This is a genomic window from Halofilum ochraceum (genome assembly GCF_001614315.2).
Taxonomy (GTDB): Bacteria; Pseudomonadota; Gammaproteobacteria; order XJ16; family Halofilaceae; genus Halofilum; species Halofilum ochraceum.
Genome location: NZ_LVEG02000018.1, coordinates 1 through 115,343 on the forward strand (window position 1 = coordinate 1; position 115,343 = coordinate 115,343).

A 115,343-nucleotide genomic window follows, 5' to 3' on the forward strand; every position below is an offset into this window, starting at 1 on the left:
ATGGTGATGACACTACGGTTCGCGCCTGAATCGGCTGGTAAGAGGCCCCGGCGGCTTGGCGGAATTCCCTGAAAAGCCGATCCGCAATGCGGGCACATTCGCGAGCAAGCTCGCTCCTACAAGTTCCCCGTTTCCTTCGCTTTCCTTCGCTTTCCTTCGCTTTCCTTCGCTTTCCTTCGCTTTCCTTCGCTTTCCTTCGCTTTCCTTCGCTTTCCTTCGCTTTCCTTCGCTTTCCTTCGCGCCCTCCGCGCCTTGGCGAGAACCCCGACTCAACGCCAAACATCCCCGGGAATCCAGCCCACTGCACCGCATTCGCACACCGATCAGGTGGAGAAAATCCGGAACCGATTCGGGCGCAATGGCCGCATATCGACACGGGGCTCCCGTCCGGCCAGGTCGTCAGCTACCAATCGCCCGGTAATCCCGGCGAGCGTCAGGCCAAGATGCTGATGGCCGCAGGCGTAGGTCACGGCCGGCGCGGCCGCCGAGCGGCCGATAACCGGCAGCGAGTCCGGTGTCGTCGAACGGCAGCCCATCCACGTGGCGTGACTCTCGGTCCTCAACCCCGGGAAAAGGTTGCGGCCCCGATCCAGCAGGATCCGGACCCGGCGTGGATCAGCAGCGCGGTCCGCACGGGCGAACTCGGCCGTGCCCGCCAGGCGCACACCGTTCGCCATAGGCGAGGTCACGAATTTGTGCTCACCCGACATGATCGGCATGGGAGGACCGCCCTCGCCGGATTCCAGCATGGCATGGTAGCCGCGTTCGGCGGTCAGACCGAGACGGTCACCGAGACCGGACGCCAGGCCCTCGCTGTCGACACCCGCCGCCACGACCACGTGATCGGCATGGATGGCACCTCCCGCGGTCTGCACGTCGATGCCGCCCGTCTTCGGCCGCAGGCCCGTCACTCGCGCCTGTTCAACCTGACCGCCCGCGGCGACGACGTCGGCTGCCAGCCGCTCGACAAACCGGGCCGGATCCACGCACATCCAGATATCGGGCAGTTCCACCGCGGCGGCGACATCATGCCGCAACCCGGGAATGCGCTCATGCAGTTCGGCGCCGTCGAGCCAACGTACCCCCCACCCATGGCGCGCGCGTTCGTCCATCTCGTGGCGGGCGCCCGCGGCCGTCTCCGCCCGCTCGAAGACGTGGGCCCAGCCGGTATGCCGCATAAGCGATGCCGCCGCGCTGCCCTCCGTAATCTCGCGGTATCCGGCCATCGCTTCGGCACACAGGCCGGCGAGGGAGGCCGTCGACGCGCGAACGCGGGCCGGCCGTGCCTGCAGCGCGAACCGCGCGAACCAGGGCGACAGGCGCGGAAGGTCACGCCAGACCAGGCGCAGCGGGCTGGTTGACGAAAGCAGCATACGGGGTACGTCCCAAAGGGCGTGCGGGGTCGCTTCGGGGATGATGCTGTCCACCGCGAAGACGCCCGCATTACCGAAAGAACAGCCCTGGCCCGGCGCCTGCGGGTCCACGACCCGGACCCGATGTCCATCGCGCTGAAGCCATCGGGCGCAGCTGATGCCGACTACACCACCGCCGATGACGACTACATCCCGCGCACTCACGACACACCCCCGTGTGCTGACCGCACGGTGCGCCGTTCGTGGCGGCTATGAGCCTGGTGGTGCATGGACTCGGGCTCCTGCAGGCGAGCGTTCCGGTGGATTCGTACAGCGGGTCGGGGGCGGTTGCACACCGGCGACTGCTTCGGTGTACCGCTCACAGCGATGGCGGTGAATTGGCGCTGATGATCTCACACGGTGCATCGCCGGCATTGCGGAAACGATGCGGCAGACGGCTCTCGAAGTAATAGGCCTCGCCGGGGCCGAGCGTGCGCTGCTGGCCGGCCACGGTCAGCTCGATCTCGCCCCGGATCACCACCCCGCCCTCCTCGCCATCGTGGGAGAGCATCGCCTCGCCCGTGTCGGCCCCGGGCGCATAGCACTCGTGCAGCACCGTCATGGCGCGTTGCTGGCGGTCCGCCCCGACGAGGCGGAAGACGATGTCACCGCTGCCCATATTCGGCAGCTCATCGGCGCTGTAGAAGATGCGCCGACTCTCCTGCGTGTCGAAGGTGAAGAATTCCGACAGCGACAGCGGGATGCCGTCCAGTACCTTCTTCAGTGAGGCGACCGAGGGACTGACGCGCTCCGACTCGATCAGCGAGATGGTCCCGTGGGTTAATCCGGCGCGCCGGGCGAGTTCGCGCTGGGACAGTCCGTAGAGGTTTCGGACCACGCGCAGGCGCTTCCCCACCCCGGTCGGCGGCTCGGTCCCGGTGTCCTTGCCTGCAGCCAGTTCCTCGGCCATCGATACAATATCCTCAACGTTTTCCGGAAATGCAGCCGCTATTCGGCCCTTAGAGCAACCGTTTGTCAATTATTTTAACCATGCTATGCTCTGCCGCACAGTCCGCCGCAGGCGGAGAAGCCCCCGGAGGTTACGATGGCCGCAGGCACGCACCCGGCGAGCGAAACGCCTTCTCTCGATCAGTTCTGGATGCCGTTTACCGCCAACCGGTATTTCCGCAAAGACCCGCGGATGCTGGTGGGCGCCGAAGGCATGTATTACACCGCGGACGACGGCCACACGGTCCTCGATGGCACGGCCGGCCTGTGGTGCGTCAACGCCGGCCACGGTCGCCGCGAGATCGCCGACGCCGTCGGCGAGCAGCTGCGCACCATGGACTTCGGCCCCACGTTCCAGATGGGGCATCCGCTGCCGTTCCGCTTCGCCGAACGCCTGAGCGAATTCCTGCCCGAGGGGCTGGACCGCGTATTCTTTACCAACTCCGGCTCCGAATCGGTCGACACGGCGCTCAAGATCGCCCGCGCCTACCAGCACGCCCGCGGCGAATCCGGCCGCTGGCGCCTGATCGGGCGCGAGCGCGCCTATCACGGGGTCAACTTCGGCGGCATCTCGGTCGGCGGCATCGTCAACAACCGGCGCCGGTTCGGCCCGCTGGTCGGCGGGGTCGACCACCTGCCGCATACGCACGACCTCGAGCGTAATGCATTCAGCGTCGGCCTGCCGGATCATGGCGCGGAACGCGCCGACGAACTTGAACGCCTGGTGGCACTCCACGGCGCCGAGACCGTCGCGGCCGTGATCGTCGAACCGATCGCCGGCTCGACCGGCGTGCTGCTGCCACCCAAGGGCTATCTCGAGCGCCTGCGGGCGATCTGCGACAAGCACGACATCCTGCTGATCTTCGATGAGGTGATCACGGGCTTCGGCCGCACCGGCGGCCATTTTGCCACCGACCGCTTCGGCGTCATGCCCGACATGATCACCATGGCGAAGGGCATGACCAACGGGGCGATCCCGATGGGCGGGGTGGCCGTGCGCCGCGAGATCCACGACGCCTTCATGCAGGGCGACGCGCGCGGCCCCGGGATCGAGCTGTTCCACGGGTACACCTATTCCGGACACCCCGCTGCATGCGCCGCAGGGCTCGCCGCGATGGACATCTTCGAGCGCGAGGGGCTGTTCACGCGGGGTCGCGAGCTCGAGGAATACTGGGGGCAGCGGGCGCACGAACTGGCGAGCGCGCCCAACGTGATCGACGTCCGCAACCAGGGCCTGATCGCGGCCGTTGAACTGGCACCGCGCCCGGGCGGCCCCGGCGAGCGGGCATTCGAGGTATTCCGCCACTGTTTCGACCAGGGACTGCTGATCCGGGTCACCGCGGATATCATTGCCCTGTCACCACCGCTGATCATTTCCACCGAGGAAATCGATCGCCTGTTTTCCATCCTCGGCGAGGCGCTGCACGCCTGCGGCGGGGAATAACCGGAGTTTCCCATGAGCAAGAAGATCGGCCACTGGATCAACGGCGAACACCACAGCGGCGCGGGTACGCGCAGCGGCGAGGTCTACAACCCCGCCACCGGCAAGGCGACGGCGACGCTGGCCTACGCGTCCGCCGACGATACCCGTGAGGCCATCATGGCCGCCCGCGCCGCCCTGCCCGGCTGGGCGGCCCGCACACCGCTGGCGCGCGCACGCGTGCTGTTCCGCTTCAAGGCGTTGATGGAAGAGCACTTCGAGGAGCTTGCCGGCCTCGTCTCGTCCGAGCACGGCAAGGTCATGTCCGACGCGCGCGGCGAGGTCACGCGGGGCATGGAGGTCGTCGAGTTCGCCTGCGGCATCCCGCACCTGCTCAAGGGCGAGCATTCCGAGAACGTCGGCACGCGCGTCGACAGCTGGTCCGTGCAGCAGCCCGTGGGCGTCTGCGCGGGGATCACACCGTTCAACTTCCCGGCGATGGTGCCGATGTGGATGTGGCCTATCGCCATCGCCTGCGGCAACACCTTCGTTCTGAAGCCGTCCGAGAAGGACCCGTCGTGCCCCATGCGCGTCGCCGAGCTCCTGCACGAGGCGGGGCTTCCCGAGGGCGTGTTCAACGTCGTCAACGGGGACCGCGAGGCTGTCGAGACGCTGCTCACCGACGATCACGTCGATGCCATCAGCTTCGTCGGCTCCACGCCCATCGCCGAGACCATCTACCGCGTCGGCAGCGAGCACGGCAAGCGCGTCCAGGCCCTGGGCGGCGCCAAGAACCACATGCTGGTCATGCCGGACGCGGATACCGAGCAGGCCGCAAACGCCCTCATGGGTGCGGGCTACGGTTCCGCCGGCGAGCGTTGCATGGCGATCTCCGTGGCCGTCGCCGTGGGCGACGAGACCGCCGACCGTCTGGTCGAGTCGCTCGCACCGAAGGTACGCGCACTGGAAGTCGGCCCGGGCACGCGCGAGGGCGTCGAGATGGGCCCGCTGGTCACCGCGGAGCATCGCGAAAAGGTCCGCGGCTACGTCGACCTGGGCGTCGAGGAAGGCGCCGAGCTGGTCGTCGACGGCCGCGGCCTCACGGTCGAGGGCCACGAAGACGGCTACTTCTTCGGCGGCTGCCTGTTCGACCGCGTGACGACGGACATGCGGATCTATCAGGAGGAGATCTTCGGCCCGGTATTGATCGTCGTGCGCGCGCCGGACTTCAAGTCCGCGGTGCAGATGGTCGACGACCACGAGTTCGGCAATGGCACGGCCATCTTCACCCGCGACGGCGGGCTCGCGCGCGAGTTCTCGCATCACGTCGAGTGCGGCATGGTCGGCATCAACGTACCGATCCCGGTCCCGATGGCGTTCCACAGCTTTGGCGGCTGGAAGCGCTCCCTGTTCGGCCCGCTGCACGTGCACGGCCCCGACGGCGTGCGCTTCTACACCCGCATGAAGACGGTCACGGCCCGCTGGCCGACGGACGAAGAAGCGCCCGCCCAGTTCGCCATGCCGACCATGAAGTAAGCCCGCGTGCCCGCCCGGCCTACACCGGAGACCGCGGCGGGCCTAGGCTTCGTCGCCCTCTGGGGCACCGGCTTCGTTGGCGCGAAGTACGGGCTCCCGTGGGCGGGTCCGTTCGACTTCCTGGCGATCCGCTTCGTGATCGTCGCCGGGCTGATCGGCGTCGTGGCATTGGCATGGCGGGCACCGTGGCCGCGTGATCCATGGACTTGGCTGCATATCGCGGTCGCCGGCCTGCTGCTGCACGGTGTGTACCTTGGGGGCGTATTCGCCGGCATCGACGCCGGCGTGCCGGCGGGCATCACCGCCATGATCGTGGGTACGCAGCCGGTTCTGACCGCGTTCGCGGTCGGCCCATTGCTCGGGGAGCGGCTCTCTCGCAGGCAGTGGACCGGGTTTGTGCTCGGGTTCCTGGGGCTCCTGCTGGTGCTGGGCGAGCGCATCAACCTGCCGGACAGCGAGGGCATGGGCGCCCTCGCCTGCCCCCTGATCGCGCTGCTTGCGATCACAGGCGGCACCCTGTACCAGAAACGCTTCTGCCCGGACCTTGATCTGCGCAGCGGCACGACGATCCAGTACGTCGCGGCCGCCCTCGCCCTGGTGCCGGTCGCCCTGCTGTTCGATGACCAGCCCCTGCAGTGGACCGGCGAGTTCATTTTCGCGCTTACCTGGCTCAGCGTGGTCCTCTCGCTGGGCGCGATTTCGCTGCTGTTCTTCCTCCTCCGCCGCGGCCAGGCCTCCCGGGTGACCAGCCTCTTCTACCTCGTCCCGCCGACCGCGGCAGGCTACGCCTGGCTCCTGTTCGGTGAAACCCTGGGCCCCATGGCGCTGGTCGGCATGGCCGTGATCATGGTCGGTCTGGCGCTCGTGAATCGCGCCGGGCCGGCAGCCTGACCGGCGGTTCTCCTGGATCGGGCGGTGTCGATTCGCTTGACGCCGTTGTTCCTCTCGCCAAGACGCCAAGCGCGCCAAGGGAAGAGAAAAAGGGCGTAAAGGGAGGGTGGACTGACGTGACCGGATGGTGGGCACCAGACCGGGTTGTTGGATGAATCACGCAGAGCCGCAGAGCGCGCAAAGAAAAAACATGGTTGAGGTGTCTGGAGCGGTCAGTGCGACCCGCGAACAGCGCAAGCGAAGTAATTTTTCTTGTCTTTATTATCTTTGCGCGCTCTGCGGCTCTGCGTGATCAACAGAAACAACCGCCGGATCCCCGAGTCCTATCACGTCAGTCCCCAGCCTATCCGGTCATCATTTTTATCTGCTCTTGGCGCGCCTGGCGTCTTGGCGAGAGAAAAACCCCCGTCCGAAAAGAACGCACACGCGAATCGACCCACCCATCCTGTCACGAGCCAAACCCCCGGACTCGTGGTATCAGTCCTCGTCGGGAACGGGGACGGTGTAGTTGAGAGCGAGGCGGCCGCCGTCGGCGTAGAGGGTCTGGCCGGTTACGTACGAGGCCTCGTCGGAGGCGAGGAATGCCGTGACCGCGGCGATTTCCTCGACGCGGCCGAGTCGCCCGGCCGGGGTACGCGACAGGACTTTTTTCCGGGCCGCCGGATCACTCGAGATGACCGACTCCAGCATCTCGGTACCGATGGACCCGGGTCCGACAGCGTTCGCGCGGATCCCGTGCTCGGCCAGTGACAGGGCCATGACTTTGGTGAGCTGCTGGATGCCGCCCTTGGCCACGCAGTACGGGACCTGGTTGGGCAGCGCCACATCGGCGTTGATCGAGGACATGTTGACGATGCTGCCGCCATTCCCACACCGGAGCATGGCACGCGCCGCTGTCTGGCCGGTCAGGAAGACGCCCTTGAGATTGATATCCAGGACCCGGTCGAAATCCGCTTCATCCAGATCGAGGAAATCGGCCGCGTGGACGATGGCCGCGTTCGCGACGCATACATCGAGCCGGCCCCAGGTGGACACTGCCAGATCGACAGCCTCCTGCACGGAGGCGCGGTCGGAGACATCGCAATGGACGAAGCGTACCGAATCGGGGCTGCTCGCTACGGCCGCAAGCGCGTCTGCTGTCTCATGGCCGGCTTCGGCGTCGATGTCCGCCAGCACGACGCGGGCCCCCTCGCGGAGGAAATGCTCGGCGCATCCGCGCCCGATCCCGCGCGCCGCACCGGTCACCAATACCACCCGTTCGTGGAACCGCATGGACTACCCCCGGATCACGGCTCAAATCACCTGGGCGCCAACCGGCCGTTCGCTGGCACCGCGCCGGATCGCGGTGCCGGCCATAGACGCGGGTTCAGCGGACGATCAGTACATCCTGGTCGGCAAGGTTGGATACCTTGCGCGATACGCTGCCGAGCAGCGCTCCCGCAACGCCGCCGAGACCGCGGGTCCCGACAACGATCAGATCGGCGTTGTCGGCATCGGCCTGCTCGACGATCCGCGTAGCGGGATCACCCTCCGCCGTCCGCGCATGGATGGTCTTCGCTCCCTGCTTGCGGGCGTCTTTCTCCGCATCGCCGAGGATCTTGTCGGCTACATAATGCAGCAGATCCGACCGATTCCCGACCAGTCGCTCGACCTCGGCCATCCGCTTGAGCGCTTCCGGGAACTGCATATCCCGGATCACGTTCAGGATGTACAGCGGCGTCTCCTCGTGGGCCGCCAGCCGGGCGGCACGCTCGACGGCTCTTTTGGATGGATCCGAGCCATCGGCCGCGACGAGAATTCCATTGTATACCGACATGACAGCCTCCAAGAGGCCGATCCGGCGCGCGTTCCGCGCGGATCGGCCGGCACTGGTTTATTGCGGCACGATACCGCGCAGGCGCTCGTTGCGGCGCCGGATCATCTCCAGCGTCGTCAGCAGCAGGACCGAAATCCCGACCAGGATGGACGCCACGGCGAGGATAGTCGGGCTGATCTCTTCGCGGATACCCGAGAACATCTTCAGCGGCACGGTCTTCTGTTCCGGACCGGCGATGAAGTACACGATGACGATCTCATCGACCGAGGTGATGAACGCAAACAGCGCGCCCGAGATCACGCCGGGCGCGATCAGCGGCATGATCACCTTGAAGAAGGTGGTCGTGGGATCCGCACCGAGATTCGCCGAGGCCCGTACGAGCGTCTGATCGAAGCCCACCAGGGTCGCGGTGACGGTAATGATCACGAACGGAGTCCCGAGCGCCGTGTGGGCAAGGATAATCCCCGGGAAGGTCGAGGTCAGGCCGATCGAGGAATAGAAGAAGTACATGCCGGCCGCCGAGATGATCAGCGGTACCACCATCGGCGAGATCAGGAGCGCCATGATGGCGTTCTTGTACGGCATGTACGGCTTCGACAGACCCAGCGCCGCGATCGTCCCCAGTGAAGTCGCGAGGAACGTCGAGGCGATCGCGATGATGAACGTATTCTTGATACCCGTCAGCCATTCATCGCTGTTCAGGAATTCCTGATACCAGCGCAGCGAATAACCGGCGGGATCGAGCGTCAGCATCTCGTGCGTGAACGTGAAATACGGCTCCGCGTTGAACGACAACGGGACGATCACGACGATCGGCGTGATCAGGAAGAAGAAGATCAGGCCGCAGATCACCCGGAACGTGTAGTACCAGGTGCGCTCCAGTCGGCCAGCGTAGGCTGGAATACCCATGGTTATCGTCCCCGTTAGCCGAGCTTCAGCGCATCGGCGCCGACGAGCTTGTTGTAGATGTAGTAGAGACCCAGCACGACGAACAGCAGGATCGACCCCAGCGCCGCGGCCAGATGCCAGTTCAGGGACTGCTGCATGTGGTAGGCGATGAAGTTGCTGATGAGCTGGCCGCTGGAACCGCCGATCAGTGCGGGCGTGATGTAGTACCCGATCGACAGGATGAAGACCAGGATACTGCCCGCGCCGATACCCGGGATCGTCTGCGGTACATAGACCCGGATGAAGGCGACCACGGGATTCGCGCCAAGCGATCGCGCGGCGCGCAGGTAGCTTGGCGGTATGCCCTTCATCACGCTGTAGAGCGGCAGGATCATGAACGGTAGCAGGATGTGCGTCATGCCGACGATCGTGCCGATCTTGTTGTAAATCATCTGCGGTCGATTGTCCTGCGCGACGATTCCAAAGAATACAAGAAGGTCGTTCAGCACCCCTTCGGACTGCAGGATCACGATCCAGGACGAAGTCCGCACCAGCAGTGATGTCCAGAACGGCAACAGCACGAGGATCATCAGCAGGTTGCTTGTACGTACCGGAAGATTGGCGAGCAGGTAGGACACCGGGAAGCCGAGCGCGATCGTCAGCACGGTGATCAGCACACTCATCCAGAGCGTGCGCCAGAACAGCTGCTGGTAGATCTGCATATAACTGGCGACAGCCTCGATCTCGCCCTCGGCGTTGTAGCGCATGTCCACCGCGGACAGGAAGTACGACATCGTGATCGGATAGGCCTCGCGCTTGAGGATCGACCAGACCTGGGGATCTCCCCAGTCCTCATCGATTTCGATGAGCTTGGGCTTGTAGGGCCCGCTCTCGACGTCGCCGAGCTTTCGCGCCGTTCCGGAGAACAGGCTGCGTGCACCCGGCATGACGTAGTTGACGCGCTGGGATACCACGCCGACGTTGCGATCTTCATCGGCCTGGGCCAGCTCCTTTGCGAACGCGGCGTAAATCTCTTCGGGCGGAAGCCCCTCGCCGTCCCAGTCGCCGAGCAGTTCGGCGGTCTCGGGCAGCACGTTCGAAATTTCGGGGCTATAAAAGCTGCGCTTCACCATATCGGCGATCGGCAGCGCGAAAGAAAACAGGATAAAGAGGCCAAGCGGGGCCACGAGCAGGAGGGCCTTGGTCTTGGCCCGCCTCATTGAGCGCCGGAGACTGTCCTTGAGCGGCGTCCCGTCGGCCGCCCGCATCACTTCATCGGCGGCGGGCGTTGCGGATTCATTCTGCGCCATTGTTGGGCCCTCTGCGCGCCAGGGTTGTTATCGTTGTCGGACCACCCCGAAGGGGCAGTCAACCGCACCTGAAAAGCGGCAGGAAAGCGGGGCGGCTTGCGCCGCCCCGCCTACCGGCGCCCCCTCGGGGGCGCACCGTCCGCCTGCTTACATCGCAAGCCAGGCGTTGAAACGCTCGGAGAGCGAATCGCCGTTATCCGCCCAGAACACCGCATCCTTCGGGATCGCGGTCTTCAGGTTCTCCGGATTGGTCGGCATATGCGGCTTCATGTCGACGCCCGTTTCGGCATGCTTGCCGACGAGTGACGCCGAGGAGTGCCGGGCCGGGCCGTACGAGATGTACTTGGCCTGGTCCGCCAGCCGCTGCGTGTCGGTCGAGAAGCGCAGGAACTGCTTGACCTCGTCGGTCAGCTTGCCCTTCGGCACGACCCAGCCATCGACCTCGAACAGCTGGCCGTCCCACATGATCTCGATCGGCTGATCCTCGACCACCTGGGCGTTGAAGAAACGGCCGTTATAGCCGGTCGCGATCGACACTTCCTGGTCCGCAAGCAGCTGCGGGGGCTGAGCGCCTTCCGACCACCAGACCACGTCGCCCTTGATCTTGCTGAGGCTGCTGAAGGCGCGACCAACGCCCTCGTTGGAATCGAGCACGTCGTAGACTTCTTCGTGATCGACGCCGTCGGCCATCAGGGCCCACTCGAGGTTACCGGCCGGGATCTTCTGCAGCGAACGCTTGCCCGGGTAGTCGGCCGTGTTCCACACGTCGTCGATGGTGGACGGGTTGTCACCGTCGAACATCTCGGCGTTGTAAGCGAACAGGGTCGCGTAGAGGATTTCCGGCACGAAGCACTCGCCCAGTTCCGGAATGAAGTCCTCGGACGGGCTGTCACCGTTCGGTGCGGGCTTCAGGATCTCGTCATGATCGATCGGCTCGATGATGCCCTCATCACAGGCACGGATCGCCGGGCCTTCGAGCATGTCGACGACATCCCAGGTTACGTTGCCGGCCTCGACCTGCGAACGGACACCGGCAAGGCCGTTGGCCGATTTCGAGACCTGCACGATCTCCGTGCCGGTCATCTCGCTGTACGGCTCGTAGTAGGCCTTGCGCTGGCTCTCTTCATAGGCGCCGCCCCACGAAACGATCGTGAGCGACTCGGCCGCGAACGTGGCGGCCGGCGCGGCCAGCAGGCCCATCGCCGTAACGCCGGCCACGGCCGTCGTCTTGAAAGCGTGGTTCATTGTAATTCCCCTCGTTGTGACTGTCGGCAATCCGCCGACGGTTTACTGCCAGTCCGGAGCGCCCCACCCAAAGTGGCGACACGTCCCGGAAGTCAGTATAGGTAATGGACGGACTATCCGGGAGGACGAACTACGCGTCGAGCGCGCGGCAGTCCTCCGCCGCCCAGCCGAACTGCACCTGGTCACCCTTCTTCAGGCTGACATGACCCTGCGCATTCGGAATCTTGACGATGAATTCGTCGTTATCGCCGACCGAGGCCCGCGTACGGATATGGTCGCCGAGATAAATCAGTTCGCGCACCGTGCCGTCGAGTACGTTGTCGCACTCGCCTTCGGCCGGATTGACCTTCACGCGCTCCGGGCGCAGCGAGAGTGTCGTGCGGTCGCCGACGCCGCTCACGTTGACCGGCTTGCAGACGATCTTCGCGCCGGTACTGCCTTCGAGTTCGACGGTACAACGATCGTCGCTCATGTCGCTGACCTTGCCGTAGAAGCGGTTGTTCTCACCGATAAAGTACGCGACGAACGCATTGACCGGCTCCTCATACAGCTTCGGCGGTTCCGCCAGCTGCTGAACGATGCCGTCATCGAACACGGCAATGCGGTTGGACATCGTGAGCGCCTCGGACTGGTCATGGGTTACATAGACCATCGTGATGCCGAGGTCCTCGTGGAGGTGTTTGATCTCGTACTGCATCTCCTCGCGCAGATTCTTGTCGAGCGCACCGAGCGGCTCATCCATCAGCACGAGCTTCGGTTCGAACACAAGCGCGCGGGCGGATGCGACACGCTGCTGCTGCCCGCCCGAGAGCTGGGCCGGGCGGCGGTTCGCGAACTGGCCGAGGCGCACCATGTCGAGCGCTTTCTTGACCCGATCGTCGATCTCGGACTTGGAGTACTTGCGAACCTGCAGCGGGAACGCGACGTTCTCGCCCACCGTCATGTGGGGGAACAGCGCATAGTTCTGGAACACCATGCCAATGCCGCGTTTGTGCGGGGCAAGATTGTTGATGGCGGTACCATCGAGATAGATCTCGCCGTGCGTGGCGGGCTCGAAACCCGCGAGCATCATGAGGCAGGTGGTCTTGCCGGAACCGGACGGCCCCAGCATGGTGACGAATTCACCCTGCGCGATATCGAGATTCAGATTCTTTACGACGAGGGTTTCACCGTCGTAACTCTTCTGTACTTCACTGAAACTGACAAACGCATCATCGGTCGACATTGGCCGGCGACTCCCTTGTGTAATTGTTATGCAGCTTATACCAGATTGATCTAAACACAGGCCCCGGGCGAATTCAACGCACCGGGGACTGGCCCGGGAAAACGTTCATCCCCCCTCCCCGAGCCACGCGTCGAAACGTTCATCCATGCGTTCCTTGTTCTCGGACCACCAGATGAAATTATTCTGCAGCGCGTTACGGAAATTGCTGGGCGCGGTCGGCATGTGTGACTGATATTCCTGTCGCACCAGCGGCAGCGAGGATTTGCGTGCCGGTGCGTAAGCGACGTACTCCGTCTGCTCCGCCAGTGGTTTCGTACCGGTCGAGAACGCGATGAATTCAAGTGCGTGCGCCAGATTATCCGCGCCCCGGGGGATCACCCAGAGGTCGATATCCCACATCTGGCCATCCCAGATGTATTCGAAATTCTTGTCCTGTTTGACGATCGAATTGAACACGCGGCCGTTGTACGCCGTCGAGATCGCGACCTCGCCGCTTTCCAGCCACTCCTGCGGCTTCTCGCCATCCTCCCACCAGCGGATGTCGTCACGGATCGTCTCCAGCTTGTCGAACGCCCGATCCACACCTTCGTCCGTACGTAATTCAGCGTAGACGTTCTCCGGCGAAACGCCATCGGCCATCAGCGCCCACTCGAGATTGTTACGGGGCGTTTTACGCATACCGCGCTGACCGGGGAACGCATCGACATTGAAGACATCTTCGACACTGTCCGGACCTTCGCCCTCGAACGCATCCCTGTTATAGGCCCAAAGGGTCGACCAGAGGATTTCGCCAACAGCGCACTCGTGCAGCGTATTCGGGAGGAAGTCGTCCATGGCCGGCGTGCCGTCGGGTGCCGGTTTCAGGATGGTCGGCGGGATCGGTTCGAGATACCCGCCCTCGCAGCCACGAATCGCATCGGAGAGCGTGACATCGACGACGTCCCAGCTGACGTTGCCCGACTCCACCTGTTCGATCACCTGATCGAAATCACCCGGATAGGTGTCTTCTTCGACCACGACACCGGTTTCTTCGGTGAAAGGCTTGAAGTACGCCTCGCGCTGGCTCTTCTGGTACACACCGCCCCAGCTCACGATCGTCAACGCATCGTCGCCACCATCCGACTGCGCCCACGCCGCGGGGCCGGTCACGAAGACGGCGGCTGCCATGGCTCCGATCATGCAATGGATCGGAACAGCGCGGACGCTCTGGTTCATACTCGGACTCCGGATGGTTGGACTGCACGGCAGCGGTCTGCGTACACACCGGGCAACGGGGGCACGCAGATGGCCATGGGCGCAGGGCGCGTGTAAGGGGGAAACGGGTAGAACGGAGACGCGAGACAGTGACGGGACGGGCGGATCGTACGATCGGCAAGACGACGGCGGGCGGCGCGAGCGGAACGTATCCACGGGCGTCGCCAGACGACGCGGCCGGCACGATGGCGAGGTGGCCATCCGGCGCGCCCAACAGCCGATTCGTTGATCATGCTCGTCTGAATGATGGCTGACTACCACTGTCTCGGAATGTCCGGAGTGTAGACCGCAATTTTGCGCTGATTCAAGCACGGCTTGCGCCGCGAGCGCCGCGAAGCGAGCATAATCGACCGGACACGTCGCGCTGTCGCGCCCCGGAACATCGATAAAACAATGGATTACGGGAGTTCTCATGCCGACGCTGCTTTTCCGTAGCCCTTCGGATCCCGCGACCGCCTGGAGTGCCGCATTGCGCCGGCATGCCCCCGGCCTCGACGTCCGGGTCTGGCCGGAGACGGGCGCGGTCGAGGACATCGAGTACGCACTGATCTGGGCCTCCCCGGACGGTTTCCTGCACGATCTCCCCGCCTTGCGCGTCGTGTTCTCGCTCGGTGCCGGCGTCGATCACCTGATGGGCTCCGAGGTCCCCGAAGGCGTGGAACTCGTGCGCATGGTCGATCCGGCCTTGACCGAGGGCATGATCGAGTACGTGATCTATCAGGTATTGCGGCGGCACCGACACATGGCCGAATACGAACGCCAGCAGGCGGCGGCGGAGTGGCGGATCCATCCCCAGCTCCGCCCCGGGGAGCGCAGAATCGGGGTGCTGGGTCTGGGGGAACTCGGCGGCGCCTGCGCCCGGGCCCTGAGCGGGCTTGGCTTCGACGTCGCGGGCTGGGCGCGATCGCCCCGTGACATCCCCGGGGTGACGGCGGTCAGCGGCGACGACGGCCGTGATTGGCTGCTCGGGCGCAGCGACATCGTGGTCTGTCTGCTCCCCCTCACCGAGGCGACCCGGGGCATCCTGAACGGGGAACTGTTCCAGCGCATGCAGCCGGGGGCAACGCTGATCAACGCCGCGCGCGGGCAACACCTGGTCGAGGATGATCTGCTCATCGCGCTGGGTGAAGGTCGCCTGGGCCATGCGGTGCTCGACGCGTTCCGGGACGAGCCATTACCGCCCGATCATGCGTTCTGGCAGCATCCGCACATTACGGTGACGCCGCATATCGCCAGCCTCACCAACCCCGAGACCGGCGCGGAGGCGGTGGCCCGTGGTATCCGCGCGGATCAGGCCGGCGAGCCGATTCCGCATCGAGTCGACCGGGGACGCGGTTATTGAGACGGCGGGCATGCGGCATGCGCGTATGCCGCTGATGCGCTGCGTTGCTGCGAGCAGTTGCACGCCAGGGGCGCACCCACTAACCTCCGCGGCTGACCGGAACCGATCGCGGCGGGCACCATCGCCGTGCGACTCACCAACCACCGCTTGAGTGCGAGTACATTCGATGTCCGCGAACGGCAATGCCCCCAAGCTCGACGCCTTCGATGTCCGCATTCTCGCCGCACTGCAACGCAACGGCCGCATCACGAAGATCAAACTGGCCGAGGAAATCGGTCTCTCGCCGAGCCCCTGCTGGGAGCGTATGCGGCGGCTTGAACAGGACGGGCTCATTCGCGGATATCACGCGGAGATCGAACTGGATCGGCTGCTGCACACGGCGACGATCCTCGTGGAGGTCACCCTGCGCAGCCACAAGGCGAAAGACTTCGAGGCCTTCGAGAACGCGGTGGCGGATGTGCCCGAGATCGTAGAGTGTTATGCCACCGGCGGCGGCATCGATTACCTGCTCAAGGTGGTCGCGCTCGATATCGATCACTACCAGCGCGTGATCGACAACCTGCTGCTGTCCGATGTGGGGATCGACCGATACTTCACGTACATCGTCACGAAGCAGGTCAAGTCATCCAGCGGCGCGCCCCTGATTCCCCTGCTCCAGCACGCCGGCGATCCGCGTGCCCCGCGCTGAGGCGATATCGATCGCGAGCAAGCTCGCTCCTACATGAATCCTGCCATCGCGGTGCCGATTCACCTGTAGGAGCGAGCTTGCTCGCGATGATCCGGCAGCAATCCCGTGGACCTGCCGCCCGTCTCTACTCGCCGCCGCGCCAGCACGTAGGCCGGCTTGCGACCGAAGGGAGCCAGCCGGCGCACAGGGTCATGGCCTTGCGCAGGCGCATGCCGGCTGTTGCCTTCGGCAAAAGCCGGCCTACGAGCTTCAGCCCTTGGCCCAGCCGCCTATAGAAATTCGCCACCGCGCCAGCGGGCGACCAGACCGCGCGTGGACGCATCCCATCCGGCGGCGTCGCCCTCTCCGCGCAACACGGGCACGAGCGCATCCGCACGCTCCTTGCCGAGTTCCACGCCCCACTGGTCGAAGGGATTGATCCGCCAGATCATGGCCTGGCAGAAGACGCGGTGCTCATGCAGCGCGAGCAGGGACCCAAGCGTCTCCGGCGTCAATCCCTCGAGCAGCAGCGTGGTCGTCGGCCGATCGCCTTGCATGGTGCGATGCGGGCGCAGGGATTCGGGCACGCCGGCCCGCCGCAGGGTTTCCTGGTCGCGCCCGCCGAGCAGCGCCGCGGCCTGGCCGAACGCGTTCGCCGCGAGCGCGTCGCGATCGCCCCCGGGCTCGCGCACGGCGATGATGTCGCAGGGCGCGCACCAGCTGCCCTGGTGCAGCCACTGGAAGAACGCGTGCTGCCCGTTGGTGCCCTCCTGGCCCCAGATGGCGGGTGCGGTCGCGTAGTCGAGCGGGTGACCGTATCGATCGACGGATTTGCCGTTCGATTCCATCTCGAGCTGCTGGAGATAATGCGGCAGGCTCCGCAGGCGATGGGCGTACGGCACGACCACGCGGCAGCCGGCGGCCTTGAAATTCGTGTACCAGATATCGACCAGCGCCAGGCGCAGTGGCAGATTGTCCTCGGCCGGTGCGTCCCGGAAGTGTCGATCCATCGCCGCCGCGCCCGCGCATAGTGCCTCAAATCGGTCCATGCCCACGGCCATCGCGACCGGCAACCCGATCGGCGACCACAGCGAGTAACGCCCGCCTACCCAGTCCCAGAGCGGCAGGATGCGCTCATCCGCCACCCCCCATGCGCGCGCACGGTCCGCGCGCCCGGTGATGGCGATGCAGCGTTCGCCGGCCGCGGTTTCGCCGAGGGCGGAGGCAAGCAGATCACGCGCGGCGCGGGCGTTGGCCAGCGTCTCCAGTGTACTGAAGGTCTTGGACGCGACGATGACCAGCGTGTGCGCCGGATCCAGGCGGGCGAACACGGCGTCCCGCTCGGCCGGGTCGATATTCGCGATGAAATGGACCCGCGGGCCGTCATCCGCCGGCGCAGTCAGGGCCTCGCACGCGAGCCGCGGCCCGAGATCGGAACCGCCGATACCGATGTGGAGCACATCGGTAATCACGCCCCCGTATGCCCCCCATGGGCGGCCCAGACGGACCGTATCGACGAGTTCCCGCATGCGCGCACGGGCCGCGTCCACCGCCGCATCGACACGCTCACCCGAGATCTTCAGGCGGCCCGCTTCCGGCGTCCGCAGGGCCATATGCAGCGCCGGGCGATCCTCGGTGGAATTGATCCTTTCGCCGGCGAGCATACGATCGCGCCAGCCGAGGACGTCCTCCTGATGCGCCAGGTCGAACATCGACGCCATCGCGGCGGGCGTCAGGTGGGTCTTGGACTGATCGATCGTGATCCCGGCCGCGGAGCGCGTAAAGCGCGCCGCGCGCTCCGGGTCGGCGGCGAACAGTTCTTCCAGGGTGATGCCCGCAGTGGCCTCGTGATGCCCCGCGGCATCGCGCCAGGCCGGCGTGCCGGTCAGCGAACTCACACGGCCTCCGCGCTGGCAGCGATGTTGTCGATCAGCCGCGCCCGGCCCAGCCGTGCGGCGGCGAGGATCCGCAGATCGGTGAGCGCGGCATCGGCCGGCGGCCGCGCGAGATCCTCGGCCATGCGGATCGCGACATATTCGGGCTGCATCCCCGCGCCTTCGAGTTCCACGCAGGCATCGCGCTCAAGCCGCCCAAAGTCGCGTTCACCGCGCCCCAGCCGCCCCGCCACGGCGCGCAGGGCGGCATACAGGGCCGGCGCCGCGCGGCGCTGATCGGCATCCAGGTAGCCGTTGCGCGAGGACATGGCGACACCGTCGGATTCGCGCACCGTCGGCATACCGACCACATCGATCGGGAAATCCAGATCGGAGACCAGACGCCGGATCAGCAGAAGCTGTTGGTAATCCTTTTGGCCGAACACGGCGATATCCGGTTCCGCGATATTGAACAGCTTGGCGACCACGGTCGCGACCCCGGTGAAATGCCCCGGGCGAGCCGCCCCGCAGAGGATATCCTCGAACGCCGGCACATGGACGCGCACCGCCGCCTCGGTACCGTGCGGGTAGAGGCTCTCGACCGTGGGTGCAAACACGAGATCGGCACCGCGCTCGCCGAGCCGGGCGGCATCGTCTTCCAGTCGCCGCGGGTAATCCTGGTAATCCTCGCCCGGCCCGAACTGCAGCGGGTTGACGAACACGCTGGCCACGACGTGCTGGGCGCGCTCGCGCGCGGCGTCCACCAGTGTCAGGTGACCCTCGTGCAGATCCCCCATGGTCGGCACCAGCGCCACGGACTCGCCGGCCGCGCGCCACGCGCGCACCCGCGCGCGCAGATCGGCGGGCCGATCAAGCACGGGCGGGCTCACGGGGTCACTCGATGGTCTGCTCGACACCCGGGAAACGGCGTTCGCGGACAGCCTCGACATAGCTTTCCATGGCCTCGGCAATGCCGCCGGTGGCGGCGAGGAAATCGCGCGCGAAGCGCGGCGGGCGCGGGGTCACCCCGATGGCGTCGTGCAGCACCAGGATCTGGCCGTCGCAGTCGGGGCCGGACCCGATCCCGATCACCGGGACCCCCAGGTTGCTGCCGATCTCACGGGCCAGCCCCTGCGGCACGCATTCGAGCAGCACGACGTCGGCGCCGGCGGCCTCCAGCGCGAGGGCGTCCTCAAGCATCGCCTGGGCGGAGGCCTCATCGCGCCCCTGGATGCGGTAGCCGCCGATCTTGTGCACCGACTGCGGTTTCAGTCCGAGGTGGGCGCAGACCGGGATGCCGCACTCGTTCAGGCGCCGGACCGTGGCCACCTGGGCGGCCCCGCCCTCGAGCTTGACCATCTGGGCACCCGCCTCTTTCATCAGGCGCCCGGCGTTGGCGAGTGCGTCCTCGGGCGTGGCGAAACTCATGAACGGCATATCCACCATCAGCAGCGCGCGGCGGACCCCCCGCCGCACCGCCCGGGCGTGGTAGATCATGTCGTCGATGGTGACCGGCAGGGTCGTATCCTGGCCCTGGATCACCATGCCGAGCGAATCGCCGACCAGCACGATATCCATGCCGGCGTCATCCAGCAGCCGCCCGAAGCTGGCGTCGTACGCGGTCATGGCCGCGATCGGACGCCCGTCACGTTTCATGCGGTGCAGACTGGCGACGCTGATTTCGCCCGAAGGGGTCGTATACACACTCATCGGCAGCGTTTCCGTGGGAACGGTCGGCTGCGATTGTACTGCCCAGCGGGCTGGCAAGGCCACATCCGGCCGTGGATGCCGGGCGCCGCCAGTGGAAAATCACGATTCAGGCGGTGGAGAGCGGTGCCGGGTTGAAGAAATGCCGCCCGCTGCCGATGCGCTGGATCTCCTCCAGCAACGCGCCGTAATCGGCGTCGTTGTCGGCGAAATTCACCTCCGCCGCGTTGACGATCAGCAGGGGCGCCCGGTGGTAGTCGTGGAAGAAACGCATGTAGGCATCGGCGAGACGCTGCAGATAGTCCGGGTCCATGCCCTGCTCGTAGCCGATGCCGCGGCGATCGACACGATCCAGCAGCGTCTTGACCGGCGCCTGCAGATAGATCACCAGATCCGGCTGCGGCGCCTCGATCACCAGATGCCGATACAGGTCCTGGTACAGCGCGAATTCATCCGCATCCAGATTGATCTCGGCGAACAGCTGATCCTTGTCGATCAGGAAATCGGCCACGCGCGGCCCTCGGAACAGATCCTTCTGACCCAGTTCCCGCATCTGGCCCGTGCGCTGAAGCAGGAAATGCAGCTGCGTCGACAGCGCCGCCTCGCGCGGATTGCGGTAGAAGCGCTCGAGAAAGGGATTGCCATCGGCCCCCTCGAGCACAAGTTCGGCCCCGAACGAGTCCGCCAGCCGGCGCGCGAGGGTGGTCTTGCCGACGCCGATCGGCCCCTCGACCACGATGAACGAATCGCCGCTCAAGCCCCCGTCGCCTCCAGTCGCCAGAGCCCACCGCCGGGGACCCGATCAAGGAGTTCATCGACGCGCCCCAGGCCGGGGACTTCCAGATCCGGTGCCATATCCGCGAGCGGCCGCAGCACGAAAACCCGTTCGGCAATACCCGGGTGCGGCACACGCAGCCGGGCATCGTCGATCCGGCGGTCCCCGAACAGCAGCAGATCGAGGTCGAGCACCCGGGGCCCCCAGCGCTCGCCGCCACGATCGCGGCCCGCCTCCGCCTCCAGACGCTGCAGGGCATCCAGCAGCGCGTGTGGATCGAGGGCAGTATCGAGCTGGACCACCGCGTTCACGTAATCGGGCTGGTCGGCGGGTCCCATGGGCGCGCTGCCGTAGAGGGGGGAAGCGGCGACCAGGTCGGTTGCGGGGATCGTCGCGAGCGCATCGAAGGCGGCGCGCACGCGCGCCGCCGGGCCATCCAGGTTACTGCCGACGCCGATCCAGGCCGCCGTTGCCGCTGGACTCATGCACCACTCCCGCCGCCACCGCGCCGTTTGCGGCCGCCACGGCGCCGCCGGCGCCGCCCGGAGCCGGTGCGTTTCTCCTCGCCTCCCTCCTGGGCCGCGGGTACGGGGTCGCCGGCGACATGCGCCTCCATCGCCGCCTGCCACCAGTCACAGGTCGCGGCCAGATCCTCACCCGCATCACGCCGCAGGCAGAGAAAATCCCAGGCCGCCCGCAGGCGCGGATGATCCAGCAACCGCTGCGCCCGTTTGCCCCGGTAGCGCTCGAGCTTCGTCTGCAGCACGAACATCTCGCGCATCGGGCCGGAGAAACGTTTCGGCAGCGAGGTCCAGGCCTGCTGGGCATCCGCGGCGTGCGCGCCCGCCTGCTGCATCGCCATCACCGGCGGCTCGCCCTCCTCCATCAAAGCGGCGAAGCGGTCGAGGACATCGGGCCAGAGCATGACGGCGAATATGAATGCCGGCGTTACCGGCTTTTCCTCGGCGATGCGCCGATCGGTGTTCTCCAGCACCCGGTGCACCAGAGCGGTGAACCCTTCATCGGGCGCCTTCAGCGCGGTATCGGCGGCCGGGAACAGGTACTGCAGCAGATCGAAGCGGACCAGCAGATCGAGGCTACGGCGCGCGTGCCCCGTATGGAACAGCTTGAGGACCTCGTCGAACAGGCGCGAGGCCGGGATATCGCGCAGGAGCGGTCCGAGCTCGAAGATCGGATCGGCCGTGGCCGGATCGACGTCGAAATCGAGTTTGGCGGCGAACCGGGCCGCGCGCAGCATGCGCACCGGGTCTTCGCGGTAACGCGCCTCGGGATCACCGATCAGGCGCAGCCGCCGGGCCTCGATATCGGCCATCGCATCGGTGAAATCGAGCACCGCGAAGCGCGAGATATCGTAGTACAGCGCGTTGACCGTGAAGTCGCGCCGGAAGGCGTCGTCGTCGATGGCGCCGAAGACGTTGTCCCGCAGGATGCGGCCATCGTCGTGCACGACACGGTCCGGATCGTCCTCGTCGTCCCCGGAAGGCTCGGGCTGATCCGCGCGGAAGGTCGCGACCTCGATCACTTCGCGGCCGAAGACCACGTGCGCGAGCCGGAAACGCCGGCCGATGAGGCGGCAGTTGCGGAACAGCGAGCGCACCTGATCCGGCGTGGCATCGGTGGCGATGTCGAAATCCTTCGGTCGCCGCCCGAGCAGCAGATCGCGTACCCCACCACCGACGAGGTGCGCCTGAAACCCGGCCTTGTTCAGGCGGTACAGCACCTTCAGCGCGTTCGGGTCGATGTTTTTGCGCGAGACCGGATGGCCATCGCGCGGGATGATCCGTGGCTGTCTCTGCGCCGGGATGGCGTCCGCCGATTCGGCCCCGGGCGACGCCACCCCGGCATCCGGGTGCGCCTCAGAGTGCGGCATCGCCTTCCTCTCCGGTACGAATGCGGACCACCCGCTCGACGGTCTCGACGAAGATCTTGCCGTCACCGATCTTGCCGGTCCGCGCCGCCCGGCTGATGGCCTCGATCGCGGCGTCGACATCGTCGTCGGCGACCACGGCCTCGAGGCGGATCTTGGGCAGGAAATCGATCACGTATTCGGCACCGCGATAGAGCTCCGTGTGGCCCTTCTGCCGACCGAAGCCCTTGACCTCGGTCACGGTCATGCCGTTGACGCCGCTCTCCGACAGCGCCTCACGCACGTCGTCGAGTTTGTACGGTTTGATGATCGCGGTTATACGTTTCATGGATGGGGATCAGGGGCCGTGGAACGAGCGCGTAACATAGCATGCCGCTCGACAGCGCCCAATGCGCGGACGTATCAATCGTCCACGTCATCGCCGCCCTGACGGCGCCGGAACCGGATCGAGGCCCGGCGTTCGCGGCGGTCCGGTCGCCCGCGATCGAACACCACCGCCGCGCGGCGTTCGCGACGCGCTTCGGCCTCACGCTCGCGGGCGATGCGGCTCTCCTCCGTCTCCGTATACAGCTGGCGTGCTTCCGCCGCCGGACGGCGCTGCCTGTTGAGGGCGTCGACGCTCACCTCGAAAGTCGCCGCGGGCGTACCGATCCGCAGATGGTCCCCCACGCCAATGTTGCGGGCCGGTTTCGCGCGGGCCTCGTTCACCTCCACCTTGCCCGCGTCGATCGCCTTGCGGGCCAGCGCCCGGGTCTTGAAAAACCGAGCGGCCCAGAGCCAGCGATCGACGCGCTGGCTGCCTTCGGTCGTCGCACCGACCGCGGTCAGGCTCTCTCGCGGGGACCTTTCCGTCATACGGTCGCCACGATCACCGTTACGTTGTCATGGCCGCCAGCGGCCAACGCCGCATCCACCAGCGCCTGCGCCGCACGCCGGTCATCCGGCTCCGCCGCGAGCAGTCCCTCGATCCGGCCATCGGCGAGCTCACCGGTCAGGCCATCAGTACACAGCAGCAGCCGATCACCCGGCTCGGCCGGGATCGTCTCCGCTTCGACCTCGATCCCGTCGGGCGTGGCACCGCCGAGACACTGCGCCAGCACGTGGCGCTGCGGATGCGTGGCCACCGCCTCCGCCGCGAGCTCACCGGCATCCACGAGGGCCTGGACATACGAGTGATCCCGCGACAGCTGCTCGAGCCGAGCGCCGCGCATCCGGTACAGCCGGCTGTCACCGACCCAGGCCATCTCCAGCAACCGGCCATGCAGCCGGCAGGCTACGCAGGTCGTCCCCATACCCGGGGCGCCGCGGCCATCGCGGCCGGCCTCGATCAATGCCTCATGCGCCAGACGCAAGGCCTGCGCCAGCGTCTGCCCATCGTCCACGGCCGCCGATTCCACCGCCTCCGCCGCCATCCGGCTGGCCACGTCGCCGGCCGCGTGCCCACCCATGCCGTCCGCCACCACGACCAGACCGGCCTCGCGATGGACCCGGAGGCTATCCTCGTTGCGCTGACGCGTACGGCCTACATCCGTGCGCTCCCCCACGCTCGCGAATGGCTGGCTCATACGGACTCCCGATGGATGGTTGCAGGAGAAAATTAGCAAATTACGGGCCGCGGTGTCGGGGCGACAGGCGGCAGGCATCACGTAGGTTGGGTTGAGCGCCAGCGATACCCAACGGGTCGAGGCTGGATTTCCGGGATCAGATCGGCTCACCAGCAGGATGCTCGACATGTAGGGTTTCCTTCGTCAACCCAACCTTCGGTAGCGGGGTTCGTCCACGCACCCTGCCCATATAAACAAAAAGCCCTGCTGGTGGCGGGGCTTTTTGTCTAGATGGCGGAGAGGGTCGAGTCCTCGTCGCGCGAGCCGAAACGTTGACGACGAAGCGCCGCATCACCTCGATGTCGTACAGCGCCTCCTCCACCGCCGGATCAGACAGGTTATACCAGTGCCCCAGACAGTCGACGCGCAGCATGCGCTCGAGGCCGACCGGACGGCGACCACGTCACCAGCCGCCGCCACGGCACGATGCGGTCCACCCCCAGGAGGAACCGCTCGCGCCGCGTCATCCTGCGATGCCGTTCGAATCCGGTGCCGCCAAGGGTCTGCTGTCGCATCGATGCTCCGGTCGTGGCCGCTTCGTCGGAGGCCGCCATTGTGCCAGTCAGAGCGAATTAAACAGAGGTTCCTGAGCTGGTACAGCGACACTCCCGCGACTCTGCCGTCGCCCAGATTCGTCATACGCTGTAGCCGTCACCTGAACCAGGAGGCTGTCCGGGAAACCTGAGCCGTAGCGAGCGCGTGGTACAGCGAGCAGAGTTTTCCGATCGTGAGACGAGCATGGTGGTTTCCATGTGAGGAGAGCAATCGGGAAAAGATGCCGCTGTGGCACGTGCGCAGTGGGCCCCGGTTTCTCGGACAGGCCCCTGGTCCGACCACAATCGGTCTGCGCAGTCACGTACATTAGTCGTCATTATTTACACGTTCATCCCCTAACGTACTGTCTCCATGGCTCCTTCCCCAATGTGCATTTTCAGGACAAGTTTTCACGTCTATAAGACACCCATGTTTTGTCGAAAATAGCGTTACGTGATTTAGAGAGTCAGGTTGCCGCCCTCGGCATGTCCTTTGCTACGCTTCGCTTGCGCCATATGGCGTACAGGAAGGGCACAAGGGTCCCTGAAGGAGGTAACAATGACATTCAAACGGACCAGCCTTACCGCGACCGCTGCGGCCGTCCTGACCGCTTTGGCGGGCTGTGGCGGTGACGATGGATCGTCGTCGAGTGGAAGCACTGAGACGACAACCGTGTCGGGGACGGTGCAATCCCCAGGTGGTGAGTCGATCGGTTACAACAACTGGCTGGATTACGGGCAGGATCGCCTGGCGTCCCTGTTCCCGAGCGCGAGGGCTGACATCAGCGGCTTGGCCGATGTTCCCGAAAGAACCCCCGTTCAGCTCGTGCGTCTAAACACCGACGGATCAGTAGCCGAGACTCTGGCATCGGACGAAACCGACGCCAACGGCCAGTTCAGCCTTGAAGTCGATGCCTCGACGGATCTGTCCAGCGACGTGGTCGTCCAGGCGGGGACGAACGACAGTACCATGCGGGCGCCCGCTGCCGGTGACAATCTCGACGTCAACCCGGTCAGCGAGAAGGTGGTCCGGGACGTCGTCGACCGAGTAAGCAATGACAACTTTGGCTATGACGACGTCGAGCCCGAACAGGTCCAATCCACTGTTGAGGCGGTCGAGGAACAACTTGAAGCTAACGACGTCGACGTCAGCGGTAGCTCGGTCGACGAGGCTGTCACCACGGTTGACGATAACGACGGCACGACCAGTGAGGACCTCCTCGACGCGTCGGCGAGCGAAGCAGGAGCCGATTTTGTCGGCGCAAAGAACGTCGCCGCTTTGGACTTCCAGTTGGCTAACCCGAGCACCGACACTGCGCGGTATGAATTCGCCACGCGGCTGCTTGGTGCGTCAGTTACCGACGGAGGTGAGTTCGATCGTTCGACTGGCACAAGTGAGCGGCGGTTCGTCCGTCGAACCTGGACGCAGTCGGACTCAGGTATTGATGCAACCTTCAGTTCCGACGTGACCAGAACGGACAACGACTCCGCCAAGGCCATCACCTTTGAGGGCGAAGGGCGTTTCCTTGGCTCTTTGAGAGAGACAAAGGACGCGCTGACAAAGGGTATTCACTCCGACGATGGCGATATATTTGCGGCAGTCCAGACCGACGCCACGGGTTCGTCCAGCATTCTTGTCGGATCTGATGACTGGTCCGCGCCGAGCGACTTTAGCCAAACTTATAATATGGTGCGGATGGATGCCTATATTGACGAATCCGGCAGTTCCGCTGACGGACAGATAGCGCTGGCCCCGATGCTCCGTGCGGAAGCAGATTTCACGTGCAGCAGCGGGACCTGCGACATCGGGGTAACCCGAGACTTTGGAGCGGATACCCGCAAGTTCTTCCTTCAGCAAGGAGTAGATAACACTTCGCTTTTTGCTGGCGACTCCTCGAGTCTGAGTCCGTTCACTGTGAACGATGTCACACTTTCATCGGACGGCACCCTCGAGGGACCCAACGAGGTGGCCACGAGAGGGTTCATTGGGCCCGACGGAAACATCGCGTCATTCATGTTTAAGACGACATCCTCATCGGATTTCCCTTACCAAGATTATTATGTCGGAGTGCCTCAAGGTTCGTCCTGCGGCACCGGTACGCTTGACGGGACGTATAATGTTGTCGGTATGGAGGGCCTAATGCAGCCGGCAAGTGGGAGCACGACCGGCGAGTTCGACATGGAGTTTGAGCGATATCAGGTTACGGCGGACGGCAGCGGCGGTCTAACGAGGGCCGACGGTATAGCCAAGAAGACCAAGCTTGCACCGTTCAACGATCTGCCGTTATTGAGCCAGGAAGTCCGTACGAACTCTGAGCCCCAACTGACGTATGGTGTCGCCAGCAATTGCGTTGTAACCATTCAGGATCAAGAGGGTAATCGGCGTCAGGGCGCCGTGAGCCCGGATGGTGAGGTCCTTGTGCTTAACAGCTTCACCAAGAACGTGGTGACGCAAGGTTCGAGTTCTACGACGGAGATTGTAGACGGGTCCGCGAGCGGCGGCATGTCTATTGCCGTGCGGACGACCGCGAACTAACTTTCAGCGAAGCAAACCGTTTTTGGGGCCGTGCCGTACGCTGGTACGGCCCCTTTATTTTAGAGGTCCATTGCGAGGTGCGGCGGACCGAACACCAGTCCCCCCGAGCTCGGGCCACTGACTTCTCGGTGGCACGCACAAAAGAAACCCCACACGGGGAGCACCAGACACGGGTTATGGATATGAGGGCGCGTCAGTCAGTCGACGCAGCCGCAGTTGATACAGTTCTTCCGGGAGGCGGGCAGTGGCTAGCGCGTAGTTGGGCGTCCGCCCGCTCCTCAAACGTCAGCGTTAAGGACTCCCAAGACGTTGAGGAGCCTGCCATCTCAGTATGTGTAGTCCACAGGAGGTTCTGATCGTCTGCCCTGCGGCCGGGGCGTGCCCACCCTCCGTCGGCTCACCGTGGACCCTGTTGCGACTACGGCTGAGCTCTGTGGCGCGCACGGGCAGTGTATGCGGGCCAGGGCCGCCCTGGATTGAGCTAGCCAGGCAATAGCTATGCGCGGCGCACGACCGCCCCTTCCAGTCGAGACGGAAAGGGCGGCGAGCCGGTCAATCGCGACGATTAGGGGCGGCCCGTTGGGTTACGCGCTCTCTCGCCCAACCCCGCCCGGGCAACGGGTGGACGACCGCACATCGCCAGGATAGCTGGTTGGTGAATTGCCTTCCCTGGCTCCTCGAAGTTCTTGATTTTCGAGCATGGATGGCGGAGGGGGCGGAATGGATGGCGGCCATCCCGGCGCGGCGCCTCCTTCCGGTCGGCGTCGCCGATCGGTCTTACCGGGTGGGTTCGTCCACGCACCCTGCACCGCATAAACAAAAAAGCCCCGCCGATGGCGGGGCTTTTTTGTTTATATGGCGGAGAGGGTGGGATTCGAACCCACGTGGGGCACAATGCCCCCAACCGATTTCGAGTCGGTGCCGTTATGACCGCTTCGGTACCTCTCCGTAACTCGTTGTAGTCCGTTTTCTCACTCCCACCGCCCGAGGGTGGGATTGCGCGGCCCATCCATGGGCCGCATCCTTCGGACTCGCTTCGCTCGCGCCGGTTCGCTCCCGGCGAACCGGTCGAACCCACGTGGGGCACAATGCCCCAACCGATTTCGGGTCGGCGCCGTTATGACCGCTTCGGCATCTCGCCGGATTGTAAACGGCCCATCAGGGCCGTGAGGCGGATTGTAACGGATCAGGGGCCGGTTGAGCACTACCCCGTGGGGTTCTCTGCGCGGCCGTCACAGGCAGGGCCGGCGTGGCTTCCGGGTGGGTCCAGGGATTACAATCGCCGGCTTTCCCCGGGCCGGCGCCGCTGCTTCGATGAATCCCGATCTCGATCGTCTTCAGCCTTATCCGTTCGAGCGTCTCGCGGCGCTCAATGCGGACGTGGAACCGCCGGCGGATCGGCCGACGCTGGCCCTGTCGATCGGGGAGCCGCAGCACGCGCCGCCGGCGCTGGCGGCGGAGGCCCTGACGGGCGCGCTGGACGGGCTGGCGCGGTACCCGGCCTCGCGCGGATCGGCGGCGCTCCGCCTGGCGATCGCCGGCTGGCTGGCGCGGCGTTACCCCGGGGCATCGGTCGACCCGAACCATCAGGTTCTCCCGGTCAACGGCACGCGTGAAGCGCTGTTCGCCATTGCCCAGGTCGTGGTCGATCGCAGCGCACCCGAGCCGACCGTGGTGCTGCCGAATCCCTTTTATCAGATCTACGAGGGCGCGGCGCTGCTCGCCGGGGCGACACCGTGGTATTACCCGTCCGGGCGCGCCCCGGAATTCGATGCGATCCCGGACGCGGTCTGGGATCGCTGCCAGTTGCTGTACATCTGCAGTCCGGGCAATCCGACCGGTACCGTGCTTGATCACGAGACGCTGGCAGCGTTGATCGAGCGCGCGCGACGGCACGATTTCGTGATCGCCGCCGACGAGTGTTATGCGGAGATCTACCCGGATGAGGCGCGGCCGCCGACCGGGCTGCTGGAGGCCGCCGCCACGGCGGGCTATCCGGCCTTCGACCGCTGCCTGGCTTTCCACAGCCTGTCGAAACGCTCAAACCTGCCGGGCCTGCGTTCGGGCTTCGTCGCCGGGGACGCGGACGTGATCGCGGCGTTCGCCCGCTACCGGACCTATCATGGCTGCGCCATGGCCCCGCCGACCCAGGCCGCCAGCATCGCCGCCTGGGGCGATGAGGCGCACGTGGAGACCAACCGCGCCGCCTACCGCGAGAAATTCGATGCGGTGCTCGCGATCCTCGACGGCGTCCTGGAGGTCGAGCGCCCGGACGCGGGTTTCTATCTCTGGCCGCGCACGCCGACCGACGACGAGACCTTCGCGCGCGACCTGCTGACCGCGGAAGGCGTGCGGGTACTGCCCGGGCGCTATCTCGGGCGCGATACGGAACACGGCAATCCGGGTCGAGATCATGTCCGCATGGCGCTCGTCCCGGAACTGGCCGACTGCATCGAGGCCGCGCGGCGGATTCGCCGATTCGTGAGCGGCGACTGACCACGGGCCCGAAGGCGACGCCACCGGCCAGCAGGCTCCGGGTTTCCGGGACCGCCTCCCGGGTCCGTAGGCCGGCTTGCGACCGAAGGGAGCCAGCCGGCGGACGAGGTGTCGGCACTGTACAAAAGGCGCCGGCTGTTGCCTCACGGCAAAAGCCGGCCTACGGCCTCGCCGACGTTACCGGCGTGGTGCTGATGAACGCCATGCAACATTGAAAACCGATACGGAGACACTTATGAGCGACATCCAGACCGTGATCGAAGAGGCCTTCGAGCGCCGCGCCGATTTTACCCCGCACACGATGCCCGATGAGGTACGCGACGCCGTGAAAGCGGCACTCGCCCGGATCGACAGCGGCGAGGACCGCGTCGCCGAACCGCGCGGCACCGGCGACTGGCACGTCAATGAGTGGCTCAAAAAGGCCGTGCTGCTGTCGTTCCGGATGCAGCCCAACCAGCCGATCGATGGCGGTTATACCCAGTATTACGACAAGGTCGGTCTCAAGTTCGGCGACTGGGCCGAGGAGGACTTCCAGGAGGCCGGCATGCGGGTCGTACCGCCGGCGGTGGTCCGCCACGGCAGTTACATCGCGTCGAACGTCGTCCTGATGCCTTCGTACGTGAACATCGGCGCCTACGTGAGCGAGGGCACGATGGTGGATACCTGGGCCACGGTCGGTTCCTGCGCGCAGATCGGCCGCAATGTCCACCTGTCCGGCGGTGTCGGCATCGGCGGCGTGCTGGAACCGCTGCAGGCGAACCCGACCATCATCGAGGACAACTGCTTCATCGGCGCCCGTTCGGAGATCGTCGAGGGCGTGATCGTCGAGGAAGGCGCGGTCATCTCCATGGGCGTCTACATCGGCCAGAGCACCCGCATCTACGATCGCGAGAACGATCAGGTGCTGCGCGGCCGGGTCCCGGCCGGCGCCGTGGTCGTCCCCGGCACGCTGCCCTCCAGCGATGGCAAGTGCTCGCTCTATGCCGCGATCATCGTCAAGTACGCCGACGAGAAAACACGCGCGAAGGTCGGCATCAACGAACTGCTGCGCAACGCGGAGTAAGCCGTGACCGATTCACCCGACACCGTGACGCTCTACGGCATCCGCAACTGCGATACCTGCCGGCGTGCCTGGAAATGGATCGAGGAACAGGGCATTGATTACCGCTTCCACGATCTGCGTCGTGACGGCATCGATGCCGAGCGCATCGACGCGTGGTGCGACCATCTGGACACCGACACGCTCATCAACCGCCGCGGCCAGACATGGCGGCGGTTGTCGTCGGAAGACCGCGAACGCGACGAAGCCGGCCTGCGAGCCCTGCTTGCCGAGGAACCGACGCTGATCAAACGCCCGGTGATCGAGACGCCGGATGGCGGGGTCTACGTGGGCTGGAACGAGACCGTGCAGAAGGTTTTGTCGCAATGGTACGGGTGAGTTTTATCCGGGGATGATTTGATTATCCCGCGTTGATCCGTTGTCGGCTGGATTCGCTATTCGGGGCTTTCGGGACGTTGTGTTTTTCTCTCGCAGAGTCGCGGAGGGCGCAAAGGTCGCAGAGAAAAGGCGATCGATAACAGTCGCACACGCAGGTGTAGATTAACTGTAGGAGCGAGCTTGCTCGCGATTGTGCCCGCATTGCGGGTCCGTGTTCATACGGTCCGGGGAAACCCGTTGGGCCACGCCTGCGATCGGCATGGCTCCTGGTCCTGATTGACCGCAATCGCGAGCAAGCTCGCTCCTACAGGGCGGTATCCAGCGTGCCGCAATTATTTGTCGCCTTTCTCCGCGCTCCCTGCGTGCTCTGCCCCTCTGCGTGAAAAACGGACAACGCCGAACAAACCTCAGGACTCCGCCGTTTCCTTATTGCGATCACGGAGCTCGCGGCGCAGGATCTTGCCGACGTTGCTCTTCGGCAGTTCGTCGATGATCTCGATTTCCTTCGGCACTTTGTAGCCCGTGAGGTTGTCGCGGCAATGTTTGCGCAGCCCCTCGATATCGACCGTGGCGTTCTCTTCGGCCACGACATACAGCTTCACGACCTCCCCGGATTCGTCATCCTCGATACCGACACAACCGGCCTCGAGCACGCCCTCGAATTCCGCGGCGACGGCCTCGACCTCGTTCGGGAACACCTTGAAGCCCGAGACGTTGATCATGTCCTTCATGCGGTCGACGATCTTGACCCACCCCTTCGGATTCATACTGGCGACATCGCCGGTTCGGAACCAGCCACCCTCGTAGAAAGCGTTCTCCGTTTCCTCGGGCTTGTTCCAATACCCTGCCATCACCTGGGGGCCGCGCGCGCAGAGTTCACCCGGTTCATCAAAATCGACCGGCTCTCCATCGTCGTTGCGGATGCTGATCTCGGTCGAGGGCACCGGCAGACCGATCGTGCCCGAGAACTCGCTGATGTGAATCGGGTTCGCGCACAGCACCGGCGAGGTCTCGGTCAGGCCGTAGCCCTCCACCACCACGGTACCGGTCACCTCCTGCCAGCGCTCGGCCACGGGGCGCTGAACGGCCATGCCGCCACCGACGGTCAGGCGGAAGTGACTGAAATCGAGCTGACGGAAATCCTCGTTGTGCACGAGCGCGTTGAACAGCGTGTTCACCCCGGTCATCGCGGTGAACGAGGTGTTCTTCAGTGTCTTGACGAACGTCGGTATGTCGCGCGGATTGGTGATCAGCACATTGGTGCCGCCGTGCTTGACGAAGTTCAGCAGGTTCGCCGTCAGACTGAAGATATGATAGAGCGGCAGCGGCGTGACGATGACCTCGGTCCCTTCGTCGCACTGCAGCCACGCGGAGATCTGCTCCAGATTCGCGACCATATTGCGGTGCGTGAGCATCGCCCCTTTGGCGACGCCGGTGGTACCACCCGTGTACTGCAGAAACGCGTTATCGTCGCCGCCGATTTCCGTGGGCTGCAGCACCTGTTCCGCGCCCGTGGATAGCGCGGTCCCCCAGCGCACCGACCAGGGGATCGACCACGGCTTCACCATGCGCTTGATGTGGCGGACGGCGAAATTGATGAACGTGCCGCGCAGGGTCCCGAGCATGTCACCGAGCCCGGTCACGATCACGTGGTCGACCGGATACTTCTTCTGGGCTTCCTGCAGCGTATGGCAGAAGTTCTCGACCAGCACGATCGCCCGCGGCTCGGCATCCATCAACTGGTGTTCCAGCTCCCGGGCGGTGTAGAGCGGATTGACGTTCACGACCACCAGGCCCGCCCGCAAGGCACCGAACAACGCGATCGGGTACTGCATGACGTTCGGCATCATCAGGGCGATTCGATCGCCTTTCTCGAGACCGAGCCCCTGTTGCAGGTAGGCGGCGAAGTCGCGCGCCAGCCGGTCGAATTCGGCGAACGTGATCGCACCGCCCATATTGCGGAATGCCTCGCGGGCGGCGAAGCGGCTGCAGCTCTGCTCGAACACCGCGGCCACGGAGGCATAGGCCTCCGGATTGATATCCGCGGGCACGCCTTCCTCGTATTCGCTGAGCCAGACTCGTTCCATGGGCCATCGCCTCCGCCCGTTCGGATTTTTCAGGTGCCGCTGCGCATCCGCACGCAACGACGCTTATCGACTCGATCGGCCCTCAGTTGCGCAGCCGCCGCCCGGTTTCCAGCATGTGCTCGATCCGTTCGGCGGTCGCATCCGTATGCGCCAGTTCCATAAAGCCCTTTCGCTCAAGCCGCAGGATCTCGGCGGGATCGATCTCCGAACCCGCCGGCACCTCACCGCCGCAGAGCGCGGTCGCGATCTTCTCGCCGATCAGGCGATCGTGGGCCGACAATGGCGCCTCTTCCGACAGGCGATCAAGCCGTTCGAACAGCGCCGCCATACCGTTCTCACCGGCCACCGTGACCGGCGCATCGAGCCAGGGACTGCGATAGCCGGCGTCCGCCAGAGCCTCTGCCGCGGATTTCGCCGCGAACAGGAGTTCCGCGGGGTGCATGACGACCCGATCTCCGGGCTGCCACCAGATCGACTCGATGCCGCTGCCGGTCACCCGGGCGAACAGCATTTCATCGAACCAGCGCCGGACCCAGGGCAACGGATCACCTCGGGGGGACAGTTCGACGGCGCGCCGGGCCATCGCGCAGCAGCCACCCCCCGCCGGCATCAGGCCGACGCCGGATTCGACCAGCCCCGCATACGTCTCGAAGGCGACGACCCGCTGATCGCAATGCAGCAGGAATTCCAGCCCGCCGCCGAGCGCCATACCCTCCGCGGCCCCGACGATGGGGAGCGGTGCCTCGCGGATCAGCTGCGTGACCTGCTGGAAGCGTTCGACCAGCGACTCGATCGCCGCGAAATCGCCGGCCTCAAGGGCCGCGTGCACCATCCCCAGATCGGCCCCGAGACAGAACGGCGGGGCCTCCTGCCACAGGACCAGCGCGCGGACTTCGCGCTCGGCCCGGTCGATGGCCTCCAGCATACCGTCGAGCAGTGGGCCGTCCACGGTGTGCCGTGCGCGACGGAACGAGAGCACGGCGATGTCGTCGCCGTTGTCCCAGAGGCGAACCGCCTCGTTCTGCCAGAGCGTCGGCGTCGTCGGCCGCGGTTCGCCGACGAGCCCACCGGGAAAGAGTTGTCGGCGGTAGACGGGGTGATTCGAGCGCGGCAACGGCGTGCCGAGTTCGGCCGACCAGGAGCCGCGCGCCCCATGCACCCCGCTCCGGCGCGATTCCCGCGCCCACGCCGGCAGCGGCGTATCCGCCAGCGCCTCGCCGGCATCCACGGCCGACTGGATGGTCGCGGCCACCCGCTGCCAGCCGAGCATCTGCCAGAACTCGAACGGCCCGTGACTCCAGCCGTACCCCCAGCGCAGCGCGAGATCGACCTCGCGCGCGCTGGGTGCCAGCGTCGCCAGGTGCACCGCGCAGTAGTGAAACAGATCGCGGTAACTCGCCCGTATGAGTTCCGCCTGCGGGTGGTCGATATCGGCCAGCAGCCGTTCCTTGCGGACCGGATCCGCCTCGATCAGCGCTTCGCGTACATCCGGATGCAGCTGCCGGGCCACCGGGCGGTAGTCGCCCTGGCCGGGCTCGAACACCTCGATTCCGCCCGCGCCCTTGCGGTAACAACCGGCGCCGGTTTTCTGTCCGCACGCCCCCGCCGCGACCCGCTCCCGGAGCCAGTCGGGCGCACGGAACACCTCGCGCCACGGATCGTCCTCGAGGGTCTCGTAGAGATGATCGAGGATGTGCGCGAACGTATCGAGACCCACCACGTCGAGCGTGCGGAAAGTGGCCGATTTCTGCCGTCCAACGCCGACCCCGGTCAGGCGATCCACGAGATCGAACGGCAATCCGAGCCGCTCGGCGTGATGCATGACCGTGGCGAGCGCGAACACGCCGACCCGATTGCCGATGAAACCGGGCGTATCGCGGGCGAAGAGCACGCCCTTGCCGAGCCCCGTCGTCAGGAAGCCCTCGAGGCGATGGAGCACCGAGGCATCGGTGCCCGGATGCGCGACCAGCTCCACCAGATGCATGTAGCGCGGCGGATTGAAGAAATGCACGCCGCAGAAGCGGGCCCGAAGCCCCTGTGGCAATCCCCGCGCCAGCACGGAGATCGGCAGTCCGGAAGTACTGCTGGCCAGGATCGCGTGCGAGCCGATCGCGGGCGCCGCGCGTTCGAACACGGCCTTTTTGACGTCCAGCCGTTCGGTCACCGCCTCGATGACGACATCGCAGGCACCGAGCCGGTCGAGATCCAGTTCCCAGGCGGCCGGCTCGATCACGCGGATGGTATCGCCGGCCGCGAGCGGGGAAGGATGCAGGCGCTTCAGGCCATCGATCGCCGCCCGCGCCCCGGCCCGCGGATCGTCCGCCCCTTCCGGGGTGAGCTCGAACAACAGCACCGGGATGCCCGCATTCGCGAACTGGGCCGCGATCTGCGACCCGATGACGCCGGCACCGAGAACGGCGGCGCGGCGGATTCTGCGGCCGGACTCGATCACGTCCCGGACCGGGGGGACGCCGTTTTCTTCGATGCCGCCGCCGCGTCCTCAGCGCCAGCACTCGCGGCCTTTTTGGCGGCGGCCTTCTTGCGACCACCGGCCTTTTTCTTCGACGCCGCCTTCTTCTTCGCGGCGGCCTGGCCTGCAGGCGGGAAGTGATCGACATCGATGGCCGCGCGCCGCGCGGCTTCCCACTCGCGCAGCGTCTGCGCCTCGCCGCTCTCGATGACGCCGTCGTTGACCAGTTCCTCCAGCCACGCCTCCTGCGTCTGCAGCGGCGGTTTCGACAGGCGGCGCTTGCGCAGGCGCTCCTCGATCGGCTCGGCCTGCAGGGCGAGATGCAGTGCATGCTCCATCCGGCCGGTGACGTCGTCGGGCCGTTGATCCACGTAGATCCCGGCCGTCAGCCGGTCGCGGGCCGCCGAGGGTTCCAGCAGCAGCCGCGCCACCGCCCGGCCTGCTCGATCATTCGGATAACGGAACCGCCGCCCGAGCGGGAACACGATCCAGCGCAGGGCGAGCCCGACGGATTTCACCGGGAAATTGCGCAGGATCTCGTCGAGCGCCTGCTGTACCTGATACAGCGAATACCGCGCGGACCACTCCACCAGCGGCAGATCCTCGGCGGGGCGGCCGTTGTCCTCGAACCGCTTGAGCGCGGCGGAGCAGACGAACATGTAGATCATGGCGTCGGCGAAACGCCCGGAGAGCTTTTCCTTGCGCTTGAGTTCACCGCCCAGCATCAGCAGCGTCATATCGGCGACGAACGCAAACGCGGCCGACATGCGCGCCAGCCGGCGATAATACTTGCCCGTCGGGCCGTCCACCGGCGTTTCCGCCAGACGCGAACGGGAGAGCCCATACACGAAAGCGCGCGCGGCATTGCAGGTGGTATACCCGAGGTGTTCAAACAGCGCGGCATCGAAATCGCGCTGGGCCTCGACCGGATCGTCGTTCTGGGCGGCGAGGATCTCGCCGATCAGATACGGGTGGCAGCGCATCGCCCCCTGGCCGAACACGATCATACTGCGCGTGAGGATGTTGGCGCCCTCGACGGTGATCGCGACCGGGGTGGCGCGGTACGGGACCGCGAGGTAATTGTTCGGGCCTTCGCAGATACCGCGCCCGCCGTGGATATCCATCGCGTCGTTGACGATCTCGCGATAACCCTCGGTGTTGTGGTGTTTGAGCATGGCCGACACGACCCCCGGCTTCTCGCCGGAGTCCAGCGCCGACAGCGTCAGCAGGCGCGCCGAATCCATCATGTAGGTGCGGGCACCGATCCGCGCCAGCGGTTCCTCGATCCCCTCGAAGCGGCCGATCGGCAGGCGGAACTGACGTCGGATCCGGGCATAGGCGCCGGTGATGCGGGCGAAGAACTTGCCGCCGCCGGCGCCGAGCGCGGGCAACGATATCCCGCGCCCGGTGGAGAGGCATTCCATCAGCATGGTCCAGCCGTGCCCGACACCGTCGCGGCCACCGATCACCCACTCCAGCGGAATGAAGACATCCTTGCCGCTGTTGGGGCCATTCTGAAAGGCCGTGCCGAGGGGATCGTGGCGGTCGCCGATATCGACGCCGGGCGTATCCGTCGGGATCAGCGCGCAGGTGATCCCGAGTTCCTCGTCGTCACCCAGCAGACCGTCCGGGTCATAGGCCTTGAACGCCAGACCGAGCACGGTGGCGACCGGCCCGAGCGTGATATAGCGTTTCTCCCAGGTGGTGCGCAGGCCGAGCACGCGCTCGCCGTTGTGTTCGCCCTCGCAGACGATGCCGTAATCGGGGATGGCGGTGGCATCCGAACCGGCGTCCGGACCCGTCAGACCGAAACAGGGGATCTCGCGACCATCGGCCAGACGCGGCAGGTAGTACTTCTTCTGCTCATCGGTGCCGTACTGCAGCAGCAGTTCGGCCGGCCCGAGCGAGTTCGGCACCATGACCGTCACGCCCGCGGTCGGGCTGCGGCTGGAGACCTTCATCACCACCTGGGAATGGGCGTAGGCGGAGAACTCGAGTCCGCCGTACTTCTCCGGGATGATCATGCCGAAGAAGTGATTGCGCTTGATGAAGTCCCAGACCTCGGGCGGCAGATCATTGCGCTCGCTGCAGATCTCCCAGTTGTCCAGCATCCGGCACAGTTCCTCGACCGGGCCGTCCAGATAGGCCTGCTCGGCCTCGGTGAGGCGCGGCTCCGGCACGCTCAGCAGGGACCGCCACTGGGGCGAGCCGCGGAACAGTTCGGCCTCCCACCAGACCGTGCCGGCCTCGATCGCCTCGCGCTCGGTCTCGGACATCGGCGGCAGGACCTTGCGGATGCGTGCGCGCAGCGGTTCCGACAGCCACCGCTGACGCAGCTGGGGCACGTTCAGGGGAACGGCGATCGCGAGATAGACGGCCCAGAGCAGCACACCCGGCCAGAAATTCAGAAGGCCGGTGGCGCCGAGCAGGACCAGCGCCGCGGCGACGCCGATGGTCCAGGCGCGAAACGACGCCTGCAGCCTGGCCAGCGCGATCAGGGCGCCGGCGATGATGAGCAGCCAGATGATCCATCCCATCGTATCCGTCTCCTTTCTGGGCACGCGCCACCCACTGGGTTTCCGCACTGCCCGGGCGCGTTTCAGGGCGTCCCGGCGACCCGGCCGGTGGACGCCACGGGCGTCTGTCGCGCATCAACGATAGGTCGCCACCGGCCTGTGCGCAAATCCTTCGGACAGGCATGCGTTGCTGTTGCACCGGCGCCGGCTTCGCGTAGGCTGTCGACCCGGTTCCGCCGAGCCAGTCATTGACCTTTGATATGAGCACAGATGAACGGATCGATGTCGGCTGGCGCGAGTGGATCGCGCTGCCGGATCTTGATCTCCCCGCGATCAAGGCGAAGGTCGACACCGGCGCGCGCACGTCGGCGCTGCACGCCTGGCATGTGGAGGCGTACGAGTCCGGCGGCGCGCCATGGGTTGCCTTCCGGCTGCACCCACTGCAGCGCAATACGAGACTGTCACGACTGTGTCACGCCCCGGTGCATGATCGACGCATGGTCAGCGATTCCGGCGGTCATCGTGAACGCCGCTATGTCATCGAAACGATCCTGGAACTCGGCGAACACGGCTGGCCCATAGAAATTACATTGACCGACCGTGATACCATGCTCTTCCGGATGTTGCTCGGCCGCCAGGCAATGCATGGCCTGCGCGTCGTGCCGGATGCCTCGTTCCTCGCGGCCGCATCACTGACTCCAAAACAGGCCGCTGCACGGTATCGTTGACCCCATTCAAGGCCGAGGAGCCGATCCAGCCATGAAACTCTGCGTACTCTCGCGCAACCCGCGTCTGTACTCGACCCGACGGCTGGTCGAGGCCGCGAAGGCCCGTGGGCACGACATCCGCGTGGTGAACACGCTGCGCTGCTACAACAATGTCACCTCGCATCGCCCTTCAGTGCATTACCGGGGAGAGGTGCTGGAAGGCTTCGACGCGGTCATCCCGAGGATCGGCGCGTCGGTCACGTTCTACGGCACCGCCGTCGTCCGCCAGTTCGAGATGATGGGCGTGTTCCCGGTCAACGAATCGGTCGCCATCTCGCGCTCGCGCGACAAGCTGCGGGCGACCCAGTTGCTCGCGCGCCGCGGCATCGGCCTGCCGGTGACCGGTTTCGCGTACTCGCCGGACGACGTCAACGACCTCATCAAGATGGTCGGTGGACCGCCGCTGGTGGTGAAACTGCTCGAGGGCACCCAGGGCGTCGGGGTCGTACTCGCCGAGACCTACAAGGCGGCCGAATCCGTCATCCAGGCCTTCATGGGCCTGGAGGCGGAGATCATGGTCCAGGAGTTTATCCGCGAGGCCAAAGGCGCCGACATCCGCTGCTTCGTGGTCGGCGGCAAGGTGGTCGCGGCCATGAAACGCCAGGGCGCCGAGGGCGAGTTCCGCTCCAATCTGCATCGGGGCGGCTCGGCCCAGCTGATCCGGATCACGCCGGAAGAGCGCTCGACTGCCGTACGCGCCGCCAAGGTCATGGGACTGAACGTCGCCGGCGTCGACCTCCTGCGCTCGAACCATGGGCCGGTGGTCATGGAGGTCAACTCCTCGCCCGGGCTTCAGGGGATCGAGAAGGCCAGCGGCAAGGACATCGCCGGCCAGATCATCCAATTCGTCGAGAAGAACGCCAAAGAAGGCAAGACCAAGACCCGTGGCAAAGGCTGACCGTTCCGCGCCCCTGACGATCGGCGGCGAATCGGTGGCGCCGGGCGAGCGCCGTACGATCGAGCTGCCGCTGTCGCGCGTGTTCAGCCACGTTGATCTCAACATGCCGGTCCAGGTCGTGCGCGGCCGCCGCCCGGGGCCGGTGCTCTGCGTCAGCGCCGGCGTCCACGGCGATGAACTCAACGGCGTCGAGATCGTCCGGCGCCTGATGAAGCAGTCGGCGCTGGGGCGCATCCGCGGGACACTGATCGCGGTACCCGTGGTCAACGTCTTCGGCTTCCTGCAGCAGACCCGCTACCTGCCCGACCGGCGCGACCTGAACCGATCCTTTCCCGGCTCCGAGACCGGCTCGCTCGCCGCCCGCCTCGCCAATCTGTTCATGACCGAGATCGTCGGCCACTGCGATTACGGGATCGACCTGCACACCGGCGCGATCCACCGCACGAATCTTCCGCAGATCCGCGCGACCCTGGATGACGAGCGCACGGTCGACCTGGCCCGTGCGTTCGGTGCGCCCGTGATCATCAATGCCAATGTGCGCGATGGCTCACTGCGCCAGGCGCTCCATGAGCGTGGCATCCCGATGCTGCTGTACGAGGCGGGTGAGGCCCTGCGATTCGATGAGGTGTCGATCCGCGCCGGGGTGCGTGGCGTGATCTCGGTCATGCGGCAACTGGGCATGTTGCCGAAATCCCGCAGCCGCCGACGGACGGAACCCGCCACCGCCCTCGACAGCAGCTGGGTACGTGCACCGGACAGCGGCATCTTCCGCGCCCGGGCCCGCCTGGGCGCCCGGGTCCGCAAGGGCGATACGCTGGGCACGGTGGTAAGCCCGTTCGGAGAGCCGGAGGTTACAATCAAGGCGCACCTCAGCGGCATCGTGATCGGGATGTCGCAGATCCCGCTTCTGAATGAAGGGGATGCCGCTTTCCATATCGCCCAGGTCGAGCGGCCGACGCACGTGGAGAAAGCGGTCGAAGCATTCCAGGACCGGTATACGACCCCGGCGACGACGGAAGACGAGGACTGACGGATCCCGGCGCCGCCTTCAGCCGGCCATGCGCCCCGCGTGGTTCGCCGATTCAGTTACGGGCATGGGGTCTAGCGGCGTATGAACCGGCTCCACCGGGGCGTCGGCGGCTTCGACCTTCTCCTCGGGGCGATACCACTGCAGCTGCCGGTGCAGGCGCACCACATCGCCGACGATGATCAGCGTCGGCGCCTGCACCTCGTGGGCCTCGATCAGGTCCGGCAGCGAACTCAGTGAACCGACGAACACGCGCTGCTCGGGCAGCGTCCCCTGCTGAACCAGTGCCGCCGGCGTATGCGCATCGCGGCCGTGCTCGATCAGGCGGGCGCAGAGTTCGCGCACGCCCGACAGGCCCATATACACGGCCAGCGTCGTGCCCTGGCGCACCAGCGCCGGCCAGTCCAGATCGACGCTGCCATCGCGCAGGTGCGCGGTAATGAACTGCACGGACTGCGCATGGTCACGATGCGTCAGCGGGATGCCGGCATAGGCGGCGCAGCCGGCCGCGGCCGTGATGCCCGGCACGACCTGGAAATCGATCCCGGCCTCCATCAGCTCGCCGATCTCCTCGCCGCCGCGCCCGAAGATGAACGGGTCGCCCCCTTTCAGGCGGACTACCCTTTTACCTTCACGCGCGAGCCGGATCAGTTCGGCGTTGATCCGATCCTGGGTGACGTGATGGTTCGAGCGACGCTTGCCGACGTAGACCTTCTCGGCGTCGCGGCGCGTCAACTCCAGCACGGCATCGGATACGAGCCGATCGTAGAGCACGATATCGGCATGCTGCATCAGCCGCAGCGCGCGGAAGGTCAGCAGATCCGGATCGCCCGGCCCCGCCCCGACGAGCGCGACGGATCCGGCGGCATCCCCGGACGCATCTGGGGCATCGATTTCCCGCGCGAGCCTCTCCGCCGCCTCGGCATCGCGGCCGGCGTACACCAGATCGGCGACCGGCCCCTCGAGGATCCGCTCCCAGAATTTCCGCCGCTCATCGACGCTCGCGAAGCGCCCCTTGACCGCATCGCGGAAGCGCGCGGCCAGACCGGCGAGCCGCCCGTAACCCGGTGGCACCGCCGCCTCGATCCACGCCCGCAGCCGGCGGGCGAGCACCGGCGCGACCCCGGCGGAGGAGATCGCGATCTGGATGGGGGAGCGGTCGACCATGGCCGGGGTGATGACACTGCACAGGGGCGTGTCGTCGACCACATTCACGGGGATACCGAGTTGCTGGCAATACACCGAAATGCACTCATGGACGCCAGGGTCATCGGTCGCGGCCACCACGAGCGCGCTGTTGGCGACATCGCCGGACACCCAGCGCCGCGCCACGTGCTCGATCTCGCCCCGCGCCAGACGCGCGCGCAGTTCCTCGCCCAGCCACGGAGCCACGACCACGACATGCGCACCGGCGGAATGCACGAGATCGACCTTGCGCGCGGCCACCTCGCCGCCGCCCACGACGAGCACGCGCCGGCCGCGCAGATTCATGAATACGGGATAGTAGTCCATCGCGATCGGGCCTGACGGGGTGGTCTCAGCCGCGCGATTATCCCACGGATGCGGTGGCGCGACTGGATTCGCTTGTTATAAGGATATGTGCGACGGGGCGAGACAAAAGGCGCGAAACTGGTATTCTGGGCACACACAGGCCATACGACCGGGCTTGCATATGGTAACCGACACCCTGGATCGGCCGCTGCGCGACCTGCGCATCTCGGTCACCGATCGCTGCAACTTCCGCTGCACGTACTGCATGCCGAAGGAGCAGTTCGGCTCGGATCACGACTTCCTCCCGCGCAGCAGCCTGCTCGATTTCGACGAGATCGTGCGCCTCGTGCGCGTATTCGCAGACCAGGGCGTGCGCAAGATCCGCCTCACCGGCGGCGAACCGCTGGTGCGCGCGGAGCTCGAACGCCTGGTCGAGGGCATCGCGGCCGTCGACGGGATCGAGGATATCGCGCTCACGACCAACGGCTCGCTGCTGTCGTCCAAGCGTGCCCGCACGCTCGCCGATGCCGGGCTCGACCGGATCACGGTCAGCCTCGACGCGTTCGACGACGCGGTATTCATGGCCATCAATGACGTCGGCTTCCCGGTCGGCAAGGTCCTCGACGGGATCGCCAACGCCGACGCCGCCGGTCTCAACGTGAAGATCAACACGGTCGTCCAGCGCGGCGTGAACGAGGACCAGATCCTCCCGCTGGCGGGCTGCTTCCGCGGCAGCGGCCACGTGCTGCGGTTCATCGAGTTCATGGACGTCGGCACCACCAACGGCTGGCGCCTCGACGACGTCGTTTCCGCGCGCGAGATCCGCGACCGGATCGATGCGGTGTGGCCGCTGGAGAGCCTGGAGCCGAACTACCCCGGGGAGGTCGCCCGGCGCTGGCGCTACCGCGACGGCACCGGTGAGATCGGCGTGATCGCCTCGGTCACCCAGCCCTTCTGCCGCAGCTGCACGCGCGCCCGGCTGTCGGCCGAAGGGGCCCTGTACACCTGTCTGTTCGCCGGTGTCGGCACTGATCTGCGCGGACTGCTGCGCTCCGACGTGGACGACGCGCGCCTGGCCGAAGAGGTGCGCTCGATCTGGACCCGGCGCGACGACCGCTATTCCGAACTCCGCTCGAGCGAGACGGTGATCCGCCCGAAAGTGGAGATGTCGTATATCGGCGGCTGAATGGCGCGGCGGGTGATGGCGGCGCCGATCGCGCGCCGATCGCATACCGCGCCAGAACGGACTACTGTCCGGTCGCATACCGTGGCCGAAGGGGCTAATGTAATGATTGCGAGCCGGGGCCCTGGAGGGCCATCGGTCGTGCGGCACCGCCAGGAGGTGAATCAATGAAGATATCGCGGATTCTGCAGCGCAAATCGGGGGAAATCGCCAGCGTCGCCCCGGACCGCTCGATCCCCGACGTCGTCGCCATTCTCTGCGAGCGCGACATCGGCGCGGTCATCGTCCTTGATGAGGCGCAGCAAATGGCCGGCATCGTGTCCGAGCGCGACATCGTCCGCGCACTCGACGAACACGGCCCGGATCTCTCCGGTCTGACGGCCGCCGACCTCATGACCCGCGAGGTCAAGCACTGCGCGCCCGAGGAGGACATCAATCACGTCATGCGTGTCATGACCGACGGCCGGTTCCGTCACCTGCCGATCCTCGACGATGGCCGCCTTGTCGGCATCATCTCGATCGGCGACGCGGTCCGCGCCCGGATCGAGGAACTCGAGCGCGAGCGCGAAGCACTGCAGCACTACATCGCGGGCTGACCGCCGATACGCGCGCAAAAAAAGAGGCGCCCCCGGCGGGAGCGCCTCCTGCATCACACGGGCCAGCGGGCGTGCCCGCAACCATCACCCGCGTGCGGGTTTCCCCGTCCGACGGTAGGAATTCCCGGTCCATCCGAGCGGCACGGCGATATCCCGGTGGCCGACCGGGCTCTTGCGGGCCACGGTCTTCCGGGGCGTAACCGCCGGAGCGGAAACGTCACGGCGCTTCCGGGAAGCCAGCCCGGAAAACACGGGTACATCGTAGGCATGGTTGGTCCAGCCAAGCGGCAGCACTATCATCTCTCGTTACACCTCACGCGCGTCATCAACCGGCCCTGCGGGTGGGCCGACCGGTCCGATCCGACCGGTGCCGTTACAGTATGGATTTTTGGCGACAAAACAATGACTTTTCCATGTTCTGTCGCAATCGGGACATGACCGTCGCAGAATGGAAGTCGACCGCGCTGATCGCCCTGGTGGGCCACTAGCGAAGCCGGTGCACGACCATCGTCGCAACGGAGATCACCGTGTCGAAACGAATGCGGAACCGGGATATCGCGGGGCAGTGTGAACGCCTGGCGGACCTGCTGGAGATCGAGGGTGCGAACCCCTTCCGGGTGCGCGCCTGGCGCAACGCCGCGGAGACGATCGCCGGGCTTTCGCAAAGCGTGGCCTACCTGGTCGAGTCGGATACCGACCTCACCGAATACCCGCACATCGGCCGGGATATCGCCGAGGGCGTGCGCAGCCTCGTCACCAGCGGCCACCTGCCCCCCCTGGACGAGATCGCCGCGCGCGTGCCTCCGGAACTCGCCGACCTGATGCAGGTCCAGGGCCTCGGGCCCAAGGGGGTCAAGGCGCTGTACGATCGATTCCAGCTGCGTACGCTGGACGACCTGGAACGGGTCGCGCGCGCGGGCCAGGTGCGCGAACTGTCCGGATTCGGCCCGAAGAAGGAAGCGGCACTGCTCGACGGCATCCGGCAACTGCGGGCCGCCGGAGAGCAGCGTACCCGACTCGCCGACGCGGAGTCCGTCGCCGCCCCTTTGCGTGATCGGCTCGCGGCGATGCCCGGTGTCAGCGACGCGGTGATCGCCGGCAGTTACCGCCGGCGCCGCGAGACCGTCGGCGACATCGATCTGCTGGCGGCCACCGACGACAGCGAGGCCGTCATGGACCGGCTCGTCGCCGATGAGGATGTGGAGCGCGTGGTCTCGCACGGCTCGACCCGTTCCACCGTCATTCTGGGCGACGGGCTGCAGGTCGATGTCCGCGCGGTGTCGCCCGCCAGCTTCGGCGCGGCACTGCTCTACTTCACGGGCTCGAAGCAGCACAACGTCGCCCTGCGCCAGCGCGCCGTCGACCGGGGCTGGAAGCTCAACGAGTACGGGCTCTACGACGGCGAGAAGACCCTGGAAGCGGCCTCGGAGGCGGCCATCTATCGCCGCCTCGGGCTCGACTGGATCCCGCCGGAACTGCGCGAGGACCGCGGTGAGATCGCCGCGGCCGAGCGCGGTTCACTGCCGGAGCTCGTCACCGTGGACACGATCCGCGGCAACCTGCACGGCCACACGGACTGGAGCGACGGCAAAGAACCACTGGCGGCGATGATCGAGGCCGCCCGCGAACGGGGCCACGACTACATCGCCATCACCGATCACGGCCCCCGGGTGCGGGTCGCGAACGGACTCTCGGCCGAGCGCCTGGCCGAACAGGCCGACGCGATCGATGCCGTCGCCGCCGACTACGGCGACATCACGATCCTCAAGGGCTGCGAGGTCGATATCCTCGGTGACGGCTCGCTGGATCTGCCCGACGAGGTCCTCGCGCGGCTCGATGTCGTCGTCTGCTCGATCCATTACGAGCTGCGCCGCTCGCGTGCGGAACAGACCGAGCGGGTGCTGCGGGCGATGGAGAATCCGCACTTCATGATCTGGGGCCACCCGACCGCGCGCGAGATCAACCGCCGCGAGCCGATCGACATCGATCTGGAACGCTGCCTCGAGGCGGCCGCCGAACGCGGCATCGCGGTCGAGATCAACGCCCAGCCCAAGCGCCTGGACCTGTCCGACACCAACGCGCGGCTGGCGCTGGAAAAGGGGTGCCGGCTCGCCGTCAACACCGACGCCCACGCCACCCACCACTTCGACCTGCTCCGCCACGGCATCGACCAGGCCCGCCGCGCCGGGGCGACGGCCGCAGATATCATCAACACCCGCAAGACGGACGACCTGCTTCAACTGCTTCGTTCGCGCCCGTAGTCCCCTCATTCGGACATCCCGTGCAGGACCCGCCGCGCCAAGGATCCTGCTAGTCAGTGCAGGAAGGTTCTCGCCAAGGCGCGGAGGGCGCCAAGGGACGCGAACGTATTCAGTGTCGAACGTGGCGCGGAAATGCAGGTGCCAGAAAACTCCCCCAAACGAGATCGGATACGAGCGTAGGTCGGACTTCCAGTCCGACAGGCCGAAGCCTCCTGCCTGTCGGACTGGAAGTCCGACCTACACCCACACCAGTGGGCCCAAGGCGGTCTCCACCGCTGAGCCACTGTTCCAGCGAGTCCGGGGCAGCGACGGATGAATCATTACCGACTTACCCTCTCCGCGCCCTTGGCGCCCTCCGCGCCTTGGCGAGAACCCGAATGCACTGACCATCTGCGCCAGAAGCGCCGACTCACCGCCGTGCGTCGACTTCGGGCATGGCCGCGGCAGCAACCGCTCCGACCAGGGCGACCGCACCAAGCAGCGCCAGCAACAACGGGACGCCGGCGAACTGGGCGACAATCCCGAGTGCCCCCCAGCAGAGGGTGATGACGCCCATCGCCGTGTTGGCGAAGGCGACATAGACCGGGCGTTCCGCCGCGTCCACGGCATCGATAAGCCAAGTCTTGCGACCGATTCGCGCACCGCTCTCGGCGATCCCAAGGCCGACGAAGACCAGCGCGAACACCCACGGCGAATGTACCCCGGCACTCGGCTCGCCGAGCAGGAGCGCCATCAGTGCCAGCACCGCTGCCACCAGGCCCGCGAATACCATGGCCCAGCGCGCGGAATGATCCGCGAAGCGCCCCTGGAGCGGGCTCGCCAGCACATTGCCCAGGCCGACCGCCAGGATATACACGCCCAGCGCCGACAGCGCGCCACCGAACAGTTCACGCGCGTAGAGCGCGTAGAACGGCGCGGCGATCTCGACCGTGACCAGCAGACTCCGTGCGATCAGATAGCGACGATAGCCCGGATCCGACCGCCACAGTTCCAGCCCACGCCGCGCCTCGCTCAATGCATTGCGACCGCCCTCGGTCGCACCGGGCACCTCCTCGATCTGGGCGAACAGCATCGCCCCCATGATCCACAGCAGCGCCGCGGCGCCGACCAGCGCGGCGTACATCGCGGTCGCCTCCGCATCGCCGAGCGATCCATACAGCCAGGCACCGGCGATCACCGTCAGACCGCCACCGAGCAGCGCCCGCTGGCCCAGCAGACGCCCACGCTGGCCCTTCGGAATGGTCTTACCCATCACATCCTGGAAAGCGACCGATCCCAGACCGCTGGCCACCGCGAACATCGCCAGCAGCACGAGTACCGCGAGCCCGGCCGCGACGGGTGACAGACCCAGCGCGGCCGGGATCATGGCCAGCAGACAGACCGCCTGGACCGCCGCGGCACCGCTCCACGCCCATTTGCGCTGCGGCAGGCGACGGATGACCGCGGCGAAGGCGAGCTGCGGCAGCAGCGCCCCGGCCTGCCGGACCGGCGCCAGGAAACCGATGATCGCCGCCGGCGTGCCCACGCCCGCCAGCAGCCACGGCAGCACCAGATTCGGCCCGGCCAGTTGCTCGGCGAGTTTGGTCGCCGTGCCGTTGGCGAGATTACGGAGGTAGTTGCCGGGCACGGCCGTGCATTGATCGTCGGGAATGGCGTCGCAGGACCGCTCGGCCACGCCCTCCCCGGCGAGCAGACCATGGGTCACGGCGGCGGGCCCTTCGTTGCGCAGATCGACGGGGTCCATCGCGTTCTCCTGAAAGCGAACAGGTGATGCGGCCGGTTTCGCCGATCACCGGGCGGACAGCCTCGACCCGGCTACGCCGAACCGCCCCGGCTGTTGGCTTCGGCAAAAGCCGGCCTGCGTTCTTTTCTCCGCGCTCTCCGCGGCTCCGCGTGAAACCGGTTTTCCAGCCTTCCCCAGAAATTCGTTATCACGCAGAGGCGCAGAGCACGCAGAGACAGAAAACCACGAACGGCGGTAATGTCTTGCAGGCCGGCTTGCGACCGCAGGGGCCAGCCTGCCGCCGGGACGCACATGGCCCGAGACCGCCCGTTTCGGTGCAAGTCACCAGGTGGTTGCGCGGTTCAAGCCGGATCGGCGTCGCGTTCGGCCTGCTGCAACTGCCACATATGAGCATAGAGGCCATCCTGTGCCAGCAGCTCCGGGTGGCGGCCGCGCTCGCGGATCCGCCCGTCCTCCAGGACGAGGATTTCGTCGGCGTCCGCCACCGTCGACAGGCGGTGCGCGATCGCCAGCGTCGTCGTTTCGCGCGCGACGTCGTTCAGCGCGCGCAGGATCGCCCCCTCCGAGCGCGAGTCGAGGCTTGAGGTCGCCTCGTCGAACACCAGGATCGGCGGATCCTTGAGGATGACCCGGGCAATCGCGACGCGCTGCTTTTCCCCACCCGAGAGTTTCAGCCCGCGCTCGCCGACGACGGTGTCATAACCATCCGGCAGCGACGCGATGAAGCGATCGATATCGGCCAGGCGCGCGGCGCGTTCTATATCCGCCCGGGTCGCCTCGGGCGCGCCGTACCCGATGTTGTACGCCAGCGTGTCATTGAACAGCACCGTATCCTGGGGAACGATGCCGATCGCGCCCCGGACGCTGTCCTGCGTGCAATCGCGCAGGTCCTGCCCGTCGATCGTGATCCGGCCCTCATCGGGATCCCAGAAGCGGAACAGCAGCCGCGCCAGCGTCGACTTGCCGGCGCCCGACGGGCCTACCACCGCGACCTTGCAGCCGGGCTCGATCGTGAAGTCGATTCCGGCCAGGACCTGGCGCCCGGACTGATAGCCGAACGATATGTCCTCGAACCGCACCCGCCCCGCCGTGACCTGCAGGGGCCGTGCATCGGGGCGATCGGTTACGCCGGCCGGCGTATCGAGCAGGCGAAAGACCAGGTCCATGTCGGCGAGCGCGTATTTCAGCGCCCGGTAGATGCTGCCCAGCACGTTCAGCGGCATGAACAGCTGCAGCAGCAGGCCGTTGACCATGACCAGATCACCGAGGCTCATGGTGCCGGCGGCGACGCCGAGCGCGGCCTGAACCATGATCGCCGTCACCGCCAGCGCGATGATCGCGCCCTGGCCGAAGTTGAGCGCCCCCATCGACACCTGGGTATGCACGGCCGCGTCGGTCCATCGATCGAGCGTGTCATCGTACTCCCGCAGCTCGTGATCCTCATTGTTGAAGTACTTGACCGTCTCGTAGTTGAGCAGGCTGTCGACCGCACGGTCGTTCGCCTGGGACTCGAGCGCATTCATGCGGTGGCGGTATTCCATCCGCCACTCGGTCATCGACAGCGTGAAGCCGATATAGATCGCGACCGCGACGACCGTCGTCGCCACGAAGGTCCAGCTGTAGCTGAAGAAGAGGATGCCGATCACCAGCAGTGTCTCGGCGGCGGTCGGGATCACGTTCAACACGAGATAGTTGAGGATATTGCTGACACTGCGGGTACCCCGCGCGAGGTCGCGCGAGACGGCCCCCGTGCGTCGCTCCAGGTGGTAGGCCAGCGACAGCGCATGCAGATGCGACAGCACCGTCGTCGACAGCCGGTGCATGGCGGCATACCGGACGCGGGCGAAGAGCGCGTCGCGCAGTTCGGAGAAGCCCGAGTTGGCCAGGCGCAGCGCGCCGTACGCGGCGAGCAGGCCGAGCGGTACGGTGAGGGCGGGATCGGCGTCGGTGTCGAGCGCGTCGACGACCTCCTTGAGCAGCAGGGGCACGCCGACCACCGACAGCTTGGCGATGATGAGCGCGCCCAGCGCGAGCACGACGCGACCGCGCCACGGCCTGAGCCAGGTCAGCATCCGCCACAGGTTGGCGGCATCCGAACCGCCGCCGACCGGCCGCTCGGTGCGCAGGGAGCGCATGTTCGCGGTCATGGGGAAGCGCTGCGGGTAGCGGCGTCGGCCCCGCGAACGGGCACCCGCGCATTCGCCGGGGCCAGGCTCAAACGGCCGCCCGCTCGGCTTCCGGCTCAGGCAATCGCGCCAGCGCCTGCTCGATGATCTCGGCGCCGCCCCCCGCGGCCGCGCCCTCGGCGAGCGTGCGTCGCCAGGCGCGGGCGCCCGGCTGGCCCTGGAAGAGGCCGCTCATGTGGCGCGTCATGTGGTGAATCGGCACGCCCTCCGCCAGGCGCGCGTGCACATAGGGCATATAGGCCGCGACCGCCTCATGCGGCGAATCCAGCGGATCCGGATCGCCCCAGAACCGGCTGTCCGCGCCGGCCAGCGACCACGGCGAACCGTAAGGGCCGCGTCCGAGCATGCACCCGTCGACCGCGGGGAGATGCCCCGCCGCCTCGTCGAGCGTGCGGATGCCGCCGTTGATCACGATCGGCAGGGCCGACCAGTCGCGCTTGAGCCGGTATACGCGCTCATAGTCCAGCGGCGGGATCTCGCGGTTTTCCTTCGGCGACAGCCCCTGCAGCCAGGCCTTGCGGGCGTGCACGATCAACGCCTCGGTGCCCGCCTCGGCCACGGCGGCGGTGAAGCGGTTGAGGTGTTCGTAACTGTCCTGGTCATCGATGCCGATGCGCGACTTGACTGTCACCGGGATCGAGACGGTCGCGCGCATCGCCCGCACGCACTCGGCGACGGTGTCCGGCTCCGCCATCAGACAGGCGCCGAAGGCACCGTTCTTCACGCGATCACTGGGGCAGCCGACATTGATGTTGACTTCGTCGTACCCGAAATCCTCCGCCATGCGCGCGGCCGCGGCCATGCGCTCGGGCTCGCTGCCCCCGATCTGCAGGGCCACCGGATGCTCGAACGGATCGTACGCCAGCAGCCGCGCCGGATCGCCATGGATCAGCGCGTTCGCAGTGATCATCTCCGTATACAGCAGCACACGCCGCGAGATCAGCCGCAGCAGATACCGGTCATGCCGGTCCGTGCAGTCCATCATCGGCGCGATGCTGAGCGTACGATCAAGCGTCATCGAACCACCTCCAGCCCCCGATTCTACCAACCCGCCCCGCTACGGCGAATGCCGCGGCTGAGCAATGCCGGTTAGAACCACGAATGAACACGAATGGACACGAATGCTGCCGCAGGGCCGATCAGCCGCGGAGGAGCGGTGCTGAGAGCGCCGTGGGGCGGACGCGGGGATAAGAACCACAGATAAACACAGATAAAGTCAAAAGAAGGGGCCGTAGCGCCGGGGCAATCGGTCGGGACCTGCAACTGATCGCCTTTGACTTTCATCTGTGTCCATCTGTGTTCATCTGTGGTTCAAAACGAGACTCCATTCGCCACAGACACCTCAGCGAAGCTCCCGAGAGCCAGCCACGCCCTGCGGCAGCATTCGTGTCCATTCGTGTTCATTCGTGTTCATTCGTGGTTCTTAAAGTCACTTCTCAGCGACGAGATAAGCGATCCACGAAGCGTAGTCCGGTATTTCCTCGGCCTCGTCGAACTGGTCGATGGGTTCGTCGGTCTCGTCGTCGAAGGCCTGGACGTACATGCGGGTGCGGGAGAAGCCGGCCTCCAGGAGGAGTTCGCGCAGTTCCTTCGCGCCCCACAGGCGCCAGTTGTAGGAGAAGGCGCGGTCGAGGCGGGAGCCGTCCGGGAAGCGGAAGTGGATGAAGCAGACCATCTCGGCGGCGATGGGATTGTAGGCCGCCTGCTCCCAGATGTAGGTGAAGCCGTCGAGCTCGGTTTTTTCCTTCTGGCAGCGGTGCGCCTCGTAACCGCCGAAGGCGTCGAAGAAGGCGATGCCGTCATCGACCAGCGACTCGCGGATGCGCTCGAAGTAGCGCTTCATCGTCGCCCGCTCCTGGAAGAACCAGTAGCTGAAGTTGAACGCCTGGACGATATCGAACGGCCCGGCGTCGACCGTCAGCACGTCCTCCGGCAGCAGATCGATGCGCTGCTTCTGATCCGGGCTCAGCGGCGCGACGTTGTTGTCGAAGCCCCAGCCGAGGACCTCCGGATCGACATCGACGCCGATGGCGCTGTTATCGGGGTGGCGGCGGACCCATTCGCAGGCCGACAGCGCCGTGCCGCAGAAGTCCTCGCGGATCGATTTCGGCCGGCGGCCGCGCAGGTCCTGGAAGGTCTGCTCGACGAAATCGAGTTCGAAATCCACCCCCTGCACGGCGAGCTGGTAGAGCTCATGCGGGTCGACCGAATCGGCCATGCGGGGCGTGTCCTTCTGCTTCGTTTTCGTCTTCGCCATGGCTTCGGTTACTCCGTTCGATGTTGGCGATGGGCCAGGCCCTGCTGGGCCATGCGGGAACCTCTGATTGTCGGGAATCCTGTAGGTCGGGCTTACAGCCCGACACTCGTAAGCCCCTGATCTGTCGGGCTGGAAGCCCGACCTACATCGCTCCCCAACGCGCTGCGTGGCTTCAATCAGCGCTTCCCTGGCCGGCTCAACTCTTGATGCCGGTGCCGCGGTTGAGCAGGTACAGGGCCCAGCCGCCCAGGCCCAGGATAAAGACCAGGATGAGCGCGAAGGCCACGGCGACCGGGATGTCCGAAACGCCGAGGAAACCGTAGCGGAACGCGTTGACCATGTAGAGGATCGGGTTCAGCAGCGACGCCCCCTGCCAGAACGGCGCCAGCAGCGAGATCGAATAGAACACGCCGCCGAGATAGGTCAGCGGGGTCAGCACGAAGGTCGGCACGATCGAGATGTCGTCGAAGCTCTTCGCGTAGATCGCGTTGATGAAGCCGCCGATCGCGAACACCGTCGCGGTCAGGATCGCGATCAGCACGACCAGCAGCGGATGCGCGAACGACAGATCCGTGAACACGGCCGCGACGATGGTCACCAGCACGCCCACCGTCAGGCCCCTGGCCACGCCGCCGCAGACGTAACCGGCCAGGATCAGCCAGTTCGGCACGGGCGCGATCAGCAGTTCCTCGATGTGGCGCTGGAACTTGGTGCCGTAGAACGAGGACACCACGTTGCCGTACGAGTTCGTGATGATCGACAGCATGATGATGCCGGGCACGATGTAGTCCATGTACGTGTACCCGTCCATCGGCCCGATCCGGCGCCCGATCAGGTTGCCGAAGATCAGCAGGTACAGGCCCGTAGTGATCGCCGACGGCAGGATGGTCTGCACCCAGATCCGGGCGAAGCGGTGGATCTCCTTCAGGACGATGGTCTGGAAGGCGACCCAGTTGCGCCACCAGGCCGTCGGTATTGCGCTGTCACCGTATGCCATCAGGCCGCATCCCGCCGCTGGTCCTCGACCAGGCGCATGAAGAATTCCTCGAGCCGGTTGGTCTTGTTGCGCATCGACAGGACCTCGACGCCCTGCTCGGAGAGCGCCTCGAACAGGCGGTTGATGCCGGTGTCGCGCGGTACCTCGACTTCGAGCGCACCATCCAGGCGCGGGGTCATGCTGTAGCCCTCGATCGGATTCAGACCGGTCACGCCACCGCGGACATTGAGCACGAAGGTCTCGTAATTGAGCTTGTGCAGCAGCTCGGACACCGTGCCGTACTCGACGATCCGGCCGTGGTTGATGACCGCTACCGTGCTGCAGAGGCTCTCGGCCTCCTCAAGGTAGTGGGTCGTGAGGATGATCGAGATGCCGCGCCGGTTGATGTCCTCCAGGAAGCGCCACATCGAGCGCCGGATCTCGATATCCACGCCAGCCGTCGGCTCGTCCAGGATCAGCAGGCGCGGTTCATGGATCAGCGCGCGCGCGATCATCAGACGCCGCTTCATGCCGCCGGAGAGTTCCCGCGACACCACGTCGCGCTTCTCCCAAAGGCCCAGCTGCTTGAGGTAGCGCTCGGCGCGCTCACGCGCGCGGCTGCGCGGGATGCCGTAGTAGCCCGCCTGGTTGAGCACGATCTGGATGACCGTCTCGAACTGGTTGAAGTTGAACTCCTGCGGGACCAGCCCGATCGAGGCCTTCGCCCCGGCGAGATCGGTATCGAGGTCGTGACCGAACACCGAGACCTCGCCGGCGGTCTTGTTCACCAGCGAGGCGATGATGCCGATCGCGGTCGACTTGCCGGCGCCATTTGGCCCCAGCAGCGCAAAGAATTCGCCTTCGGCGACGTCGAGGTCGATCCCGCGCAGCGCATAGACGCCGTTCGGGTACCGCTTCTCGAGATTACGGATGGTAAGCGCGTTCATGGGATTCGACTGGTTTACGGCCCCGACGGGCGCCTGTTCACGGGCCCGGGGCGCTGATGACGGTGCGGAACCGCGGGAGTTTACGCGATCGGGGCGGTTGGTGTAAGGCCATGGGGGCGTGCGCCGGGAGCCGCAGTGCAATTTTGGTTCTCGCCAAGGCGCGGAGGGCGCCAAGGGACGCAAAGGAAATCGAGAATAAGGCGATTGTCGGACAGGCAGCTTTACCGCCTCGGTTCGCTAAAACCGCGCGCGTGCGCTTCGCGCAAACGCGCCTACGAAACCAGGACGGCCATTCCCGTGCAGTAGGCGCGTTTTCGCCGCAAGGCGAACGCGCGCATCGACCGGCGAAAGCCTCAACTTCCTGGCAGGAGCGTGCCGGCATTGCCCGGCGCGCGAACCGGCGTTTCCATCCGACCCGCCCGTCCGTCGCGCCGGGCAAGGCCGGCCTACGATTTCCTTCGCGTCCCTTGGCGGGCTTTGCGTCTTGGCGAGAACCCTTACTGCACCTCCACGCCGAGGCGACATCCAGGCCGCCGCACGCATCACACCGCGTTGCGATCGCGCTGCCAGATGACCTCGGAGCCGCCCTCGCGGCGGGCGAGCACACGGCCGAACACGAACAGCAGGTCGGACAGGCGGTTCAGGTACGCCAGGCCCTGCGGGTTCACGTCCTCCTCACGGGCCAGCGTATGCACCCGGCGTTCCGCGCGGCGGCAGACGGTTCGCGCCAGGTGGCACACGGAGGCGGCGGGGCCGCCGCCCGGCAGGATGAAGTCCTTCAGCGGCGGCAGATCGGCGTTGTGCTCGTCGAGCTTCTGCTCGAGCCACTCGACCTGCGCCGGCACGACGGCCGAGTACCCCGGCACGCAGAGTTCTCCGCCCAGGTCGAACAGATTGTGCTGAACCTCGATCAGGATCCCCGCGATCGACTCCGGCAGATCCTGCGCCAGCAGCATGCCGATCACGCTCGACAGCTCGTCGACCGTGCCATAGGCCTCGACCCGGGCCGCGTCCTTCTCGGTGCGCGAACCGTCGCCGAGACCGGTGGTGCCGGCATCGCCGGTGCGGGTGTAGATCTTCGAAAGACGATGGCCCATGCGCGGGCTCCCGGGTGACTGCGGTGGAGGTGCGCCGTCGGCGACAGCCCCAGGATTTTCCATCACCAGTGCCGGTCGGCACAATATCCCGTATCCCGCGACGTTCGTACGAGCGCCCGGCGCCGGCCTCTTGCCGGCCCCGGGCGTCGTCCATCGCCCTGCAAATGGAGTAGCGCGTGCTCGGCCTTCGGGTGTTCCTGTTCTTCGCCGGCGGGTTCTTCCTGTCGTACCTCTACCGGTCCGTCAATGCGGTGCTGGCGCCCGATCTGATCGCCGATCTCGGCCTCCGTGCCGACCAGCTGGGCCTGCTCACCAGCGTGTACCTCCTCGCCTTCGCCAGCTTCCAGCCCGTGCTGGGCGTGCTGCTGGACCGGTTCGGCCCGCGCCGCGTGGAGGCTGCCCTGCTCTTGCTGGCGGCCGGGGGCGCGCTGGTCTTCGCCGCGGCTGAGGGCATGACGGGCCTGCTGGTCGGCCGCGCGCTGATCGGCGTTGGTGTCTCGGCCTGCCTGATGGGCGGGCTCAAAGCCAATGTGCTCTGGTTCGACGGGCCGCGGCTGGCATTGGTCAACGGTCTGCTGTTGGCCGCGGGCGGGCTGGGCGCCGTCTGCGCCGGTCTGCCGATCGAGTTCGGCCTGCAGTGGACGGACTGGCGCGGCATCCTCGTGGGCCTCGCGGCGCTCACGCTGCTGCTGGCGGCCGGGATCGCCCTGGGCGTGCCGGAACGCACGGCGCCGGACGGTGTCCCCGGGCGCCGAGAGCTGTTGGCCGGCCTGCGCCGCGTGTATGCCAGCCGTCTGTTCTGGCGGGTGGCGCCGGCGACCATGCTGTCGCAGGGGGCGTTCCTCGCCACACAGGGGCTGTGGGCCGGCCCGTATCTTGCGGACGTATCCGGACTCGACCGCCGCGCGGTCGCGACCCATCTGTCCGCGATCGCCGCCGCCATGGCGGTCGGCTTCCTGCTGAGCGGCGTCGTCACCGAGCGCCTCGAACGCCGCGGCATTACGCCCCTGCAGGTCGCGGGCGGCGGCATGATCCTGTTCGTCGCGGTCCAGATCCTGATCCTGGCGTTCCCCGACGGCCCCACGCTCCTGCTGTGGTGCGCATACGGGTTGTGCGGCACGGCCGGCATCATCACATTTACTACACTGGCTCGCGGATTCGGCGCGGCGCTGACCGGACGCGCCAATACGGCCGTCACCCTGGTGACCTTCGCCAGTGCGTTCGCGATCCAGGCCTTGACCGGCGCCCTGCTGGAATATTTCCCGGGCCGCGCCGCCGGCGCGTACGCGCCCGCCGGCCATCGCCTCGCGCTCGCCGCCGTGATCGGGGCGCAGGCGATCGCGCTGATCTGGTACTGCATACCCGAGCGCAGCCGACGCTGAGGCGTTTGGGCGGATTCGCGGGCCCGGGTATCATGGGCAGGGTAGCGGGTCCTCCCGCGGCCCTTACTGCAGGAGTGGACGAAAACCGTGTCGATTGATCGTGTCATTACCGCCTTCGAGATGATGCCGAGCTGGCAGGACCGGTATCGCCTCATCATCGACATGGGGCGCAAGCTGCCGGAACTGTCGGAAGAGCACTATGCCGACGAGAATCTGCTCGACGGCTGCATGAGTAATGTCTGGATGACGGCCGCGCGCGACGACTCGTCGGACCCGCCGGTCATGCGTTTCGAAGCGGACAGCGATTCCCAGATCGTCAAGGGGCTGATCGCGATCGTGTTCGAGGTGTTCAACAACCGCCCGCCGGAAGAGGTGGTCACCACCGACATCGAATCGGTCTTCCAGCAACTGGAGCTCGAACAGCACATCTCCAGCGGCCGCCGCAACGGGCTGTCGTCGATGGTCCGGCGCGTGCGCGAACTGGCCCAGGCCGAGCTGGCGGCCTGATCCCCCCGATGAAAAACGCGCTCCTCCAGGTGGCCGCGCTCGCACTGGCGCTCGCGGCGACCCCGTTGGCCGCGCGCGAACCGATCCGGATCGGCTGGACGGCATGGTCGGACGGCGTCTTCGTCACCCGTCTCGCCGCCCGCGTCATCGAGGCCGAACTCGACCAACCCGTAGAACTGGTGCGGGCAGGGATCGCCGAACAGTACCAGGGGATCGCCTCCGGGCGCCTCGACGCCATGCTTATGTCGTGGCAGCCGCAAACCCACGGCCCGTATATCCGCCGCGTGGCCGGCCGCGCCGAGGACCTCGGCGCCCTCTACACCGGCGGCCGTCTCGGCTGGGCCGTGCCCGCGTATGTGCCGCGCGATGCGATCGCCTCGATCGCCGATCTCGATGACGCCGAGGTGCGTGAACGCCTGGGCGGGCGGATCACCGGCATCGAACCCGCTTCCGGCCTGATGCGGCTGTCACGCCGGGCCGTCAGCGCCTACGGCCTCGAGGGCTACACGCTGGAGCCCGGCGGCGGCCCCGCCATGGGCCGGGCGCTCACCGGGGCGATCGAGGCCGGCGAGTGGATCGTCGTGACCGCCTGGAGCCCGCACTGGATGTTCGCCGCCTTTGATCTGCGCTACCTCGATGACGAGCGCGGCATCCTCGGGGGCAGCGAGCGCGTGCACGCGCTGGCAAGGCCCGGATTCCACGCCGATCACCCGGCCGTGGCCGAACTGCTGGGCCGGATGTGGCTGCCGCGGGCGGAGCTCGAGGGCGCCCTGCTCGATGCACATGAGGACTCCACGAACGCGGCCGTGACCCGCTACATCGAGGCCCACCCGGACCGGATCGCCTACTGGGTCAGTGGCGACCACTGACTCCGTCCCCCCCGTGGTCGCCGCCGTCTGCCTTGAGGCGACCCCTTCTGCACCCTGCGCGTCACCAGCCGCCGGAGGCCGCCTGCAGCGCCTTGTGGCTATTTTTCGGCGCGTGACATAATCATTCGCCCTGTCCCGGCCGCGCCGGCCCGTTGCGGCGTGCACTCGCCCGCGACTCGCCCAGCGACCGGTACGGCCCGCCCGAACGCCGCACATGCGCGCCCCGAAGGAGTGACCATGAAGATCCTCTTCGCAGACAAGTTTCAGCAGGCATACCTGGGAGACCTCAAGGCCCAGGGCCACGACTGCGATCTCCAGCCCGATCTGTCCGCCGAGGACCTGCCGGCGCACGTCGCCGGCGCCGAAGTGCTCATCGTGCGCAGCACGAAGATCACGCGCGCGACCATCGAGGCCGCCGACGAACTCAAGCTGATCATCCGCGCCGGCGCCGGCACCAATACCATCGACAAGGAGGCTGCGGCCGAAAAGAACATCCCGGTCTGCAACGTGCCCGGCAAGAACGCGGTCGCCGTCGCCGAATTGGCCTTCGGCCTGTTGCTGGCGATCGACCGCAATATCCCGGACAACGTGATCGAGCTGCGTCAGGGCCAATGGAACAAGAAGAAGTACTCGAAGGCCGAGGGCATCATGGGCCGCCACATCGGCATCGTGGGCCTGGGCGGTATCGGCCTCGCGCTCGCGGAACGGGCCGCGGCGTTCGGCATGCATGTCCATGTCGTGCGCAAGACCGGCCGTGACGAGGAACCCACCCGGCGCCTGCAGGCCATCGGGGTGCAGGAGCGGGACGACCTGCAAGAGCTGGTGAGCCACTGCGACGTCGTTTCGTTCCACGTACCGGCAACCGCCGATACGAAGGGCATGATCAACGCGGATCTGCTCGGCCATTTCCAGGCCGGCGCGATCCTGCTCAACACATCACGCGGTGAGATCGTCGACGAACCCGCGCTCATCAAGGCGATGGACGACAAGGGCATCCGCGCCGGCCTCGACGTCTACAATGATGAACCGGGCGCCGCCCAGGGCGAATTCGATTCGGCGCTCGCGCGGCATCCGAACGTCTACGGGACGCACCATATCGGCGCTTCGACCGAACAGGCACAGAACGCGATCGCCGCCGAGGTGGTCCGCATGCTTGAGGAATTCGGCCGCGGCAACGTGCTGCACTGCGTCAACCTGTAAAAGAAACCATCGCGCCGGCCCTACCAACGGCCGACGCCAGGCAAGGGAAGAGAACCATGACCAATCGCGTGTACAACTTCTGCGCCGGCCCCTGCACGCTGCCCCTCGAGGTCCTCGAGGAAGCGCAGCAGGAGTTCGTGGACTACCACGGCACCGGCATGTCGCTGATCGAGATGACCCACCGCGGCCCGGAATACGAGGCCGTGCACAACGAGGCGGTCGAGCTCGCGCGCGAAATCTATGGCGCCCCGGACGACTTCGATGTCCTGTTCCTGCAGGGCGGCGCCACGCTGCAGTTCGCCATGATCCCGATGAATATCCTCAAGCCCGGCGAGAAAGGCGCCTACATCGGCTCCGGCGCCTGGGCCTCCGGCGCGTTCAAGGACGCCCAGAAGTACGGCGACGTCTACTTCGCGTGGGACGGCAAGGCGGAGGGTTACACCCGCATGCCGGCCTCGAACGAGATCGAGCTGCAGCCGGGGACGCGCTATCTCCACATCACCTCGAACGAGACCATCGGCGGCATCCGCATGACCGAGTGGCCGGAGGTCGATGTCCCCATGATCGCCGACATGTCCTCCGACTACATGTCGCGGCCGATCCCCTGGGAGAAGTTCGACCTCGTCTACGGCGGCGCCCAGAAGAACCTCGGCCCGGCCGGCGCGGCGCTCGTGTTCGTGCGCAAGTCCGTGCTCGCGGACTGCAACACCGACATCGGTGAGTACCTGCGCTACTCCGTGCACGCCGAGAAGAACTCGCTGTTCAACACCCCACCCGTGTTCACGATCTACATGATCGGCAAGGTGCTGAAGTGGATGAAGGCGAAGGGCGGCCTGTCCGTCATTGAACAGGAGGCGGCGCAGAAGGCCGGTCGACTCTACGATGTCATCGACAACAGCGGCGGCTGGTACAGCTGCCCGGTCGCGACCGAGAACCGCTCGCACATGAACGTCGTGTTCCGCCTGCCGAGCGAGGACCTGGAGAAGAAGTTCATCAAGGAGGCCGACGCCGCCGGGATGAAGAATCTCAAGGGCCACCGCAGCGTCGGCGGCTGCCGCGCCAGCATCTACAACGCCATGCCATATGAGGGCGTCGAAGCACTGGCGCAGTTCATGGAGCAGTTCCGGAAAGACAACGGTTGACCACCAGGTACCGCCGGGAGGCGGCACGGGAGCGAACGGCATGACGGCGATCCGACCCTTTCAGTGCTACTACGCCAGCCCGGATCTGGCGCACGATGTCGCATGCCCGGCGTATGACGCCATGACGCCGGGCCAGCGCCATGAGTTCGCGCTGACCCATCCGCTGAACTACCTCAACGTCATGCGCTCCACCGAGGAGTATCCCGAGGATCAGCGGCCGCCGTTTGACGAGAACCTGCAGCGCAACTCGGCGAAACTGCAGGAACTGATCCGCAACCGGGTGTTCGTGTTCAACAATCGCCCGGGCGTGTATGTCTATCGGCTCAGCGTCGACGATCATGAGCAGACCGGTCTGATCGCCGAGATCCCCGTGGACGAGTTCGATTCCGGCGGCATCAAGAAGCACGAGCATACCCGCCGCGACAAGGAAGACGTGCTCATCCGCTATCGCGACGAGGTCCGCGCCAGTTCGACCCCGATCAGTCTGACCTACCCCTCCGACCCGGCCGTGGACGAGGTCGTCGCCCGGGCAAAGGAGGAGGCGCCGCTGATCGATTTCACCTCCGACGACGGCGTACACCAGACCATCTGGTTCGTCGGCGATCGCGCGGAAATCGGACACCTCCAGAAGGCGTTCCAGCAGCACGGCGCGCTCTACCTGACCGACGGCCATCACCGCACGGCGGTCTGCCAGAAATGGGCGGCCAAGCGGCGCGCCGAAAACCCGAACCACACGGGCGATGAACCGTACAACTACGTGCTGACGGCCATCTTCCCCGACGACCAGATGCGCATCCTCGAGTACAACCGCCTCGTGCACGATCTCGGCGGGCTGTCCCACGACGAACTGCTGGAGCGGATCGGCGAGCACTTCACGGTCGAGCCCCTGAACGTGGTGGCGGCCGACGAGGCGCGGCCACAGGAGCGTCACACGTTCTCGATGCACCTGGGCAGCAAGTGGTATTCGCTGAAGGCGCCCGAGGGGCTGGTGCCGGAGGACGATCCGGTCCGCTGCCTCGATGTCTGTCTGCTGCAGGATTACATCCTCGGCCCGATCCTTGGCATCGAGGACCCGCGCAGCGACCCGCGCATCGATTACGTGCCGGGGGCATTCGGTCTGGACGAGATCGAGCGGCGCGTGTTCGGCGGCTGGGCCGTCGGTTTCGCCTGCTACCCGACATCGGTGCGGGAATTGATGGCGATCGCCGACGCCGGCGAAGTGATGCCGCCGAAATCCACGTGGTTCGACCCCAAGGTGCGTTCCGGCCTGCTGGTACGCCTGCGCTGACTGGATCCTGGCGGGGCTCCGCTCGGACGCACCTCACGGCCGATCAATCCCCGTTGTCACCGGCCTCCGTCTGCACACGCACGCACGCCGGATCGTCATTCTCGGGACGATTCACGCGCCGGCTGACCGGATCGATCGCCAGGGCGCCCGCATCAGCGCCCGCCACGGCGTCGATCGCATCCGCCGGCGTCGCCGCCTCCAGCCAGGCGGCGGCCACCTCATCCGACGGGACCACCACGGGCATGCGCTGATGGATCGGCGCGCAGCGCGTGTCCGCATCCCGGGTCAGGATCGCCAGCGTCGGCCGATCGTTCGCATCCCGTGCCGCGAGACCGGCAAAGAAGAACAGGGCGTCGTCCGGGCGGTGAAACAGCCAGGGCCGCTTTGGCCCGGTGTCCGCCGTCTGCCATTCGTACCAGCCGTCGGCGGGCACCAGGCACCGCCCCGCCGCGCAGGCCCGCCGGAACATCGGCCGCTCGGCCGCCCCCTCGATCCGCGCATTGATCGGTGCACGCCGGCCCACCGGCAACCAGTGCGGATGGAACCCCCACAACGCCAGCCGCGTCACGCGTTCGCCTTCGCGGTCACGACCCAGCGTCAGTACCTGTTGCCCGGGCGCGATGTTGTAGCGCGGCGGCACACCCCCTGCGATCTCCGGATCGATCCACGGATGCCCGGTAGGGTTACGAAGTGTGTAGCGACCGCACATGGTTCAAAGGTTAGCACCCGTATGAGGGATCGCGAGCAAGCTCGCTCCTACATGAGTTCTGCCACCGGCGTGCAGATTGACCTGTAGGAGCGAGCTTGCTCGCGATAGCTTATCACCCACCGGACCGTCACGGTCCCCGCCGGCTCACTTGCGCTTCGCGACCGCCTCCGAGAGCACGCACAGCAGCTCGAACATCATCGTGGCCCCCGTCAACGCGGTAATCCCGGCACTGTCGAACGGCGGGGAGACCTCCATGACATCGGCACCCACGAGGTTCAGCCCCCGGAGGCCGCGGATCATGCGCTGGGCCTCGACCGAGGTGAAGCCGCCCACTTCGGGCGTCCCCGTGCCGGGGGCGTAGACCGGATCGAGGGCGTCCACATCGAACGTCACATAGGTCGGCACATCGCCGACGACGGAGCGGATTTCCTTGACGGCACCGTCCGGGCCAAGGTCGAAATACTCCTCGATCTCCATCACCCGGATGCCCTGCTCGTGCGCCCAGTCCAGATCGCTGGCCGAGTACATCGACCCGCGGATCCCCACCTGGATAATCCGCTTCGGGTCGAGGATGCCCTCCTCGATCGCGCGCCGGAACGGCGTCCCGTGCGTGTAGGGGTTGTCGCCGAAGTAGGTGTCGTTGGTATCCGAATGCGAGTCGAACTGCACCATTGCCATGGGCTGATCGCCCGCGATGCCGCGCAGGATCGGGAGCGTGCCGAGGTGATCCCCGCCCGCGGTCAGCGGCACCGCACCCGCTTCGTGTATCCGCCGATAGAAATCCCGCCCACGGTCCAGCGTGTCCCGGATATCGATCGGATTGACGGGGACATCGCCCAGATCGGCGATCCGGCACAGATCATACGGCGCGATCCGGCTCGCCTGATGCACCAGACGCATCATGGTCGAATTGCTGCGGATCTCGCGCGGTCCGTGGCGCTGACCGACCCGATTGGTCGAGCCGCTGTCCCACGGGAAACCGACCAGGGCGATATCGACCTCGGCCGGATCCTCGATCTGCGGCAGCCGCATGAAGGTGGAACGGCCCGCGAACCGCGGCAATTCACTGCCACCGATGGGGCGGAAAAAAGAATCCTCGTACACCATTTCCAGTCTCCTTGCTGATCTTCGGGATACGTACGGCGGCAGTGATGCCGGCGGTCAGTACATGACGCTGCCGCCATTGACCCCGAACGTCTGCCCCGTGATGAATGTCGCCTTCGGCCCGGCGAGGAACGTCGCCATGGCGGCGATCTCATCGGGGCGGCCGATCCGGCGGAGCGGGATATCGCTCTCCTGTGCGCGCTGTTCCTCGCTCATCACATCGGCGCCGAGCATGTCCGTGTCCACCGGCCCCGGTCCGATCGCGTTCACGAGGATGTCAGGGGCGAATTCCAGCGCCCAGGTACGGGTCATGGCGCCAATCCCGGCCTTCGACGCGCAGTAGGCCGTATTCCGCGCACGTCCGAGATAGCCGAGGTCGGACGCGATATTGATGATGCGGCCACCGCCGCCCTGTTCCACCATCCAGCGGATCGACTCGCGGCCGACCAGAAAGGTGCCGCGCAGATTGACTCCGATCACCCGGTCAAAATCGGCCGCCTCGGTATCGAGCAGCGGCTGTTCATGCAGGATGCCGGCATTGTTGACGACGACGTCGAGTCCACCCAGGACGTCGATCGCGCCGGTCACCAGTGCCTTGCTCTCGTCCTCTCGCGATACATCGGCCTCGATCGCCGCGGCGGCGGCATCGCGTGTCCGCAGTTCATCGCGCGTGGCCTCGGCTTCTTCCCGGCTGCCGTGGTAACCGAACGCCACCCGCGCGCCGTCGTCCGCAAGCGCCATCGCGATGGCCCGGCCGATGCCACGCGAGCCGCCGGTAACCAGGGCGCGCACGCCCGCGAGTGATCCACTCATGCCATCACCTCCCCGCGATCGATCGGGATCGCCTGACCGGTCACGTTCGCCGCGGCGTCCGACGCCAGGTAGAGATACAGCCCGGCCACGTCGTCGGGTTCCATGAGACCGCCCAGCGACTGGTCGGCCGCGAGCTCTTCCGCCATCTCCTCCTCGCTCACGCCCTTCTCCTCGGCCATGACGGCCAGCGAACGCAGCGAGGCCTCGGTCTTCACCCAACCGGGACAGACCGCATTGACGCGCAGGCCCTTGGGACCCAACTCCCGCGACAGCGTCCGGGCGATGCCGATCAGGGCATGTTTGGACGCCGCATAACCGGCGAACCCCGGAACGGCGGTCCGCCCCCAGATCGAGGACGTGATGAGGATGCGGCCGCCCGCATCCATTTTCTGAATCGCCGCGCGCGTCACCCACCATGTGCCCAGCACATTCACGTCGATGATCCGGCGGAAGGCGTCATCGACGGCCGTGTGCACTTCACCGACCGGGGTCGGAAGCTCGATACCGGCGTTGTTGACCAGTACATCGAGCGTCCCGATCCCATCGAGCGCCTTGCGTACCGCCGCTTCATCAGAGATATCGCAGCGCTGGGCCCGAACGCGGATGCCCGCTTCCTCGCCGATGGTTCGCGCCGCCTGCTCCACCGTGGCGTCTTCGGCGATGATCGACACCCTTGCGCCAGCCAACGCGAAAGCCCGGGCAACCGCATAGCCGATCCCCCGGCTGGCACCGGTGACCAGTACGGTCTGACCGCTGAAATCGAACCCCACGCTCATGACGATCCCCCGCCCTTTTCCGATCGATGGTCGGCCGCGTACACGGCTGCCGTATTCACTCGATCAACTCGTGACGCACGGCGGCCGCCATATCCCGCCGGTACTGCTCGGCCATCAGTGCGCCCTTCTCGGCCGATGCGGCCGCGGCCGAGGTCAGCGATCCCGTCTTCGGCACCCACTCGGGTCTGGCGGGCCAGACATCGTATGGCGGCGCATCCATCGGTTCGTTGTCCGGGATACGGTCGCTGCGCACGAGTTGCGGGTAGAAATGCAGCATCAACGACGTCTCCAGCACGGCCGCGTGCTCCAGTTCGATCCCCGGATACCCATCCGGAAAAACCTGGTCGAGCGTCTCGCGATCGAGGAATTCCCAGTGCTGCAGACACATCACCCTGAGGCCCGAATCGCCGACTTCCCGCATGACGAGGTCAATACCCTCATTGAGGAACCACAGGTTCTCGAAGTGGCCGTCGATCACGCAGACCCGGCGCACACCGTGGCGCGCGAGTTCGCGGATCACGTCGCGGATGACGGCGCTCAGGGTCGCACCGTCGAGCCCGGTGCTGCCGGGGAAGGAGGGACCACCGCCCGATCGCGGCATCGACTTGTAACCGTAGTTCACGGCCGGGGCGACGATCCCGTCGACCTCCCGCGCCACCATCTCCGCAATAGCGGTTGGCAGCAGATGGTCCACCCCCATCGGCAGATGCGGGCCATGCTGCTCGGTCATGCCGGTCGGCAGGAACACCACGGTGTCCTCGCGCAGGCGCTCGGCAAACTCGGGCCAGGTCATCTCGGCCATCATTACGGTCGCGGGATTCATGGATACTCCATCACGCTCTACTGGTTCATCGCCGGCTCAACGGTGCCGGTTCAGTGATCGGCGTCATCGCCGCCCTGCTCCCGCATCAACTTCAGGATATGACGCTCGAGATCGCCGTACCCGTCGAGGCCGATCAGGTCTTCCTTGGTTGTAATCCGTTTGCCCCGCTTGAAATCCGGGATGATCTCCTCATGCACGGTGCCCGGATGGCGGGACATGAATTCGATCCGATCACCGAGGAAGATCGCTTCTTCGATGTCATGCGTCACCATGAGCACCGTCGTGTTCGCGGCCTCGACGATGCTCATCATCAATTCCTGCATGTGCCACCGCGTCTGGGCATCGAGTGCACCGAAGGGCTCATCCATCAACAGGATGGTGGGGTCATTCGCCAGCGTACGGGCGATCGCCACGCGCTGTTTCATCCCGCCGGACAACTGCTTCGGGTACGAGTGACTGAATTTGGTGAGGCCGACAAGCTCGATGAAATGCGCGGCGCGCTCGCGGCGCTCCTTTTTCGGCACTCCGTTCAGGCGCATGCCGTATTCGACGTTCGCCTGCACGGTCAGCCAGTCGAACGAGGTGTAGGCCTGAAAAACCATGCCGCGCTCACGGTCCGCGCCGGCGATCGGGTGACCGTCCAGCATCAGTTCCCCCGAGCTCGGCTCCTCCAGGCCCGCGACCATGCGCAGAACGGTCGACTTGCCGCAGCCCGAAGGGCCAAGCAGGACGCAGACCTCATTTTCCGGCGTCTCGAACGAGACCCCCTTGATCGCCTCGATATCCTCGCCGTGGCGCACGCGGAACGTCTTGCTCACGTCCTGCAGGCGCAACTTCGCCGATACGCCCGCGGTTGTCGTCGCACTCGTCATCTGCGGCTCCATCGTTTGGCTCCTAACGCTCGCCCTGATCGAGGTAGGGGAATAACACGCGATACAGCCAGCGGAACATCACATCGAACAACAGGCCCAGCACGCCGATCGTCAGGATGCCGGCCATGATGTCGTCGGTATGCAGGAACCGCCGCGCGCGCATCATCATGGCGCCTATCCCGGTGGTCGACGCGATGATCTCGGCGATCACGAGGTAGGTCCACGCGATCGCCAGCATCTGCCGCATGGCGATCAGGACGTTCGGCAGAACGGCGGGCACGACCACGGTCCAGAGGATCTGCGAGCGATTCCCTCCGAGTGTCATGGCCGTTTCGATCAGCTCGGCCCGGACCTGCGCGGTGTGATCCATGATCAGCGTGATCAGGAAGAAGATCACGCCCAGGAACAGCAGCGCGAGCTTGGGCTCTTCGCCCGTGCCGAACCACATCAGCAGGATCGGAATGAATGCCGGCGCCGGGAGGTAACGCCAGGCGGACACGAATGGGTTGACGAACGCCTCGACCGCCTTGAACGACCCCATGAGGATACCGAGCGGAATGGCGATGACGCAGGCGACGCCGAAACTGCCGAGAATACGGGCGATACTGATACCGACATCGGACAGGAAGCCGCGTTCGGCGAACAATTCGTAGAGCGTAACCAGAACATCGACCGGTGAGGGCACCAGCAGCGGATTCACCCAGCCGCTGAGAACGGCGACCTCCCAGATCCCGAAAAAGATCACCCAGATCGAGACGCCAAGGATCAGTTTCCATGGCTGCCCCAGCGGCGTGAGGAACTCGAACCACCGGCGACGGTAGACGCTGTTTCCGGCGCGCGTTGTCATGCACTGCCTCCCTGTCGCGGTTGCCGCACTCCCGGGATGCCTTCGCGGAGAATCGTTGCCCTGGCCGGCCCATGGCACATCGAACCCGCCTGTTCGGCGCATCGATCCGCCTTGCTCCGCCGGGACTCACCCCCGGCATCGCTCCTGGAGATTCCGCGACGGATCGCGGCATGGCCGTGATCGCTTTGGGACACGCACATCAGGAACATGGTTTTCCCCGAACGGCCTCCGGAGTGGTGCAGCGGCAGAAAAAAAGCGGGAGGACCGGCGTGCGATCACTCCCGCTCAGGACCACGCTCAATTGGCCGAAATCGACTGACGGAATCCCTCGTCGACCAGTTCCTCGGTCAGACTGCAGTCATAACCCGCCTCGGGGTCGTAGACCTCATCCATCAGACCGAGCTTGACCCACCACTCATTGGTCAATTGGACGCTCGCCGCCATCGAACCGTTCTTGATGCCATGCGGCGGATCCCCGTCCAGTGCCCCGCAGATCTGCGCGACCTCATTGAAGTCCAGCATATACAGACCATCTTCGAGGTATTTGCCGTTGGTACCGACAACCGACTCCACATCGGCCTTTGACCATTGCAGATAGTCGGCGAACAACTGATTCACTTCGTCGGTATTTTCATTCCAGTACTCAACCCCCTGGAACCGCGCCTTGATCATATCCTTCGCCGCCGTCCGGCGGTTCTTGATGAATTCCGTATTCATGTACATCGCGTCCATGAAGATACCGGTATTCAGATAACGGGGCTGACGGGTATCGGCCACGACGCTCGCGGCATCGATATTTTCGAGAACCCGTGTCACCCAGGGCTCGTACATGTAGGCGGCGGCAAGATCGCCGGACATGGCCGGGCCAACCGCCTCGTCGGCATTGAGGTTGACCCACTCCACGTCATCCGGGGCGAGACCGATGCTGTCGAGCCACATGCCCGCCAGGATCTCGCCGATATAGGCCTGCGGCGCGGCGACCTTGCGGCCCTTCAGTTCTTCGGGGCTGAGGTCTTTGGTCATCACGACCTTGTCCACGCCGTAGGAGATATTCAGCATCGATACGAGCGCCACGTCGGTATCGCGCGCGATGGTGAACGGGGTGTATTCGGCCGTGCTCAGGTACACGTCGATCTGCCCGGCCGCCAGAGCGGCGTGCCCGCCGAGGGGATCCTCGAAAATCGTGAGGTTCAGATCGTATTCCTCTGCCAGGCCCTTCTGGCGGGCCACCTCGAGGAAAGAGAAACCGGGCCATGAGACGTTGAGGCCGATGTTTACGGTCTCTTTGGCCTGCGCCGGCGTAATGCCGGCCAGCAGCAAGGAGGAAGCGGCCAGAACCGTGGCCAGCAGGGAATGTCGTTTGGAGAAAGTCCAGCTCATCGTGGTACCCCCAAGGCAGGAACCTTGTTTTGTCCGTTCCGCCGCGACGACGGGCAGTGTGTTCAATCATCACCGGATTCTTTCCGGCGCGGCCGCTGCCCGACCGTTGCGCCTTGCCCATGCAGCCATGGGACTCTTCCGAGTGTGGTCCCGAATTCCACCCCCGACCATTCCCGTATTTCAAAGCGGAGTTTGCGAGGCGACAAAGTAATCCCGCTCCGGCCGCGGGAACGGGCCCGGTGGGGTCGGGCCAATTCCGATCCCGCCGCGTTTCTGCCAGGATGAGCCGCAAGGGTGACCGGGCCGTACCTGCACACGAACGACCGGCCCCGCCATGGTCGATACCGCATGACGGCAAGGCATACCAACGTCCCGAACCTGACCGACTTCGACCTGAAGCTGCTCCGGGTCTTTCATGCGGTCGTCCAGTGCCAGGGGCTTGCCGCGGCGCAACCGGTGCTCGGTCTGTCGCTGTCCACCATCAGTATCCAGTTGAAGCAGCTTGAAGAGCGGCTGGGCTTCACCCTCTGCGAACGGGGCCGCAAGGGTTTCGCGCTCACCGAGGAAGGTGAACGCATCCACGACAGCCTGAAGCCGCTGTTCGAGTCCATCGGCGGCTTCCGCGATGTCGTCGCGGAGGTACGGGGCAGTCTCAGCGGCGATCTGCATTTCGGCGTCGTCGACGCACTGGCGACCAATCCGGACGCCTCGCTGCCAGCGGCGTTCCAGGCATTCGCCCGGCAGGCACCGGACGTACACCTGCATGTCGACGTCTCCTCGCCGGAAGAATTGAGCCAGGGGCTCGTCGAGGGCCGTTATCACTGCATCCTCACGCCCGTCCTGCCGGAGCCGGACTCGCTGGACAGCGTCCCCGTGTTCGAGGAGCTGCAACGACTCTACTGTGGCGTGGACCACCCCCTGTTCGCCGAGGAGGATACGGAACGGATCCTGGAGGCACTGGAATCCGCGACCTTCGTCGGCAAAAGCTATGTCTCGCTGCCCTCGATCCGCGACCCGCGCACACAGGTGGAGGGGCCCGTCGTATCGCACATGGAGAGCAATGCCCTGTTGATACTCAGCGGCAGCTATGTGGGCTATCTGCCTGAACATTTCGCGGCCCACTGGGTCCAGGAAGGCCGGATGCGCGCGCTCGCGCCGGAGCGCATCGCGTTCGCGACGCGCTTTTATCTCGCGACCCACAAGTACCACTGCTCGCGGTCGGTGCAGGCCTTCCGTGACTGCATGCTGGAGGTGTTGAAGCCCCGCGAGGCAGCGGCAGACGTGGCCTCGGGGGGATCCGACTGAGGCGGTCGGGCCGGAATTCCGGTGGGGGCTTCAAGGAGGAATGCGGGGTTGCCGGGGCTCGACACTAAAAAGCCCGGCTGGTCGGCCGGGCTTAATTTGTATGGCGTCCCCAAGGGGATGGCGCGACCCATCCATGGGCCGCGTCCTTCGGACTCGCTTCGCTCGCGCCGGATTGCTCCCGGCAATCCGGTCGAACCCGGAGGGGTACTGCTGCACCCTCGGACACCCCCATACAAAAAAAGCCCGGCTGGTCAGCCGGGCTTTGTTTGTATGGCGTCCCCAAGGGGATGGCGCGGCCCGTCCGTGGGCCGCGTCCTTCGGACTCGCTTCGCTCGCGCCGGATTGCTCCCGGCAATCCGGTCGAACCCGGAGGGGTTCTGCTGCACCCTTGAACACCCCATACAAAAAAAGCCCGGCTGGTCAGCCGGGCTTTGTTTGTATGGCGTCCCCAAGGGGATTCGAACCCCTGTTGCCGCCGTGAGAGGGCGGAGTCCTCGGCCACTAGACGATGGGGACCTTGTTCTGGTCGTCACTCACACCGTAACGCGGGCGGTAATTTCGGCAGTAGTGGAGCCGAACCCGCTCCTGATCGGCCGCATATGATAGTGCAGATCGGCCCGTTACGGAACCACCCCGGGTTCGACGCAGCCCGCTTTCGGGTGGATAATTGTTGCGTGGGCACGCACTTGCCGGAGGTCGCCATGCGTGTTGCGCGTGATGGACGTTCGATCGAGACGCGTAAGGGCGATATCACGCAGCAGGATGTCGACGCGGTCGTGAACGCCGCCAACGGCCAGTTGGGGCCCGGCGGCGGGGTCGCCGGGGCGATCCATCGCGCGGCGGGGCCAGAGCTGTGGGACGCCTGCAAACCGCTTGGCGGATGCGGTGTCGGTGAGGCGAAGGTCACGGACGGATTCGCGCTGCCGGCCCGCTGGATCGTGCATACGGTCGGCCCGGTCTATGGCCGCGATGAACCCTCGGCCGAACTGCTGGCGGCCAGCTATCGCAACAGCCTGGCCGCCGCCGATGGGCTCGGGGCCCGGTCGATCGCTTTCCCGGCGCTGAGTACCGGGGCGTTCGGCTATCCTATGGAGGAGGCAGCCGAGGTCGCGTTGCGGGAATTGCTCGAGGGCCTGCCGGTCTGCTCATCGCTGAGTGAAGTCCGGATGGTGCTGTTCTCGGACGCGGATGTGGCCGTCCACGACCCGGTCCTGCGGCGTCTCGCGGACGCCGCCGGTTGGGAATAATCACCTTCGGGCCATCGATTACGGTTTCGTAACCCCGACGCCCCGGGGTGGCATTGGCCGGTACCATCCGGTAGCCTCGCGGGTCATTTCGGACGGCCGGTGGCCGACAGGTTTTCAGGCCGATCAGTCGGCGGGGAGTTGCAGTGGATACCCAGGGCGTTCGCGACGCATATCGACGCTACGCACGGCATTACGATCTCTGTTTCGGCGCCATTTTCCATCCGGGCCGCAAACTCGCCATCGAGCAGATGGGGATCCAGCCTGGTGACAGCGTGCTCGAGGTCGGCGTCGGTACCGGGCTGTCGATCCCGGAATACCCGGAAGGGGTACACGTAACGGGGATTGACGTCTCGACGGACATGATCCGTATCGCGCAGGAGCGCGTCGAACGGCTGGAACTGCCGAACGTGAGCCTGATGGAGATGGACGCCGAGAACATGGATTTCGGCGACGCCCAGTTCGACCATGTCGTGGCGATGTATGTCCTGTCGGTCGCGCCCTACCCGGACCGGGTCATCAACGAAATGCGGCGGGTCTGTTCGAAGGACGGCGACCTGTTCATCGTCAACCATTTCCGGCATCGGAATCCGATCGTGAGCGGCGCCGAAAAGATGATCGCGCCGCTGTCCAAACTCGTCGGCTTCCGCCCCGATTTCGCCATGGACGAGTTCGTCGATCAGACGGACCTCGAGGTCCTCGAGACCAAGCCGGTCAACCTGTTCGGCTACTGGACCCTCCTGCGCGCCAGCTGCGAACCCCGCTCCGCCAGCGCCGCGGCGGCCTGAGCCGCCTTTACCCATTTCACGTTCGAACAAGCCGCCCCGGCATCAAGTTGTCGGGACGGTCGTGTCCGGCGTGGTTCGTGGGTTCCCGCCAAGGCGCGGAGGGCGCCAGGGGACGCGAAGGAATTCGGGTGATGAAAGGCGGGGCCAATGGGGCAGCCGGCGCGTCCCGTTATCCGCATAAACCGCGCGCGTGCGCTTCGCGCAAACGCGCCTACGGATTCCGGATACGCGTGCTCCGGTACGTAGGCGCGTCTTCGCCGAAGGCGAATGCGCGCGTCGCTGTCACTCCATTTATCTCTTGGCGTCCCTTGGCGCCCTCCGCGCCTTGGCGAGAACCCAAACCCACGCCGGTCAGGGCAATCAGCCCTCGCCCTTCCGCCGCTTGCGGACGGATTCCGCGATCTCGCGCAGGACGCCTTCGGTGCGCTCCCAGCCCATGCAGGCATCGGTGATGCTCTGGCCGTAGGTGAGTTCGCCATCGCCGCTCTGCTTGCCCTCGACGAGATGGCTTTCCAGCATCATGCCGAAGATGCGGCGATCGCCGCGCCCGACCTGGTGGGCGATGTCCCGGGCCACGTCGGCCTGGCGCTCGGGTTTCTTGCGCGAGTTGGCGTGGCTCGCATCGATCATGATGCGCTGCGGCAGGCCGGCGTTCGCCAGCATCTCGGCGACATCGTCGACGCTGGAGGCATCGTAGTTCGGCTGTTTGCCGCCGCGCAGGATCACGTGGCTGTAGGGGTTGCCGGTCGTCTCCACGATCGCGGAGCGACCCTCGGCGGTCACGCCGAGGAAATGGTGCGGCTGCGACGCGGAGCCGATCGCGTCGACCGCGATCTGGACGTCGCCGCCGGTGCCGTTCTTGAATCCGACCGGGCACGACAGCCCGGACGCCAGTTCGCGATGCACCTGCGATTCGGTGGTCCGTGCGCCGATCGCGCCCCAGGTCACGAGGTCCGCCACGTACTGCGGGCTGATCAGATCAAGGAATTCGGTCCCCGCCGGCAGCTGCATGTCGGCGAGATCCAGCAGCAGTTGCCGCGCCGTCTCGAGCCCGGCATTGATGTCGAAGCTGCCATCAAGATGCGGGTCGTTGATCAGTCCCTTCCAGCCCACCGTCGTGCGTGGTTTCTCGAAATACACACGCATGATGATGAGCAGATCGTCGCCCAGCTCTTCCCGCATCCGCTGCAGGCGCGTGGCGTAATCGCGCGCCGCTTCCGGATCGTGGATCGAACAGGGCCCGACAATGACCACCAGCCGATCGTCGTCCCCGTCCATGATCCGCTGTACCTGCTCGCGTCCGAAATGGACGGTCTCGGCGGCGCGATCGGTCGGTTTGATCATCTCGGCTGGCGACTTGAGTTCCCTGATCTCGCGGATGCGCAGATCACCGGTCTGGTACGTCATAAGCGTCCTCGTGGGCGGTTATTCAGTGGGGGCCGCGACCGCCTCGCCGATGGCATCGATCATACCCCGGACCTCGGCGTTGCGTGTTTTCATCGCGGCCTTGTTGACGATCAGCCGACTCGTGATGTCGGCAATGGTTTCGTATGGTTCGAGGCCGTTCGCGCGCAGCGTGTTGCCCGTGTCGACCAGATCGACGATCCAGTCGGCGAGCCCCACGAGTGGCGCCAGCTCCATCGAGCCATACAGCTTGATGATCTCGACCTGCCGGCCCTGCGCCGCGAACCAGTCGTGCGTGATCCGGATGTACTTGGTCGCCACGCGGGCGCGCCCCACCGGACCGCCGCCACCCCCGGCCGGACCCGCGAGCATCAGCCGGCAGGCGGCGATGCCGAGATCCACCGGTTCATACAGGCCCTCGCCGCCGTGCTCGAGCAGCACGTCCTTGCCGGCGACACCGATATCGGCCCCGCCGTACTGGACGTACGTGGGTACATCGGCCGCACGGACGATGACGAAGCGGACGTCGGGCCGATTGGTCGGCAGAATCAGGCGCCGGCTCGAATCCGGATCGGTCTCGGGTTCGATCCCCGCCTGCGCGAACAGGGGCAGCGTCTGCTCGAGGATTCTACCCTTGGACAGGGCGATCGTCAGGGGACGGGTCATCTACGGGCTCCTGTCCGCGGCTTCAGCTCGGCACGCGGCGGATCCGCGCGCCCAGCTGGGAGAGCTTCTCCTCGATGCATTCGTAACCGCGATCGATGTGATAAATGCGATCGACGACCGTTTCACCCTTCGCCACCATACCCGCCAGGATGAGGCTCGCCGAGGCGCGCAGATCGGTCGCCATCACGGGCGCCCCGGTAAGCTCCTCGACCCCGGTAATCAGGGCCGTATTGCCCTCGACGCGCATATCCGCCCCCATGCGCTGCATCTCCTGGATATGCATGAAGCGGTTCTCGAACACCGTCTCGGTGACGCTTCCGGAGCCCTCGGCCACGGCGTTCAGCGCGGAGAACTGGGCCTGCATATCGGTCGGGAAGGCCGGGAACGGCGCCGTGCGCACGTGTACCGCCTTCGGCCGCCGGCCATGCATGTCGAGCGAGATCCAGTCATCACCGGTGTTCAGTTCGGCGCCGGTCGCCTCCAGTTTGGTCAGCACGGCGTCGAGCAGATCCGGGCGCGTATCGCGCACCATGACCTTGCCGCGGCACATGGCCGCAGCGCACAGGAACGTGCCGGTCTCGATCCGGTCGGGCAGCACCCGGTAGCGCGTCCCGCCCAGGCTCTGCACGCCATCGATCACGATACGGTCCGTGCCGGCGCCGCTGATCTGCGCGCCCATGCTGTTGAGGAAGTTGGCCAGGTCGACCACCTCGGGCTCGCGCGCGACGTTCTCCAGCACCGTGGTGCCCTCGGCCAGGGTAGCGGCCATCATCAGGTTCTCGGTACCGGTGACCGTCACGGCATCGAGCACGAAACGCCCGCCTTTCAGGCGTTTGCAGCGCGCGTGGATATAGCCGTCCGCGACCCAGACATCGGCGCCCAGCGCCCGCAGCCCCTCGAGGTGCAGGTTCACCGGCCGCGAGCCGATGGCACAGCCGCCTGGCAGCGATACCTCCGCGGTACCGTGGCGCGCGAGCATCGGGCCCAGCACGAGGATCGACGCACGCATCGTCTTGACCAGGTCGTAGGGCGCGTACAGCTCCTCGACGTAACGGCTGTCGACCTCGATGTTCATGCGCTCATCGACGGTGAGGTGCACGCCCATGCGCCCCAGCAGGGCCATGGTCGTGGTCACGTCGTTGAGGTGGGGCACGTTCTCGATCGTCACCGGGCCGTCGGCGAGGAGCGAGCCGGCCAGGATCGGCAGTACGGCGTTCTTGGCGCCGGACACCCGGACCTGGCCCTGGAGCGGATGCCCGCCACTGATGATGAGCTTGTCCATCGATATTCCCGTCAGGGGACGGCGGAACCGGCCACGGCTGCGCGTGGTCGGCGCGGATACAAACGACGGATTATACGGGAAAAACGCGCATTACCGGCAACGCCCGCCGCCCGCGTACCCTGCGGCGGGCCCGCCGGCCTCCGCGACCGACGCTTACGAGCCGGTCTCGATATCCTCGTTGGCGCGGTTCTTCGCGCGCAGCGTCGACACGAGACCGTCGACGCCGTTGCTGCGGATCTCGTTCGAGAAGGTCGAGCGATAGTTGGTCACCATGCTGATCCCGTCGATGACGATGTCATACACCTTCCACTCGCCATCGTGGAAACGCAGGCTGTAATTGACCGACAGCTCCGGTCCATCGGACTGGATGACCCGCGAACGGACCTTCACACGGTCGTCCCGGTCACCGGGCTGCAGCGGCAGCAGTTCGAGCTGCTCATTGTCGTACTCCTTGAGCGACTCGGCGTAGGTCCGCAGCAGCAGCTCGCGGAATTCGGTCACCAGGGCGCGTTTCTGATCATCGCTCGCGTCGCGCCAGTAACGGCCCACGGCCAGCTTCGTCATGGTGATGAAATCGAGGGTCGGCGCAACGATCTCGTCCATCTTCCGGCGCAGGAACTCCGCCTCATCGTCGGCCTCGTCGAGATCCTTGCGCAGGACGTCGAGCATCCGATCGGTCACGTCCTGCACCATGGCCTGGGCGTTTTCCGGGTCCGGTTTCGCGGCTGCGCTCAGGGGTGTAGCCAACAGCACGCCCAGTAACAGGACGGTCAGGCCACGCGTGGTTGCTCGCCACACAGTCGTCATCGATCGATCTCCATGGGGTTGGCACCGGGACCGTGCCCGCGGTTACCGGGGCCCGTCCGCGCCATTGCAAGGCATCAGGTCGCCGGATTCTACCACGGCGCGCGGCGCATGAACGCGCCCGCTGCTGGCGCAGAGGGGGGCGGATTGGCTACGATGCCGCTCGCTGTGCCACCGGGGCCGCCCCTCGCCCGAACGGACCGATCGAATCATGGACCAGAAAAGACTCGCGCTCGCGCTCATCGCAGTCGGCGTACTGCTGACCGGCTGCGCCACGGCACCGGAACGCGGTGGCGCGGCCAATGATCCGCTGGAGCCGTTCAACCGGCGTGTGCACGCCTTCAACGACGTGTTCGACCGCAACATCGCGCAGCCGGTCGCCCGCGGGTACAACGCGGTGCTCCCGCAGCCCGTCAACCGCGGCATCACGAATTTCTTCCGCAACCTGGGCGAGGTGAGCGTACTGGTGAACAGCGCGCTGCAGCTGAAACCGCGGGCCACGGTGATCACCGCCAACCGGCTGCTGATCAATACCACCTTCGGCATCGCCGGCGTGTTCGATGTCGCCAGCATGATGGGCGCGAAGCCCCAGGACGAGGACTTCGGCCAGACGCTGGGCTACTGGGGCGCCGATGCCGGGCCCTATCTCGTGCTGCCGTTTCTCGGCCCGAGCAGCGTGCGCGACGGGACCGGCCTCGTGGTGGATGGCTGGTATGACCCGATCAACTCGATCGATGACACCGCCACCCTCACGGGCATGACGGTACTGCGGGTCGTCGACACGCGCGCCCGCCTGCTGGGCACCACCGACCTGCTGGGCACCGCGGCGGTCGATCCGTACGCCTACACGCGCGACGCCTGGCTGCGTCGGCGCGTGAACCAGATTTATGACGGCGACCCGCCGCCCGACGCACTGCCGGACACCGGCAACGGCCAGGGCGAAGACGATTTCGATCCGTTCTCGGACGAGGATGACGACCTCTTCGACAACGGCGCCGGGAACTGAACACCCCTTATGCTGATTTCCATCGCCGCCGTCGTCTTCGGCCTCGCCCTGCTCGTGTGGAGCGCGGACCGGTTCGTGCTGGGCGCGTCGGCGACCGCCCGCGATCTCGGTGTATCGCCGCTGGTGATCGGGCTGGTGATCGTCGGCTTCGCCACCTCCTCGCCCGAGATGCTGGTCGCCGGCTTCGCCGCAATGCAGGGCAATCCCGGACTCGGGATCGGCAATGCCGTCGGCTCGAATATCGCGAACATCGCACTGATCCTCGGTGTGTCCGCGATCCTGAGGCCACTGGTCAGTTCCTCGAACATCCTCACGCGGGAACTGCCGCTGCTGATCGGCGTGAGCGTGATCGCGGTGCTGGTGATGCTCGACGGCGGCTTCAGCCGCGTCGACGGCGTACTCCTGCTACTGCTGATGGCCGGCGCGATGGTGTTCATCCTGCGCCAGGCCGTCAGCGAGCAGGAAGGCGACGACCCGCTGGCGGCGGAACTGACCGAGCAGATCCCGGGCACACTGCCCCTGCGTCAGGCGGTTTTCTGGCTCGTACTCGGCTTCGTACTGCTGATGCTGAGCTCGCGCATGCTCGTCTGGGGTGGCGTCAATATCGCGGAAACGCTCGGTGTCAGCGATCTCGTCATCGGCCTGACCATCGTCGCGGTCGGCACCAGCCTGCCGGAACTCGCGGCAGCGGCGGCGGCCGTTCTGAAGAACGAGTACGATCTCGTCCTCGGCAACGTGATCGGCTCCAACCTGTTCAATACGCTCGCCGTACTCGGTCTGCCCGCGGTAATCGCGCCCGGCGCGATCCCGCCGGAGGTGCTCACGCGCGACCTGCCGGTGATGTGCGTGCTGACGCTGCTGCTGGTCCCGGCCCTGTTCCACCGACGTGGCCGCAGCGGACGCATCGGCCGCGTCGAAGGCGTGCTGCTGCTCGCCAGCTTCCTTGGCTACCAGAGCTGGCTGTTCATCACGCTCTGAGAAGGGCGAAAGGGCTGAGGGCTGAGAAGATTATCTGCGGTAGGCGCGTTTTCGCCGAAGGCGAACGCGCGCGGTGTTGGCGCGGCGGCGGATACCGTGTGCACCGTACCGTGCCGCCCCGGCGCGCTGCGCGCATTCGAACGGCGCTCAACCGCGCCATTCGAAGACGCGCCTACGGAGCGAGCCGTACCCTTGGCCCTTGGCCCTTGGCCCTTGGCCCTTGGCCCTTGGCCCTGCCGCCTGACTCCTGTCGCCTGACTCCTGCCGCCTGCATTACACTGGCGTCTGGACCGCCGTTCCCGCCGGAGTCGAAATCCCATGGCCACGCCCGCCCGCGCGCCCGAACTGTCCGAGGCCGAACGCACGCGGCTGCGTGAACTCGGCCTGGCGGTCATCCGCACCGAAGCCAACGCCGTGTCCGCTCTGGCCGACCGGATCGGCGACGACTTCACCCGTGCCTGTGAACTGATGCTGGCGTGCCAGGGGCGCATCGTGGTCTTCGGCATGGGCAAGTCGGGGCATATCGGGGGCAAGATCGCCGCCACGCTCGCGAGCACCGGTTCGCCGGCGTTCTTCGTGCACCCGGGCGAGGCCGGCCACGGCGATCTCGGCATGGTCATGCCCGACGATGTCGTGATCGCGCTGTCGAATTCCGGCGAGACCTCCGAGATCCGCACGCTGGTGCCCCTGCTCAAGCGCCAGGGCATCCCGCTGATCGCCCTGACCGGGCGGCCGCGGTCCTCGCTCGCCGAAGCGGCCACCGTCCATATCGATGTCGGCGTGGCCGAGGAGGCCTGCCCGCTGGGCCTGGCGCCGACCGCGAGCACGACCGCGGCGCTCGCCATGGGCGACGCGCTCGCCATCGCCCTGCTGGAGAACCGGGGCTTCACCGCCGAGGATTTCGCGCGTTCGCACCCCCAGGGCAGTCTGGGCCGACGCCTGCTGCTGCATGTCGGCGATATCATGGCCAGCGGCGAAGCGGTGCCGCGCATCCCGCTCGGCGCCCCCTTCCGTGAAGCCCTCGTGGAGATGAGCACGAAGGGGCTGGGGACGACGGCCATCGTCGATGGCGACGACCGCGTCGCCGGCATCTTCACCGACGGCGACCTGCGGCGTACGCTCGACCACCACAACGATCTGCAATCACTGGTGATCGACGAGGTCATGACGGCCTCCTGCGTCACGGTCGGGCCCGAGATGCTGGCGGCCGAGGCACTGGCACTGATGGAGGAGCGGCGCATCAACGCGCTGCTGGTCGTCGACGCCGAGGGGCGTCTGACGGGCGCCCTCAATATGCACACGCTGTTGCGCGCGGGGGTCGTATGATCGCCCGGCGCGGTAGCGGAACCACGGGAGCACGGAGCGCATGAGCGACGTATCGGGCCGGGTGCCGGCGGCAGTGATCGAACGGGCGCGGCGCGTGCGCCTCGCCGTATTCGACGTCGACGGCGTGCTGACCGACGGCCGCGTGGTCCTCGGCGACGACGGCTTCGAGTACAAGGCCTTCCATACCCACGACGGTCTGGGCATGCGCCTGCTCCAGGACAGCGGCGTCGATCTCGCGATCATCACCGGTCGGACCTCGACCGTGGTCAGTCGCCGGGCGGAAGAACTGCGCATCCGCCACCTCATGCAGGGGCGCTCCGACAAGGCCGAAGCACTCGCCGAGCTGCTGGACCGGCTCGGCATCGAGGCGGAGGCCGCCGCTTACGTTGGCGACGACGTGGTCGACCTGCCCGCCATGCAGTTGGCCGGCCTCGGCATCGCCGTGGCCAGTGCCACACCGATGACCCGCGCCTACGCGGACTACGTCACCGCCGCCCCCGGCGGCGCCGGTGCCGCCCGCGAAGTGGCCGAACTGATCATGGCCGCCCAGGGGACGCTGCAGGCGCGGCTGGCGCGGTACCTCGCGGCGGAAGCCGCCGAATGAGCGCCCCCGGCCCTGGCCATGACGGCAGCATGCGACGGACGGGTCCCCCCGATGTCGGGACCCGGACCTGCGCTCCGGCCGATTCCCCGACCGCTTAGCCCGTGCGCGCCCTCACCCGTATCATCGTCATCGTCCTCATACTCGCCGCCGGCAGCGGACTGTACTGGGTCGATACGCTGCGGCGAGCCGGGCCGGAGCCGGAAGCCGACGGCCCGGTGCCGCACGAGCCGGACGCCTACTTCGTCGATTTCACGCTGCGCCACTTCGAGAACGCCGGCGTACCGACATACCGGCTCGCCGGTGACCGGATGACGCGCTTCGCCGACGACAGCAGCGCGCTCATCGAGCGCCCGGACCTCGATTACCGCCCCGTGGATGCCGCCCCCTGGCGGGCGACCGCGGCCCGGGCGAGGACCGATCCGGCCAGTGACCGCGTCGAACTGATCAACGATATCGTTCTCCGGCAGCTGCCGGAGAACGGCGCCCCCATGACCATCCGGACCAGCCGCCTGACCGTACTGACGGCGGCCGGTCGCGCCGAGACGGATCGCCCCATTACCGCGGAGGGCCGCGCCTGGCGGATCGACGCGACCGGGATGACCGCCTGGTTCGACCGCGACGTGGTCGAACTCCATCATGAAGTCAATGGCCGCTATGAACCGCAGACAACCCGCTGAAATCCTTTCGTTGCTGGCCCTCGCGGGCATGCTCGCGAGCGCCCCGGTCATGGCCCGCGAGGGCGACCGCAGGCAACCGGCGACGATCGAGGCCGACCGGGCGGAGATCGACCGCGCCAGCGGCGAGTCGCTGTATTTCGGCAACGTCGTGTTCGAACAGGGCACGCTGCACCTCACGGGGGACCGCCTCTCCATCGCCACGAGCGAGGGCGTCGTCGACCGCGCCGAGGCGCAGGGCGAGCCCGCGCGCATCCGTCAGGAGACCGATGAAGGACAGATGGTCCGCGCCCGCGGGCGCACGATCGATTACGACGCCGGCGAGGGCCTGATCGTCCTGACCGGCAATGCCGAACTCCAGCGCGACGGCGAACGCTTTGCCGCCGGCAAGATCCGCTACTGGCCCGACAGTGGCCGCGTCGAAGGCGGCCGCGGTGAGGACGGGGAGCGCGTGCAGATCCGGATCGAGCCCGACACCGGCAACGGGGGTGACGAGGGCACCGGCGATGCCGACGGAGAGGACGCACCGTGAGTGACCTGCTGGTCCGCGACCTCGCGAAACGCTACCGCCAGCGGGAGATCCTGACCGGCATCTCGCTGGAGGTGAGCAGCGGCGAGGTGGTCGGCCTGCTCGGGCCCAACGGCGCCGGCAAGACCACCTGCTTCTACATGATCGTCGGTCTGATCCGCGCCGACGGCGGGCGCATCGAACTCGATGGGCGCGACCTCACGCCACTGCCGATGCACGCCCGCGCCCGACTCGGCGTCGGCTACCTGCCGCAGGAGGCATCGGTCTTCCGCAAAATGACCGTCGCCGACAACATCCGCGCCGTCCTCGAGACGCGCCGTGATCTGGATCGCGCAGGCCGCCGCAAATGGCTCGATGAACTGCTGGGCGAACTCCAGATCGGCCATATCCGGGACAGCATCGGCATCAGCCTCTCCGGTGGCGAGCGCCGGCGGGTGGAGATCGCCCGGGCGCTCGCCGTGGAGCCCCGCTTCATGCTGCTGGACGAGCCGTTTGCCGGCGTCGATCCGATCTCGGTCATCGAGATCCAGCGCATCGTCTCGCACCTCGCCGGGCGCGGCATCGGCGTGCTCATCACCGACCACAATGTCCGCGAAACGCTTGGCATCTGCGAACGCGCCTATATTCTCTCTGATGGCGGCGTGATCGCGAGCGGCAATGCCGATGCGATTCTGGCCGACGAACGCGTGCGCCGGGTCTACCTGGGCGAGAACTTCACGCTATAGCGCGTAACCCGTTGGGGGCCGGGCGCTTTTGCGGGAATCGGCGGCCCGGGATTCCTGCATGGCACGCGCTAAATGCAGTACCATGAACGCAACGCACGGGTGAGGCTACGCTTGGCACCATGAAGCAGACTCTGCAGATCCGGCTCGGTCAGCAGTTGACCATGACGCCCCAGCTGCAACAGGCGATCCGCCTGCTGCAGCTGTCGTCGCTTGAGCTGCAGACCGAGATCCAGGCGACGCTCGAGTCCAACCCGATGCTCGAGACCGACGAGGAAGGCGCGGCCGAAGAGCACGAAGCCGATGACGACTTTGGCACGCTGACCGCCCAGGAACCGGGCAACGGCAGTGCCGACGATACCCCGGTCGAGGGCAGTGGCAACGGCCTCGACGAGGACTTCTCCAGCGCGTGGAGCGCGGCCGGCCACGGTGTCGCGTCCGGGGAAGACGACCGCGATTTCTTCGAGACGCAGAGCGCCGGTGCCGATTCGCTGCGAGACCATCTGCTCGAGCAGCTCCATCTCAGCGCCCTCGCCGACCGCGATCAGGCGGTGGCGGCCGCGATCATCGAATCGGTCCGTGACGACGGCTACCTCGGCGACCCGCTGGAAGAGATCGTCGCCGGGCTCGCCCGCGAGGGCATCGAGATCGAGCCGGACGAGGCCGAGGTCGTGCTCCACCAGGTCCAGCACCTCGACCCGCCGGGGATCGCCGCACGCGACCCGCGCGAATGCATGCAGATCCAGCTCGCCCTGATCGACGCGGACTGGTCCGGGCTGGACACCGCCCGGCGGATCGTGAACGAGCATCTTGAACTCCTCGCCGCCCACGACTTCAACGGCCTGCGCCGCGCCCTCAAGGTCTCCGAGGACGAACTCGCCGCCGCCGTGGCCATCATCCAGTCGCTGGACCCGCACCCCGGCTCACAGATCTCGAGCGCGACACCCCAGTACATCGTCCCCGACGTGTTCGTGCGCAAGGAGCGCGGCGTCTGGCGCGTGCGGCTGAATCCGGACATCGCGCCGCGCCTGCGCATCAACCCCACCTACTCCGGGATGGTCAAGCGCGCGGACCGCAGCGCCGACAACACCTTCATGCGGGATCACCTGCAGGAGGCGCGCTGGTTCATCAAGAGCGTGCAGAGCCGCAACGAGACGCTGCTGCGCGTCGGCACCGCGATCGTCGAGCGCCAGCGGGCCTTCCTCGAGTACGGTGAGGAGGCCATGAAACCGCTCGTGCTGCGCGACATCGCCGAACAGCTCGACATGCACGAGTCGACGATCTCGCGCGTGACCACCGAGAAATACATGCACACGCCGCGCGGCATCCTCGAGTTCAAGTATTTCTTCTCGAGCCATGTCAGTACCGCCGAGGGCGGCGAGTGTTCCGCCACGGCGATCCGTGCAATGCTGAAGAAACTCGTCGACGAGGAGGATGGGCGCAAGCCGCTGTCGGATCACCGGCTGGCCAACATCCTCGTGGACCGTGGCATCAACGTTGCACGCCGTACGGTGGCGAAATATCGCGAATCGATGGCGATCCCGCCGTCGAATGAGCGCAAACGGCTGACGTAGGGGGTCGATCCGGCGCACCATTGGGCGAACGCGCGGTCGGTGGCGGCCCGCTACCACCGGCCAGGCCGGGCTCCGGCGGTGAACGGATGGGCGTACGCGCCAGCGCAACGCAGAGGAGTGAGGACTATGAATCTATCGGTTACCGGTCATCATATGGACGTTACGGATGCACTCAGGAGCTACGTCAGTGAAAAGATGGAGAAACTCGAACGACATTTCGATCGGGTCACCGATATCCACGTTATCCTCAGTGTAGAGAAGCTTCGGCAACAGGCGGAGGCCACCATCGACCTTGCCGGCGCGAAGGTGCATGCCGAGGCCGAGTCCAGTGACATGTACGCCGCCATCGACGGGCTGATCGACAAACTCGACCGGCAGGTGCTCAAGCACAAGGAGAAACTGCGCGACCATCACAAACGGGAGAAATTCGCGACTTGACGCGGAGGCATCCATGACCGGGCCCGCTGAACTGCTGTCCCCCGAGCGCGTCCGCTGCGGCGAACCGCTCGCGAGCAAGAAACGCGCGATCGAGCGCGCCGCCGAACTGTTGTCCCCGGCGGTGCCCGGCATGACGCGCGTCGAGATCTTCGACGCGCTGGTGACGCGGGAACGTCTCGGCAGTACCGGCCTGGGGCACGGGATGGCCCTGCCCCACGGCCGGGTCGCCGGGGTGGAAGCCCCCGTCGCCGCCTGCCTTACGCTGGCGAGCCCGATCGATTACGACGCGCCCGATCGCCAGCGAGTCGACGTCCTGTTCGTGCTGCTGGTCCCGCGCGACTGCAGCGACGAGCACCTGCGAATCCTCTCCGGCCTCGCCGAGATGTTCAACGACGAGGGGCTGCGCGACTCCCTGCGGTCACAGACCGACCCCGAGGCGCTGATCCAGTGCCTCTGCGACTGGTCGCCCACCGTCGGCGCCGCGCGCACGGCGGGTTGACTCCGGCCCGCATGGACCGGGGTCCGACACTGGCGAACTTCTGCGACCGGCTGACCGACGAGCTGGGCCTGCAGGCGGTGGTCCTCGATCGCGGCCAGGCCCCGGTCCTGCCCGCGGCCAACGCCGCCGCGGACCCACCCACGCTGGTCGGACACCTCAATCTGATCCAGGCGAACCGGATCCAGATCCTCGGCCAGACCGAGCTGGATTTCTGGAAGGCGCAGGACGAGGCCGGCCGCGCCGATCTACTCGATCGCCTGTTCGGGGATCGGCTCTGTGGCGTCATCGTGACTGACGGCCTCTCACCGCCTGAGCCGCTCGTCGACCGGGCCCGCGCAGCCGGCATTCCACTGCTGAGCGCGACCGCCGGCTCCGAGCTTGTCATCCGCACCCTGCGCCGCAGCTTCAGCCATGATCTCGTGGCAAGAACCGTGCAGCACGGTGTATTCATGGACGTGCTTGGTGTCGGTGTACTGGTGTCGGGCGCGAGCGGTGCCGGCAAGAGCGAGATGGCGCTGGAGCTGGTGTCACGCGGCCACAGCCTCGTCGCCGACGATGCGCCGGAACTGTGGCGGCCACTGCCCGACGCGATCGAAGGGAGCGCCCCGGACATCCTTCAGGACTTCCTGGAGGTCGGCGGCCTCGGCGTACTCAATATCCGCCGGATGTATGGCGACGCCGCGATCCGCCAGCGCAAGCGGCTGCAGCTCATCATCCATCTGGAGCCGCTTACGAGCGCGCTGCGCGAGCAGCTCGACCGCCTCAATGGCAATCTGTCCACGACAGAGATCCTCGGCGTGGAGATCGACACGATGACGCTCCCGGTGGCGCCGGGGCGCAACCTCGCGGTCCTGACCGAGGCCGCGGTCCGCAACTTCCTGCTGGCGCAGCGCGGCTACAACGCCACCACCGACCTGATGGCACGCCAGCAGCGGGCGATGGAAGGAGACGGCGAATGCGACTGATCGTGGTCAGCGGGCTGTCCGGTTCCGGCAAGAGCGTGGCGCTGAACACGCTCGAGGACGAGGGCTTCTACTGCATCGACAATCTGCCGACCGGCCTGATCAGCCCGCTGGTGGAGCAGCTGCTCACGGGCAACATGGCCATCCACGAACGCGTCGCGGTCGGGATCGACGCCCGCAGCGATGCCACCGACCTGCGCGCGTTCCCGGAACTGCTCGACCGGCTGCGCGACCGCGACGGTCTGAGCGTGGAGGTGGTGTTCCTGCAGACCGCCTCCGAAACGCTGCTGCGCCGGTTCTCGGAGACGCGGCGCAAGCACCCGCTGTCACGCGACGGTATGCCGCTGGTCGAGGCGATCGACCGGGAACAGGAGCTCCTCTCGGGCATCAGCGATCGGGCCGATCTGCTGATCGACACCACGCACCTCAACCTGCACGGCCTGCGCGCGCTGCTGCGCGAGCGGCTGCTGCCGGATGACCCCCACGGCCTGTCCCTGCTGCTGCAGTCGTTCGGCTTCAAGAACGGCGTTCCACTGGATTCGGATTTCGTGTTCGATGTGCGCTGCCTGCCCAACCCGCACTGGGAACCCCGCCTGCGGGCCCTGACCGGCACGGACCAGGAGGTGGCGGCGTACCTCGAAGCCAGCGCCGATGTCGAACGCATGTTCGAATCGATCCGCGACTTCCTCGAGCGCTGGCTGCCGGCCTTCCAGGCCGAAAACCGCGCCTACATGACCGTCTCCCTCGGCTGTACCGGTGGCCAGCACCGTTCCGTCTATCTCGCGCATCGGCTCGCGACGTACTTCCGGGATCGCATCGAGCAGGTCTCGGTGCGCCACCGCGAACTCCAGCTCAGCGACCGGATCAGCCGCCAGTGACCGTGCACGCGCACCGGCTCGGGAACGCCACGGCCTTTGGCCTCGCCGCCGGACTCGGTTATGTTACGCATGTGTCCCGTCGGCCCACTGTCATGCACTCACACCGGGTGACCGAGAAACCCCCGCACGGCGGAATCCCGCCGGCGCCGTCCCAACGATGCCGCACCCGACACCCATGAGTGTCGCGCTGGTCACCATCACCCACAACGGGATCGGCAAGGCCATCGTCGACGCCGCGGAATCGATCCTCGGCAGTCAGGCCATGGACGTGCACCACTGCTCCTTCAACGCCGGCGATGACGTCGAACGTTTCGAGGGCGAGGTAATGGATACGGTCGGCAAGGCCGATGACGGCGACGGTGTCCTGGTCCTGACGGATCTGATCGGCGCAACACCCTGCAATGTCGCCCAACGGCTGGCGCCGAAGCACCACGTTCGCGTACTCTCCGGCATCAGCCTGCCGATGGTGTTGCGCGTGTTCACATACGCCCGCTGCGATCTGGCACAGTTGATCGAACGCGCCGGCGATGGCGCCCATGTCGGCGTGATCGAGTGCGGCCCACCGGATCAGGCACCGTTATGACGGTCGTGGTTCGACGGCCGCTGCACACGCTCAACCGGACGCCATCCGGAAACGAAACCACCCTGATGACAGCCGCAGCCGGGAGGCGGATCGATGCAGACGGCTGAAGTCCGCATCATCAACAAACTGGGACTCCACGCCCGTGCCGCGGCCAAGCTCGTCAGCCTCGCCTCGACGTTCGAGAGCGCGATCGATATCGAGAAGGAAGGCCGCCGGGTCAACGGCAAAAGCATCATGGGCGTCATGATGCTTGCCGCCAGCCAGGGCACCACGCTCACCCTGCACATCGAAGGCCCGGACGAAGAAGAAGCCCGGCGCCAGCTAGTGGACCTGGTCGAAGACTACTTCGGCGAAGGCGAATAAGCCCTCCGCCTGCTGCGTTTTCCGCCGCGTAGGCGCGTCTTCGGACGGCGCGACCGAGCGCCGTTCGAATGCGCGCAGCGCGCCCCGGAACCGGATTCCCGCCACCGACACAGCCGCCGCGGACGACCGGATCCATACGCGCACCGGCGCGCGGCGAACCGCGTCGGTCGCGCTCCAACGCCGCGCAAGCCCATCCGCAGTCGGTGCTCACGCGGCCGTGCGATAGATCCCGTGCCGTGCAATCGATGCGCGCGTTCGCCTTCGGCGAAAACGCGCCTACGACGGATCATCCCACTCATCGGAACGTAGGCCGGCTTTGTGCGCTCCGCGGCAATGGCTACCGGCCCGGGACACGTCACCGCGCAATGCCGGCATTCCCCGGCGGTGAATGCCGGTGCACGACTGCAACGCGACGGGCGCCGGCAACGGCCGGCCCACACACCCACCGCAGCCCTTCGCCCTTCGCCCTTCGCCCTTCGCCCTTCGCCCTTCGCCCTTGGCCCTTGGCCCTTGGCCCTACCATCCTTCCGCGGTTACGCCCCACTTCCCCATTCCCGTACACTCGGCACGACCGCCCGTAACGCCGGAGCAGGATATGGCCGAGACCGCACCCGTCGACCGCAATGCCGAACGCCTGTCGGTCGTCGAGGAACTGCTGGAGGGCGGGACCGCGCGCCAGGTCGAACAGACGCTCTCCGCGCTGCACCCGGCCGAAATCGCCGACCTGCTCGAATCCCTGCCGCGTCCGCAGCGGACCCTACTCTGGGCGCATGTCCCGACGGACGTCGACGGCGAAGTCCTGCTCGAAGTCGGCGAAGACGTCCGCGAGACGCTCGTGGACGACATGGAACCCGGCGAGGTGCTGGCCGCCACCGAGCAGCTCGACATCGACGACATGGCCGACTTCGTCCAGTCGCTGCCGGAGACGGTCGTCCGCGAAGTCCTCGCGGGCATGGACAAGCAGAACCGCCGCCGCCTGGAAGAGGTGCTGGCGTGGCCGGAGGACAGCGCCGGCGGTCTGATGAACGTCGATGGCGTGATGGTGCGTGCCAACGTCACGCTCGAGGTGGTACTGCGCTATCTGCGCTCGCGCGGCGAACTGCCACCGCATACCGACCGGCTCGTGGTCGTCGACCGCTATGGCCGCTTCCGCGGGATCCTCGGCATCGACACGCTGCTCACCAGCGATCCGAGCCTGCTCGTATCGGAGGTCATGGACCGTGAAGTCGAGCCGATCGCCCCGGAAACCCCGGCCGGCGATGTCGCCCGCCAGTTCGAGGACCACGACCTCATCTCGCACCCGGTTGCGGATGCCGAGGGCCGCGTCCTTGGTCGCATCACGATCGACGACGTTGTCGACGTAATCCGGGAAGATGCCGAGAATTCGATGATGCGTCGCGCCGGTCTGGACGCCGAGGAAGACCTCTTCGCGCCCATCCGTCAGGCATCGACCCGACGCGCGGTCTGGCTGGGCATCAACCTCATGACCGCGTTCCTCGCCGCGTGGGTCATCGGCCAGTTCGAGGCGACGCTGCAGCAGGTCGTCGCGATGGCGATCCTCATGCCCATCGTCGCCAGCATGGGCGGCATCGCCGGCACCCAGACCCTGACCATCGTCATCCGCGGCCTTGCCCTCGGGCAGATCACCCGCCGCAACACGCGCCCGTTGATGCTCAAGGAACTGGCGGTCGCGGCCGCCAATGGCCTGGTCTGGGCGGCACTGCTGGCGGTGGTGGCCCTGATCTGGTTCGGCAACGGGCCGCTGGCGCTGATCCTGTGCATCGCGCTGGTACTCAACCTCGCGATGGCCGCCGCCTTCGGTGTGCTGATCCCGCTGCTGCTCCAGCGCATGGGCATCGACCCCGCCCTCGCCGGCGGCGTCATCCTGACCACCATCACCGACGTGGTCGGCTTCGGCTCATTCCTCGGGATGGGGGCGTTGATTTTCCTGTAGATCGGCGGCAGGCGGCAGAATCGTAGGCGCGTCTTCGACCGGCGCGGCCGAGCGCCGGTCGAATGCGCGCAGCCAGCCCCGAATCCGGATTCGCGCACCCTGCACATCCGCGGCGGGCGACCGGATCAATACGCGCACCGGCGCGCGGCGAACCGCGTCGTTCGCGCTCCAACGCCGCGCAAGCCCATCCGCAGTCGGTGCTCACGCGGCCGTGCGATATATCCCGGGCCGTGCAATCGATGCGCGCGTTCGCCTTCGACGAAAACGCGCCTACGCGGACGAAGACGCCCCATTATCCGCTTCCGCCTCTTCCTGGGGCGGCTGCACACGCGGCCATGCGTTGAGGACCGCCTGTACGAGCGTCGCCAGGGGGATGGCGAAGAACACGCCCCAAATGCCCCAGATCCCGCCGAAGAACAGCACCGCGACGATAATCGCCACGGGATGGAGATTGACCACCTCGGAGAACAGCACCGGCACGAGCACATTGCCGTCCAGCAGCTGGATAATCTGATACGCCAGCAACAGCCACCAGAACTCGGCGGCGAAACCCCACTGGAAATAGCCGATCAGCGCGATCGGGATGGTTGCCGAGATCGCCCCGACGTAGGGAACAATCACGGAAATCCCCACCACAAACGACAGCAGCAGGCTGTAATTGAGCCCCATCAGCGCGAACGTGACATAGCTCACCAGCCAGACGATCGCGATCTCCACGACCTTGCCGCGGATGTAGTTGCCGATCTTGTCATCGACCTCCTGCCACACCTGGAACGACAGTTCACGCCGCCGCGGCAGGAACTCCGTGGCCCAGGCGATCATCCGATCCTTGTCCTTGAGCATAAAGAACACGAGCAGCGGGACCAGGATCACGTAGATGATGAACGTGAAGATGCTCACCGCCTGCGACAGCGACACGGACAGGACCGCGCGCCCGAAATCGGCCACCTCGGCATGCAGTGTGCCGATCAGCTCGCGCACCTGCTGCTCGGTGAACAGGGTCGGGTACATCTCGGGCAGGCGCAGCAGGGCCTGTTGACCCTGGGAGACCATGCCGGGGACCTCGCGGATCAACTGGGCCACCTGACGCGACAGCAGCGGCGCAAGGCCGAGCAGTATGACCACGGCGAGGAAGACGAACCCGAGCACCACGAAACTCACCGCGGCGAGGCGCGGGACCCGCCAGCGCTCGAGCGCCATGACCACGCCCTCCAGCAGGTAGGCAAGGATCAACGCGACCAGTACCGGGGCAAGGATATCGCCGGCGAACAGCACCACCGAAAAGCCGGCGACGAGCAGAATAACGAGGATGACGGCCTGTGGATCGGAGAAATTGCGCCGATACCAGGCGTGGATGACGTCGAGCATGATCGGGGCGGTCCAGTTCGCGCACGGGGGATCATAGCACTGGTCGTCCACGTCCTCCGCCGGATCCCCGTGGCTGTGGCATAATCCGGTAGCCGGCGCTGCCCTGGAGAAGTGCATGAGCCCCGTCCGTCCCCGCCTGCTGGTCATCGCCAGCCTGCTGTCGCTCATACCGGCCGTCGCCATGGCCGAGGTCTACAAATGGGTCGATGAAGACGGCGTCACGCACTACTCGCAACAGCCGCCGCCCTCCGGGACCCCGACCGTCATCACGCCGGATGCCGCACCGCCCACGGATACCGCCGAAAGGCAGGGTGGCGACGGCGAAGGCGAGGACGGCAACGCCGACAACGAAAACGGCGATGCGGAACAGGAAATGATCGCCGACTTCTGCAACGATCTGCGCGACCGAGAGAAAATCCTGCAGGGTGACCGGCCGATCCGGGTCAAGGCCGAGGACGGCACGCTGACCACCCTCGACGACGAGGGCCGGGCCCAGCGCCTGGAACGCGTCCAGGGGCAGCTGCGGGATCACTGCAAGGGGCTGGATGGCCAGAGTGGCGCATGACCCGCCGGCACGAAGCCGACAACGCCTGACCAGGGCGTACGCGCCGCTCGCGTAGTCACCGAGCTTCCCGCGCGGCCCGCTGGTTCCTTACAATCGGGCGCCCTCGCCCCGCCATGGAGCAGACCGCCCGATGCGCGTCTCCGAGTTCTACCTCAATACGCTGAAGGAAACCCCGGCCGACGCCGAGATCGTCAGCCACCAGCTGATGATGCGCGCCGGCATGATCCGCCGCCTGACCGCCGGCATCTACAGCTGGCTGCCGCTGGGCCTGCGCGTGTATCGGCGCATCGAGAACATCGTGCGCGAGGAGATGGACAACGCCGGCGCACTCGAACTGCTGCTGCCGGCCGTCCAGCCCGCGGAACTGTGGCAGGAATCGAAGCGCTGGGACGAGTACGGCCCCGAACTGCTGCGGATCCGTGACCGCCACGAGCGCGACAACTGCTTCGGGCCGACCCACGAGGAAGTAATCACCGACATCGCGCGGCGCGAACTCAAGAGCTATCGCCAGCTGCCGCTGAACTTCTACCAGATCCAGACCAAATTCCGCGACGAGATCCGCCCGCGCTTCGGCGTCATGCGCTCGCGCGAGTTCGTCATGAAGGACGCGTATTCCTTCGATCTGTCGCCCGAGGGGCTGCAGGCGAGCTACGACCGCATGTACGACGCCTACCGCCGGATCTTCGACCGCCTCGGGCTCGAATACCGCGCGGTCGAGGCCGACTCGGGCGCCATCGGCGGCTCGCGCTCGATGGAATTCCACGTCCTCGCCTCCAGCGGCGAGGACGCCATCGCCTACTCGGACAGCGGCGAATACGCCGCCAACGTCGAACTGGCCGTCGCCCAGCCGGACCCGACACCGCGCCCGGCCCCGGGCGCGGAGTTGGCCACGGTCGACACGCCCGGCGTGCAGACGATGGACGACCTGGCGCGCCAGCTCGATGTGCCGCTCGCGCGCTGCCTCAAGACCCTGCTGGTCGAGGGCGCCGAGGGCGGACTCGTCGCGCTGGTCCTGCGCGGCGACCACCAGTTGAACGCGATCAAGGCCGAGGGGCTGGCCGCCGTCGCCGATCCGCTGACCATGGCGAGCGATGCGCGCATCCGCGAGGTGGCCGGCACCGGCGCCGGCTCGCTGGGCCCGGTCGGGCTCGACGTCCCGGTCATCGCCGACCACGCGGCCCTGCCGCTGGCCGACTTCGTCTGCGGCGCGAACCAGGCCGAAAAACACCTGACCGGCATCAACTGGGGCCGCGACCTCCCGGAACCGGAGGCGGCCGATCTGCGCGACGTGGTCGAGGGCGACATCGCGCCCGACGGCGGCCGCCTCGATATCCTGCGCGGCATCGAGGTCGGGCATATCTTCCAGCTCGGGCAGAAATACTCCGCGGCGATGGGCGCGGAGGTGCTGGACGAGGACGGCAAACCCGTGACGCTCTATATGGGCTGTTACGGCATCGGCGTCACCCGCCTGGTCGCGGCCGCCATCGAGCAGGGCCACGACGACCGCGGCATCACCTGGCCGGCCGCCATCGCGCCCTTCGAGCTCGCCATCGTGCCGATCAACATGCACAAGTCGCACCGGCTGCGCGAGGCCGTCGAGTCGCTGTACGGCGAACTCCAGGCCGCCGGTATCAGCGTCCTGCTCGACGATCGCGAGACGCGCCCCGGCGTGAAGTTCGCCGACATGGACCTGATCGGCATCCCGCACCGCATCGTGCTCTCCGACAAGGGCCTCGATGCCGGCACCGCCGAATACAAACCGCGCGCCGCGGCCGAGCCGGACAACATCCCGCTGGACGGTCTCACGAACTTCCTCACCGAGCGGATCGCGGCGGAGAAACAGGCGTGACCACGGCGCTGCTGTTCCGCGAATCGCCCTACGAGACCCGATTCGAGGCAACGGTCGAGGTCGTCGATGACAACGCCGTCGTGCTCGACCGCACCCTGTTCTACCCGCATGGCGGCGGCCAGCCCGGCGACAGCGGCACCCTGACGCTCGCCGACGGCAGCACGCTCACGGTCGCCGACACCCGCAAGGGCGATGCCGGCGCCGTCCTGCATCACATCAGCGAAGGTGCAACGCTCCCCGCGGTGGGCGACCGCATCAGCGGCGAGATCGACTGGTCCCGGCGCCACGCGCACATGCGCATGCATACCTGCATGCACCTGCTCTCGGTCGCCATCCCCGCCCCCGTCACCGGCGGCTCCGTGGGCGCCGACAAGGGCCGGCTCGACTTCGACCTGCCCGAGAGCACGCTCGACCGCGAGACCGTCACCGAATCCCTGAACGCGCTGATCGCGGCCGATCACCCCGTCACGGCCGAGTGGATCGCCGAGGCCGAGCTCGACGTCCGTCCGGAACTCGTCAAGACGCTCTCCGTCCAGCCGCCCCGCGGCGAAGGCGACATCCGCCTCATCCGCATCGGCGACATCGACCTCCAGCCCTGCGGCGGCACCCACGTCGCCCGCACCGCCGAAATCGGCCGCGTCCGCGTCGCCAAGATCGAAAAGAAAAGCCGCCACAACCGCCGCGTCAGCATCGTCTTCGATCCAGACGGGTAATCACCTGACGCTCGCGCCGGGGCAGAATCCGACGCTGTTTGGGTTCTCGCCAAGGCGCGCAAAGAAAACGTAGGCCGGCCTTGCGCGGCTCGTGGCGATCCCCGACGTCCCTGGCATCCCACCGCGCAATGCCGGCATTCCCCCTGGCGCCGGGGAAGCCGGCCTACGCTCGCATACCCCGGAAAACGGTTGGTGCGACCTGTAGCACTTGCACAAGCACTTCCGCCTCGACTACGTCCCCATGCGGTCGAAGTGGTGGAGGCATGCCGTAGGCGCGTCTTCGACCGGAGCCACCGCACCGGTCGAAGACGCGCAGCCTACCCGAAGCGCGCGATCCTGCCGTACCACCGTTACCGGTAGAAGCAAGGGATCCGCCGTACCGCTGGCGCGCGCGTTCGCCGTCGGCGAAAACGCGCCTACGGAGCGAGCTTGCTCGCGAATGTGCTCGCAGCCACGCATCGGAACCCCGGCGCCGGAAATCCCCATATTCCCGGAAAATTCGACACGCACCACAGGTCACCCCCAAAGCGCCGGCTGGTGCACATCACGCGGTTCGAGGTTGGAGACGGTGACGCCCAGCAGCCGGACGGCGGCATGTTCGGGCAATGCACGCTCCAGCAGCAGCCCGAGCAACGGACGCAGATCCTCGAGCGTCGCCAGTCCGCCCGGTGCGGTCCAGCTGCGCGTCACGATCGAGAAATCGGCGAAACGGACTTTCACGGTCACCGTCCGCGCGATCACCTCGAGCGCTTCCAGCCGTTCGGCGACGCGCCCGGCCAGCCGCTCGAGTTCGGCCTGCATCGGTTCGAACTCGGTCATGTCCGTCGCGAAGGTGTTTTCCTGCCCGATCGACTTGCGCACCCGCCGGCTCTGCACCGGACGGTCGTCGATGCCCCGGGCCAGCCAGTAATAGCGGTCACCCGCCTTGCCGAAACGCTCCACGAGCGCCTCACGCGACCACGCCCGCAGGTCCGCGCCGGTCTCGATACCGAGCGCGCTCATGCGCGCGGTGGTCGCCGGCCCGATCCCGTGGATGCGGCTGACCGGCAGCGACTGCACAAAGCCCTCGCCCTGCTCCGGGCGGATCACGAACAGCCCGTCCGGCTTGTCCTGGTCCGAGGCGAGTTTGGCCAGGAACTTGTTGTACGAGACGCCGGCCGACGCCGTAAGCCCCAGCTCCGTGCGGATACGCTCGCGGATCTCGCCCGCCATGCGTGTCGCCGATCCCTCGCAGCAGGGGCTGTCGGTAACATCCAGGTAGGCCTCGTCCAGCGACAGCGGCTCGATCCGATCGCTGTAGGCGGCGAAGATCGCGCGGATCGAGCGCGATACCTCGCGATAGGTCTCGAAGCGGGGCCGCACGAAGACCAGGTCCGGACACAGGCGCAGCGCACGGGCCGACGGCAGCGCCGAGCGCACACCGTACTTTCGCGCCTCATAACTCGCGGCCGCGACGACGCCCCGCCCGTTGGGCGACCCCCCGACCGCGAGCGGCACGCCGCGCAACGAGGGGTCGTCACGCTGCTCCACGGACGCAAAGAACGCGTCCATGTCGACATGGATGATCTTGCGGACGGGGTCGGTCATGACGTCTGCAAACGTGCCGCGGGGCAATCGCGAGCAAGCTCGCTCCTACAAGTGAATTTGAACCGCGGTGGCACAATTCCTGTAGGAGCGAGCCTGCTCGCGATCAACCGACATGGGCACGCCAACGCGCATGGCGATCCACACGTCGCCCGCCCCCGATCGATCAGGAACAACGCAAAAAGCGGCAGGCAGCCCCCGATCAACATGCTGTTAGAATGCGCCGACAACGACATAACCGAAAACCAGGTCTGCGGGAGGATTCCATGGCCGCAATGCAAACACGAAGTTGGCTGACGGCCGGGTTGGCCGCCGTGATGATGACGGCGGGCGGTTCGGTGCATGCGGCCGGATCATTCATCAGCATCAGTACCGGCGATGTCAGCGGCATGGCCTATCAGGCCGGCGGCGCCATCTGCTCACTGGTGAACGCGCAACGCAACGACCACCAGATCCGCTGCACCGTCAAAAGCTCACCCGGCGGCGTCGAGAATATCCTCGCACTGCGCCAGGGGGAACGTGAATTCGGCATTGCACAATCGGATGTGGTCCAGCAGGCGTGGCGCGGCAATGGACCATTCGGCGAAATCGGTGAATTCCGGGGCCTGCGGACCGTCTTCGCCCTGCATCCCGAGACACTGACGCTGGTCGCAAGCTCCGATGCCGATATCGAAACCGTCCAGGATCTGCGCGGGCAACGGGTGAACATCGGACCGGAGACCTCCGGGGAAGCGGTCAGCATGGTGACCCTGATGGATGCGCTCGGCTGGACGGAGGACGACTTCGCCAGCGCGGAGCGCCTCGATATGACGGCGCAGGTGAATGCATTCTGCGAAGAAGAAATCGATGTCGCCGTATTCGTGACCGGCCATCCCAACAACTCCGTCCAGGAGACCCTTGCCTGCGGTGGTTCGATCGTTCAGCTCGAAGGCCCCGCCATCAATCGTCTCGTGCGTTCCGCCTCGTATTACGAAACGACCGTCATTCCCGGCGGCACGTACAGCGGCGAATCCGGCGAGATCAACACCTATGGCGTGCGCTCCCTGCTGCTGTCATCCACGAACACACCCCAGCGGATCGTGCGCGAAGTGACGCGCTCGGTCTTTGAGCAATCCGAACAGTTCAGCGACTGGCACCGTGCATTCGACAGCCTGGAACCGGCGGGCATGGCACGCGGCGTCGGGGCTGTTGATGCACCCCTGCATCCAGGCGCCGAAGACTGGCTCGGCGACGAAGGCCTCCTCTGAGTCATTCCGCGCCGCTCATCTGTTGCATAAATGCAACAGATGAGCGGCTTCCTCGAAAGTCTATTTCCGCATCGAAATACCCCCGTCGAGCTTGAAACGAATGTAATGGTGCATTACGCTCCGTTCACCCTGTCACGTTTGGGGCATTGTAAGTCGCATCCGTGAACGGTTGTGGCGCACCCGCAACAGGCGTGGTAGGTTTATAAGCGGTGGATTCAGTACCCACGGGTGCATGGTCCACAGAAGCTTCTGTCCAAACACCAATGGGATCATTGAAATGACCATGAAGAAATCCCTGATTGCTCTCGCCGTATCCAGCGCCGTCGTGGCGCCGGCCTCCGTTCAGGCGGCCGAAGTGTATGGCTCTCTCAACACCACGTTCGAAAGCACCAGCACCGACAATGGCGGTGTGGGCGCCCTGATTTACAACACCACTGACGATGAAGCCGGTCTCGGCATGTCCGACACGCTGGAGTCCCGCTTCGGCGTGAGCGGCTCCGAGGATCTGGGCAACGGCCTGACCGCCGGCTACACCTTCGAGTTCGGCATCGGCACCACCACCGGCGTGACGGGCGGCTCCGCGAACGAGGACTCCAACGTCAACACCCGTCTGTCGAATGTTTCGCTGAGTGGCGACTTCGGCACGGTGAAGCTGGGTACGATGTGGGGTGTCCTGTACGAGTACGCCGGCTGGAACCACTACCGCACCGACGGTCACGGTGGTGCCACGCACTATTTCATGACCAACGGCGTCGGGTTCCTGACCGCTGACGACCCGTCCGGCCTCCGTGTCGATAACACCGTGGCGTACACCTACGGTGGCGGCGGCTACTCGTCCGACCCGTTCACGTTCACCGTTGCACTGCGCTCTAAGGACAACGATGGCGCGGCCAACACCTTCGGATCCGGCGGTTACGCGGCCAACGATGACGAGGCGATCGATAACGTCACGATCGGTGCTCAAGGCACCTTCGGTGACTTTACGGTCAACGGCACGTTCTACTCCGAGTCGAACTCGGATACGGCGGCCGGCGCCTCAACCGCTGATCCGTCCATGATCACGCTCGGTGGTCGCTGGTCGAGTGGCCCGTTCTACGTCGGTGGCACCTACTTCATGGCCGACCGTGACCAGCAGACTGCCAGTGCTGTCGGCGACGATCCGTCCGCCTTCAACATCCTGGGCGGCATGGACTTCGGCAGTGGTTATAGTGGCTACCTTGGTGTCGGCGCCGGTGACAACGACGCCAACAACAGCGACGCGGGTGACATGACCACCTTCTTCCTCCAGGCGCAGAAAGAATTCAGCTCGCGCACGAAGATCTACGGCGAGTTCGAAACCGTGGAGGTCGATGGCGGCAATGCCTCCGATCCTGAGCAGAACACGCTCGCGTTCGGCGTAAAGCACAGCTTCTAAGTCCGCTCCGGACATAGCGGCTGTACGGAAAAGGCGCCCCCACGGGGCGCCTTTTCTTTTTGAGATTCCTCAAAAGTTCGAACTAGGATTTCGACCCGTCAACGCAGCCATGCAGACGGCCGATCAGCCCCAGAAGGAACACGACCGCATCCTGCCACTGCTTATACACAGTCACCCCAGACTCTCGCCTCCCCGCCTTTTGCATTCGCCCAAACGCTGTACCCCGAAACCAAACGTCAGGCCGGAACTACCTCAGTCTGGCTCCATTAACGCTACTCGCGGTTCGGGGGTGCCAGTGGCCCGAGGGCGTCCAGCAGCGGCTGGAGATGACCGCGGAATCTGTGCCATTTGGCAACGGAAGTCCGATAGATCGGCTTACGGACTTGACTGACACTCGGTGTGTTGACGCCACGCTTTGTTTTGTGAAAGTCCATGCAGGCCGGATTCCATTCGAGTCCGCAGTGAACCAGCAACCGTCGGATCTGTGTCTCGGGGTTCGCAGTCAACTCCTCATAGGAGAAGTCCAGCATGAAACCTTCCGGCAGCACCTCACGCCAATGATCCATCAGCTTCGCGTACGCGCGATAGTAAAGCCCGAGTTCCTTCAGATCGTTCGTCCATTGGTGCCCTTCCGAGAAGCGCTGCATATAGCAGGAAAGACAGGTGTCCACCGGATCGCGCTGTAGATGCACCACCCGCGCGTTGGGGAGGGCCTTCGCGATCAAGCCCAGATGAAAGAAGTTGAATGGTCTTTTGTCGACCACACGCTCGGCCGGAGCGGCGGGGTCGACCACCCGCGACCGGTAGTGGGCACCGAGCATCGCCAGCTCATTGTCCGGCATGCCCGGCACCCATTCCGGGAAGGTAGAACCGCTGGCGGCATCCTTCGACAGAATGAGGTTGTCGAGATCAACGCATTCACCGGCACCATGAACCCGCGGATGGCTCGCCAGGATCTGTTCCGTCAGGGTGGTTCCGGAACGCGGCATGCCAACGACGAAGATCGGCGCATCCGTCGGATCCCCTGTTGTGCGGGTAGCGGACATCCACTCAGCGGAAAATGCCCGTGCTATATCATCCATCAACTTCTCGGGACCGGCGATGTCATAGTCCATGTTCCTGCGCATGGCCTCACATCCCGCCTGGTAATGCCGGAAAACCAGACCAGGATCCGCGCCGGCCTCGCTATGCGCCTTGCCGAGGGCGAAATGCAGCAACGAGCGCGCCGTTACGCCGAGATCCTGCTTCTCCAGCAGGGCTTCCATCTCCTCGAGTTCCGGATCCGACGCGGAGAAATCACGGGAGTTGGCGATCAAATACCAGGCCGGTGCGTAATCGTGCTGGATTTCCAGAGCCTTGCGACCGAATCGCTCGGCGCCGGCGAGATCTCCCGTAATCTGGAGCAGCGTCCCCATTTGGGAATGCCCCCTTGGGGATTCCGGCCGGAGGGCCACCGCCTGCTCGAACGCGGCCCTTGACCTGTCATATTCGCCCAACTCGCGGCAGACGCGCCCGAGTTCGATGTGGGCCTCGAAGTAACCGGGCTGCAGCCGTACCGCACGTTCGAGAGCCATCCGCGCATCCGCGTAGTTCTCGAGTCTCCCGAGGACCGCGCCGAGCGAATAGAGATACAACGGCTCGTTGGGACGCCCGTTGACAGCCGCGTGGAATTCAGTGGCCGCCTCGACGAGTCGCTCCTGACCCAGAAGCAGATTCCCCAGATTGAAATGTGCTTCCACCAGGCCGGGTTTGAGCGCGAGCGCCTCCCTGTATTCCGTCTCCGCGGTCTCCATGGCCCCACGGTCGCGCAGGACATTGGCCGTGTTGTTATGCGCCTCCGCGCTCTCCGGGTTGATCGACACCGCCTTGCGGCAGGCAACCTCAGCCTCGTCGAGGCGCTCCATCATGCGCTGGCCTTCAGCCAACAGGTTCCATCCGGCCTCCTGGTCAGGCCATCGGGTGGTAAAGCGTGTCGCACCGGTCACGACCTCTTCGTAGCGCCCCGCCTGATACGCGGCCACCAGGTCTGCGAACTGCTGCTGGGGACTGACGGAAGCAGCTCCGCGCGCGCCCTTCCTGGTCTGTTTTCCGGCTGCTCGACTGGTTTTCCTTTTGCTCATTGCTGTTTTCCGAATCCGGGGCGAAGGTACCGCCTGCTGTAGAGCCCTGCGCCCCATTACGCCGCATCCACCGGGCCGGGATAGAAACTCTCATGGTAGCGCAGCGCATCCCCGTCCGGCGATTTCGCTGGCTCACGGAGGCCGTGCCGGAGCGGCGACTCGCGCCTTACAAGCAGTCGACAATACCGTCAGACAGCCGCGCCAGGCGGCCCTTCGGAAGCGGCACCCGACCGAGCGTCATGGCGCGCCCGCTTCACCCGAAAGGAACGGAGGATACCCGATCCACTTTTGCCGTGAATGGCCGCACTTGGAGGACAATGTATCCGCAGCACGGCGACTTGGCATGAATGGCGCCGAATGCGAGCATTGCGCTATGAGCATGAAAAAGACCATCGAAGAGAAGCTCGGGACACGCTTCCAGCCGGAATGGCTTGAGGTGCTGGACGAGAGCCACAACCACAACGTGCCCGCAGGCGCGGAGTCGCACTTCCGGGTGACGGTGGTCAGCGACGGTTTCGCCGAACAGAACCTGCTCGCGCGGCACCGCGCGATCAACGCCACCCTGGCCGACGAACTGGCCGGGCAGGTCCACGCACTCGCGATCCACGCGTATACGCCGCAGGAATGGCAGGCCCGCAACGGCACACCGGAATCCCCGCCCTGCCTCGGCGGCGGTAAAGCCGATCGCGGCTAAAACATCGCAAGCAACCGATCAGACCGTAGGCCGGCTTTTGCCGAAGGCAACAGCCGGCAGCCGCGTGCCACCACGCCGAAATCGCCGGCTGGCTCCCTTCGGTCGCAAGCCGGCCTACGTTCTTGAGCTGATCGCGCTTCGCACGGCAAAACCGCTATCGTAGCCCCCACTCAGGTCGCCGCGTTTTCCGCACCACCCGACGACTCCATCGCCTCGTCGTACCCGAAATACGGCAACAACGGGCCGATCTCTTCGCGGAATGGCCCCAGCCAGGCCGCATACCGTTGCCAGCGGCCGATCGATGAACTGTAGAGTCCTTTGGTAACCTGCTCGTAACTCGGCGTCGTCACCATGCCGGTCTCGCCTGCGCGGGCCGCGTACTCGGCCACATCCGCGTGCCAGTCGAGGCCGATGCCCTGCAGTACCCGCGTCACCTGAGCCTGGAAGTCCGTCACAAGGTCCTCGTAACGCAAGCGGATCGCCTGCTCCGGACAGGCCTGTTCGAACAACTGCATCATCGTGAGCAGGCGCGCGCAAAGCGTGGCCGTGGATCCGAGATCGAGAAAATGCACACTTGCCGGATTCAGCTCAAAATTCTGCATGTAGCTGCTGAGCGCGGCATCGTAGGGATGACGCAGGGCGATAATCACGCGCGCGTCGGGGAACACTTTCGGCAGGACATCGAGGTGCGGCGCGTGCAGCGGATTCTTGTCGATCACCATCCGCCCTTCGGTCACATCGATATGCCGATCAACATAGTCCCAGTACGCCTGGCGCGCCTCGGCCGGTGAGCGGCCTGCCACCAATGCTGATTCCGCCGTCCGCAGCGTATCGAACTCCTCCAGCACCTGCGTCTCGGGATGAGCGCCCAGCATCCGGTCCAGCAGCGTCGTGCCCGAGCGCGGCAACCCGACAAGGAAAACCGGCGTCCGACGCTCATCGCTGACTGCAGCCTGTTCCGCCGACTTGCAGGGCAGGATCCCGCGTTCAATTTTCTCCGCGACGTACTCCGGATATTTCCGGCTCCGCAGCCGATTCGCAACCTGTTGTTTCGACCGCGCAAGATTCCCGCGCCTGAATGCCGCCATGGCCTCGTCCGTGCGGCCGAATCGGTCTAGCAGATTACCCTGCCGATAGCCGAGGAGGTCCTCACCGGTACGCCGGTGTGCATCGTCGAGCAGTTCCAGCGCCTCTTCGTAGCGCGCCTCGCGCACAAGCAACTGGGCTCGCAGTCCCTCCGACTGCGCGGCCCCCTGGGTCGCCTCGCCGAAGGCATCCGCCGCCGGCAACCATGCCGCCGCCTCATCGGCGCGATTGCTCTGATCGAGGAAACCGGCGAACTCCAGCCGTAGCCACGGGTCGTCGGAATTCTTGGTCACCAGTGCCTCGTATGCGTCGTGGGCCCGCCCCGCCCAGCCGAGCCTGGCCAGCAAGATCGCCCGATTGTGCTCCGCCCCGGGCCAATCCGGCTGCAATTCCAGGACACGCTCCAGATTCGCAAGCGCATCGCGATGACGGCCCTGATCCATCCAGGCCATCGCCATGTTGTACAGCGCCGTCGGATTGTCCGGCGAGCGCTTCAGTACCCGCCGAAAGGTCTCGACGGCCGCGTCGAATCGGCCCTGCATATGCTGCGCGTTACCGAGACCCAGCCAGCCCTCGACGCGTTCCGGCACCAGCTGCACGGCCCGGCGGAGGTGTTCCTCGGCGCGCCGGGAATCCCCCAGCTGGGCCTCCACCAGGCCGGCCAGAAGCGACACCTCGCCCGGGACCGAGGGCATGTCGAGCAGCGGCGCGAGCAGGTTCTGCGCCTGCCGCGGCTTGCCGCCCTCGTAAGCGGCGATCGCCTGCTGCCACGCCTCCTGCGGCGTCGCCGGCGGCTTTGCCTTTTTCCCGGTAGCGGACTGTTGCCGCCCGGCCGGACGGCCCTTCTTGCTGCGCCCCATGCCTGCGCTCTCCCGATCCGATTCGCGCGACGGACCTTAGCACAGCTTGCGCCCACCGCCCCGGGGTGGCTGAATGGGCCGGGATCGAGCCGGGCCGGGCCCCGTATTCCCGGGACTTGCTCCGGCAAAACGAGGACAAGAACACCAATAACAGGAGGGGCTCATGAGCGAAGCCAGCAGCGGCCTGTCGTTCCGGCAGAGCGTGGAACACATGGTCGATCACGCGATCGAGATCATGGAACTCGAACCCGGCATGGGCGACGCCCTCAAGACCTGCCGCACGGTCCTGCAGGTCTCCTTCCCGATCGAGATCGACGGCAAGGCCGAGATGTTCACCGGCTGGCGTGCGGTCCACAGCGACCACCGCCTGCCCTCCAAGGGTGGCATCCGTTACGCGCCCAACGTCGACCAGGACGAGGTCGAGGCGCTGGCGGCGCTCATGACCTACAAGTGCGCGATAGTGGACGTGCCTTACGGCGGCTCCAAAGGCGGGCTCTGCATCGATCCACGGCAATACACCGACGACCAGATGGAACAGATCACGCGCCGCTTCGCGCGCGAACTGATCAGCAAGGGTTTCCTCAGTCCCGCGAAGAACGTACCCGCCCCCGACATGGGCACGGGGCCGCGCGAGATGGGCTGGATGGTCGATACCTACAAGCAGCTGTTCCCCGACGACATCAACTACTTTGGCGCCCTCACCGGCAAACCGGTCGAGCATGGCGGCGTGCGCGGGCGCCACGAGGCCACCGGACGTGGCGTCCAGTACGCCCTGCGCGAATTCTTCCGCCACAAGGCGGCCGTCCATGAGGCGGGCCTGAAAGGCGAGCTCGGCGACCAGCGGGTCGTGGTCCAGGGGCTGGGCAACGTCGGCTACCACGCCGCGCATTTCCTCGAGGTCGAGGACGGCTCGACGATCGTGGGCATCATCGAACGCGACGGCGCCGTGGTGAATCCCGATGGCCTCAACGTCGATGCCGTGCACCGGCACATCCGTGAGCAGGGCGGCGTGAAGGGCTTCCCGGATGGCACGTATGTGGAAAACGGCGCCGAGGTGCTTGAGCACGACTGCGACATCCTGATCCCGGCCGCGCTCGAGAGCGTGATCCACGCCGGCAACGCCGACCGGATCAAGGCGCCGCTGATCGCCGAAGCGGCGAACGGCCCGGTCACGTTCGAAGCGGACCAGAAGCTCATCGAGCGCGGCGTGCACATCCTGCCCGATGCCTACGTGAACGCGGGCGGTGTCGTGGTCTCCTACTTCGAGTGGATCCGCAACCTCGCGCACGTCCGCTTCGGGCGCATGGAGAAACGCTTCCACGAGGCGCGCGGCGACCACATCATCTCCGCGATCGAGATGGCCACCAACACGCAGGTCCCCGAGTGGGTGCGCGCCGAGATCGCCCGTGGTGCCGATGAGCTCGATCTCGTGCGCTCCGGGCTCGACGACACGATGCGCCTGGCGTTCCGGGAGATCATGCAGGTCCGCGAGAACCACCCGAAGGTGAAGGATTACCGCATGGCCGCTTACGTGGTCGCGATCCAGAAGATCGCGCGCTCGTATCGGGATATCGGGTACTGAGGTTCCACAGGCGCATTAAAAATGGCTCGTCCCGGTGTGACCGGGCGGGCCGAGTCCGGCTTGGTTTTCTGGTTCTCGCAGAGGCGCGGAGCGCGCCGAGTACGCCAAGAGGGCGAAAGACGGTAAAACCGTCCGGAGCGGGCCTCTCTTTCGAATTCTTTGCGCTCCCTGCGTGCTCTGCGCCTCTGCGTGAAGAACGAATTCCGTACCCGGATCGTGCGCCCATGTGCCGGCATTGCCCGGCACGGACCGCATCGTGGTGATCCCCCGCCTCGGTCGAGCCGGGCAAGGCCGGCCTACGATCGAGGCGTCCGGATCCCGTGCACAAGACCTCGACCGCCGTACCGGGACCGCGCGCGTTCGCCTTCGGCGAAAACGCGCCTACGACCTTCCTTGGCCCTTCGCCCTTCGCCCTTCGCCCTTCGCCCTTCGCCCTTCGCCCTTCGCCCTTCGCCCTTCGCCCTTCGCCCTTCGCCCTTCGCCTCAGCCCTTCACACACCACCCTTGCCGCTCCGCCGATTCCCTGATTCACTGCGCGCTTTCCCGACCAGCGGAGCCGCCATGGACCTCGTCGATATCTGCGCGAATCTGACCCACGAATCGTTTCACGACGATATCGATGCGGTGCTTGCGCGGGCCCATGAGGCCGGGGTGAACCGCCTCGCCATTACCGGCGCCGACGAGGCCAGCAGCGAGGCGGCACTGGATCTCGCCCGCCGCGATCCGGATGCGCTGCGCGCGACCGCCGGCGTGCATCCGCATGTCGCGGCCGACGCCAGCGAGCGGGTGATCGATCATCTGCGGGCGCTGGCGGAACATCCACTGGTCGCTTGCGTGGGCGAGGCCGGTCTCGACTTCAATCGCGATTTCTCGCCGCGCGAGGTACAGGAGCGCCTTTTCCGGGCCCAGCTCGAGCTGGCGGCGGAGCTCGGCCTCCCCGTGTTTGCCCACGAACGCGACGCCCATGAACGCTTCATGGCGATCCTGCGCGAATGGCGCGATCGCATCCCCGCCATCGTGGTGCACTGCTTTACCGGGGAACCGGCGGCGCTCGATGCGTATCTGGACATGGATTGCCACATCGGCCTCACCGGCTGGATCTGCGACGAGCGCCGGGGCACCCACCTGCTGGAGTGCATCCACCGGATCCCCGACAACCGCCTGATGGTGGAAACCGACGCCCCCTATCTGATGCCACGCGACCTGAAACCCAAACCGAAAACCCGCCGCAATGAACCGGCCAATCTGCCGCACATCGTCCGTCGTATCGCCGAGGCACGCGGCGAATCGCCCGAAACAACGGCCAAAAACACCACAGCGACGGCGCGGCGGTTTTTCGGCTTTTGAGCGAAGTCCGCGTGGCCGGTCCGCTGATGCGACTCATGGGCCCGCGTAGGTTGGGTTGACGAAGGAAACCCAACGTGACGCGCTCTCGGTCGGCAATCGAGTGCAATCCCTGCCGACCGGCCTCGATCCGTTGGGTATCGCTGGCGAGACCGTGAAAGTATTCTGCGTCGTCGCGAGGGCGTGGTACGGCGAGTCGCTTTCGCCGATCATTCGGGGAGCATAGTGAGTCTTATGTGACGAGAAGGATCCGCGAAAGCGGCCGCCGTGGCGCGCCCGCAGCAGACGCACGAATACTTTTACGGTCTCTGGCCCTCAACCCAAACTGCGACCGATCCCTCGCAACGTAGGCCGGCCTTGTGCGGCCCGCCGCGGCGGATACCGGCGGGAGCATGTCGCCGCGCAATGCCGGCATGCCCCGGCGGCCGGTAATAGCACAAGTCATTAATACAGGGGCGCCGGGCAAGGCCGGCCTGCGAAGGTTCCTGGCCCTGCCGCCTCAGTCCTCCTCCACCATCGTCGCGGCACTCCGCCGGTGGTCCTGACGCAGGGCGAGCAGTCCGGCCCCCGCGATCAGAATCGCACCCGCCACGAACACGGTGTCCGGGACCTCGCCCCACAACAGCGCCCCCCAGCCGGCGGCGAAGATCACGGAGCTGTAAGTGAATGGACCGATCTGACCAGGCGAGGCGGCGCCGTAACCGCGCGTGAGCAGCCACTGGCCGCCGCTTGCACAGAGGCCAACGGCCAGTAGCAGGCCCCACTCGGTCATCGACGGCATTTGCCAGACCGCAAGGGCGAAGGGCGCGCTCATCAGCGTCGCCAGCACGCCGAAAGACACCACCACCCGACTCGCGGGTTCCGAGCGGGTGAGGCGGCGGACCGTCACCTTGGCCCAGGCCGCGAGCACACCGCCTGCCAGCCCGACCAGCGCGGCTGGCGCGAATTCCCCCGTCGGATCCAGTATGAGCACGACCCCCGCCAGCCCCACCGGTACTGCGACGATGGCCGGGCGCGATGGTCGTTCAGCCAGCCAGAGAGCGGCGATGATCGGCATGAACACCGGTGCGGTCATTTTCAGGAGCATGCCATCAGCGAGCGGCAGATGGGCCAATGCGTAGAAAAAACAGCTCATCGCGCTCAGACCAACGACGGCACGCAACAGGTGCAACGGCCAGGTCCCAGGCGAGGGCCGCAGTCCGGTGCCTTTATCCTTCAGCAACAGCGGCAGGAACGGCAGCAGACCGAACAGGCTGCGGAAGAACACGATCATGGCGATGGGTACCCCGACCGCGGCAAGCTTGAGCGCGGCGCCCATGGTCGCGAAGAGCAGTTCCGAGGTCGTAATCAATACCGCCCCGAGCACCAATTGCTGGCGATACGGACTGGTGCCGGCGAATCCTGCGGCTGACGCCGGTCTCGACATGGCTGGTTACCCTTTCTGCGAAAGGTGCTCGGTGTTCATTCCCGACCGGACGACCCCATCGAACTTCAAAGGGCCGGAGAAAGAACCGGCACACTACGTCAGGGAGCCCAACCAGACAACGCAACCCGATTCCGCTCATCCTTCGGACTCCGGCAACACTCCTGCAACACCGCCGCACCGTGCGGGTACGATCGCGAGCAAGCTCGCTCCTACAGGCCGCCGGGATACACGGACGACCGATCATGCCCTTGGCCCTTGGCCCTTGGCCCTTGGCCCTTGGCCCTTCGCCCTTCGCCCTTCGCCCTTCGCCCTTCGCCCTTCGCCCTTCGCCCTTCGCCCTTGTGGCCGACGTGACACCGGAACAGCGCTCCGGCACAATCGCGGGGATTCACTCGCCGCTGCAGAAACGGAGAACTTTCGGCCCGATGAGTGGGAACAACGCCTTCTACGCCCAGTCCGGTGGCGTCACCGCCGTGATCAATGCGTCCGCCTGCGGCGTGATCGAGACGGCGCGGCGCAACAGCGACCGTATCGGCACCGTGTTCGCGGGCCGCGACGGCATCCTGGGCGCCCTGCACGAGGACCTGATCGACACCTCGCAGGAGAGCGACGAGGCGATCGCCGCGCTGCGCCATACCCCGGCCGGCGCGTTCGGCTCCTGCCGCCACAAGCTCAAGGGGCTGGACGAGAACCGGGCCGAATACGAACGCCTGGTCGAGGTCTTCCGCGCCCACGATATCGGCTATTTCTTCTACAACGGCGGCGGCGACTCCCAGGACACCGCCCACAAGGTCTCGCAGATCGGCGATGAACTCGGCTATCCGATCACGGCGATCGGGATCCCGAAGACGGTCGACAACGACCTGCCGCTCACCGACACCTGCCCCGGCTTCGGCTCGGTGGCGAAATACGTCGGCGTCTCCATCCGCGAGGCCGGACTCGACGTCGCCTCCATGGCCAGCACCTCCACGAAGGTGTTCATCCTCGAGGTGATGGGCCGCCACGCGGGCTGGATCGCCGCGGCCGGCGGGCTCGCCGCCGAGCAGCCCGGCGACGCCCCGCACGTGATCCTGTTCCCGGAGATCCCGTTCGAGCAGCAGCATTTCCTGGAACGCGTCGACGCCGCGGTGCGTGAGCACGGCTACTGCGCCGTCGTCGCCTCCGAGGGCGCGCAATACGCGGATGGCCGTTTCCTGTCCGAGGCCGGTGGCCGCGATGCCTTCGGCCATGCCCAGCTGGGCGGCGTGGCCCCGATGCTCGCGGGCATGGTCAAGGAGCAGCTGGGCCACAAGTATCACTGGGCCGTCGCCGATTACCTGCAGCGCAGCGCCCGCCACATCGCCTCGGCCACGGATGTCGAGCAGGCCTACGCCGTCGGCCGCGCCGCCGTCGAGTTCGCGCTCGAGGGCCGCAATGCCGTGATGCCCGCGATCCGGCGCCTGTCCGACGATCCCTATGAGTGGGACATCGCCTGCGTCGACCTGGCCGATGTCGCCAACGTCGAGACCGGCCTGCCGCGCGACTACATCACCGAAGACGGCTACGGCATTACCGACGCCTGCCGTCGTTATCTCCAGCCGCTGATCGCGGGTGAAGCCTATCCACCCTATCGCAACGGTCTGCCGGACTATGTCCGGCTGCGCAACGTCGCCGTCGAACAGCGACTCGCCCCGTTCAATCCCTGACAGCCGCACCGGGAACACAAGCGGCGCGGCCTCACGAAGGAGCAACCTCATGCGCATCATCCTCCTCGGCGCTCCGGGCGCCGGCAAGGGCACCCAGGCGGCCTATATCAGCGAGCGCTACGGCATCCCGCAGATCTCCACGGGGGACATGCTGCGCGCGGCTGTTGCCGCCGGCACGGAGCTCGGTCGCAAGGCGAAGGAAGTCATGGACCGCGGCGATCTCGTCTCCGACGACATCATCATCGGTCTCGTCAAAGAACGGATCGAGGAACCGGACTGCGAGAACGGCTTCCTGTTCGACGGCTTCCCGCGCACGATCGCCCAGGCCGACGCCCTGCGCGAGGCCGGTGTGGATATCGACGCGGTCGTCGAACTGGACATCGAGGACGAGCAGATCATCCGCCGCATGAGCGGCCGCCGCGTCCATCCGGCCTCGGGGCGCGTGTATCACGTCGAGTTCAATCCGCCGGAGGTCGCCGGCCGGGACGACGAGACCGGTGAACCGCTGGAACAGCGCGACGACGACCAGGAAGAAACGGTGCGCCAGCGCCTGGGCACGTACCACGAACAGACCGAGCCGCTGATCGGCTATTACCGCAAGTGGGCGGAATCGGGCGACGACCGCGCGCCGCACTATGTCCATGTCACCGCGCTCGGTGAAGTCGAGGACGTCCGCGATACGGTATTCGAGTCCCTGGACCCGCTCGTCGCGGCCGATACCTGAGCGCTAGCCGCCCGGTCCCCCGGCCGTAGGCCGGCTTGCGACCGGCGGGAGCCAGCCGGCGGAGAGGGTGCGGCCTTGTGCAACGGCATGCCGGCTGTTGCCTTACGGCAAAAGCCGGCCTACACGATTCCTTCCCCGCAGAACACGTAGGCCGGCTTGCGACCGGAGGGAGCCAGCCGGCGGACAGTGTCTGGCCTTGTGCAAAGGCGTGCCGGCTGTTGCCTTACGGCAAAAGCCGGCCTACACGATTCCTTCCCCGCAGAACACGTAGGCCGGCTTGCGACCGGCGGGAGCCAGCCGGCGGAGAGGGTGCGGCCTTGTGCAACGGCGTGCCGGCTGTTGCCTTACGGCAAAAGCCGGCCTACGGCCTGCCGCGTGCGCTGCCCTGCGCGCCGGGTAATACCGTCCCCGACTACGAGGAAGCCGTCAGGCGGCAGGGGTTGGCGATGAGGTATCCCTGCGCGAAATCGACGCCGATTCCGGCAAGGGCATCCAGCACATCCCCGGACTCGACGCTCTCGGCGACCACTTCCTTGCCCGCGGCGTGCCCGATCTTCGTGATGGCCTCGACGATCGTCCGGTCGAGTCCATCGTCGATCATGGCGCGCACGAACGAGCCGTCGATCTTCAGGTAATCGGCCGGCAGGGATTTGAGGTACGTGAAGGAGCTGAGCCCGCTGCCGAAATCGTCCAGCGCCACCGCGCAGCCGAGTTCGCGCACGTGCGACATGAAACGCAGGGCGGCGCTCATGTTCGCGATCGCGGCGGTCTCGGTGATCTCGAAACAGATCCGCGCCCCTTCCACCCCGGAGGCGATCAGCTGCTCGCCGACGTAATCGGGCAGCGTCTCGTCCGACAACGACGTGCCGGACAGATTGATGAACCAGCGCCCCTCCGAGCGCGGCCGCTGGCCGATGGCCCGGAACGCGTGCTCGATCACCCAACGGTCCAGTAACGGCATCAGTTCAAACTGTTCCGCCGCTGGGATGAACAACCCCGGCTCGACCAGCCGGCCGTCCGCCTCTTCCAGACGCACCAGCAGTTCGGCATGCGGGTAATCGCCCGGCGCCGCCACGCGATCGATCGGCTGCTCGAACAGCACGAGCTCATCGTTCTGCAGTGCCTGCTGCAGGCGCGCGACCCACTGCATCGCCCCGTGGCGACGCGCCACGTCGACGTCTTCTTCCGTATAGAGGCGGATACCGTTACGGCCCAGGTCCTTCGCGGCGTGACAGGCGATATCCGCCCGGCGCAGGATTTCCGGGACATGCAGCCCGGTCTCGCCGATCCCCACGACCCCGATACTGATCCCGATGCGGTACGTATGCCCCTCCCAGGAGAAGCGATAGGCATTCACCGCGCGGCGCATCTGCTCGGCGATGCGCCAGGCCCGGCTGACGGGGCAGTTCTCCATCAGCACCCCGAACTCGTCCGGCCCGATCCGGGCGAGCGTGTGACCGCTGCGAACGAGCCCATCGATCACGCCGGCCAGGTGGCGAATGAGCTCATCGCCGGCGTGATGTCCACAGTTCTCGTTGATCACCCGGAACTGATCGACATCGAGATACAGGAAGGCGTGACCGACATCGCCGATCGACCGGCAGGCGTGGGAGAGATCGGCCTCGAGCTGTTGGCGATTCGCGAGCCCGGTCAACGAGTCGCGCGACGCGACCCGGGCGAGTTCGGCCGCGACCAGCCGGTGGTCGCGCCGGTTATCAGCCTCGCGGAGTTCGCGCTCTACCGCCGGCCCGAGGCGCGAGAGGTTGTCCTTGAGCACATAGTCGTTGACGCCCGCCTTCATCGCATCCGCCGCGCGCGCGTCGGCGAGATGGGCCGAAACGAGGATGACGGGCATATCCAGGTCGCGGTCGTGAATCGCCTTGAGGACGTCATCGGGCGAGAACTGCGGCATGTTGTAGTCGGTGATGATGAGGTCCCACTCGGCCTCATCGAGGGCGTTGCGCAGCGCCCGCGGGTAATCCACCCGCCGGTACATCGTCTCGAAGCCGGCGCGGCGCAGCGCGCGGACCAGCAGCAGGGTGTCGTCCTCGGAATCCTCGGCCACGAGCAGCCGCAAAGAGCGCCGGTGCTCGATCCCGCGAGGGGGGTCTCCTGGGGCAACCGGGTCGACCTCCCCGGGACTGATGTCGATTGCCATCGCTACTCTCTCGTCATTCCACCTCGGCCACCGCACCCCATCCGGCCTGCGCCCATCAGGCGTTACCGGGATTCATCAACTGGCGCCCCCATCCTGCCCCCGAGACCATCATTCCCGCGGCGCGGCACCGCCTGCAGCGTGAAGCCGATCGCCGCGCCTTGCCCCACCGCGCCGCGGGCACGTACGCGGCCGCCATGGCGATGGACGACGCGCGCGACCGTGGCCAGACCGACACCAACGCCGGCGAAATCTTCATCCTTGTGCAGGCGCTGGAAGGGGCCGAACAATCGCTCGCCGTAGGCCATGTCAAAGCCGACGCCATTATCTTTGACGATGTACCATACCATGCCGTCGTGCGTTTCTTCGTTAAATTGGATACATGCCGTCGGCTCATGGACCGTGTACTTCCAGGCGTTGGCGAACAGGTTATCAAGCACGATCCGTAACAGGCGGGCATCCCCTTCCGCCCGCAGCCCCGGCGTGATCTCGACCCGCACATCGCGGCCGCTGGTGTCGTCGTTGCGCAGCTCGCTCACGATCTCGTTCGCAAGGGCCGACAGGTCGACACACTCCCGATCGAGTTCCGTCTGCGTCAGCCGCGACAGCGACAGCAGATCGTCGATCAGGGTCTGCATCCGTTCCGCGGCCGCCCGTACACGGGCGAGGTAATCCTGGCCGGTGCTGTCGAGCGCGGCACCATAATCCTCTTCCAGCGCTCGCGCGAACCCGCGGACGTGGCGCAGCGGGGCCGCGAGGTCGTGCGAGACGGAATAGCTGAACGCCTCCAGCTCCCGATTCGCCGTCTCCAGCTCGGCCGTGCGGGCGCCGACCAGCTCTTCCAGGCGATCCTGGTGATCGCGCAACGCGCGTTCCGCCCGCTTGCGCTCACTGATGTCCACCAGCGTCGACTGGGTGACCTTCTCGCCCCGCCAGCGGATATGGCGCACCATCCACTGCACGCTGATGATCCGGCCATCCGCACGGCGCATATCCGCTTCGTATTCCAACGGGGCATCGCCACCGGCGTCGCGCGCATCGGCGTACGCGCGCAAGCGCTCCACCTCGTAATCCTCGACCAGGTGGCGCAAGCTCTCTCTGCCCAGCAGTTCCGCCGGCGTACGGAACCCGAGCATCTCCGCGGCCGCCGAATTGGCGAAGATCATGCGCCAGTCGTGGTCGATGATGATCCCCTGGATCGAGCCTTCGATCAGGTCGCGATAACGGGCCTCGCTGTCAGCGACTTCCTGCGCGCGTTGCTTGATGGCGGTGATGTCGACGCGCAGGCTCACCGACTCGCCATCGGGCATGCGCCGCTCCACCATGTACAGCCAGCGCCCGTCGGCCACCTGGTCCTCACGCGCGTGGCCGCCGCCGTGGTGGTGCTCGATCCGCTCCGCGATCCAGTCCGCCTCCCGGCCGGCGGCGCCCACACACTGTCCGGCCGCCGCGCTCGCCTCCAGCAGTTCGCGGTAGGTGATGCCGGGTTCGAACAGATGGCGGATCAGCGGAAACATCTTGCGGTAGGCCTGGTTGGCCATCACCAGACGGTCGTCGGCGTCATAGAGCGCAAAGCCCTGATCCAGCGCCTCGATCGCGTGGGCGAGGCGCCGTTCGGCCTGGCTGAGCCGGTGGTAAATCCGCTGGTGGACGACGTTCGCCATGCCCGGCGCGAGCGCTAGCAGCAGGATCTGCCCGGTCATGACGCCGGCGACCGTCAGGCCACCCGGTTCGGACCACCCGGCGACGGCAACGACGTGCACGCCCAGCGCGACCAGCGCGGCGGCCGTGATCACGTGACCGGAGCGCGGCTGACCGGGTCGCATGCGGATGAACAGGCCACCACTGATGACCAGCAGCAGCGCAGTCGTGGCAACGGCGATCCACAGCGGCCAGCCCGCCCCTGTGCCCAGGAGCGATGCCAGCACATATCCGGCGACGATCAGCGCGGCGATCGAGAGCGTGACGGCACGCATCGGGGGCAGCCCGAAGAACACGCGGATACTGCAGAACAGCGCCACGGCCCCGGCCAATTGCAGGAACACCGTAGCGGCCACGACCGGTTGCGGCGACCCGAGCGCCGGCCAGAGCCCTGCAGCCCAGGCGAGCGCGAACAGCACGAATGCAAGCAGCCAGCCGGCGACGCCGTGACCACCGCCGGGCAGACTGCGCAGCCAGCCGATTACGGCAGCGGTCAGCAACGTGGTCGCCGTGGCGCTCGCCAGGGCCAGGGGGAGCGCGTTCATCGCTCGGCGCGACCCGAGCCGTTTCCGGGACGGGTCACCGCGACAGCCGGTTCCAGGCGTCCAGTGCCGCGACCTTGTAGGCCTCTGCGAGCGTGGGGTAATTGAACACGGACTCGATGAAGTACTCGAGCGTCCCGCCGAGCTCCAGCACGGCATGACCGATGTGGACCAGCTCGGTCGCGCCCTCGCCCTCGACATGCACGCCCAGCAGGGTGTGATCCTCGAGGCTGAACAGCATCTTGAGCATGCCCTGATCGAGGCCGAGGATCTGGCCGCGCGCGGTCTCGCGGAAGCGGGCGATACCGCTCTCGAACGGGATGCCGGCATCCTTGAGTTCCTGCTCCGTGCGCCCCGCCATGCTGATCTCGGGTACGGAGTAGATGCCGATCGGGAAATTCTCGAGGCGTTTCTGGGGCTCGCCGGTCAGGGCATTGCGGGCCGCGCGGCGGCCCTGCTCCATCGACGTCGACGCCAGTGCCGGGAAGCCGATCACGTCACCGACCCCGTAGATATGCGGCACGGCCGTCTGGAACTGCTCGTTGACCTCCAGGCGTCCGCGCTTGTCGGCCTCCAGCCCGGCGTTCTCGAGCTTCAGGGTATCCGTATTGCCCTGGCGGCCCGCGCAGAACAGGGCGAGATCCGTCACGACCCGGCGGCCGCTGGCCAGCTGCGTGATGATCTTGCCGTCATTGTCCTCGCGGACCTCGGACACCTCCTCGCCGAGGCGCATGATCATCCCGCGATCGCGCATGTGATGCTGGAATTCCTGGGTGATCTCGGAATCGACGAACGACAGCAGCTGGTCGCGCGCCTCGACCACGGTGACGTTGATATCGAGCGCGCTGAAGATGGTCGCGTATTCGATCCCGATCACGCCGCCGCCGATCACCGCCATCGTGCGCGGGAGTTTCTCCATGCGCAGGATGTCGTCGCTGTCCATGATCTTGCGGCGATCGAAGGGGATATGGCTCGGGCGATGCGGGCGCGTGCCGACCGCGAGCACGACGTAGTCGGCCGTGTAATCGACGGCGTCGTCGTCCTGGGCGCTCTCGGTCACGCGTACCGTGTGCTCGTCGAC

The 115,343-nt window shown here is 66.2% G+C and carries 98 protein-coding genes, 2 tRNA genes and 1 pseudogene (1 of these 101 running past the window's edge); 49 read left to right on the forward strand and 52 right to left on the reverse strand.

Translation table 11 applies throughout. The annotated features are described in order from the left end of the window. Window positions 1-323: 323 nt before the first annotated feature. Window positions 324-1,577, reverse strand: coding sequence for an NAD(P)/FAD-dependent oxidoreductase (locus tag A0W70_RS14070; RefSeq protein WP_067563433.1), 1,254 nt, complete (start codon window positions 1,575-1,577; stop codon window positions 324-326). A gap of 154 nt (window positions 1,578-1,731) precedes the next feature. Next, entirely contained in the window at window positions 1,732-2,322 is a 591-nt protein-coding gene (locus A0W70_RS14075; protein ID WP_067563437.1) for a cupin domain-containing protein, read from the reverse strand. Between the two features lie 135 nt (window positions 2,323-2,457). On the opposite strand from A0W70_RS14075, the gene aptA reads away from it, so the two are divergent. The 3 genes from aptA to A0W70_RS14090 are packed head-to-tail and all read left to right on the forward strand — an operon-like array spanning window position 2,458 to window position 6,207. Next, window positions 2,458-3,804, forward strand: coding sequence for an omega-aminotransferase AptA (aptA, locus tag A0W70_RS14080; protein ID WP_067563440.1), 1,347 nt, complete (start codon window positions 2,458-2,460; stop codon window positions 3,802-3,804). 12 nt (window positions 3,805-3,816) lie between these two features. Next, window positions 3,817-5,316 carry a CoA-acylating methylmalonate-semialdehyde dehydrogenase gene (locus tag A0W70_RS14085; RefSeq protein WP_067563445.1) on the forward strand — a complete coding sequence of 500 codons (1,500 nt, stop codon included), beginning with the start codon at window positions 3,817-3,819 and terminating at the stop codon, window positions 5,314-5,316. A gap of 6 nt (window positions 5,317-5,322) precedes the next feature. Next, complete coding sequence (locus tag A0W70_RS14090; protein WP_067563449.1) at window positions 5,323-6,207, forward strand: DMT family transporter; 885 nt, start codon at window positions 5,323-5,325, stop codon at window positions 6,205-6,207. 477 nt (window positions 6,208-6,684) lie between these two features. Here the strand turns inward: A0W70_RS14090 and A0W70_RS14095 are convergent, their stop codons facing one another. From A0W70_RS14095 to A0W70_RS14125, 7 genes are all read right to left on the reverse strand, one after another. Beyond that, entirely contained in the window at window positions 6,685-7,479 is a 795-nt protein-coding gene (locus tag A0W70_RS14095; protein WP_067563452.1) for an SDR family NAD(P)-dependent oxidoreductase, read from the reverse strand. A 94-nt stretch (window positions 7,480-7,573) separates the two neighbouring features. After that, complete coding sequence (locus A0W70_RS14100; RefSeq protein ID WP_067563457.1) at window positions 7,574-8,023, reverse strand: universal stress protein; 450 nt, start codon at window positions 8,021-8,023, stop codon at window positions 7,574-7,576. A gap of 57 nt (window positions 8,024-8,080) precedes the next feature. Continuing rightward, window positions 8,081-8,932 (reverse strand): ABC transporter permease, encoded by an 852-nt coding sequence (locus A0W70_RS14105; protein ID WP_067563460.1) that lies wholly within the window; start codon window positions 8,930-8,932, stop codon window positions 8,081-8,083. 14 nt (window positions 8,933-8,946) lie between these two features. After that, window positions 8,947-10,221, reverse strand: a complete 1,275-nt coding sequence (locus A0W70_RS14110; protein ID WP_067563463.1) for an ABC transporter permease — start codon at window positions 10,219-10,221, stop codon at window positions 8,947-8,949. A 147-nt stretch (window positions 10,222-10,368) separates the two neighbouring features. Beyond that, a complete protein-coding gene (locus A0W70_RS14115; RefSeq protein ID WP_083331033.1) occupies window positions 10,369-11,466 on the reverse strand; it encodes an ABC transporter substrate-binding protein in 1,098 nt (365 codons plus the stop codon). A gap of 130 nt (window positions 11,467-11,596) precedes the next feature. Further along, the gene (locus A0W70_RS14120) at window positions 11,597-12,691 is read right to left on the reverse strand and encodes an ABC transporter ATP-binding protein (protein WP_067563466.1); all 1,095 of its coding nucleotides are present in this window, start codon (window positions 12,689-12,691) and stop codon (window positions 11,597-11,599) included. Between the two features lie 105 nt (window positions 12,692-12,796). Next, on the reverse strand, window positions 12,797-13,906 hold the full coding sequence (locus A0W70_RS14125) for an ABC transporter substrate-binding protein (RefSeq protein ID WP_217495450.1): 1,110 nt from the start codon (window positions 13,904-13,906) through the stop codon (window positions 12,797-12,799). A 451-nt stretch (window positions 13,907-14,357) separates the two neighbouring features. Between A0W70_RS14125 and A0W70_RS14130 the strand changes: the two genes are divergently transcribed. Both A0W70_RS14130 and A0W70_RS14135 read left to right on the forward strand, forming a co-directional pair. Continuing rightward, on the forward strand, window positions 14,358-15,287 hold the full coding sequence (locus A0W70_RS14130; protein ID WP_067563470.1) for a 2-hydroxyacid dehydrogenase: 930 nt from the start codon (window positions 14,358-14,360) through the stop codon (window positions 15,285-15,287). 166 nt (window positions 15,288-15,453) lie between these two features. After that, window positions 15,454-15,975, forward strand: coding sequence for an Lrp/AsnC family transcriptional regulator (locus A0W70_RS14135; protein ID WP_067563473.1), 522 nt, complete (start codon window positions 15,454-15,456; stop codon window positions 15,973-15,975). Window positions 15,976-16,244: 269 nt separating this feature from the next. Here the strand turns inward: A0W70_RS14135 and pgi are convergent, their stop codons facing one another. The 10 genes and pseudogenes from pgi to A0W70_RS17350 form a co-directional block, all read right to left on the reverse strand. After that, window positions 16,245-17,852, reverse strand: coding sequence for a glucose-6-phosphate isomerase (pgi, locus tag A0W70_RS14140; protein WP_067563476.1), 1,608 nt, complete (start codon window positions 17,850-17,852; stop codon window positions 16,245-16,247). Next, entirely contained in the window at window positions 17,849-18,718 is an 870-nt protein-coding gene (gene panC, locus A0W70_RS14145; RefSeq protein ID WP_067563479.1) for a pantoate--beta-alanine ligase, read from the reverse strand. The genes pgi and panC overlap by 4 nt, the downstream gene beginning before the upstream one ends. A 4-nt stretch (window positions 18,719-18,722) precedes the next feature. Beyond that, entirely contained in the window at window positions 18,723-19,538 is an 816-nt protein-coding gene (gene panB, locus A0W70_RS14150; protein WP_067563483.1) for a 3-methyl-2-oxobutanoate hydroxymethyltransferase, read from the reverse strand. 106 nt (window positions 19,539-19,644) lie between these two features. Further along, entirely contained in the window at window positions 19,645-20,292 is a 648-nt protein-coding gene (locus A0W70_RS14155; RefSeq protein WP_067563486.1) for a deoxynucleoside kinase, read from the reverse strand. Next, window positions 20,289-20,795 carry a 2-amino-4-hydroxy-6-hydroxymethyldihydropteridine diphosphokinase gene (gene folK, locus A0W70_RS14160; protein ID WP_067563490.1) on the reverse strand — a complete coding sequence of 169 codons (507 nt, stop codon included), beginning with the start codon at window positions 20,793-20,795 and terminating at the stop codon, window positions 20,289-20,291. The genes A0W70_RS14155 and folK overlap by 4 nt, the downstream gene beginning before the upstream one ends. Next, on the reverse strand, window positions 20,792-22,201 hold the full coding sequence (gene pcnB / locus A0W70_RS14165) for a polynucleotide adenylyltransferase PcnB (protein WP_083331035.1): 1,410 nt from the start codon (window positions 22,199-22,201) through the stop codon (window positions 20,792-20,794). Before pcnB ends, folK begins: the two co-directional genes overlap by 4 nt. Beyond that, window positions 22,188-22,526 carry a P-II family nitrogen regulator gene (locus A0W70_RS14170; RefSeq protein ID WP_067563494.1) on the reverse strand — a complete coding sequence of 113 codons (339 nt, stop codon included), beginning with the start codon at window positions 22,524-22,526 and terminating at the stop codon, window positions 22,188-22,190. Before A0W70_RS14170 ends, pcnB begins: the two co-directional genes overlap by 14 nt. 74 nt (window positions 22,527-22,600) lie before the next feature. Then, a complete protein-coding gene (locus A0W70_RS14175) occupies window positions 22,601-23,053 on the reverse strand; it encodes an RNA-binding S4 domain-containing protein (RefSeq protein WP_067563498.1) in 453 nt (150 codons plus the stop codon). Beyond that, window positions 23,050-23,763, reverse strand: coding sequence for a PP2C family protein-serine/threonine phosphatase (locus A0W70_RS14180; protein ID WP_067563502.1), 714 nt, complete (start codon window positions 23,761-23,763; stop codon window positions 23,050-23,052). Before A0W70_RS14180 ends, A0W70_RS14175 begins: the two co-directional genes overlap by 4 nt. Before the next feature lie 136 nt (window positions 23,764-23,899). After that, window positions 23,900-24,193 (reverse strand): annotated as a pseudogene (locus tag A0W70_RS17350) (transposase); the annotation flags it as partial. Between the two features lie 701 nt (window positions 24,194-24,894). Here A0W70_RS17350 and A0W70_RS14185 point away from each other — a divergent pair. Further along, complete coding sequence (locus tag A0W70_RS14185) at window positions 24,895-26,871, forward strand: hypothetical protein (protein WP_067563505.1); 1,977 nt, start codon at window positions 24,895-24,897, stop codon at window positions 26,869-26,871. Between the two features lie 856 nt (window positions 26,872-27,727). Here A0W70_RS14185 and A0W70_RS14190 read toward each other — a convergent pair. Next, a tRNA-Ser gene (locus tag A0W70_RS14190) sits at window positions 27,728-27,819 on the reverse strand. A 366-nt stretch (window positions 27,820-28,185) separates the two neighbouring features. On the opposite strand from A0W70_RS14190, the gene dapC reads away from it, so the two are divergent. The 3 genes from dapC to A0W70_RS14205 all read left to right on the forward strand — a co-directional run bounded on the left by dapC (window position 28,186) and on the right by A0W70_RS14205 (window position 30,805). Next, window positions 28,186-29,367 carry a succinyldiaminopimelate transaminase gene (gene dapC / locus A0W70_RS14195; RefSeq protein ID WP_067563509.1) on the forward strand — a complete coding sequence of 394 codons (1,182 nt, stop codon included), beginning with the start codon at window positions 28,186-28,188 and terminating at the stop codon, window positions 29,365-29,367. A 235-nt stretch (window positions 29,368-29,602) separates the two neighbouring features. Then, window positions 29,603-30,430, forward strand: coding sequence for a 2,3,4,5-tetrahydropyridine-2,6-dicarboxylate N-succinyltransferase (gene dapD / locus A0W70_RS14200; RefSeq protein WP_067563512.1), 828 nt, complete (start codon window positions 29,603-29,605; stop codon window positions 30,428-30,430). Window positions 30,431-30,433: 3 nt separating this feature from the next. Next, on the forward strand, window positions 30,434-30,805 hold the full coding sequence (locus A0W70_RS14205) for a Spx/MgsR family RNA polymerase-binding regulatory protein (protein WP_070989736.1): 372 nt from the start codon (window positions 30,434-30,436) through the stop codon (window positions 30,803-30,805). 407 nt (window positions 30,806-31,212) lie between these two features. Here A0W70_RS14205 and A0W70_RS14210 read toward each other — a convergent pair whose 3' ends face one another. The 3 genes from A0W70_RS14210 to A0W70_RS14220 all read right to left on the reverse strand — a co-directional run bounded on the left by A0W70_RS14210 (window position 31,213) and on the right by A0W70_RS14220 (window position 37,899). Then, window positions 31,213-32,892 carry an AMP-binding protein gene (locus A0W70_RS14210; RefSeq protein ID WP_067563516.1) on the reverse strand — a complete coding sequence of 560 codons (1,680 nt, stop codon included), beginning with the start codon at window positions 32,890-32,892 and terminating at the stop codon, window positions 31,213-31,215. Between the two features lie 82 nt (window positions 32,893-32,974). Next, entirely contained in the window at window positions 32,975-35,344 is a 2,370-nt protein-coding gene (locus A0W70_RS14215) for a 3-hydroxyacyl-CoA dehydrogenase/enoyl-CoA hydratase family protein (protein WP_245675893.1), read from the reverse strand. Beyond that, a complete protein-coding gene (locus A0W70_RS14220) occupies window positions 35,341-37,899 on the reverse strand; it encodes an acyl-CoA dehydrogenase (RefSeq protein WP_070989738.1) in 2,559 nt (852 codons plus the stop codon). Before A0W70_RS14220 ends, A0W70_RS14215 begins: the two co-directional genes overlap by 4 nt. A 239-nt stretch (window positions 37,900-38,138) precedes the next feature. Between A0W70_RS14220 and A0W70_RS14225 the strand changes: the two genes are divergently transcribed. The 3 genes from A0W70_RS14225 to A0W70_RS14235 are packed head-to-tail and all read left to right on the forward strand — an operon-like array spanning window position 38,139 to window position 40,573. Beyond that, window positions 38,139-38,606 (forward strand): ATP-dependent zinc protease family protein, encoded by a 468-nt coding sequence (locus tag A0W70_RS14225; RefSeq protein WP_067563519.1) that lies wholly within the window; start codon window positions 38,139-38,141, stop codon window positions 38,604-38,606. Between the two features lie 31 nt (window positions 38,607-38,637). Continuing rightward, the gene (rimK, locus tag A0W70_RS14230; protein ID WP_067563522.1) at window positions 38,638-39,543 is read left to right on the forward strand and encodes a 30S ribosomal protein S6--L-glutamate ligase; all 906 of its coding nucleotides are present in this window, start codon (window positions 38,638-38,640) and stop codon (window positions 39,541-39,543) included. Then, window positions 39,530-40,573 carry a succinylglutamate desuccinylase/aspartoacylase family protein gene (locus tag A0W70_RS14235; protein WP_067563525.1) on the forward strand — a complete coding sequence of 348 codons (1,044 nt, stop codon included), beginning with the start codon at window positions 39,530-39,532 and terminating at the stop codon, window positions 40,571-40,573. The genes rimK and A0W70_RS14235 overlap by 14 nt, the downstream gene beginning before the upstream one ends. A gap of 18 nt (window positions 40,574-40,591) precedes the next feature. Here A0W70_RS14235 and cysG read toward each other — a convergent pair whose 3' ends face one another. Beyond that, window positions 40,592-42,082, reverse strand: a complete 1,491-nt coding sequence (cysG, locus tag A0W70_RS14240) for a siroheme synthase CysG (protein WP_070989739.1) — start codon at window positions 42,080-42,082, stop codon at window positions 40,592-40,594. Window positions 42,083-42,242: 160 nt separating this feature from the next. Here cysG and moaA point away from each other — a divergent pair, with 160 nt between their 5' ends. The 3 genes from moaA to polX all read left to right on the forward strand — a co-directional run bounded on the left by moaA (window position 42,243) and on the right by polX (window position 46,101). Continuing rightward, window positions 42,243-43,247, forward strand: a complete 1,005-nt coding sequence (gene moaA, locus A0W70_RS14245) for a GTP 3',8-cyclase MoaA (protein ID WP_067563529.1) — start codon at window positions 42,243-42,245, stop codon at window positions 43,245-43,247. Window positions 43,248-43,411: 164 nt separating this feature from the next. Then, window positions 43,412-43,840 (forward strand): CBS domain-containing protein, encoded by a 429-nt coding sequence (locus A0W70_RS14250; protein ID WP_067563532.1) that lies wholly within the window; start codon window positions 43,412-43,414, stop codon window positions 43,838-43,840. Window positions 43,841-44,367: 527 nt separating this feature from the next. Continuing rightward, on the forward strand, window positions 44,368-46,101 hold the full coding sequence (gene polX / locus A0W70_RS14255; protein WP_245675894.1) for a DNA polymerase/3'-5' exonuclease PolX: 1,734 nt from the start codon (window positions 44,368-44,370) through the stop codon (window positions 46,099-46,101). A 409-nt stretch (window positions 46,102-46,510) separates the two neighbouring features. On the opposite strand, the gene A0W70_RS14260 is transcribed toward polX, so the two are convergent. From A0W70_RS14260 to A0W70_RS14290, 7 genes are all read right to left on the reverse strand, one after another. Beyond that, the gene (locus A0W70_RS14260) at window positions 46,511-47,845 is read right to left on the reverse strand and encodes an MFS transporter (protein ID WP_067563539.1); all 1,335 of its coding nucleotides are present in this window, start codon (window positions 47,843-47,845) and stop codon (window positions 46,511-46,513) included. Between the two features lie 341 nt (window positions 47,846-48,186). Next, entirely contained in the window at window positions 48,187-49,992 is a 1,806-nt protein-coding gene (locus A0W70_RS14265; protein WP_083331037.1) for an ABCB family ABC transporter ATP-binding protein/permease, read from the reverse strand. Between the two features lie 67 nt (window positions 49,993-50,059). Continuing rightward, a complete protein-coding gene (gene dusA / locus A0W70_RS14270; RefSeq protein ID WP_075109884.1) occupies window positions 50,060-51,049 on the reverse strand; it encodes a tRNA dihydrouridine(20/20a) synthase DusA in 990 nt (329 codons plus the stop codon). A 411-nt stretch (window positions 51,050-51,460) separates the two neighbouring features. After that, entirely contained in the window at window positions 51,461-52,288 is an 828-nt protein-coding gene (locus tag A0W70_RS14275) for a class I SAM-dependent methyltransferase (protein ID WP_067563543.1), read from the reverse strand. 196 nt (window positions 52,289-52,484) lie between these two features. Beyond that, window positions 52,485-53,285 carry an ABC transporter permease gene (locus A0W70_RS14280; RefSeq protein ID WP_067563546.1) on the reverse strand — a complete coding sequence of 267 codons (801 nt, stop codon included), beginning with the start codon at window positions 53,283-53,285 and terminating at the stop codon, window positions 52,485-52,487. Continuing rightward, window positions 53,285-54,211, reverse strand: coding sequence for an ABC transporter ATP-binding protein (locus tag A0W70_RS14285; protein ID WP_067563550.1), 927 nt, complete (start codon window positions 54,209-54,211; stop codon window positions 53,285-53,287). The genes A0W70_RS14280 and A0W70_RS14285 overlap by 1 nt, the downstream gene beginning before the upstream one ends. A gap of 542 nt (window positions 54,212-54,753) precedes the next feature. Continuing rightward, window positions 54,754-55,308: a cob(I)yrinic acid a,c-diamide adenosyltransferase gene (locus A0W70_RS14290; RefSeq protein ID WP_067563553.1), complete on the reverse strand. Its 555-nt coding sequence runs from the start codon at window positions 55,306-55,308 to the stop codon at window positions 54,754-54,756. Window positions 55,309-55,484: 176 nt separating this feature from the next. Here A0W70_RS14290 and A0W70_RS14295 point away from each other — a divergent pair, with 176 nt between their 5' ends. The 6 genes from A0W70_RS14295 to A0W70_RS14320 all read left to right on the forward strand — a co-directional run bounded on the left by A0W70_RS14295 (window position 55,485) and on the right by A0W70_RS14320 (window position 61,696). Next, window positions 55,485-56,690 (forward strand): MFS transporter, encoded by a 1,206-nt coding sequence (locus tag A0W70_RS14295; protein WP_067563556.1) that lies wholly within the window; start codon window positions 55,485-55,487, stop codon window positions 56,688-56,690. An 87-nt stretch (window positions 56,691-56,777) separates the two neighbouring features. Next, a complete protein-coding gene (locus A0W70_RS14300; RefSeq protein ID WP_067563561.1) occupies window positions 56,778-57,197 on the forward strand; it encodes a SufE family protein in 420 nt (139 codons plus the stop codon). A gap of 8 nt (window positions 57,198-57,205) precedes the next feature. Beyond that, entirely contained in the window at window positions 57,206-58,066 is an 861-nt protein-coding gene (locus A0W70_RS14305; RefSeq protein WP_067563564.1) for a glycine betaine ABC transporter substrate-binding protein, read from the forward strand. 237 nt (window positions 58,067-58,303) lie between these two features. Beyond that, on the forward strand, window positions 58,304-59,266 hold the full coding sequence (locus A0W70_RS14310) for an NAD(P)-dependent oxidoreductase (protein ID WP_139150889.1): 963 nt from the start codon (window positions 58,304-58,306) through the stop codon (window positions 59,264-59,266). A gap of 56 nt (window positions 59,267-59,322) precedes the next feature. Further along, on the forward strand, window positions 59,323-60,408 hold the full coding sequence (gene serC, locus A0W70_RS14315; protein ID WP_067563572.1) for a 3-phosphoserine/phosphohydroxythreonine transaminase: 1,086 nt from the start codon (window positions 59,323-59,325) through the stop codon (window positions 60,406-60,408). 40 nt (window positions 60,409-60,448) lie between these two features. Beyond that, entirely contained in the window at window positions 60,449-61,696 is a 1,248-nt protein-coding gene (locus A0W70_RS14320) for a DUF1015 domain-containing protein (RefSeq protein WP_067563575.1), read from the forward strand. A gap of 43 nt (window positions 61,697-61,739) precedes the next feature. On the opposite strand, the gene A0W70_RS14325 is transcribed toward A0W70_RS14320, so the two are convergent. The 8 genes from A0W70_RS14325 to A0W70_RS14360 form a co-directional block, all read right to left on the reverse strand. Then, the gene (locus tag A0W70_RS14325) at window positions 61,740-62,405 is read right to left on the reverse strand and encodes an SOS response-associated peptidase (protein WP_070989741.1); all 666 of its coding nucleotides are present in this window, start codon (window positions 62,403-62,405) and stop codon (window positions 61,740-61,742) included. 144 nt (window positions 62,406-62,549) lie between these two features. Then, window positions 62,550-63,512: an agmatinase gene (gene speB / locus A0W70_RS14330; protein WP_067563581.1), complete on the reverse strand. Its 963-nt coding sequence runs from the start codon at window positions 63,510-63,512 to the stop codon at window positions 62,550-62,552. A gap of 54 nt (window positions 63,513-63,566) precedes the next feature. Continuing rightward, the gene (locus A0W70_RS14335) at window positions 63,567-64,322 is read right to left on the reverse strand and encodes an SDR family NAD(P)-dependent oxidoreductase (protein ID WP_067563585.1); all 756 of its coding nucleotides are present in this window, start codon (window positions 64,320-64,322) and stop codon (window positions 63,567-63,569) included. Continuing rightward, window positions 64,319-65,098 (reverse strand): SDR family NAD(P)-dependent oxidoreductase, encoded by a 780-nt coding sequence (locus A0W70_RS14340; RefSeq protein WP_067563589.1) that lies wholly within the window; start codon window positions 65,096-65,098, stop codon window positions 64,319-64,321. The genes A0W70_RS14335 and A0W70_RS14340 overlap by 4 nt, the downstream gene beginning before the upstream one ends. A 55-nt stretch (window positions 65,099-65,153) precedes the next feature. Next, on the reverse strand, window positions 65,154-65,921 hold the full coding sequence (locus A0W70_RS14345) for a creatininase (RefSeq protein ID WP_067563592.1): 768 nt from the start codon (window positions 65,919-65,921) through the stop codon (window positions 65,154-65,156). Between the two features lie 50 nt (window positions 65,922-65,971). Continuing rightward, the gene (locus tag A0W70_RS14350; protein WP_067563777.1) at window positions 65,972-66,793 is read right to left on the reverse strand and encodes an ABC transporter ATP-binding protein; all 822 of its coding nucleotides are present in this window, start codon (window positions 66,791-66,793) and stop codon (window positions 65,972-65,974) included. Window positions 66,794-66,815: 22 nt separating this feature from the next. Continuing rightward, complete coding sequence (locus A0W70_RS14355) at window positions 66,816-67,640, reverse strand: ABC transporter permease (RefSeq protein WP_067563595.1); 825 nt, start codon at window positions 67,638-67,640, stop codon at window positions 66,816-66,818. A gap of 297 nt (window positions 67,641-67,937) precedes the next feature. Next, a complete protein-coding gene (locus tag A0W70_RS14360; RefSeq protein ID WP_067563598.1) occupies window positions 67,938-69,020 on the reverse strand; it encodes an ABC transporter substrate-binding protein in 1,083 nt (360 codons plus the stop codon). Between the two features lie 348 nt (window positions 69,021-69,368). Here A0W70_RS14360 and A0W70_RS14365 point away from each other — a divergent pair, with 348 nt between their 5' ends. Further along, window positions 69,369-70,325 (forward strand): LysR family transcriptional regulator, encoded by a 957-nt coding sequence (locus tag A0W70_RS14365; protein WP_067563601.1) that lies wholly within the window; start codon window positions 69,369-69,371, stop codon window positions 70,323-70,325. Between the two features lie 440 nt (window positions 70,326-70,765). Here A0W70_RS14365 and A0W70_RS14370 read toward each other — a convergent pair. Continuing rightward, window positions 70,766-70,841, reverse strand: a tRNA-Glu gene (locus A0W70_RS14370). A 185-nt stretch (window positions 70,842-71,026) separates the two neighbouring features. On the opposite strand from A0W70_RS14370, the gene A0W70_RS14375 reads away from it, so the two are divergent. Further along, on the forward strand, window positions 71,027-71,572 hold the full coding sequence (locus tag A0W70_RS14375; protein WP_067563780.1) for a macro domain-containing protein: 546 nt from the start codon (window positions 71,027-71,029) through the stop codon (window positions 71,570-71,572). Between the two features lie 143 nt (window positions 71,573-71,715). Beyond that, entirely contained in the window at window positions 71,716-72,357 is a 642-nt protein-coding gene (locus tag A0W70_RS14380) for a class I SAM-dependent methyltransferase (protein ID WP_067563605.1), read from the forward strand. 360 nt (window positions 72,358-72,717) lie between these two features. Here A0W70_RS14380 and A0W70_RS14385 read toward each other — a convergent pair whose 3' ends face one another. From A0W70_RS14385 to A0W70_RS14400, 4 genes are all read right to left on the reverse strand, one after another. Continuing rightward, entirely contained in the window at window positions 72,718-73,764 is a 1,047-nt protein-coding gene (locus tag A0W70_RS14385; RefSeq protein WP_067563608.1) for a 3-deoxy-7-phosphoheptulonate synthase, read from the reverse strand. An 18-nt stretch (window positions 73,765-73,782) separates the two neighbouring features. Beyond that, window positions 73,783-74,427 (reverse strand): ATP phosphoribosyltransferase, encoded by a 645-nt coding sequence (hisG, locus tag A0W70_RS14390; protein ID WP_067563612.1) that lies wholly within the window; start codon window positions 74,425-74,427, stop codon window positions 73,783-73,785. A gap of 22 nt (window positions 74,428-74,449) precedes the next feature. After that, the gene (gene murA, locus A0W70_RS14395; RefSeq protein WP_067563616.1) at window positions 74,450-75,709 is read right to left on the reverse strand and encodes a UDP-N-acetylglucosamine 1-carboxyvinyltransferase; all 1,260 of its coding nucleotides are present in this window, start codon (window positions 75,707-75,709) and stop codon (window positions 74,450-74,452) included. Between the two features lie 153 nt (window positions 75,710-75,862). Beyond that, window positions 75,863-76,516 carry an MlaC/ttg2D family ABC transporter substrate-binding protein gene (locus A0W70_RS14400; RefSeq protein WP_070989743.1) on the reverse strand — a complete coding sequence of 218 codons (654 nt, stop codon included), beginning with the start codon at window positions 76,514-76,516 and terminating at the stop codon, window positions 75,863-75,865. Between the two features lie 208 nt (window positions 76,517-76,724). On the opposite strand from A0W70_RS14400, the gene A0W70_RS14405 reads away from it, so the two are divergent. The 15 genes from A0W70_RS14405 (at window position 76,725) to mgtE (ending at window position 89,603) form a co-directional block, all read left to right on the forward strand. Next, on the forward strand, window positions 76,725-77,519 hold the full coding sequence (locus A0W70_RS14405; RefSeq protein ID WP_067563622.1) for an MlaA family lipoprotein: 795 nt from the start codon (window positions 76,725-76,727) through the stop codon (window positions 77,517-77,519). Between the two features lie 9 nt (window positions 77,520-77,528). Continuing rightward, entirely contained in the window at window positions 77,529-78,497 is a 969-nt protein-coding gene (locus A0W70_RS14410; protein ID WP_067563626.1) for a calcium/sodium antiporter, read from the forward strand. 318 nt (window positions 78,498-78,815) lie between these two features. Further along, a complete protein-coding gene (locus tag A0W70_RS14415; RefSeq protein ID WP_067563629.1) occupies window positions 78,816-79,823 on the forward strand; it encodes a KpsF/GutQ family sugar-phosphate isomerase in 1,008 nt (335 codons plus the stop codon). Window positions 79,824-79,863: 40 nt separating this feature from the next. Further along, window positions 79,864-80,427: a KdsC family phosphatase gene (locus tag A0W70_RS14420; RefSeq protein WP_067563633.1), complete on the forward strand. Its 564-nt coding sequence runs from the start codon at window positions 79,864-79,866 to the stop codon at window positions 80,425-80,427. 101 nt (window positions 80,428-80,528) lie between these two features. Then, window positions 80,529-81,104, forward strand: coding sequence for an LPS export ABC transporter periplasmic protein LptC (gene lptC, locus A0W70_RS14425; RefSeq protein ID WP_067563636.1), 576 nt, complete (start codon window positions 80,529-80,531; stop codon window positions 81,102-81,104). Beyond that, the gene (gene lptA, locus A0W70_RS14430; RefSeq protein WP_175443132.1) at window positions 81,082-81,633 is read left to right on the forward strand and encodes a lipopolysaccharide transport periplasmic protein LptA; all 552 of its coding nucleotides are present in this window, start codon (window positions 81,082-81,084) and stop codon (window positions 81,631-81,633) included. The genes lptC and lptA overlap by 23 nt, the downstream gene beginning before the upstream one ends. Continuing rightward, window positions 81,630-82,355, forward strand: coding sequence for an LPS export ABC transporter ATP-binding protein (gene lptB, locus A0W70_RS14435; protein WP_067563643.1), 726 nt, complete (start codon window positions 81,630-81,632; stop codon window positions 82,353-82,355). The genes lptA and lptB overlap by 4 nt, the downstream gene beginning before the upstream one ends. A gap of 119 nt (window positions 82,356-82,474) precedes the next feature. Then, window positions 82,475-83,926 carry an RNA polymerase factor sigma-54 gene (locus A0W70_RS14440; RefSeq protein WP_067563646.1) on the forward strand — a complete coding sequence of 484 codons (1,452 nt, stop codon included), beginning with the start codon at window positions 82,475-82,477 and terminating at the stop codon, window positions 83,924-83,926. A gap of 126 nt (window positions 83,927-84,052) precedes the next feature. Continuing rightward, entirely contained in the window at window positions 84,053-84,364 is a 312-nt protein-coding gene (gene hpf, locus A0W70_RS14445) for a ribosome hibernation-promoting factor, HPF/YfiA family (RefSeq protein ID WP_067563649.1), read from the forward strand. Window positions 84,365-84,377: 13 nt separating this feature from the next. Further along, window positions 84,378-84,863 (forward strand): PTS sugar transporter subunit IIA, encoded by a 486-nt coding sequence (locus A0W70_RS14450; protein WP_067563653.1) that lies wholly within the window; start codon window positions 84,378-84,380, stop codon window positions 84,861-84,863. 11 nt (window positions 84,864-84,874) lie between these two features. Continuing rightward, window positions 84,875-85,828, forward strand: a complete 954-nt coding sequence (gene hprK / locus A0W70_RS14455) for an HPr(Ser) kinase/phosphatase (protein WP_067563657.1) — start codon at window positions 84,875-84,877, stop codon at window positions 85,826-85,828. Continuing rightward, on the forward strand, window positions 85,819-86,703 hold the full coding sequence (gene rapZ / locus A0W70_RS14460; RefSeq protein ID WP_067563660.1) for an RNase adapter RapZ: 885 nt from the start codon (window positions 85,819-85,821) through the stop codon (window positions 86,701-86,703). Before hprK ends, rapZ begins: the two co-directional genes overlap by 10 nt. Window positions 86,704-86,860: 157 nt before the next feature. Beyond that, window positions 86,861-87,286: a PTS sugar transporter subunit IIA gene (locus A0W70_RS14465; protein WP_083331040.1), complete on the forward strand. Its 426-nt coding sequence runs from the start codon at window positions 86,861-86,863 to the stop codon at window positions 87,284-87,286. 93 nt (window positions 87,287-87,379) lie between these two features. Next, window positions 87,380-87,649 carry an HPr family phosphocarrier protein gene (locus tag A0W70_RS14470; RefSeq protein ID WP_067563666.1) on the forward strand — a complete coding sequence of 90 codons (270 nt, stop codon included), beginning with the start codon at window positions 87,380-87,382 and terminating at the stop codon, window positions 87,647-87,649. 595 nt (window positions 87,650-88,244) lie between these two features. Continuing rightward, window positions 88,245-89,603, forward strand: coding sequence for a magnesium transporter (gene mgtE, locus A0W70_RS14475; protein WP_067563669.1), 1,359 nt, complete (start codon window positions 88,245-88,247; stop codon window positions 89,601-89,603). 270 nt (window positions 89,604-89,873) lie between these two features. On the opposite strand, the gene A0W70_RS14480 is transcribed toward mgtE, so the two are convergent. Then, window positions 89,874-90,971 carry an AI-2E family transporter gene (locus A0W70_RS14480; RefSeq protein WP_067563784.1) on the reverse strand — a complete coding sequence of 366 codons (1,098 nt, stop codon included), beginning with the start codon at window positions 90,969-90,971 and terminating at the stop codon, window positions 89,874-89,876. A gap of 115 nt (window positions 90,972-91,086) precedes the next feature. On the opposite strand from A0W70_RS14480, the gene A0W70_RS14485 reads away from it, so the two are divergent. The 3 genes from A0W70_RS14485 (at window position 91,087) to A0W70_RS14495 (ending at window position 94,098) form a co-directional block, all read left to right on the forward strand. Continuing rightward, window positions 91,087-91,536, forward strand: a complete 450-nt coding sequence (locus tag A0W70_RS14485; protein WP_067563672.1) for a DUF4124 domain-containing protein — start codon at window positions 91,087-91,089, stop codon at window positions 91,534-91,536. A gap of 130 nt (window positions 91,537-91,666) precedes the next feature. Continuing rightward, window positions 91,667-93,385 carry a proline--tRNA ligase gene (locus tag A0W70_RS14490; RefSeq protein ID WP_067563677.1) on the forward strand — a complete coding sequence of 573 codons (1,719 nt, stop codon included), beginning with the start codon at window positions 91,667-91,669 and terminating at the stop codon, window positions 93,383-93,385. Beyond that, window positions 93,382-94,098 (forward strand): alanyl-tRNA editing protein, encoded by a 717-nt coding sequence (locus tag A0W70_RS14495; RefSeq protein WP_067563681.1) that lies wholly within the window; start codon window positions 93,382-93,384, stop codon window positions 94,096-94,098. The genes A0W70_RS14490 and A0W70_RS14495 overlap by 4 nt, the downstream gene beginning before the upstream one ends. A gap of 516 nt (window positions 94,099-94,614) precedes the next feature. On the opposite strand, the gene dinB is transcribed toward A0W70_RS14495, so the two are convergent. Then, window positions 94,615-95,685, reverse strand: coding sequence for a DNA polymerase IV (gene dinB / locus A0W70_RS14500; protein WP_067563685.1), 1,071 nt, complete (start codon window positions 95,683-95,685; stop codon window positions 94,615-94,617). Between the two features lie 263 nt (window positions 95,686-95,948). On the opposite strand from dinB, the gene A0W70_RS14505 reads away from it, so the two are divergent. Continuing rightward, a complete protein-coding gene (locus A0W70_RS14505; protein WP_070989745.1) occupies window positions 95,949-96,929 on the forward strand; it encodes a TAXI family TRAP transporter solute-binding subunit in 981 nt (326 codons plus the stop codon). Between the two features lie 277 nt (window positions 96,930-97,206). Then, window positions 97,207-98,343, forward strand: coding sequence for a porin (locus A0W70_RS14510; protein WP_067563692.1), 1,137 nt, complete (start codon window positions 97,207-97,209; stop codon window positions 98,341-98,343). A 272-nt stretch (window positions 98,344-98,615) separates the two neighbouring features. Here A0W70_RS14510 and A0W70_RS14515 read toward each other — a convergent pair whose 3' ends face one another. Then, the gene (locus A0W70_RS14515; RefSeq protein ID WP_083331043.1) at window positions 98,616-100,520 is read right to left on the reverse strand and encodes a tetratricopeptide repeat-containing sulfotransferase family protein; all 1,905 of its coding nucleotides are present in this window, start codon (window positions 100,518-100,520) and stop codon (window positions 98,616-98,618) included. A gap of 316 nt (window positions 100,521-100,836) precedes the next feature. Between A0W70_RS14515 and A0W70_RS14520 the strand changes: the two genes are divergently transcribed. After that, window positions 100,837-101,157, forward strand: a complete 321-nt coding sequence (locus tag A0W70_RS14520; RefSeq protein WP_067563699.1) for a BolA family protein — start codon at window positions 100,837-100,839, stop codon at window positions 101,155-101,157. 170 nt (window positions 101,158-101,327) lie between these two features. On the opposite strand, the gene A0W70_RS14525 is transcribed toward A0W70_RS14520, so the two are convergent. Further along, entirely contained in the window at window positions 101,328-103,103 is a 1,776-nt protein-coding gene (locus A0W70_RS14525; protein WP_067563703.1) for a tetratricopeptide repeat-containing sulfotransferase family protein, read from the reverse strand. 163 nt (window positions 103,104-103,266) lie between these two features. Here A0W70_RS14525 and A0W70_RS14530 point away from each other — a divergent pair, with 163 nt between their 5' ends. Beyond that, complete coding sequence (locus tag A0W70_RS14530) at window positions 103,267-104,685, forward strand: Glu/Leu/Phe/Val family dehydrogenase (RefSeq protein WP_067563707.1); 1,419 nt, start codon at window positions 103,267-103,269, stop codon at window positions 104,683-104,685. Between the two features lie 561 nt (window positions 104,686-105,246). Continuing rightward, entirely contained in the window at window positions 105,247-106,032 is a 786-nt protein-coding gene (locus A0W70_RS14535; protein ID WP_067563711.1) for a TatD family hydrolase, read from the forward strand. Between the two features lie 496 nt (window positions 106,033-106,528). Here the strand turns inward: A0W70_RS14535 and A0W70_RS14540 are convergent, their stop codons facing one another. Continuing rightward, window positions 106,529-107,455 carry a DMT family transporter gene (locus A0W70_RS14540; protein ID WP_067563714.1) on the reverse strand — a complete coding sequence of 309 codons (927 nt, stop codon included), beginning with the start codon at window positions 107,453-107,455 and terminating at the stop codon, window positions 106,529-106,531. A gap of 425 nt (window positions 107,456-107,880) precedes the next feature. Between A0W70_RS14540 and A0W70_RS14545 the strand changes: the two genes are divergently transcribed. Further along, window positions 107,881-109,140 (forward strand): 6-phosphofructokinase, encoded by a 1,260-nt coding sequence (locus tag A0W70_RS14545; protein WP_067563717.1) that lies wholly within the window; start codon window positions 107,881-107,883, stop codon window positions 109,138-109,140. Window positions 109,141-109,189: 49 nt separating this feature from the next. Further along, window positions 109,190-109,864 (forward strand): adenylate kinase, encoded by a 675-nt coding sequence (adk, locus tag A0W70_RS14550; protein ID WP_067563720.1) that lies wholly within the window; start codon window positions 109,190-109,192, stop codon window positions 109,862-109,864. Window positions 109,865-110,276: 412 nt separating this feature from the next. On the opposite strand, the gene A0W70_RS14555 is transcribed toward adk, so the two are convergent. The 3 genes from A0W70_RS14555 to sthA all read right to left on the reverse strand — a co-directional run. Then, window positions 110,277-112,022 (reverse strand): EAL domain-containing protein, encoded by a 1,746-nt coding sequence (locus tag A0W70_RS14555; protein ID WP_083331044.1) that lies wholly within the window; start codon window positions 112,020-112,022, stop codon window positions 110,277-110,279. A gap of 62 nt (window positions 112,023-112,084) precedes the next feature. Then, complete coding sequence (locus A0W70_RS14560; RefSeq protein WP_067563727.1) at window positions 112,085-114,265, reverse strand: PAS-domain containing protein; 2,181 nt, start codon at window positions 114,263-114,265, stop codon at window positions 112,085-112,087. A gap of 34 nt (window positions 114,266-114,299) precedes the next feature. Beyond that, window positions 114,300-115,343, reverse strand: partial view of a Si-specific NAD(P)(+) transhydrogenase gene (sthA, locus tag A0W70_RS14565; RefSeq protein WP_067563730.1) — the 3' portion only. The gene runs 354 nt beyond the window's last position; only the last 1,044 of its 1,398 coding nucleotides appear in the window; the start codon falls outside the window, past its right edge; it ends in the stop codon at window positions 114,300-114,302.

Coding starts and splice junctions, on each gene's coding strand:
- A0W70_RS14075 (WP_067563437.1), bottom strand. CDS start 2,322: ATGGCCGAGGAACTGGCTGCAGGCAAGGACACCGGGACCGAGCCGCCG.
- aptA (WP_067563440.1), top strand. CDS start 2,458: ATGGCCGCAGGCACGCACCCGGCGAGCGAAACGCCTTCTCTCGATCAG.
- A0W70_RS14085 (WP_067563445.1), top strand. CDS start 3,817: ATGAGCAAGAAGATCGGCCACTGGATCAACGGCGAACACCACAGCGGC.
- A0W70_RS14095 (WP_067563452.1), bottom strand. CDS start 7,479: ATGCGGTTCCACGAACGGGTGGTATTGGTGACCGGTGCGGCGCGCGGG.
- A0W70_RS14100 (WP_067563457.1), bottom strand. CDS start 8,023: ATGTCGGTATACAATGGAATTCTCGTCGCGGCCGATGGCTCGGATCCA.
- A0W70_RS14105 (WP_067563460.1), bottom strand. CDS start 8,932: ATGGGTATTCCAGCCTACGCTGGCCGACTGGAGCGCACCTGGTACTAC.
- A0W70_RS14110 (WP_067563463.1), bottom strand. CDS start 10,221: ATGGCGCAGAATGAATCCGCAACGCCCGCCGCCGATGAAGTGATGCGG.
- A0W70_RS14115 (WP_083331033.1), bottom strand. CDS start 11,466: ATGAACCACGCTTTCAAGACGACGGCCGTGGCCGGCGTTACGGCGATG.
- A0W70_RS14120 (WP_067563466.1), bottom strand. CDS start 12,691: ATGTCGACCGATGATGCGTTTGTCAGTTTCAGTGAAGTACAGAAGAGT.
- A0W70_RS14125 (WP_217495450.1), bottom strand. CDS start 13,906: ATGAACCAGAGCGTCCGCGCTGTTCCGATCCATTGCATGATCGGAGCC.
- A0W70_RS14130 (WP_067563470.1), top strand. CDS start 14,358: ATGCCGACGCTGCTTTTCCGTAGCCCTTCGGATCCCGCGACCGCCTGG.
- A0W70_RS14135 (WP_067563473.1), top strand. CDS start 15,454: ATGTCCGCGAACGGCAATGCCCCCAAGCTCGACGCCTTCGATGTCCGC.
- panB (WP_067563483.1), bottom strand. CDS start 19,538: ATGAGTGTGTATACGACCCCTTCGGGCGAAATCAGCGTCGCCAGTCTG.
- folK (WP_067563490.1), bottom strand. CDS start 20,795: ATGAGTCCAGCGGCAACGGCGGCCTGGATCGGCGTCGGCAGTAACCTG.
- pcnB (WP_083331035.1), bottom strand. CDS start 22,201: ATGCCGCACTCTGAGGCGCACCCGGATGCCGGGGTGGCGTCGCCCGGG.
- A0W70_RS14170 (WP_067563494.1), bottom strand. CDS start 22,526: ATGAAACGTATAACCGCGATCATCAAACCGTACAAACTCGACGACGTG.
- A0W70_RS14175 (WP_067563498.1), bottom strand. CDS start 23,053: ATGACGGAAAGGTCCCCGCGAGAGAGCCTGACCGCGGTCGGTGCGACG.
- A0W70_RS14180 (WP_067563502.1), bottom strand. CDS start 23,763: ATGAGCCAGCCATTCGCGAGCGTGGGGGAGCGCACGGATGTAGGCCGT.
- A0W70_RS14185 (WP_067563505.1), top strand. CDS start 24,895: ATGACATTCAAACGGACCAGCCTTACCGCGACCGCTGCGGCCGTCCTG.
- dapC (WP_067563509.1), top strand. CDS start 28,186: ATGAATCCCGATCTCGATCGTCTTCAGCCTTATCCGTTCGAGCGTCTC.
- dapD (WP_067563512.1), top strand. CDS start 29,603: ATGAGCGACATCCAGACCGTGATCGAAGAGGCCTTCGAGCGCCGCGCC.
- A0W70_RS14210 (WP_067563516.1), bottom strand. CDS start 32,892: ATGGAACGAGTCTGGCTCAGCGAATACGAGGAAGGCGTGCCCGCGGAT.
- A0W70_RS14220 (WP_070989738.1), bottom strand. CDS start 37,899: ATGGGATGGATCATCTGGCTGCTCATCATCGCCGGCGCCCTGATCGCG.
- A0W70_RS14225 (WP_067563519.1), top strand. CDS start 38,139: ATGAGCACAGATGAACGGATCGATGTCGGCTGGCGCGAGTGGATCGCG.
- rimK (WP_067563522.1), top strand. CDS start 38,638: ATGAAACTCTGCGTACTCTCGCGCAACCCGCGTCTGTACTCGACCCGA.
- cysG (WP_070989739.1), bottom strand. CDS start 42,082: ATGGACTACTATCCCGTATTCATGAATCTGCGCGGCCGGCGCGTGCTC.
- moaA (WP_067563529.1), top strand. CDS start 42,243: ATGGTAACCGACACCCTGGATCGGCCGCTGCGCGACCTGCGCATCTCG.
- A0W70_RS14250 (WP_067563532.1), top strand. CDS start 43,412: ATGAAGATATCGCGGATTCTGCAGCGCAAATCGGGGGAAATCGCCAGC.
- A0W70_RS14260 (WP_067563539.1), bottom strand. CDS start 47,845: ATGGACCCCGTCGATCTGCGCAACGAAGGGCCCGCCGCCGTGACCCAT.
- A0W70_RS14265 (WP_083331037.1), bottom strand. CDS start 49,992: ATGACCGCGAACATGCGCTCCCTGCGCACCGAGCGGCCGGTCGGCGGC.
- dusA (WP_075109884.1), bottom strand. CDS start 51,049: ATGACGCTTGATCGTACGCTCAGCATCGCGCCGATGATGGACTGCACG.
- A0W70_RS14275 (WP_067563543.1), bottom strand. CDS start 52,288: ATGGCGAAGACGAAAACGAAGCAGAAGGACACGCCCCGCATGGCCGAT.
- A0W70_RS14280 (WP_067563546.1), bottom strand. CDS start 53,285: ATGGCATACGGTGACAGCGCAATACCGACGGCCTGGTGGCGCAACTGG.
- A0W70_RS14285 (WP_067563550.1), bottom strand. CDS start 54,211: ATGAACGCGCTTACCATCCGTAATCTCGAGAAGCGGTACCCGAACGGC.
- A0W70_RS14290 (WP_067563553.1), bottom strand. CDS start 55,308: ATGGGCCATCGTCTTTCGAAGATCTACACCCGCACCGGCGATGCCGGC.
- A0W70_RS14305 (WP_067563564.1), top strand. CDS start 57,206: ATGAAAAACGCGCTCCTCCAGGTGGCCGCGCTCGCACTGGCGCTCGCG.
- A0W70_RS14310 (WP_139150889.1), top strand. CDS start 58,304: ATGAAGATCCTCTTCGCAGACAAGTTTCAGCAGGCATACCTGGGAGAC.
- serC (WP_067563572.1), top strand. CDS start 59,323: ATGACCAATCGCGTGTACAACTTCTGCGCCGGCCCCTGCACGCTGCCC.
- A0W70_RS14320 (WP_067563575.1), top strand. CDS start 60,449: ATGACGGCGATCCGACCCTTTCAGTGCTACTACGCCAGCCCGGATCTG.
- A0W70_RS14325 (WP_070989741.1), bottom strand. CDS start 62,405: ATGTGCGGTCGCTACACACTTCGTAACCCTACCGGGCATCCGTGGATC.
- speB (WP_067563581.1), bottom strand. CDS start 63,512: ATGGTGTACGAGGATTCTTTTTTCCGCCCCATCGGTGGCAGTGAATTG.
- A0W70_RS14335 (WP_067563585.1), bottom strand. CDS start 64,322: ATGAGTGGATCACTCGCGGGCGTGCGCGCCCTGGTTACCGGCGGCTCG.
- A0W70_RS14340 (WP_067563589.1), bottom strand. CDS start 65,098: ATGAGCGTGGGGTTCGATTTCAGCGGTCAGACCGTACTGGTCACCGGT.
- A0W70_RS14345 (WP_067563592.1), bottom strand. CDS start 65,921: ATGAATCCCGCGACCGTAATGATGGCCGAGATGACCTGGCCCGAGTTT.
- A0W70_RS14350 (WP_067563777.1), bottom strand. CDS start 66,793: ATGACGAGTGCGACGACAACCGCGGGCGTATCGGCGAAGTTGCGCCTG.
- A0W70_RS14355 (WP_067563595.1), bottom strand. CDS start 67,640: ATGACAACGCGCGCCGGAAACAGCGTCTACCGTCGCCGGTGGTTCGAG.
- A0W70_RS14360 (WP_067563598.1), bottom strand. CDS start 69,020: ATGAGCTGGACTTTCTCCAAACGACATTCCCTGCTGGCCACGGTTCTG.
- A0W70_RS14365 (WP_067563601.1), top strand. CDS start 69,369: ATGACGGCAAGGCATACCAACGTCCCGAACCTGACCGACTTCGACCTG.
- A0W70_RS14375 (WP_067563780.1), top strand. CDS start 71,027: ATGCGTGTTGCGCGTGATGGACGTTCGATCGAGACGCGTAAGGGCGAT.
- A0W70_RS14385 (WP_067563608.1), bottom strand. CDS start 73,764: ATGACGTACCAGACCGGTGATCTGCGCATCCGCGAGATCAGGGAACTC.
- hisG (WP_067563612.1), bottom strand. CDS start 74,427: ATGACCCGTCCCCTGACGATCGCCCTGTCCAAGGGTAGAATCCTCGAG.
- murA (WP_067563616.1), bottom strand. CDS start 75,709: ATGGACAAGCTCATCATCAGTGGCGGGCATCCGCTCCAGGGCCAGGTC.
- A0W70_RS14400 (WP_070989743.1), bottom strand. CDS start 76,516: ATGACGACTGTGTGGCGAGCAACCACGCGTGGCCTGACCGTCCTGTTA.
- A0W70_RS14405 (WP_067563622.1), top strand. CDS start 76,725: ATGGACCAGAAAAGACTCGCGCTCGCGCTCATCGCAGTCGGCGTACTG.
- A0W70_RS14410 (WP_067563626.1), top strand. CDS start 77,529: ATGCTGATTTCCATCGCCGCCGTCGTCTTCGGCCTCGCCCTGCTCGTG.
- A0W70_RS14415 (WP_067563629.1), top strand. CDS start 78,816: ATGGCCACGCCCGCCCGCGCGCCCGAACTGTCCGAGGCCGAACGCACG.
- A0W70_RS14420 (WP_067563633.1), top strand. CDS start 79,864: ATGAGCGACGTATCGGGCCGGGTGCCGGCGGCAGTGATCGAACGGGCG.
- lptA (WP_175443132.1), top strand. CDS start 81,082: ATGAACCGCAGACAACCCGCTGAAATCCTTTCGTTGCTGGCCCTCGCG.
- A0W70_RS14440 (WP_067563646.1), top strand. CDS start 82,475: ATGAAGCAGACTCTGCAGATCCGGCTCGGTCAGCAGTTGACCATGACG.
- hpf (WP_067563649.1), top strand. CDS start 84,053: ATGAATCTATCGGTTACCGGTCATCATATGGACGTTACGGATGCACTC.
- A0W70_RS14450 (WP_067563653.1), top strand. CDS start 84,378: ATGACCGGGCCCGCTGAACTGCTGTCCCCCGAGCGCGTCCGCTGCGGC.
- hprK (WP_067563657.1), top strand. CDS start 84,875: ATGGACCGGGGTCCGACACTGGCGAACTTCTGCGACCGGCTGACCGAC.
- rapZ (WP_067563660.1), top strand. CDS start 85,819: ATGCGACTGATCGTGGTCAGCGGGCTGTCCGGTTCCGGCAAGAGCGTG.
- A0W70_RS14465 (WP_083331040.1), top strand. CDS start 86,861: ATGCCGCACCCGACACCCATGAGTGTCGCGCTGGTCACCATCACCCAC.
- A0W70_RS14470 (WP_067563666.1), top strand. CDS start 87,380: ATGCAGACGGCTGAAGTCCGCATCATCAACAAACTGGGACTCCACGCC.
- mgtE (WP_067563669.1), top strand. CDS start 88,245: ATGGCCGAGACCGCACCCGTCGACCGCAATGCCGAACGCCTGTCGGTC.
- A0W70_RS14480 (WP_067563784.1), bottom strand. CDS start 90,971: ATGCTCGACGTCATCCACGCCTGGTATCGGCGCAATTTCTCCGATCCA.
- A0W70_RS14485 (WP_067563672.1), top strand. CDS start 91,087: ATGAGCCCCGTCCGTCCCCGCCTGCTGGTCATCGCCAGCCTGCTGTCG.
- A0W70_RS14490 (WP_067563677.1), top strand. CDS start 91,667: ATGCGCGTCTCCGAGTTCTACCTCAATACGCTGAAGGAAACCCCGGCC.
- dinB (WP_067563685.1), bottom strand. CDS start 95,685: ATGACCGACCCCGTCCGCAAGATCATCCATGTCGACATGGACGCGTTC.
- A0W70_RS14505 (WP_070989745.1), top strand. CDS start 95,949: ATGGCCGCAATGCAAACACGAAGTTGGCTGACGGCCGGGTTGGCCGCC.
- A0W70_RS14510 (WP_067563692.1), top strand. CDS start 97,207: ATGACCATGAAGAAATCCCTGATTGCTCTCGCCGTATCCAGCGCCGTC.
- A0W70_RS14515 (WP_083331043.1), bottom strand. CDS start 100,520: ATGGGGCGCAGGGCTCTACAGCAGGCGGTACCTTCGCCCCGGATTCGG.
- A0W70_RS14520 (WP_067563699.1), top strand. CDS start 100,837: ATGAGCATGAAAAAGACCATCGAAGAGAAGCTCGGGACACGCTTCCAG.
- A0W70_RS14525 (WP_067563703.1), bottom strand. CDS start 103,103: ATGGGGCGCAGCAAGAAGGGCCGTCCGGCCGGGCGGCAACAGTCCGCT.
- A0W70_RS14530 (WP_067563707.1), top strand. CDS start 103,267: ATGAGCGAAGCCAGCAGCGGCCTGTCGTTCCGGCAGAGCGTGGAACAC.
- A0W70_RS14535 (WP_067563711.1), top strand. CDS start 105,247: ATGGACCTCGTCGATATCTGCGCGAATCTGACCCACGAATCGTTTCAC.
- A0W70_RS14540 (WP_067563714.1), bottom strand. CDS start 107,455: ATGTCGAGACCGGCGTCAGCCGCAGGATTCGCCGGCACCAGTCCGTAT.
- A0W70_RS14545 (WP_067563717.1), top strand. CDS start 107,881: ATGAGTGGGAACAACGCCTTCTACGCCCAGTCCGGTGGCGTCACCGCC.
- adk (WP_067563720.1), top strand. CDS start 109,190: ATGCGCATCATCCTCCTCGGCGCTCCGGGCGCCGGCAAGGGCACCCAG.
- A0W70_RS14555 (WP_083331044.1), bottom strand. CDS start 112,022: ATGGCAATCGACATCAGTCCCGGGGAGGTCGACCCGGTTGCCCCAGGA.
- A0W70_RS14560 (WP_067563727.1), bottom strand. CDS start 114,265: ATGAACGCGCTCCCCCTGGCCCTGGCGAGCGCCACGGCGACCACGTTG.